Below are 110564 nucleotides of genomic sequence, written 5' to 3'. Positions count from 1 at the left end.
GATCCTGGCCCGGGTCGCGAAGTCCCCGCCGAGCAGTGCCAGATCCCGTCCGGCCAACTCCGCGACCGGCAGCGGCAGTGACAGTGACAGTGACGATGGAGCGGGGCTGAACCCGGTCACCACGTCGAGCGTCTCGGTGAAGAGCGGCTCGGCGGCGACACCGGCCGCCCGGTCGCCGCTGAAGCCGATACCCGCGTCGAGCTCGTCGGCCAGCAGGGCTTCGCCGATACGGTCCTGCGGCGCCTCGCGCACCGAGAGCTCCAGGCCGGGGTGGCGGGCGTGCAGGGCGGCCAGAAGAGGACCGACGAGGTAGGCGGTGAAGGTCGGCGTGACGCCCAGGCGCAGCCGGCCGCGCGAGAGGTCCCGCACGTCCTGCACGGCGCGGTCCGCGGCAGCCAGCTCGCGCAGCGCGACCCGCGCGTGGGACACGTAGACCTCGCCCGCGTCGGTCGGCCGTACGGTCCGCCCGGTGCGGTCCAGCAGAGGCAGCCCCACGGTCCGCTCCACCTGCCGGATCTGCTGCGACAGGGTCGGCTGGGACACACGCAGGGCCTCCGCGGCGCGCGTGAAGCTGCCGTGCTCCACGACGGCGAGCAGATAACGCAGGTGCCGCAGTTCCACAGGAGGGGGCATACCAGCAGCGTAGGCCCCCTTATAGCTGCCATCTATAGGAGGCATGAGCAGCGCGTCTTGGACGCTATAGAGGCAGGTCGTCCACACTGAAAGTGCCGTCGGTTCGCACTATGCGCACCGCGCGTCCGTGAAGCCGCGTACCGACGTCCACCACCCGCCGACGACCCCACCGGAGGCATCGCATGGATCACGTGCAGCGCACCATCGATCTGGCCCGCAAGAACGTCCTGGCCGGCGGCCGCCCGTTCGCCACCGTCATCGTGAAGGACGGCGAGATCATCGCCGAACGCGCCAACCTGGTCGCCCAGACCCACGATCCGACGGCCCACGCGGAGATCCTGGCCGTCCGCGACGCGTGCGTCCGGCTCGGCACCGAGCACCTGACCGGGGCCACGATCTACGTGCTGGCCCAGCCGTGTCCGATGTGTCTGGGAGCCCTCTACTACTGCTCCCCCGACGAGGTCGTCTTCGTCGCGACCCGGGACGCCTACGAGCCGCATTACGTGGACGACCGCAAGTACTTCGAGCTGGACACGTTCTACGACGAGTTCGCCAAGCCCTGGCAGGAACGGCGCCTGCCGATGCGCCACGAGCCGCGGGAGGACGCCGTGGACGTCTACCGCCTGTGGCAGGACCACAACGGCGGCGACCGCCGGGTGCCGGGAGCACCGGTCGCCGACACCGGGCGGAGCGCGTAGAACGGGCCGGCCGGGGCCCCGCGTGTCGCGGACCCCCGGCCGGCCCGGCAGGTCCATGTGATCAGGCGCGAGCCGGTGCCTGCTCGGTCGGCGCGTCCTCCCCGGCGGGGGCGTCGCCGCCGCTCCGCAGCGCGGGGATGAGGGAGGCGACGGCGGCCGAGGCGAGGGCCACGCCGCAGCCGATCAGCAGGCCCGTACGGAAGCCGCCCTCGGAAGCGAGGGTGTAGCCGCCCATGCTGATGGTCATCTGCGCCAGGACGACGCCGATCACCGCCGACCCGATGGTGGTGCCCAGCGAGCGCATCAGGGTGTTGAAGCCGTTGGCCGCGGCCGTCTCGGAGACGGGGACCGCGCTCATGATGAGGGCGGGCATGGAGCCGTAGGCGAGAGCGACACCGCTGTTGATGACGATGCCGACGAGCATCAGACCCCAGGCGGTGCCCATGAACGGGATGGCGATTCCGTAGCCGACCGCCATCACCAGCGCGCCGCAGATCAGGGCGAACTTGGGGCCCCGCGAGTTGATGAGTTTGCCACCGAACGGGGAGATGATCATCATCATCACGCCGCCGGGCGCCAGGTACAGGCCGGCCGCCAGCATGGACTGGCCCAGGCCGTAACCGGTGGCCTCGGGGAACTGCAGCAGCTGCGGCGCGATCAGCATGAAGGCGTACATGCCGACACCGATGAGGATCGAAGCGGCGTTGGTGAACAGGACGCGGGGCCGGGCGGTGGTCCGCAGATCGACCAGGGGTTCACGGGTGCGCAGTTCATAGAAGCCCCACGCGGCGAGCGCGACGACCGCGAGCGCCAGCAGGCCCAGCGTGGCGCCGGAGCCCCAGCCCCAGTCGCCGCCCTTGGAGATCGCCAGCAGCAGGGAGACCAGTCCGATGGCGAGGCCGATGGCGCCCGGCGCGTCGAAACGCTGGCCCTTGGCGCCTGCGGGGACGTCCGGGACGACGAAGAAGATCAGGGCGCCGATCAGCAGGGCGAGACCGGCGGAGCCCCAGAACAGCACCCTCCAGTTCGCGTACTGGGCGACGGCCGCCGCCAGGGGCAGGCCGATGGCGCCGCCGATCCCCATGGAGGCGCTGACCAGGGCGATGGAGCCGCTCAGCTTCTCCGCGGGGACGACGTCGCGCAGCAGCGCGATGCCGAGGGGCACCATGCCCATGCCCATCCCCTGCAGACCGCGTCCCACGATCATCGGCACGACGGACGAGGCGAGCGCGCAGACGACCGAGCCGATCACCAGGGGCACGACGCAGGCCAGCAGCATGCGCCGCTTGCCTATCAGGTCGCCGAGACGCCCGGAGACCGGCACACACACGCCGGCGACGAGCAGGGTGACGGTGACCACCCATGCCGCGTTCGAGGAGCTGGTGTGCAGGATCTGCGGCATCTCCGCGATCAACGGGGTCACCAGCGTCTGCATGACCGCGGCGACGGTGCCCGCCATGGCGAGCGTGGCGACGACTGCGCCTGAGCGTGCGGTCGGCTGGGGGCCGTCCATGATGGAGCTCCTCTACGAAACTTCGGGACATCGGGGCGTTGGGGCGTTGGGGCGTTGGAACATCGGGGCATCGGCAAGGTGCGATGCACCGGGAACGCGATGTGCACAATACACACTCCATGGCCCCACCACATCCATTGCCGGGTGCATATAGTGGACGCAGCGAACTCGCGGAAGTCACACTTCGAAGGGGATGTCACGTGAGCAGGGCGGAGCAGGCCGCGGACCGGGTGGAGTTCGAGCAGATGCTGTTGAGCCGCTATATGCACCTGCACAAGAGCAAAGGGCGCCGGGAGGGCAGCATCCTCGACCGCAGCGCCTACATCCTGCTCAGCCGCATCCGTACGCAGGGTCCGATGTCGATCGGACAGCTCGGCGACGCCTTCGGTCTCGACGCCTCCACGCTCAACCGGCAGACCGCGTCCGCCATGCGCGCGGGCCTGGTCGAGCGCATCCCCGACCCCGCCGGCGGCATGGCCCGCAAGTTCCGTATCACCGAGGAGGGCGAGAACCGCCTCGACGAGGAACGCGCGTACATCGTCGCAAGCCTGGAGAACATCATGACCGACTGGCCGGAGGAGGACATCGCCGCGTTCGCCGACTACCTCCAGCGGTTCAACGCGGGCATCGAGCGCCTCTACGGAATGCCCTGGCCCCGTACGCAGCTGGCGGACCGGCCCTCCTGAGGCGCGATCAGGCTTCGAAGGGTTCCGGCGTGGTGACTTCCGGGGCCGGAAGAACCTCGGCCACCGTGTTCACCACGTAGAAGCAGTGACTGAGACCTGCGGCCCGCAGGATGCGGCGCGGCATGGCGTGCGGGCAGACCAGTACGAGCTGTCCGCTCCTCTCCTCCACTCTGCGTCGCGCGCGAACCAGCAGGCGCAGTCCCGAGCAGTCGAAGAACTCCGTCGGGGTCAGGTCGATCACCAGCGCGGGTGCGGGCATGGCCGTGACGTCGTCCAGGTACGGAAGGATCTCGGGGATCGCAGCCAGGTCGATCTCTCCGCGAAGCTCCATGACCGTCCAGTCCCGGACCTCCCGCACCCGCACGAGCTCCGTGCACGGGCCGTGCAGCTGTGCGTCGTTCATAGCGGCATCACCGGCACCTTCCTGAGTCACAAGGTGCTGCGAGCGCGGGCGGGGGACGCTGATGGGGAGTACACGGCGTGCTTACGCGTTCCCATACCCTCGCAGGGGGAAGAATTCCAGCACATTCACCTGGCATACGTCTAGCTTCAACTACGCATCGAATTGGGCTAGTTGAGGTGTCGGAACCAGTTACCGACGCACCTCGCGCGGCGCGTCCGAGATCCTCTCGGGGTCCGCCCGCCGGTGCGCGGGCACGAAGACCACGCGAACGGGAAGGTTCCGTTCGGCCGCCAGGATGCGAGCCAGCTCCAGCAGGCTCAGACCGGCCGTGCCCAGCAGGGCCGAGTGCCGGACTCCTATCACCACGCCGCCGATGTCCTCTCGGATGACTTCGGCCAGGAGGCGGGCGATCCTCGGCTCGCTGAACGGGCCCACGTCGCCCCGGAGCTGCAGCACGGCGAGGCCCGCCAACCGTCGCACTTCGACCGGCGCCCGGCCGTCCCCGTCCGCTACAGCCGTCACCCACGTCGCAAACCGCTGCTTCACATTCTCCAGCGGCCACTTGGCACGGAACGCGGCCAATGGAATCCGGGAAGGCACAGTAGACGCCATTGCAACCCCCTGAGGATCCAACGACGAACAGGAACCGGAACAGAAATTCTGGCACCGCGGGCGGATCGCAAGAATGGGCCGTTCGTCCCGAATCTGCCCAGGGCGGAGGGACGGCGAATCCGCCGATCACTCCTCGCCGGCGGGGAGCTCCACGGTCGAGACGACGCGGGTGAGCGAGGGCCTGCGCGGCACGGATCCGAATCCGAAGCGGACGGGCGGATCCACCCACCGCAGTCCCCCGAGGTCCGAGCCGTCCCAACTGGCCTGTGCCGCCGTGATCGGGTGGTGGTCGAGGGCCGCGTACCACTCGCGCCGGCCCGCTCCCGCGCTGCCGCGCGTACGAACCCCGGACAAGAGGCACCGTGCAGGCAGGTCACACGCGGCCGCCCAGAGCGGGGCGCTCGCCACCCGGCGCGGAACAGCGCGCAACAGGAAGCCGAGTGCGTCCCGCCGCCCCGGAGTGAAGGTCAACCGCAAAGGGCCGGCCGCCACCTGCCACCGGCCTGACTCCGCGACCACGGTCACCGGGCATCGCGTGACGTCGTCGAAGCGGTAGGTCCCGGCCACGAAATCGGCGATCCGGGCGCTCGGCGCGAGCAACTCACGCTGACCGTCGGCCCGTTCCACCATCACGTCGGCGAACTCACCCCACGGAGAGCTGGGCCAGTAGCCGACGACCAGGCGTGTCCCGGACGCCGTGCCCACCCCGGCGATCCAGCCCTCGAAACGCAGCCGACGGCCCCGGCCCGGCGCCTGATTCACGTCGGCCCCGGCTTGCACGACAGTTCAACATTGACGACGACCACACCGGGCAGGGTAGGACGCCTTCTGCACCATGGCTGGTTGTCGGCCGGGTGTGTCGCTGACCGATGCCTCTGGGGTTGCGCTTGGCGGGGGCGATTCCGGTGCCGGCCCCTCACATGCCATGATCCTACTCAACAGTAGCTTCGTGTCTCAGTGGAGAGGGATCACCGTGGCCCGCGTGTTCACCGTGAGCAACAGCATCACCATCGATGTGTCCCCCGACGACGCCTACGGGGCGGTCAGCCGCCTTGCGGACATGGGTCGTTGGAGTCCGGAGAACCGTGGCACGACGGACGACTCGCCCACCGGTCCGGCCGTTCTCGGGACCACCTTCGTCGGTCGCAACAGGCGCGGAGCGTTCCGCTGGGTGACCCGGTGCACGGTCACAGCGGCCGAGCCGGGGCGCCGGTTCGCGTTCCGCGTCCATGCGATCGGTCGCAACCGGCCCGTTCTGCGCGGCCCGATCGCCACCTGGGAGTACCGGTTCGAGCGGACCGACGGTGGCACCCGCGTGACCGAGACCTGGACCGACGACCGCCGCACCTGGCCGACGTTCGTGGCCGACGTCTTCGACCGCGTCGTCACCTCGGGCAAGACGTTCGCCGTTTTCCAGCAGCGCAACATCGATGCGACGCTGCGCAACCTCAAGCGTGAACTCGAGCTCGACGCCGCAGGTGGAACCCACCTTGGCTGATGCGTCCCGGGCGGCCGGTATGCGCCGGTTCCGCCCGGGACGCGCCGGTCAGCTCACCACGTGTCCGGCACGGGTGGCGGGACCACCGGCGGGCGGTCGTCGCAGGTGATCGTGGCGGGCAGCTCCCAGGCGGCGAGCCAGGGGCCGGCCAAGCCGCCGCCGTCGTTGCCCCCGCGGTCCTCCACGGAGAACTCCGAGCCGGTGGCGGGGAAGTTGAACGATCCGCAGTTGTTGATCCCCACCGCTCCGACATTGCGCGCGTCGACGTTCTCGAAGGACGCCGAACCCGCCGAGCGGGCGCTGAGCACCGAGGTGCCGGTGCCGTCGACCCTGATGTCCTTGAAGTGGACGTTCTTGATGGCGTACTTGTCCTTCACCGGGAAGTCCGAGACGAGCATGATCGCGTTGTAGGTGTTGTCCAGGAAGTGGTCTCCGGTGACCTGGACATCGGCGTCGATGTCGTTCTCCAGGGCGTAGAACCAGATGGCGCCGAGCCCGATCTTCCAGTTCAGTTCGTACGTCCCGGCGCGCACGGTCGTGTTGTCGGTGATCCGGAGACGGCCCGTGAACGGCTCGGCGCCGAAGCGGGAGCCGATCTGGATGGCGCTGCCCTCACGGATCGGGTCCGCGATCAGGTTGCCGGTGACGTTGTTGTCGGTGCCGCCGTACAGGGCGATGCCGTTGGCGAGGACCGGGGTCTGGATCGTGTTGCGCGAGAAGGTGTTGCGGGCGTCCTGCTCTTTCTCCGACCACATGGCGAGCGCGTCGTCGCCGGTGTTCCGTACGAAGTTCTGCGAGACCAGTGAATCGGTCACGCCTGTATGGAAGTTGAGGCCGTCGGCGATCTGATCCGTGATGATGTTCCGGGTCACTCGCACGTTCTTCATGGGGCCGTCGAACCAGAGACCGACCTTGGTGTGGTGCAGGTACAGGCCGTCGACGGTGGAGTCGCTCATCGCGCCGCCGACGGCGTTCACCTGGTCGGTGTCGACGCGTTCGCGGACGTCGCCCTCGATCGCGAAGCCGGACAGGTGGACATCGTGGCTGCCGCCGTCCGCCGCGTCCTTGCCGTAGAAACCGACGCCTGTGTGCACCGAGCCGTCGGGTGCCGGGGTGTCGAGGGTGACCTGGTGGCCCTTGACGGTCGTGTACCAGTTGCCCGCGCCGACGATCGTCACGTCATCGACGACGATGTGCCGGTCGACCTGGTACGTGCCCGGCGGCAGGTACACCTTCAGGTGCCGGCGCTTCGCCGCGGCGATGGCCTTGTCGATCGCGTCGGCCGCGTCACGGTGGCCGGTCGGATCGGCACCGTAGGCCAGCACGTTCGCGGCGCGCGGTTCGAGATGCGGGGCGCCGACCAGCTCCGAGTCGAGCAGATCGATGACCGTCCAGGCGGCCTTCGTGCCGGCGGGCGCGGTCAGGCGCACGGTGTCGCCGGCCCGGTAGGTCCTGCCCAGCTTCACGCGCCGCTCGTCGTAGAAGTGGCTGGGCCTGAACGGCTTGTCGATGGCAGGGGTCGGCGTCGTCGCCGACGGCACGCAGCCGCACTCGGTGATCCACCAGTCCGGGTGCAGCAGGTCGGCCCCCGGGTCGTTGCTGAACGGATACTGGTTGTAGAGCCACGCGTACTGCGAGGTAAGTGTCATGGGGGTCTGCCGCTTGCCGTTCACCGCGATGCCCAGCGGGGCCGTGATGCCACCTCCCCGCGGGGCGTCGGGGATGCTGTAGCGCACGGTGAGTGCGTTGGCCGCGCGCGGCAATGTGAACTCGACGTACTGGCCGGGCTTCAGTTTCACCGCGGAGCGGCCCGATGCCTCGGACGGCAGGGTGTAGGCGGTGCGGTCCGGGCCGATGACGGTGCCGTCGGTCCGCGCGTTCTCGGCCTCCTGCTCGGCGAACGGCACTTCGGCGCCGCGGCCCCCGACGAGCGAGGGGGCGAGGGCCGCGCGGGTCACGGGGGTGGGCGCGTGCCTCGCTCCCCCGGTCGCGAGGGCGGGCTGGACCACGGCGAGGGAGAGCCCGGCCGCGGCCGCCGTGAGGACGGCGGTGAGCCGGACCGATCTTCGGCGCGGGCCACGGCGGCCCACCGCGGCCGTGCGGGCGGAGTACCACGACATCCGGTTCTCGATTCTCTCGGGAGAACGTGCGGGGCGACGCGCAAGTGCGGTGACAGTAGGGCGACTTGGCGTCTCTCCACAAGAGATTCGTACGTGATTTCCGTGGTCGAGAGCGATAATTGCATAGCTCTGTTTATTTCTTGCGCCACCAGGGTGCCGTCAGGATGGGTCCCGGGACTAGGGAGCCAGCGGTAGGTCGGCGAGGATCTGCCAGCCGGTGGGCGTGAGGGCGACCGCGTACAGGGCGGTGATCTCGGTGCTGATCGGCAGGCGGGCGGCGGTACGGCGGGCGATGTCGGCGGCGGTGCCGGGGTCGGCGTCCAGGGCCACGGTGACGTGCACCGCAGGGTCCTGGCCGAAGCGGCCACCGTAGGGGACCTGTGCCGGGAACGCGGCGCGAACGGCGGTGGCCAGGGCGCGCAGCTCGGGCACCGGGATGTTGACGAAACCGCTGTCCCGCTCGACCACCTCCAACCGGACCGGGACCCGGCCGGGCGGAAGCGCGGCCCGCAGTCGGTCCAGCTCCGGCGCACCGACCTGGTCGGCGGGCAGCCACGGGTAGAGCAGCGCGGCGTGCGCGGGCACACCCGGCCGTACCACCCGCGCGTCCACCTCGGCAGCCAGCTCCAGCAGCGGTTCGGCGGCCGGCACCACTGCCAGTACCGCCGTCGTCCCCAGTTGAGTCATGACCCGTCCACCCGTTCACCCGTCTGTCCGGTCCGTCCGGCCCGTCGGCAGCATGCCATGGCGGTGGGCTCCGGCCGATCGGGACAGGGGGTGCTCCGGTTGCCGGTCAGAACCGTGTGAGCGAGTTTGTTAGTGATCGAGGGGGCCCGAAAAGGTGTCGCCCACTCCATCCCAGCTGTTCGCTTCTCAGGAGGAACCATGAGCAACCCCGGGCAGAATCCGAACGAGCAAGAGGGTCCCGCGGACGGGGGCGCGGCCGGTACGCCGGGCGTCCACGACGGCGGCGCGGACGGCGGAGCCGAAGGTCCCGCGGACGGCGGCGCGGCGGGCAAGCCGGGCGTCCACGACGGGGGCGCGGACGGCGGAGCCGAAGGACCTGCCGACGGTGGCGCGGCCGGCACCCCCGGCGTCCACGACGGCGGCGCGGACGGCGGAGCCGAAGGACCCGCGGACGGCGGCGCGGCCGGTACGCCGGGCGTCCACGACGGCGGCGCGGACGGCGGAGCCGACCAGTCCGGCAGCGGCCGTTGAGCACTCTCCCTGTCGCACTTCGGGATGCCGGCGCCACGACGGGCGCCGGCATCCTCGAAGCACGCCTGACCGGCCTGAGCCGGGAGGAGTTCGCCCGCGACGTCTGGGCGCTGGCACCGCTGCTCACGCGCGGGGCGAGTGACTTCTCCGACCTGTTCTCCGCGGCCGCCGTGGACGAGCTCGTCTCGCGTCGCGGCCTGCGTACGCCCTTCCTCCGCGTCGCCAAGGACGGTGCCACGCTTCCCGAGTCGTCGTTCACCTCCCCCGGCGGTGTCGGCGCGACGGTCGCGGACCAGCTCGACGACACCGCTCTGTGGCGCAGCTTCGCCGACGGCGCGACGCTGGTCCTGCAAGCCCTTCAGCGCACGTGGGAGCCGGTCGCGGAGTTCAGTACCCGGCTCGGTACGGAGCTGGGGCATCCCGTGCAGGCCAACGCCTACGTCACTCCGCCGCAGAACCGCGGATTCGACGCCCATTACGACGTCCACGACGTCTTCGTCCTGCAGATCGCCGGTACCAAGCGCTGGACCATTCACGAGCCGGTCCATCCCGACCCGCTGCGTGATCAGCCGTGGACCGGCCACCGCGCCGCGGTGGCCGAGGCCGCCCGGGGCACGGCCCGCATCGACACCGTCCTGGAGCCGGGCGACGTCCTCTATCTGCCGCGGGGCTGGCTGCACGCCGCCCAGGCGCAGGGCTCCGTCTCGATCCACCTGACGCTCGGAGTCCACAACTGGACGCGCCACGCGCTGGCCGAGCAGCTTGCCCAGTCCGCGCTCGCGCTGCTGCGCGACGATCCGCGGATGCGAGGCTCTCTGCCGCTGGGCGTGGACGGACCGGCCGACGAACTCGGGTTCGTCCGCGAACGCCTCGTCGCCGCTCTCTCCGCAGCGGATCCCGAGCCGCTGTTCCACCGCAGCCGGCGGAGCCGGTCACGCCCGGCGCCGATGGGGCCGCTGGCCCAGCTCGCCGCCGTCGACAGCCTCGCCCAGGACTCGCCGGTGCGGCTGCGTGAGGCATTGGAGGCGCGCCTCGAAGGGCGGCGCCTGACCACACGCGTCGGCTGGCTCGACTTCACGGAATCCGATCTGCCCTCCGTGGCCCGCCTGCTCGACGGCGAGGTGCACACAGCCGACCATCTGGGTCTCGAACTCGTCGAGAGACTCCTGCGCGCGGGCGTACTGGTGCCCGCTGAACAGTGAGGTGCGCGCGGTGACCGCGGCGGCACGCTTCTTCTGCGCCGACGCCGCCCAGGCGCGCGGCGACGCGCTCGCGGGCACCGCACCGTACGGCTCCGTCTGGGTCCTCATCGAGTACCGGGGCGGCTGGCCGTCCAACGGCTTCGACGGCCTCGACCTCGAGCCGGAGAGCAAGCGGCTCGTGTTCGGCGCGGCGCAGGCGGTGCGGGCACGCGTCCTTCTGATCAGGCGCCCCGGACGCCGGGTGCCCGAAGGTCCCAGGCGCTGGGCCGTTCTGCGCCACGAAGGCGGCGGCGCCTACCGGCAGAGCTGGGGTACGTGGAACCGTGACGAGGACCTGGCCGGGATCGTCGACGCCCTCGGCGCCCCCGGAGAGCCGGGGCATCCGCCCGTCGTCCTCGTCTGCGCCCACGGGCTGCACGACGTCTGCTGCGCCGTGCGCGGCCGGCCCGTGGGACGGGCCCTGAGCGAGCGCTGGCCGCACCTGGTGTGGGAGTGCACGCACGTGGGCGGTGACAGGTTCGCCGCCAACGTCGTGGTCGCGCCCGATGGCGTCTACTACGGCAATCTGCAGGCCGGTTCGGCCGTCACCACGGTCGAAGAGCACCTGGCGGACCGTATTCACGCGGATCATCTCCGCGGATACACAGATCTCTTCCCACCCCAGCAGGCCGCTGTGGCAGCCGCGTTGAAGCGTCTCGGCCCGGCAGGCCGCCATGAGTACGCGATCGAGTCGACGGTCCGCGACGACGACCGCTGGCGGATCCGCATCACCGGTCGCCCGCCTCGTTCGTCCACCATCGACATCGAAGTACGGTCCCACCGCACGCCGCCGTACCAACTGACCTGTCACGGAGTGGCACGGAGTTCGGCCAACGCCTACGAGGTCACCTCGCTGCGCGTCGGCTGAACCCGCCGCCCCTCATCCCGGCAGTCCGGCTCCGCCGAGGGGACGCAGGTCGATGCTCTCGGGCGGGCTCGCCAGGAGCGGCAGAGCCTGCCCGATGAGTTCCTCGGCTCCGTCCGCGGAGAGCGAGGCGCTGTGGTCGGCCGCGCTGCGCCAGATCTCGGTGACCCACACCACGTCGTCCTCACCGGGCACCGTGTTGACGACGTACAGCTCACATCCGGGAGCGTCGCGCGCGTGTTCCGCTGCTTGCAGAAGAAGCGCGGCCAGGGCGTCGCGCTGTCCTGCCTTCGTGTGGAACTTGACGTAATGGCCGACCTTGCCCATGTCTGTCCTCCGTCGTCGCGCTGCGGGGGCGGTTACCACGGCGATGATTGCACGGCCCGGGGTAACGACGCGGTGCACGAAGGGCGGGGCAGCGCACGGAAGTTCGGGCGGACAAGCACGCCACAGAGGTGAGGCCTCCCCGGACCCCGCGTCGCACGGGCCCGGGGAGGTGCGCTCACTTCTCGGCGCCTACGTCTCAGCGCCTACTCCTCGGCGCTTACTTCTCGGTGCTTACTTCTCGGACTTCCGTCGGACGGTCAGGCGGTTGCCCTTCGGTCCGGTCCACTCCAGGCGTACGACGCCGGCCACAGCGGCATCGCCGGTGCGCGACGGGTCCGCCCAGTAGCCGAACGCCGGATTACGGAAGAAAGTTGCCCACAGGTCTCCGTTGCTGTCCGTGAAAAAGTTGTTGTGCCCGGCGCCCACACCCGCGGTCCAGCGCTCGGAGTACGGGCCTTCGAAACGGTCCGCGACGGCGACGATCGCGTCGTACTGGTACTGCGTGCGGCCGGTGCCCGCCACCTCGTAGGCGTAGCGGGGGCTGCCGTAGGCATCGATCGATGTACGGTCCCACGCGGCGTGCACCAGGTAGTACTTGCCACCGTGCTTGAACACGTAGGCGCCCTCGAGGTACGGCTCGGGCGTGTAGGGCGTCTGCTTGAACGCCGGGAGGTTCGTCGTCGTGACGATGTCCTCCATGTCGGGGCGGAACTTGGCGTAGAGGTTGTTGTGCAGCACCAGCCACGCGTCGGAGCCCTCCGAGTAGAGGCCGCCGTCGATGTGGTGGTACGCGCCGGGCTTGATGAACGACGGTCCGCCGATGAACGAGTCGCCGAAGGGCTTGTCGAGGTTGCCCTCGGCGAGACGGTACGGGCCCGCGACGCCGCCCTCGCTCACCAGCAGGAACGAGCCGACCTTCTGGGAGTGGTCGCCCATGCACGCGACGATGTACCACTTGCCGCGGAAGTAGTGCAGTTCGGGCGCCCACGCGTTGGCACGCTTACCGAACTGGCCGTCGTCGTACCAGTACTCCTGCCACGGCGCGACGACGGTGCGGCCGGGGCGGTTCTCCCCGACGAACTCGGGGGACCACACCTTTCCGCGCTCGGCGTCGGGCCGGATGCCGGTGGTGTCGGCCAGCTTCCACGGGCCGTGCAGGGACCGTGCGGTCCACACGAAGATGCCGTCGTTCCAGGGGCCGGCCGCGTCGAGGCCGGGCACGCGCGTGGTGCCGGTGGCCACGTAGAGCGGACGGCCGTCGACGACGAAGCAGTTGACATAGGTGTCGCGCATCCAGACCCGGCCGAGCTCCTTGTCGCGGGGCCGGAGTTCGAGGGGCAGGACGAAGGAGTTGTCCTCGCGCGGCCACAAGTCCTCGCGGGCATCGGCGAGTCCGTACGGTCCGAGGTCGGGCCAGTTCGACGGGTACCGCTTCGTCTTCGTCGGGACGCCCTGCGCCGGGCCGCCCTTCGCGGCGGGCAGCGCCTGGGCAGCGGCCCCGGGCAGGGCGACCGCCCCCATGGTTCCGGCGACACCGGCCAGCATGGACCGCCGGCCTATGTGCGTTCCGTTCTCGGATCTGGTCATCGGTCTGTCTCCTTCATCGTCTTCATCGTCAAGGGGTGCGGCGCGAGGTTCAGTGCTGTCCGGCGTCGGCGTGCGCCTGCGCTTCCGGCTCGTCGGTCTCGAAGGCGGAGAGGGTGGTGTCGTAGTCCGTCTCCACGTCGTACATCGGCGTCATCCAGTGGTAGAAGTTGTCGCCGCGCTCGCGGAGCAGGTCGTAAAGGCGCCGGGTCAACGCGGTGCGGATGTCCCGCAGTTCGGGGTGGTCGTAGCGGTTGTGCAGCTCGTCGGGATCGGCGTCGAGGTCGTACAACTCGTTCCGGGACTCCGGGTTGATCACCAGCTTGTGGCTTCTGGTGCGCAACATCCGCTGCGGGTACGGGAAGTGGTGGCCGTGGAACTCGGCGAGGTGGTGCTCGTCCCACCGCGGGTGCTCGCCGCGTACGAGGGGCAGCAGGCTGCGGCTGTCCACGGCCGGACCGGTCCTGCTGCCCGCCAGGTCGAGGATGGTGGCGGTGCAGTCGGTGAGGGAGACGAACTCTTCGCGTACCTGTCCCCGCGGGGCCCCGGGGACCTTCAGCAGCCCGGGGATGCGGTAGATGTCCTCGTACATCGCGGGGCCCTTGTCGTGCAGCCGGTGGGAGCCGGTGAACTCACCATGGTCGGCGGTGAAGAAGACCGCTGTCCGCTCGTCCAGGCCCAACTCCCGCATGGTGTCGAGGATCCGGCCGATCTGCTCGTCGACGAGCGTGACGTATCCCCAGTAGACGGCGATCAGCTTCCGCGACTCCTCCAGCGTCATGGTGTCGAAGGCCCACAGCTTGCTGTAGTTGTGCTGGACGGCCGGTTTCGTCGCGAAGGTCTCGCTGATGGACGCGGGCAGTTCCACCAGCTCGGGGTCGTACATGTCGTAGTACGCCTCGGGGAGGATGTACGGCAGGTGGGGTCCGAAGAAGTGCGTGGCCAGGAAGAACGGTGCCCCGTTCCCGTCGCTCTCCTGGTCGGCGAAGCGGTGGAGCATTTCGATGGTGCGCGTGGCCAGGTAGTACTCGAAGGTCGCTTCGACCGGCTGGTGGAGCCGGGCGGCGAGGAGGTTTCCGGGGCTCCCGTTGGGAGTGGTGCCGCGCACCGGATCCGTGATGCGGTACGGGGGCAGGCCGTTCTCCGCCAGGTAGGTGAGGTAGTCGGGGTGGTCCACGGGATTGTGCCAGCCGGCCAGGTCGGGACCTTCGAAACCGTAGTCGGCGGCGGTGCGCCGTACACCGCCGTGCCACTTGCCGAGCAGGCCCAAGTTGTAGCCCTCGGAACGCAGTTGCTCGGAAAAGGTGAACTGACCGTCGGCCAGGTCTTCGAGATAGCCCACGTTGCGCTCGTAGTTGGCCAGCAGTTTGTGCCGGAACGGGGCGGCCCCGGTGAGCAGGCTGGCGCGCGCCGGTGTGCAGATCGCGGTGGGGGTGTAGAAGCTGTCGAACCGTGTGCCGTCGGCCGCGAGCCGGTCGAGGTTCGGGGTGTGCGTGTGCGGGTTGCCATACGCGCCCAGGGTGTCCACCCGGTGCTGGTCGGTCATCAGGAAGAGCATGTTGTGGCGCACGGAGGGCCTCTCGGGTCGGTCCGGCTCGCACGTCGGCCGGGGCGGGCCGACGCGGCCTTGGGAGCGTGACGCGGCTTCCGGTGCGTGCCCGAAGGTGCCGTGCGACGCATGTTCCGATCCGGGGACGATTTAAGTCAAGAGTACGGACCTTAATCACGCCGGGACGCCTCAACAAGGCACATGGACACCGTTCCGCGCTGCCGACACGTCGTAAGGCCGGGCGTTTCAGGCGTGTTTGCCCGTACCTGACAGCAGGTCAAGCCGGTGTCGATGCGCGAGCCGGTGCAGGTATGGCGTTCTTATGAACAATTTGTTTCGACTCATTGACGAAAATACTCGGCGCTCACATGCTGTGCTGCATGCACGAACACGACGGTCCGCTGACGCGGCTCCGACGCAGCCATGAGCAAGCGGTCCTCGAACTGCTCCGCAAGCACGGCCCACTGAGCCGCGCCGAGTTGGGCGAGCGCAGCGGGCTGTCCCGCACCACGCTCCACGACATCGTCGCCGGGCTGGTGGGCAGCGGCTCCGTGGTCACCGGCACACCCCATGTCGAGGTGCGCAAGCGCGGTCGGCCGGTGGAGAAGCTCAGCCTCAACCCGGCCGCAGGAGAGGCGGTCGGCATCGACTTCGCGCGCCGCGCCGTACACGTCGCGGCGGTCAACTTCGCCCATGAGGTGATCGGTTCGGCGAGCGAGGCGCATGCCGCGGACCTGTCCTGGCCCGAGCGGATCGATATCGCGGAACGCCTTCTGACGACGTCGGGCGTCGTCCACCTCGACGCGCTCGGCGCGATCGGTGTCGGCGTGGTCGGTCCGACCGCCGACCCCGGCAGCGAGAACGCCCGCGCGCAGGGCATCGACGGCCTGCCGGACCTGCTGCGCAAGCAGTTCGGTGTGCCGGTGCTCCTGGACAACAACACGCGGCTCGCGGCGCTCGCCGAGGCGGTGTGGGGCGCGGCCGCTGACAGCAGTGACGTGCTCTATCTGCGGTTGTCGCACGGCGTCGGCGGCGGCCTGGTCGTGGGCGGCGCGCTGCACCGCGGCCGCAACGGGCTGTCCGGCGAGTTCGGACACATCACCGTCGACCCGGCGGGAAGACGCTGTGACTGCGGCGGAACCGGCTGTCTGGAGACCCGCGCCTCCCTCGACGCGGTCCTGTACCGCTACCGCGAAGCCGGCGGCCGGGCCGACGACCTCGCCGGGCTCCTCGACGCCGCCGCCGCCCGCGAACCCACCGCCCTGGACGTGCTGGAGCGCGTCGGCAACGACATCGGCGGAGTGCTGGCCGCGGTCTGTCATGCCGTCGGACCCGGCGTCATCGTCGTCGGTGGTGAGCTGGCGGAAGCCGGGCCCGCCCTGCTCGAACCGGTCGAACGGGCCCTGCGGCAGCAGCTGATGCCGCTGGCCCGCCACCACGTGGACGTCCGGCGCGCGACGCTCGGCGACGCGGGCAGCGCGCTGGGCGGCATCGCCCTCGTCCTCCATGAATCCCCCCTGCTCTCCCACTACCCGCGGCCCGTCTCCGAGGAGAACGCGTGAAGCCACCAGCGAGGAACCCATGGCTGTGATCACTCCCGTCGACAAGACCGCCACCGACGGGCGACAGCGGCAACCGCGCCGCCCCCGGCACCGGCCCCTGCTCCTCAACGTCGTCGCGGTCCTGGCAGGCATCGCCGTGTGGGGCGTCGTCGCCGCTCTGGGCCTGGTCGAGAACCTGCCCACGCCCGCGGCCGTGGCGCAGAAGGCCGGCACCATGATCTCCGACGGCACGCTGGCGTCCGACACGCTCGCCAGCCTGCGCCGGGTCTTCATCGGCTACGCCCTCGGCGTGGCCGTGGCCGTACCGGTCGGCTTCCTCATGGGCTGGTACCCGACGGTGCGCGCCCTGGTCGAGCCGTACATCCAGTTCTTCCGCACCATCCCGCCGCTCGCGCTCATTCCGCTCGCGGTCGTCCTCCTCGGCATCGGCGAGGTGCCGAAGATCGCCGTGATCTTCCTGGCCTCGTTCATGTCCTGTGTCCTCTCCTCCTTCCAGGGCGTCATCGACGTCGACAAGACACTGATCAACGCGGCCCGGGTGCTCGGCGCATCGGACCGCACCATCTTCGCCAAGGTGGTCGTGCCGGCCTCCACTCCCTTCATCCTCGTCGGCATGCGGATCGGTCTCGGCGCGTCCTGGGCGACCGTCGTCGCCGCCGAACTCATCGGCGCGGAGGAGGGGTTGGGCTACCGGATGCAGAAGGCGTCCACCTGGTTCGAAATGGACACGATCTTCGTGTCCCTGATCACGATCGGCGTGCTCGGGCTCATCATGGACCGGCTGCTGCTGCTGGCCGAGCGACGCCTCACCGGCTGGCAGGAGCGACGATGAACAGCAAGATCACTTTCCGCGACGTGGTGAAGACCTTCCCGCTGAAGGGCGCGACCTTCACCGCCCTCGGCGGGGTGAGCCTGGACATCGCGGACCAGGAGTTCGTCACCGTCGTGGGCCCGTCCGGCTGCGGCAAGTCCACCCTGCTGAGCATGGCCGCGGGGTTGCAGGAGCCCGACTCGGGGAGCGTTCTGGTCGACGGCACGCCGGTGTCGGGACCCGGCCCCGACCGCGGGGTGATCTTCCAGCAGTACGCTCTGTTCCCCTGGCTGACCGTGCGTCAGAATGTCGAGTTCGGACTCAAGCTCGCCTCGATACCCACCGCGGAGCGACGCCTGCGGGCCGAGCAGGCCATCAGCCTCGTCGGCCTGGAGGACTTCGCCGACGCGCTGCCCAAGACGCTGTCCGGCGGGATGAAACAGCGGTGCGCCATCGCCCGCGCGTACGCGGTCGATCCCCAAGTGCTGCTGATGGACGAGCCGTTCGGAGCACTCGACGCCCTGACCCGGGTGCAGCTGCAGGACCAGCTGCTCGAGACCTGGAGCCAGGAGAAACGCACCGTACTGTTCATCACCCACGACGTGGACGAGGCCGTCTACCTCGCCAGCCGGGTCGTGGTCATGGCCGCGCGGCCCGGCCGCGTCCACCGCGTCATCGACGTGGATCTGCCGTATCCCCGTACCGAGGAGATCCGGCTCTCCCCCGAGTTCCGGCGCATCCGCAACGAGGTGTGGACCTCCGTGTACCACCAGGAAGCCCCGCCCCGCGCTGCCTGACGCACCGTCACCCGGGCACCCACCCTGGGCACTTCGCGGACTCAAACCCATGCATCAGAGCCTGTGTCATATCCCCGGCCAAATCAGCGCGCGTGCCAGACGACGCGCGCCCGGCCGGGGATATGACACAGGCTCTCACCCCGAGAGGACACTCCAGCATGCCCAGAAGGACGATCAGGCACGCCGTCACGGCGCTGCCCGTCGCGTTCATGCTCTCGCTCTCCCTCAGCGCCTGCTCCGGCAGCGCTTCCGGTGACGACAGCACGGTCCGGTTCGGCTACATCGGCGACTACAACGGTGCCAGCCTGCTGGCCATCGCCGAGAAGCAGGGGCTGTGGAAGAAGGCGGGCCTGACCGCACAGGTGAAGCCGTTCAACAACGGCCCCGTGCAGATCCAGGCACTCAGCGCCGGTGACCTCGACTACGGCTACATCGGCCCCGGCGCGATGTGGCTGCCCGCATCCGGCAAGTCCAAGGTCGTCGCCATCGACACCCTCACGTACGCCGACCGGGTCATCGGGCAGCCCGGCATCAAGTCCATGAAGGACCTCAAGGGCAAGCGGGTCGGTGTACCCGAGGGCACCTCCGGCGACATGGTCCTCAACATCGCCCTGGAGGAGGCCGGGATGACGGTGAAGGACATCACCAAGGTCAACATGGATCCCTCCACCATCGTCTCCGCCTTCTCCTCCGGGAAGATCGACGGTGCCGGTTTCTTCTACCCCGCCATCGACACCATCAAGAAGAAGGTGCCGGGCCTCGAGGAAATAGCCAGCACCAAGGAGACCGGGGACTCCTTCCCCACCGCGTTCGTCGCCGGCAACAAGGTGCCCGAGAGCAAGAACAGCAAGGTCATCAAGGTGCTGCAGCAGGCCAACGACTGGCGGCAGCAACACCCCGACGAGACCATCACGCTCACCGCCAAGATGCTTGAGGTCACCGAGGCCCAGACCAAGGCCGACGCCTCCCACGTGCAGACCCTCTCCACCAAGGACCTGGCTGCCAAGACCGAGAGCGGCGAGGTGGACACGTGGCTGAAGAAGCTGGGCGACTTCTTCGTCCGCAACAAGCAGCTCGACGACAACCCCGATCCCGAGAAGTACTACACGGGTGATCTCTACTCGGAGGCCTACAGCAAGTAAGGGCATACCGTGAGCGCCGGCACCGACCCTCGCCCCGCTGCCGGCGCTCCGTATCAGCCGGGACTGGAGCGGCCATGCCGCCAGTAGCCGTAGAACGCGACGTCCGCCTTCGGCACACCCCGATCGCGAACGAGATGGCGGCGCACCCCGGTGGCCAGGCCGGACTCCCCCGCGATCCAGGTGTAGGAGCGCCCCTGCGGCAGTGCCGCGTCCTTGACCGCGTCGAGCGCGAGTCGGCCGGGAAGGTCGGCGGAGCCGTCCCGGGCCAGCCAGTGCACGCGTACGCCCTCGGGGGCGACGACGTCCTTGCGGATGTCAGCCGTCTCGGGCACTTCCAGGAAGACCTCCGCGACCAGAGAGTCGGGCGCGTCCTCAAGGATCGCGAGCACCGCGGGTACGGCGCTCTCGTCCGCGACAAGCAACTGCCCCACCGTGTCGGGCGGCGGGAGGTAGGTCAGGCCCATGTCGAAGATGCCCGCCGGGTCGCCGGGACTCGCCCCCATGGCCCAGGCGCCGGCCGGAGTGTCGCCGTGCAGGGCGAACTCGATGTCCAGCTCGCCGAGTTCGGCCCTGACCCGGCGGACGGTGTAGTTGCGCACCCGGGGTCGGCGGGACTTCGGCAGGAGCAGCACCTGCGCCATCCAGGCCTCGTTGGAGAGGGTGGGCATCGTCAGGCCGCTCTGGCCTGCGCGGGGGAAGAAGAGCCGTACCGTCTGGTCGAAGCCGGTCGGCAGCAGATGCTCGAGTTCGGGGCCGCCGAGGGTGACGGTCGTGAAGTTGCGGGTCGTTCGGGTGGTCCGGAGCACCTTCAGCGTGATCATGCGCCGGGACGTGGGTGACTGCACTTTGGGCAGCATGGTGTGCGCGGTGCCCTTCAGAGATCGAGGACGAGTCGGGGGGACAGTGCCCGGGACACGCAGGCGTACATCCGGCCCTCCGGGGCGCCGATGTGGTCCCGGTGCTCGGGTGAGCCGTCGAGGACGGTGACTTCACAGCTGCCGCAGACACCTTCGCGACATCCGGAGGGGATGGGGCGCCCGGCGTGGGCAAGCGCGTCGAGCAGTGACTCGTCGGCCGGTACGGCAACAGGGCCTCCGGACCGTGCGCAGACCACCTCGAACGCCGTGTCGGGGCCGAAGGTCCGGGCCACCGGCTGGAAGCGCTCGGAGTGCAGCCGCTCGGTGGGGAACGCCGCGTCGGCCGCCGCCAGCATGGCCGCGGGACCGCAGCAGTAGACCAGCGTGTCGGCCTCCAGTGCGGCCGCGAGGGCGTCGAGGTCCGGCCGGCCCTGACCTTTTGTCTCCACGATCCGCACCCGGTCCCCGTAGGAACGGCGCAGCTCGTCGGCGAACGGCATGCTCTCCGCCGTCGGCCCCGCGTACAGCAGGGTCGCGGGAAGGCCGGCGGCCGCCACCGCGCGCAGCATCGGAAGCAGCGGCGTGATCCCGATGCCGCCGGCGAGGAACAGATACCGCGGTGCGGGGACGAGCGGGAAGTGGTTGCGGGGCAGGGAGACGTCGAGGGCGCGGCCCGGACGCAGGAACCGGTGTACGTACTCCGAGCCGCCCCGGCTGAGCGGGTCGTACCGGACGGCGACGCGGTAGGTGTCCCGGTCGGCGGGGTCCCCGCACAACGAGTACTGCCGGGTCAGCCAGTTGGGCAGGGCCAGGTCGATGTGGGCGCCGGGGTCCCAGGGCGCCAACTCCCCCGCGGTGGCGCGCAGGGTGAGGGCGACGACGTCCTCGGCGACCCGGTCGATGTGCTCGACGACGGTCTGTTGCATCGGTGCTTCCTCTGTCGGCCGGAGGCCTGTTCAGCGCCGGTACAAGACTGTTCGGCGCTTGCTCGGTGCCTGGTCAGTAGAGCTTTCGGTAGCCGTCTTCCAGGGCCTGTTCGAGCAGGCTCGGGTCTATGTCGGCACCGAATTGGGCGGCCGCGATCTCCGCCATCGAGGGCATCCCTTCGGCGAGCGCCTGGCTGGCGGGGTCCCACAGCCGGGAGCGGATCAGCGCCCGCCCGCAGTGGAAGTACGCCTCGGCCACCTCGACGACGATCGCCAGCTCCGGCTGCTTGGCCTCGGTGCGCATCCGGACGAGGACATCGGGTTCGTCGGTGACGTAGCCGCTGCCGTTGACGCGCAGGACCTCCCGCAGTCCGGGGACGAAGAAGCACAGCCCGACACCGTCGTTCTCGGCGAGGTTGCGGAAGGAGTCGGCGATCTTGTTGCCGGGGCGGTCGGGGAGGGCGAGGGTGTGCTCGTCGAGGACCTTCACGAAGCCCGGGTAGTCGCCGCGGGGCGAGCAGTCGGCGCGTCCGGCCGCGTCCGCCGTGGCCATCGTCAGGAACGGCGAGTGGGCGATGAAGAAGCGGAAGTAGTCGTCGATACGGTCCTTCAGCTTCGCTCTGACCGTGGCATCGGGCTGCCCGAGCCGGGCGAGCACCTCTTCGGGGGAGACCCGTCGAGGGCGCGTGGGGGCGTACGTCATGGCACCTTCCTCAGGTGGGCGTCGAGGCAGCGTCGGCACACGGACGTGGGCACTCGGGCCCGCATCGCCGCAGCTCATGGCAGTATTGTGAGCAATTACTCAGGTCGTGCGCTACTCGCTTTCACGGCCCACCGCAGGAGGTGTCATGACATCCGGCCGTCGCGGACTTCAGCCACGTAAACAGCCCCTTCAGGTCCGGGCCGAGCTGACACGGCAGCGCATCGTCGACGCCGCTGCTCACGTTTTCGCCGAGTACGGGTATGCGGCGGGGACCACCAACCGGATCGCGGAGCGGGCCCGGGTGTCGATCGGGTCGCTCTATCAGTACTACCCGAACAAGGATGCGATCCTGGTCGAGCTGCTGACCCGCCATCTCGACGCCGGGATGGACGCCGCCCCACTGGACCAGAACGAACTGCTTCCGCGGTCCATCGAGGGCATCATGCGTTTCTACGTACAAGGCGCGATCGAGAACCACCGCGTCGACCCGCAGTTGCTCCGCGTGATGATGGAACAGGGGCCCCGCGCACCGGAGTTGCTGGAGCGGATCGCACACAGCGAGCGACAGCGGATCGCCTACGCCCGCAGGCTGCTCAGGGACCATCCGGAGGTGCGGGTCGCGGACGTCGGCATCGCCGCCCGGCTCGTCGTCTCCACGGTCGAGATGGTGGTGCACCGGGTGATGGCAGGGCCCGGCCAGGTCGACATCGCGGGGTTCGAGGACGAACTCGTCGCCATGCTCACCCTCTATCTGCGGGGAGACGCGGCCGCGACACCCGGGGCCTGACGCTCAGCCGTCACGCGGTGCGTAGCCGTCCGCCCGCGCTGTCCGCTTCCTCTGCCCCTCTGTCACGGCCCGTCGACTCGTATGTCACAGGGACGTCTTGATCCACTTCCGGTCGCAACGACTCCCCGGATATGGGTGTCCTATGAATCAACAACGCCCGCTCAGCCCGAAAGAGCGGGAGGACAGCACTCCCCCCACTTCCCCCCAGGAGTACCGATGCGCGTCAAGAAGATCTCCGCACTCGCCCTCGTCGCCGCCGCGGCCGGCCTCTCGCTGACCGCGTGCGGCAGCAGCGACGGAACGAGCGCCGCGGCCGACACCAGCGCGTCCACCAGCTCGAACAGCTCCGCCTCCAACTCCGCCACCACCGACGGCAAGCCGTCGACCTCGGGCTCGGGCTCGGGCGCGGGCAGCAAGCTCAGCTCCGAGACCCAGACTCAGACCACCAAGACGGACTCGGTGTGCAAGACCGACAACCTCGCCTTCACCGCCGCCTCCTCGGGCATCAAGAACGAGATCGTCGTCAACATGAAGAACAACGGCGCCAACACCTGCAGCATGCACGGCTTCGCCGGCGTCCAGCTGATCGGCCCCGACGGCCTCGGCGACACCGGCCCCGACGCCGCCCGCACCGACACCAAGGGCTCCACCACCACCATCGCGTCCGGCGAAGAGACCCAGTTCCTGCTCCACTACATCCCCGACACCAGCGGCCACGGCAAGACCTACACCCGCCTCTCCGTCACCCCGCCGAACGAGACCGTCTCCGAGGTCGTGAACCTCAACGGCGTGAGCATCACCGTCTCCCCCGACAGCGGCAACTCCCCCGACGTCTTCGTCGACCCCGTCGGCTACCACACCGGCTCCGGCAAGTAACCCGGCGGGCGGACGCCAGGCTACGGCCGACGACGGGACCACCGATTGCGGCAGTGCCCGCGGCAGAAGCGGCGGCAGGGAACCTTCCGGCGGCCCGTCTCGTTCTCTGCGGGCCCGTCCACGCCACTGTCCCTGGGAGCATCGTGCCGGAAACCAACCCCGTCGGCTCCAGTGCTCTTCCCGTACTCCCGACCCTGAGCGCTCAAGCCGAGCGGCTGATCGAGCTGGGGGTGCATCAGATCGCGGGGCTGCAAGCCGCGGATGTCCGTCGTTTCGCCGACGAAGCCCTGGCCTCAACAGGCGGCGACAGAGCCCTACTTGCCGTGCACCCGGATCAGGCACCTGCCTCTGCGCTGGCCCCGCTGCTCAGCCGCGACGGCAAACCGGGTTTCGTCGTCACCGACATGCCCGACGTCGACGACTTCACCGCTCTCGACACCGTCACGCTCCCCGACACGCCGCTCTACGTCCTCACCGACCTCGACCGCGGCGACCAGATGGCCAACTGGAGCCCGGACGAAGCACTTCCCGCTCTCACCGCCCGGGCCCGCACTCCGTTGCTGCTCACCGAGGGCATCCACTGGGTGATACAGCAGCCCGTCGCCCTGGAACGCAACCACTGCTTCATGACCATCGGCTCCCGGCTGCGCAAGGCCAACGGCACGCTGGACGCCCGCACCCCGGCGCTCTGGATCAGCAACGGCACCGGGCGGGACGGCCGCGAACGCCGCAACGCCCCCAAGGTCGGCTGGTGCTGGGCGGGCAACCGGCACACCTGGCTGGGCTTCGCCTCGGCGACGGACCGCCGGAGCGCAGGCTGAGGAGGACGTGCCTCCTGCACTGAGGTGGCGGCCGCCCGTCAGCGGGCTCGGCGAATGCGGATCGGACCGTGGACCTCGGTCGACGTGACGGGCCGGCCGCCCTGGGTGATCTCGACCTCGCCGGCCGTGGCCAGCCGCCGGGCGGCACGGCGGGCGGGTTCCATCAACGCACGCCAGCCGTCGTCCTCGCCCGCGTACACCGCCCGCGCAGCATCGGAAGGGCAGATCGACGACGTAGGGGCACGCCGCTCCAGCAGTTCCACGATGGCCTGCTCCAGGCGCTGATCGGTCTGCCGGTCGCTGTCGTGAGTCACCTTTCCAGTGTCACACCGTCGGGCGATCACCGCCTCGCAGTGGTCTCCCGCAGGTACGGCTCCGCGGCGAGTCGCTGTACTCGGGCCCCGCCGGCCGGGGCGGGTGACAAGGCGTCAAGGGCCCTTGTCAGTGGCTCCCCATAGAGTGAAAACATCACTCGGGGAGCAATCGGAGGGGGAGCAGAAGCATGTCTGCAAACAGGATCCAGCACAAGGTGAATCACGTCGCGCTGGTAGTCGACTGTTCGGGTTCCATGCGTCCGCACCAGAATCAACTCATCCGCGTCGTGGACGAGTTCGTGTCCGGTTTGAAGGCCGAATCGGACAGCCTCGGACATGAGACCCGGATCAGCCTCTACTCCTTCGACCACAGGGTGGAAAACCTGGTGTGGGACATGGACGTGAAACACCTTCCGTCCATGCAGGGCCTGTACCAGGTCAACAATGGCGCCACGGCCCTCATCGAGGCTTCTCTGAAGTCCCTGGAGGACCTGGGACATATATGGGAGGAATACGGCGAGCACAGCTTCCTCCAGATCGTCGTGACGGACGGCGAGGAGAACGCCTCGGGGGGCGACCGACGGCACAACGGCGACATGTCCATACTCGGCCCCTGGCTCGACCGGATCGCCACGAAGATGGGCGGCCTTCCTGGCCACTGGACTTCAGCGATCCTGGTGCCGAACTCGCTGGCCAAGCGCACCGCCCAGAACTACGGCTTCCCCGCGGGGAACATCGCCATCTGGGACGCGGACTCCCAACAGGGCGTCGAGGAAGCGATCGGCACCGTGCGCGCCGCCGCCACCAGCTTCCTTCGGGGTCGTGAGCAGGGGGTGCGCGGCACGAAGAACCTCTTCGCCGTCGGTCAGGACATATCGGTCGACGAGGTGCGGGCGAACCTCGAACCGATTCCCGCCGACAAGTACCGGCTCCTGAAAGTCGACAAGGAGATCGAGATCCGCCCCTTCGTCAATTCACATCCGGGCGTGACATACGAACGCGGTGCCTGCTATTACCAGCTCGGCGCCCGGGCCCAGGTCCAGGCGAACAAGGAAGTCGTCGTGGTCGAGAAGGACACCGACCGCGCCTACACGGGCGACGCGGCGCGCAGCCTTCTGTTCGGTACGGGAATTCAGGGGACCGTCTCGGTCAAGGCGGGGAACAATCCCAAGCTTGAGGTCTATGTGCAGAGCCGATCGGTGAACAGGAAGCTCAAGCCACAGACACGTCTGCTCATCATGCTCTGAATGCACTGACTGCTCTGCTCTGCTCTGAGATTGTCCTGGCGTCTCGACGACGGGCGCACCGGTCATTGCGGTCCGGTGCGCCCCGGATCCAGGAAGATCCGGTTCAGCTGGTGGTTCAGGACCGCGGCTGCCGACTCCGGGCCGCGCTGGCCGACGAGGACGCTCGTGCCGAGCCCCGCGGACATGGCGAGCAGCCCGATTGCCTCCAGCGGCGCGTCCACACCGGGTTCCAGCAGCGCTGCTTCTTGGGCCTGTCGGAGGAGTCCCGTCAGGGCGGCCTCGGCGGCATCGGGGTCCTTGATGAAGGGCTGGGCGGCGAGCTCCCGGTCCGTCACGGCCAGAACGGCGTACGCGGTGTAGAGGTGGTGGAAGACGCGACTCTCGTCATCCGTCGGCAGCGCCGCCATCAGCAGCGCCTCGATCACCGCGCGCGGACCCTGGTTGCTCCCGGCGGCCAGGACGCGGGCGGAGACGCGCTCTCCGAACCTTGCCGTCAGATGCTCGAGCCCGAAGAGCAGCAGCTTCTCCTTGGTCTGGAAGTAGTACTGCACGAGCCGTAGCGACACACCGGCCTCCGCTGCCACGTCGCGCATCCCCACCGCATGGAGCCCGCGCCGTCCGGCGACCCGGACGAGCGCTTCGGCGATCTCGGTGCGCCGTTCTGCGTGGTCCACGCGCTTGGGCATCGGCCGGTTCTCCGCTCGTCGATCGTGCTGTGAACTGCTGCGACTCGTTGCAGCCTGCTGTGACCTGCTGTGACCTGCTGTGATCCCGTTGGATTTCTTGATGGTACAGCCGTACCAACGTCATGGTACGTTCGTATCACGAAACCGCGATCCCGGAGGTGGCCATGCCCACGACCCTCGCCCGCACTCAGCCCGATGTCGGCCGCTACGTGAGCGATGCCAGGCGGGAGCGCTACTTCGAGGCGTGCGACGCGGTGTACGCCCTGGGCGCGCCCGCACGCGCGGAAGAGGACGTGGAGACCCCCTTCGGCACCACGCATGTCTACCGCTACGGCCCCGCCCTCGACGATGCCCCGGCCCGCACCCCCATCGTCCTGGTGCACGGAGCGGGCTCCTGCTCCGCCATGTGGTATCCGAACACCCCTGCCCTCAGCGCGGATCGCCCGGTCTACGCGATCGACACCCCGGGCGATCCCGGACGCAGCGTGCAGCGCGAGCCGATCCACGATCCCGCACGCGCGGCGGAATGGCTGGATGCGACGCTCGCCGGACTCGGTCTCGACCGCGTACACCTCGTGGGGAGTTCCTATGGCGGATGGCTCGCCCTGAACCAGGCGCACCGCAAGCCCGACCGTCTCGCCTCGGTCACGCTGCTCGACCCCGGCGGCCTCGAGAAAGTGGGCTTGCGCTTCTTCCTCTGGATCTTCGCCGGCCTCTTCGCCACCTTCGCGCCCAAGGCACTCCGCCCGCGGCTGGCAGCCTGGCTGGAACAGCCGGTCCTCACCGTGCCGGAGCTACGCACCATGATCCGAACGGCAGTTGCCGCCTACCGCATCCGCCGTCCCGCACCGCTCCCCCTGACCGAAGAGGAACTGGCCACTGTCCGGACTCCGCTCTATCTGGTGCTCGGCAAACGAAGCCTTCTCGTGCACCCGCACCGGCAGGCGGAACGTGTGCCACGCCTGATCCCCTGCGCACGGGCCGAGATCATCTCCGACACCGGTCACGGGCCGCAGATCGATCACGCGGAGGAAGTCAACCGCAGGATGCTGAACTTCATCGCCTCCGCCGACTGACGCGCGCCAGAACGGTCGAGCGGCTGCGCCGGCTTCTGCGTACGGATGCGTGCTCACCGATGCTTACGGATCCGTGACGCGCAGGCCCCATCCGACGCTTCGCGACCGTCGCGGATCTAGCGTGGCGGCATGCGTGTACTGGTCACCGGCGGTGCCGGGTTCATCGGGTCCCATGTCGTCGAGGCGCTCACGGCGCGCGGGCACGAAAGCGTGGTGTTCGACGTGCGGGACGACCCGGCCTCGGACGTACGGGATCCAGTAGCGGTCGCGCGGGCTCTGGACGGGGTCGACGCCGTCTGTCACCAGGCGGCCATGGTCGGTCTCGGCAACGGAGTCGCCGACGCGGCGGAGTATGTCTCCCGCAACGATCTGGGGACGGCCGTGCTGCTGTCGGCCATGGCCGAGGCGGGGGTGGTGCGGTTGGTGCTGGCCGGGTCGATGGTCGTCTACGGCGAGGGGCGCTACGCGTGCCGGCGGCACGCAGTGGTGCGGCCGGGGCCGCGGGCCGTCGGCGATCTGGACGCGGGACGGTTCGAGCCGTCCTGCCCGTTGTGCGGCGAGGAGTTGGAGCCGGGCCTGGTCGGGGAGGACGCGCCGGCCGACCCGCGCAACGTGTACGCCGCGACCAAACTCGCCCAGGAACATCTCGCCGCGGCATGGGCGCGCAGCACGGGCGGCACGGGGGTGTCGTTGCGCTACCACAACGTCTACGGGCCACGGATGCCCCGCGACACCCCCTACGCGGGCGTCGCCTCGTTCTTCCGGTCGGCGCTGGCCCGCGGCGAGGCCCCGCGTGTCTTCGAAGACGGGCGGCAGCGGCGGGACTTCGTCCACGTACGAGATGTGGCGGCGGCCAATGTGGTCGCACTGGAGGCCGATACGGACGCGGGCACACTGGCCGCGTACAACACGGGCAGCGGAGAGCCGCACACCGTCGGGGAGTTGGCGCGGGCGCTCGCCAGGGCGTGCGGTGGGCCGGACCCGGTGGTCACCGGCGAGTACCGGCTGGGGGACGTCCGGCACATCACCGCGGACTCGGCGCGGCTGCGGGCCCGGCTCGGGTGGCGGCCCGAGATCGGCTTCGAGGACGGGATGCGGGAGTTCGCGCAGGAGGTGTGAGGCCGGCGGAAACAGCGGTACGGGGCTGCCGCGGGCAGAAGTCACGGGGCCGCCGGCAGCGTCACCTCGAAGCGGCAGCCGCCCGGAATGTTGCAGACCGTGGCCCGGCCCTGGTGCGCCTCGACGATGCCGCGCACGATGGCGAGGCCGAGCCCCGCGCCGGCCGGGGGCGTACGCGCGTGAGTGCCGCGCCACCCGGTGTCGAAGACGCGGGGCAGGTCCTCCTCGGGGATGCCGCCACAGCCGTCCGTGACGGACACGACGACACCGTCGGCGGACCGCCCGGCGGCGACGGCGACCGTCCCGTCCGCGGGGGTGCGGCGGATCGCGTTGACGAGCAGGTTGCCGAAGACCCGGCTCATCTCCTTGCCGTCCACATCGACGGGCACCGGCTCGACGTGGTCACCGACGAGTCGTACCCCGTGTTCCCGGGCGAGCGCGTCCGCCCCGGCGAGGGCGTCGCCCACCAGGTCGTACAGGGAGACGCGGGCCGGGTTGAGGGGCAGGGCGCCGGCGTGGATGCGGGAGAGTTCGAACAGGTCGCCGACCATGCCGTTGAGCCGCTCGACCTCGGTGCGCATCTGTGCGAGGTAACGGCCGGGGTCGGTGGCGACCCCGTCCTCCAGCGCCTCCGCCATGGCGCGCAGTCCGGCGAGGGGGGTACGCAGATCATGCGAGATCCAGGCGACGAGCTCGCGCCGGGACGTCTCCAGGGCTCGTTCCCGGGTCCGGGAGGCGGCCAGCTTGGCGCTGGTCGCGGCCAGCTCCCGGCTCACCGCCTCCAGTTCCGCGGTGGCCGGGGTGTGCGGACCGGTGTAGTCGCCGCCGTCGCCGAACGAGCGGGCGGCCACGGCGAGTTCACGGCTGCGGGCGACGACCCGACGGCCCAGGACCAGCGCCGTGGCGAGGGAGACGACGGCCGCCATCGCGACGACCGTCGTCACCACGGTCAGGTCGTGCGGGGACAGGAACATCGCCCAGGCCACGGCGAGGGTGCCGGCCAGCATCGCGACCACGCCGACCGCGGAGACGACGGCGAGCGACGCGGTGAGCGAGCGGCGGCGCAGCAGGCGCAGCGCCACGGCTCCGGCGAGGCCGGTGGCGGCGGCGCCCGCGAAGGCGTAGAGGGCGATGAGGAGGTTGGCGTGCACGGTCGGTCGTCCCTGCGTTCTTCGTCGTTCCGGATGATTCGCGGGTTCTACGGTTGCCTTGATGCTTCCGGATGACCCGTGGGTTCTACGATTGCCCTGGCTCGTGCGGCTGTCCCGTCAGGGGTGCCGCGCTTCCGGCTCCACCGGTTCGAAGCGGTAGCCGACACCCCAGACCGTCTGGATCAGGCGCGGACGCGCCGGGTCGTCCTCCACCTTGCCGCGCAGCCGGCGGATGTGGACCGTGACGGTCGAGAGGTCGCCGAACTCCCAGCCCCACACCTCGCGCATCAGGTCCTCCCGGCTGTACACCCGCCCCGGATGCCTGAGGAAGAAGGCGAGGAGGTCGAACTCCCGCAAGGTGAGCGCGAGTTCGGCGCCGTCGCGGGTGGCCCGGCGGGCGGCGGGGTCGACGGTGAGGCCACCGGCGCGCACCGGGTGGCGGTCGGTGCCGGGGCGGGCGCGGCGCAGTACCGACTCCACGCGCAGGACCAGTTCGCGCGGGCTGAAGGGTTTGGTGACATAGTCGTCGGCTCCGACCTCCAGGCCGAGGACGCGGTCCTCCTCGTCGCCGCGGGCGGTGAGCATGATCACCGGGACCGGGCCCCGGGAACGTATCCGGCGGCAGACCTCCAGGCCGTCCATGCCGGGCAGCATCAGGTCGAGCACCACCAGGTCCGGGCGGTGCGCGGCGGCACGCGCGAGGGCCGTGGGGCCGTCACCCGCACGGTCGACGATGTGGCCGGCCCGCTCCAGGTAGCCCGTGACGACTTCGGCGACGGTCGGGTCGTCGTCGACGACCAGGACCCGGGCGGCCCCGCCGGGGGCCTGCGCCGCCGTGGGCTCGTATGACTGCTGCATTCCTCCACCCTGACACCCCGATGCCGGGGACGCGGGGCCGGCGGCCCGCGTACGCGCGGACGTCCGTGTTTCGTAAGGAACCAAAGTCCAACATGCCCGATTCGTGCTCGTAGGGTGAAAGCCGTGACAACCCCATCCCAAGCAGTCGACGTGGTCCTGCCCTGCCTGAACGAGGCCGAGGCCCTCCCCTGGGTGCTCGAACGTATTCCTCCCGGCTGGCGCGCGCTCGTCGTCGACAACGGATCCACCGACGGCTCGGCCGAGCTCGCCCGCCGCCTCGGCGCCGATGTGGTGCACGAGCCGCGGCGCGGGTTCGGCGCCGCATGCCATGCCGGACTGGTGGCGGCCCGCGCCGACATCGTCTGCTTCTGCGACTGCGACGCCTCGCTCGACCCCTCGCTCCTGGTCCCCTTCGTCCGGGAACTGCGCGCCGCCGAAGCCGATCTGGTGCTCGGGCGGCGCCGTCCGGTGCGCCGGGACGTCTGGCCCGCCCATGCGCGAGTCGGCAACCGTGTACTGGCCCGGATGCTGCGCCGCAGGACCGGCCTCGCTCTGCACGACCTCGGGCCGCTGCGCGCCGCGCGCCGTGAGGCACTGCTCGCGCTGGACCTCACCGACCGGCGCAGCGGCTACCCGTTGCAGATGGTGGTGCGGGCGGCCGACGCCGGCTGGCGGGTCACCGAGCACGACGTGCCGTACCTGCCGCGTACCGGCGCCTCGAAGGTGACGGGGACCTGGCGTGGCACCTGGCACGCGGTGCGGGACATGCGCCGCGTACTGGCCGAGCCGCCCTTTGCCGACACACCGCCCGCCGGGCCAACTCCCGTACAGCAGACGCCCGTTCGGGGAGGACGGCCCCTGTGACGATTCCTGTGCCGATTCCTGTGAAGGACCCTGGGGTCACCCTGCTCGTCATCGCCAAGGAGCCGCTGCCGGGGAGGGTGAAGACGCGGCTCACCCCGCCGTTCACGCCCGAGGACGCGGCAGCACTGGCCGAGGCGTCGCTCGCGGACACCCTGCACGCGGTGGCCGCCGCCCCGGCGGCGCGCCGCGTCCTCGTTCTCGACGGGGTGCCCGGGCCGTGGCTGCCGTCCGGCTTCGAGGTCGTCCCGCAGTGCGCGGGCGGCCTCGACGAGCGGCTCGCGGACGCGTTCGCCGGGTGCGCGGGACCCGCGCTGCTCATCGGTATGGACACCCCGCAGGTGACGCCCGCGCTGCTGACCGTGGACTTCGCCGAGGGTGACGCCTGGTTCGGCCCCGCGCTCGACGGCGGGTTCTGGGCGCTGGGCCTGGCCGCGCCCGACCCCGGCCTGCTGCGCGGCGTTCCGATGTCGACGTCGGTGACGGGCGCCGTGCTCCGTGCGCGGCTCGTCGCCGCCGGGCTGCGGGTGCGGGACCTGCCGACACTGCGTGACGTCGACACCGCGGACGACGCGCAGGCCGTCTCGGCGCTGGCGCCCGACAGCCGGTTCGCCGCACGCCTGGCACGGTGTGCGGCGGTGGTACGCCGATGAGCGCGCCACCCGCGCCCCCGGCCACCGCGCCGTGGGCGGCCGCCGACCCGTACGCCGTGGCCCTGCGCGCCGGCCGGGGCCCGTTGTTCCTGCGCCGCGCCGACGGCTGGCTGCTGCCCTTGGAGGTGGAGCGATGGTGCGCGCGGGCCGACGCGGTCGACCGCGCGGTCCTCGACCGCTGCGAGGGTGCCGTCCTCGACGTGGGGTGCGGGCCGGGGCGCCTGGTGGCGGAGCTCGCCGCGCGCGGTCGCACGGTCCTCGGCGTCGACGTCAGCGAGGCCGCCGTCGACCGGACCGAGCGCCACGGCGGCCCGGCGCTGCGCCGCTCCGTCTTCGATCCCCTGCCCGGCGAAGGGCGCTGGGACAGCGTCCTGCTCATGGACGGCAACGTCGGTATCGGCGGCGAGCCGCACGCCCTGCTGACGCGCGTCGGCCAACTACTCACGCCTGGCGGCCTGTTGGTCGCCGAGACCGCGCCGATGGACGTCGACGAACGTACCGAGGTACAGGTCGTCGGCGTCACCGACGTCCATGTCGGCGGCCGCCCGTTCCCGTGGGCGCGGTTGGGCACCGAGGCCCTGCTGCGGTACGCGGAACGGGCGGGGCTGCGCCCCGTCGCTCAATGGTCGTCGGGCGGGCGCCGCTTCGCCGCGCTGCGCACCCGCAGCGCAGACGATGCCAGCACCAGCGCCGAACCACCGAAGAGCACCGCGGTGACCAGCAGCCAGCGGGACAGGAATCCGTCCGCGGACAGACCGGTGGCCGACTTGTAGCGGGCGTCCTGCGCCCCGCTGATCAGCGGGAACCAGACCAGCAGGAGCAGCAGGGACAGCGCGGCCGGGACGCGCACGTATCCGGCCCGCTGCCGCTGTCCCACTGCCCCGGCCGCCCTGAGCAGCGCCCGGTCCGCGACCGAGTAGAGCGGCAGGAGGACCAGGTCGTGCAGCAGCGCCGCCCCGACGATCCACAGCGCCACGCCGAGCCGGTCGCCGTCGAGCAGCCGTACACCCGCGTAGGCGGCGAGAGCGAACGAGCAGGCCAACATGAGGAGTTGGAGCGGGCTGCCGAGCGGGAGCCGACGGAGTACCCTCATCGGCTTACTTGTGTCGTTCAAGGTCACAGCCTTCCGAACGTCAGCCGGGCCACCCATTTGGTGTTCAGCACACCGGGCGCGGCGGGCACGATGATCCGCGCCGGGTAGCCGTGGTCGGGGGAGAGCTCCGCGCCGTTGACGAAGAGGGCCAGCAGGGATCGCGGATCGGCGACCTGGTTGGCGCGCAGCGCGGCGTGGCGGAACGCGCCGTGGCGCTGGAGGGACTCGACGAACACATCCGGCGCCTCGTCGCCGTGGCCGACCAGCGCCGCGAGGTCCCGCAGCCTGACGCCGCGCCACGTCTGGTCGGACGTCGACCAGCCTTCTACGCAGGCGATGGGCAAGGCCGCGCTGTGCACGGCGAGTTGATGAAGTTCCGGGCGGCTGAGGCGGACCGTTCCGCCGCGTCCGGTGACGACCAGACGCCAGGCGCCCTCGCCGGTCTCCGCCGGGTGGATGCCCGCGTAGGCGGCGGTCTTGTTGATCTGGAAGCCGTTCGGTCCTGTGCCGGGTTCGGCGCCGCCGTGCGGGGCGAGCAGGGCCGTACGGCGCAGCGGTCCGTCGAAGCCGCGCCCGGCCGTCGTGCCGAACAGCAGCAGCGAGCCACCCCCGACGAACCACAGCGCCCCGCGCCGTGAGACGGACGGCGGGTCCGGCCGCACGGCCGTCAGCCCACCCCGCTCCCCCGCCTCCTCGCCGCCCTGACGCATGCGCCGCACATTGCGCACCGCGGTCGGCATCTTGAGCACCGCGTGGGCGACGAACGCGGCGATGAAGACCCAGGCACCGTAGAAGTGCAGCCGGTAGAACGAGCCGGGGAAGAGATAGTCGAGCTGGACGTTGAGGACGCCCGTCGCGAACTCGAACAGGCCGCCGCCGACCAGGAGGAGCAGCGAGAGCCGTTCCAGCGCATGGGTGAGCGAGCGGACCGGCGGCAGCTCGAACAGCCTCGGCACCACCGACCACAGCTTGGCGAGCAGCACGGGGATCAGTGTGATGCCGAGGGTGACGTGGACGCCCTGGGTCAACCGGTAGAGCCAGTGCGGGTGCGTGGGCCAGGCGAAGAGGTAGAAGCCGAGGAGCCCCTTGTCGGGGGTCTTGTCGTTCACCGGCGCCAGGTCCGGGTTGTACGCGGCGTACGAGATCAGTCCCGTCACGAACAGCGCGGTGACGCCGATGAGCAGGACGAGACCGAGGACGGAGGTGAACCCGGGGCCGCGCAGCGGGCTGCGCCAGAAACCGGGAGAGGTGGGGAGGCGGGGGATGTCACGCATGGTGTGACCGTAGGACGGGAGGACCCCCGAACCGGGGGCGCGACCCATGACGAAACACTGACGTCCGGCCCGGGCAGCCCGGTCGGGGCCCGTTCCGGGCCTAGCGTTCCGGTGTGATCCGCACCAAGCCCTCCGCCAGGACCGGCGGCAGCCGCCGGGACCTGTACGCCGTCGCGGCGGCCGCCCTCCTCGTGGTGGCGGCCGCACTGATCGGCCGGCACATCGAGCACACCCGGCACACGCTCCACGTCGGCTGGCCGCCGCTGTACGCCAACTGGCTGCCCCATGTCGGACCGGGCACCCCGGCGGCGCTCGCGGTGGGGGCGGCGACCGTGGCGTACGGTCCCCCGCTCGCGGCCGCGTTGCGCTGGCGCACCCTGCTCGCCGCGTCCTGGGCGACGGCGACCGCCTGGATCCTCTGCCTCGCGCTCATCGACGGCTGGCAGCGGGGCATCGCCGTCCGCCTCACCACCAAGTACGAGTACCTACAGGTCATCGACCGCTTCCACGACATCCCGGCCACACTGCGGGACTACACCCGGCACATTCTCATCGACTCACCCGACCACTGGCCCGCCCACACCGCGGGGCATCCGCCGGCGGCCCCGCTCACCTTCGTTCTGCTCGACCGGATCGGCCTCGGGGGCGGCGGATGGGCCGGCCTGTGGTGCATCGCGATCGGCGCGACCGCGTCCGTGGCCGTGCTGGTCACCGTACGGGCGCTGGCCTCACAGGAGGTGGCGCGGCAGGCGGCGCCGTTCCTGGTCCTGGCACCGGCCGCGGTGTGGATGGGCGCGTCGGCCGACGCCTACTTCGCGGCCGTCGCCGCCTGGGCCGTGGCCCTGCTCGCGCTCGCGGTGACCGGGCGCCGCGTGGTGTGGGCGGCCGGCGCGGGGCTGCTGTTCGGCCTGGCCTGCTATCTCTCGTACGGGCTCACGCTCTTCGCCGTCGTCGGGGCGGCCGTGCTTCTCCTCGGGCGGCGCCGGGTCCGGCAACGCCCGGTGGCCCTGGCTCTGCTCCTGCTCGCCGGGCTCGCTGTCGTCCCGACCCTGTTCACCCTCGCCGGGTTCAACTGGTGGGAGGCGTACCGGCTGTTGACCACCCGCTACTACCAGGGCGCGGGTGGTATCCGCCCCTACGGCTACTGGGTGTGGGCCAACCTCGCCTGTACGGTCCTGATCGTGGGACCGGCGACCGTGGCGGGTCTGCGCCGGGCAGGCGCACACCTCCTGCCGCGGCCTCAGCTCTCCGCGCCGCGCACGCGGCTGGCCCTGCTCGTCGCGTCCGCCCTGGCGGCCCTCCTGCTCGCCGACCTCTCCGGCATGAGCAAGGCGGAGACGGAACGCATCTGGCTGCCCTTCGCCGTCTGGCTCCTGGCGTCCGGAGCGCTCCTCCCCCGCCCCCGCGCCTGGCTCACCGCCCAGGCGGTACTGGCACTGGCCCTCAACCATCTCCTGCTCACGGGGTGGTGAACGCCTCTACTCCGCTACGGGGTCCTCCTCCGCGTCCCAGGCGGCGAGCAGAGCCTGGTGGCTGCGGCGGACGTGTTCGCGCATCATGCGTTCGGCGCCGTTGCCGTCCTTGGCGAGGATGAGGTCGAGGACCTGATGGTGTTCGTGGTCCGATTCGCTGAGACGGCCCGGCTGGGCGAGCGCGGTGCGCACGAGGCGGGCATAGGCCAGCTGGTTCATGAGGGTGCGGTAGTGCGCTACGAGCTTGCCGTTGTCGGCGCCCATGACGATCAGTTCGTGGAACTCGTGCACGACGTGGCCGTAGCGCTCCGCGTCGCCCGCCCGGGTCGCCTCGTCGGCCTCGGCCATGACGGCCTGCAGGCGCTCCGTCTCGGGCACGCGGCCACGGAGCGCCAGCAGGCGGGCGGCGGCGCCTTCCAGCAGTTCCTTCATCTGGAAGAGCTCGGCGACATCCCGGTGGGAAGGGACGGCGACGAACGTGCCGACGCGCGGGCGGATCTCGACGAGTCCCTCGGTCTGCAGCTGCTTGAGGGCTTCGCGGATGGGGGTGCGGCTCACCCCGAAGGTCTCCGAGAGCGCCATCTCGGAGAGGCTGGAGCGGGGCGGGAGCTCCCCGCCGATGATCATCTGGCGCAGTTCACCGGCTACCTGGGCCTGCATACTGGCCTTCGGCAGTCGCTTGCTTCCTCGCCCCGTGGGTTCTTGCATGGCACAAGACGGTAGTGACGTGGGATGCCGACGTCAACATTCCAGCTGAGGCTCTGCTCGGAGATTGTTCTGCCATGCAAGGCCCCGGTTGGGCAGGTCCGCTCGGGGACCCGCGGCGCCTCACTGGAAAGCCGGCACGACCTCCTTGATGAACAGTTCCAGCGAGGCCCTCTTCTCTTCGTGCGAGAGGCTGTTGTCGATCCAGAAGCTGTACTCGTCGACGCCCAGCTCCTCGTACGCACGCAGGCGTTCGACGACCTCGGCCGGTGTGCCGATCATGGCTGTCCGGTGGAGGGACTCGGGGGTGAACTCGGGGCGCTCCTCGAACTTCTCCTGCGGGCTCGGCTCCAGGAACCCGTTGGCGGGCGTCTCCTTGTTGCCGAACCAGGCGTCGAAGGTGCGGTAGAAGCGGTTGATGGCTTCGGCCGCGGGGCGCCAGCCGTCCGGCTCCTCCGGCGCGTGCACGTGCGTGTGGCGCAGCACCATCAGCTCGGGTCGTGCCACCTCGGGGTGGTTTGCCACGGCCGTGTCGAACTTGTCCTTCAGCGCGGCGACCTCCTCGTCACCCTTCATGAGCGGAGTGACCATCACGTTGCAACCCTGCGAGACAGCGAAGTCGTGGGAGGCGGGGTCGCGGGCGGCGATCCACATCGGCGGAGTGGGCTGCTGCACCGGCTTGGGCACACTGGTGGACGTGGGGAACTGCCAGATCTCACCGTCGTGGGCGTAGTCGCCCTTCCACAACGCCCTTATGGCAGGCACGAGTTCACGCAGGTGCTTGCCGCCGTCCGAAGCTTTGAGTCCGTCGGTGAGGCGGTCGAACTCGATCTGGTAGGCGCCGCGGGCGACGCCCACCTCCATGCGTCCGTTGCTGATGACATCGAGCAGCGCCGTCTCACCCGCCGCCCGGATCGGGTGCCAGAAGGGGGCGATGATCGTCCCCGCGCCGAGCCGGATGGTCGTCGTCTTCGCGGCCAGGTGGGCCAGGATCGGCATGGGGCTGGGCGCGATGGTGTACTCCATCGCGTGGTGTTCGCCCACCCACACCGTGCTGAAACCACCGGCCTCGGCCATGAGGGCGAGTTCGGAGAGGTTCTCGAAGAGCTGCCGGTGGCTGCTCTCCTCGTCCCAGCGCTCCATGTGCACGAACAGCGAAAACCTCATGACGGCTCCTCTTCTACGGGGGCGGGCCGCATCTCGGAGAGCGTGATGTCTCCGGTGGCCCAGTGCGTGCGGGGGACTTCGTGGACGACGACGCGTATGTACTCGGGCCGGGTGTCGACGGAGCGCAGTACGGCTTCGTGGACCTCGTGCAGCAAGGTACGGAGCTGTCGCGGCGTGCGTCCCTCGGCGATCGTGATCGTGACCTGTGGCATGTCAGCCGCGCATCGTGAACGGGTCGGCCAGCGGCTCCTCGCTCGTGTTGATCCAGACGCTCTTGAGGCGGGTGTACTCCTTGACCGCCTCCGTGCCGTGCTCCACGCCGACGCCACTGTTCTTGAAGCCCTGGCGTGGCGACATCGGCGACATGGCCCGGTAGGTGTTGACCCAGACGGTGCCGGCGTCGAGGCGGGCGGCCACGCGGTGCGCGCGGGAGAGGTTGGTCGTCCACACGCCTGCCGCCAGGCCGTATTCGGTGTCGTTGGCGAGGCGCACGACCTCCTCCTCCGTGTCGAAGGGCATGATCGCCACGACGGGTCCGAAGATCTCCTCGCGGACGACGCGCATGGTGTTGTCGACGTCGACCAGGACGGTGGGTTCGTAGAACCAGCCGCCGAGGCCGCCGTCGGTGGGGGCGCCGCCGGTGAGGATCCGGGCGCCCTCGCTCCGGCCGAGTTCGACGTAGGCGGCCACCTTGTCCCGCTGGCTCTCGAAGGCCAGGGGGCCGAGTTCGGTGGCGTCGTCCAGCGGGTCGCCGACGCGGATGCTCTTGGCGCGTTCGCAGACCCGCTCGAGCAGTTCGTCGTAGACCGAGCGGTGGGCGAACACCCGGCTGCCCGCGATGCAGGTCTGTCCCGCGGCCGCGAAGACACCGGCGATGACGCCCATGGCGGCGTTGGCGACGTCCGCGTCCTCGAAGACGATCTGGGGTGACTTGCCGCCCAGTTCGAGAGTCGAGCCGATGAAGCGGCTGGCGGTGGCCGCCGCGATGCGTGAGCCGGTGGCGGTGGACCCGGTGAACGAGATCTTCGCCAGGCCGGGGTGGTCGACCAGGGCCTGTCCTGCCTCCGCGCCGAATCCGGTGACCACGTTGACCGTGCCCGGCGGGAACCCTGCCTCCAGCGCGAGTTCGGCGAGCCGGAGCCCGGTGGCCGAGGTGTGTTCGGAGGGTTTGATCACCACGGTGTTGCCGGCGCAGAGCGCGGGCGCCAGCTTGCTGGTGGTCAGCGTCAGCGGGGAGTTCCACGGAGTGATCGCGCCGACGACGCCGAGCGGTTCGCGCGCCGTGTAGTTCAGCACCCGCCGGTCCGACGTGGGGATGGTGGAACCGTGGATCTTGTCCGCCAGGCCGGCGTAGTAGTGGAAGTACTCGGGCACGGAGGCCAGTTGGCCGCGCATCTCGCGCAGCAGCTTGCCGTTGTCCCGCGCCTCCATCAGGGCGAGTTCGTCGGCGTGCTCGGCGATCAGGTCGCCGAGGCGGCGCAGCAGGTGTCCGCGCCGGGTCTGGCTCAGGTCGCGCCAGCCCGGGTCCTCGAAAGCGGCCTGCGCGGACGCGACGGCCCGGTCGACGTCCGCCGCGGTGCCCCGGGCTGCCCTGTACAGGGTGCGGCGGGTGGCCGGGTCCGTACTCTCGAAGTACTCCCCCGCCGCGGGCTCGACCCAGGTTCCGCCGATGAAGTGGTGCCAGGTGGTGCGGCCGGCGGGGTCGACAGGGGCAGGGCCGATGGAATCGGCGTGGCCGGTGGGGTCAGGCATGTGCACTCTCTCCGATGAGGCCGGTGGACCCGATGAACGTGGTGAGAGCCTCGACGAGCGCTTCGGGCCGCTCGACGGGCAGCATGTGTCGCGCTCCGGGGACGACCACGGCCCGGCAGTCGGGCAGCGCGTCGGCCAGTCGGTGCGTCATGTCCGGAGTGGAACCGGGATCGTCTCCTCCCGTCACGGCCAGCGAAGGGACCGTGATCTCGGGCAGGCGCGGCGCGAGTTCGGCGTCCGCCGTGGCGAACACCCGGTAGCAGGCGAGGAAGGAGCCGACATCGTTGGCGCGCAGGGTCGCTTCGGTCCGCTCGACGATGCCGGACGGAACGGCGGTGCCCGTGTACCAGCGTTCCAGGGACGCGGCCGTACTGGCCGCGAAGTCGGCTTCCGCGGTCCGCAACCGGGCCTGGACGGCGGCCTGTTCGTCGGACGTCCGTCGGCAGACCGCGCTGACCGAGGTCAGCGTCGCGGTCGACTCCGGCCGGTGCAGGGCGAGTTGCTGAGCGACCAGCGCCCCCAGCGAGAAGCCGACGACGTGCGAGCCTGCCGGGATGTCCGCGGCTACTTCGTCCGCCAGCTCGGCAAGGGTCACCCGGTCGTCCACGGGTGGCCGCGTTCCATGTCCCGGCAGGTCCGGGGCGATGACGGTGAAGCGGTCGGTGAGCAGCGCGCTGACGGGCTCCCACATGGTGTGATCGAGCCCGACACCGTGCAGCAGGACCAGGGTCGGCTTGCCCATGGCGGCCTACTGCTCGCTCGCCAGCGGGGCGAGGCGCGCCTGCGGGCGGCCCTGTGACGCCGCGGCCAGACCGATGACGATCTCGTCGGCGCGCGGGCCGTCCGGCACACGCACCTCGATGCTCTGGTGATGCGAGCGGACCGTGGCGTCGGTGATGTGCTTGAGCGGAATGTCGAAGACCGCACCGGCGACGGCGCGCTTCTCCACCGCGGGAAGCAGGGTGGTGGCGTTCGCGGCCTTGCGGAAGTGGTCGCCGAACTTCAGCGTGTGGATCAGGGCGCTGCCGTGCTCGATCTCGCCGTCGAGGCCCACGATCGCGGCCTTGCCGTACGCCTCGACGGGCGCACCGAGCGCCTCCACGACGCGCGGGGCGAGCAACTCGCCCAGCTGGGGGGCGACTTCGTCGATGCCGGGCAGCAGTTCGGTGACGAAACCCTGACCGGCCCAGGGGTTCTCGATCACCGCGAGCACTACGGCCGTACGGGCGATCGGGTCGACGGGGCGGCCGCCCTCGGTGTGGATGTCTTCGACAAGGGTGACGATCTTGCGGAGCTTCATCGGGCGTTCTCCAGGTCGGCGAGGCGGACTACGGGGTCGGAACGGCGGTCTCCGATACGGGCGTTGGGCCGGGGCCCGGACGCGGCGGCGGCGACCACGACGATCTCGTCGGGGCGCGGTGCGTCCGCCACCCTGATCTGGACCGTCTGGTAATGCGTGCGGGTGGCGGCGGCCGTCTTGTGCCACACGGGAATGGTCAGCGGTTCGCCCGCCGCCAGCCGGTCGTCGCTGAAGACGATGATCGAGGTGCCTTCGGCCAGTTCCCTCAGCACGTTGCCGAAGTACGGGGTGTGGATCAGGGCGCTGCCGTGCTCGATCTCCCCGTCGAGGCCCACGACGGCCGCTTTGCCGAAGGCCTCGATGCGGTCCACGCCGCCCAGTTCCTCGATCAGGCGGCCGGCGAGCAGCCGGCCGAGGCCGGGTGCGACGGCCTCCACCTCGGGCTGAAGGTCGGCGACGAAGCTCCGGCCGGCCCAGGGGTTGCGGATCACCGCTGCCACGGCGACGCGGCGCACCACGGTGGCGACCGGCCGCCCGAGCTCGAGGAGGACCTCGTCGGTGACCGTGACCACCTTGCGTAGATCGGCCGATTGGCCTGTTCGTTGCTGCTGTGCCATGGCAGTGAGGCTAAGAGCCGTCCGGAACAGCGTCAAGGGGGGACCGCGATAAATGGGCTCTGACCATTCACTTCTCCGGAATCTCCGCCCGCATACAGGGAAATTCCGCCGAAGCATTGACAGTGCATGCACTCCATTCCTACGGTCCTGTGCCATACAAGAGTCCGATCGAGAGGATCGTCATGAGCCGCACTCTTGACCATGCCGCCCGCACCGCCGCCCCCGCCGGAACAGATCGTTCCGCCCGCCTCACCGCCGCCTGGGACGCGGCGTGGAACCTGGGCGACGTGCACGCCCTGGACGACCTGCTGGGGCCCTCGTACGTGCGCCGCCGAGGACCGGCGGGCACCGCGCAGGACCGCGCCGAGTTCAAGACGTCCATCAGCGCCGTACGCGAGGCGTTCCCCGATCTGCGCACCGAGATCGAGGATCTCGTCGAGGACGGCGACCGGCTGGCCGTCCGCTGGCGCAGCACCGGGCGACACACCGGCGCTTTCCTCGGCGTGCCGCCCACCGAGCGGACGGTCGAGGTGTCAGGGGCCACCTTCGCCCGGTTCGACGGCGACACGATCGCCGAGGAGTGGGTCACCTTCGACTCCCGGCAGCTCCTGGAAGCCCTCGGCATCATCACCACCGGGCACGCCGCCGCGGTCGACCCGGGCCTGGTGAAGGGCGTGCACCGCAAGTTCATCACCGGTGTCACCGTGGTGACCACGGACGACGCCGGCACCCCCAAGGGCCTGGCGGTCAACGCGTTCTCCAGCATCTCGCTCGACCCGCCCATGGTCCTGGTCTGTGTCCAGCGCAGCTCGTCCACGCACCCCGCACTGCACCGCGCGACCCACCTGGGCGTCAGCATCCTCGCCGCCGACCAGCTCGATGTCGCCAAGACCTTCGCCGGCAAGAGCCCCGACAAGTTCGCCGAGCTTCGGTGGACTCCCGGTGAGCACGGCGCGCCGCTCATCGACGGCTCCAGCGCTCAGCTGGAGGTGGAGATCGCCGAACGACTGGAGGTCGGCAGCCACACCGTCTTCACCGGACGCGTGATGTCCGCGCACCACGACGACGACCGCGCGCCACTGGTCTACAGCGGCGGCGGCTTCTTCGACATCTCGCAGACGGCGCCGCTCCCGTGGTGACCCGCTCCGTACTGCCCCGCCTCCGCCCCCACCTCCCCCGGAGCACGCCATGACAGCTGATGCGCAGGGACCGGTCTACGGCAGCGCGGTCACCAAGGTCGAGCCCTTCGGTGTCGACCACATCCCCGACAGCGAGCGCCACGGCAAACCGAGCTCGCAGTTCTTCGTCTGGTTCGCCGCAGGCCTCAACTTCCCTGTCATCCTGCTCGGATTCAGCGCCGCCTGGTTCGGGCTGAGCTTTCCCGCCGCCGTCTGCGCGATCGTCGCGGGGGCCGGGATCGGCTCCGTACTCATGGCCGTCATGTCCCGCATGGGCGTACGCCTCGGCGTGCCCCAGCAGATCCAGGCCAGAGGCCCGCTGGGCTTCTACGGGAACTTCCTGCCCGTCGCCTACATCAACGTCTTCTCCGGCGTCGGCTGGGCCGCGGTCACCGTCATCCTCGGCGGGAAGGCGTTCGCGGAGCTGTCCCATCTGCCGTACTGGCTCTGCGCCGCTCTGCTCACCGCGATCGAAGTGGTCGTGGCCGTCTTCGGCTACAACATGATCAATTTCCTTCAGCGGATGCTCACTTACGTCCTGACCCCGCTGTTCCTCCTGATCACCGTGGTGGCGGTGGTGCGCGGCGGAACCCTCTTCGCCGCCAACCCGCAGGCGGCCGGCTACGTCGGCAGCACCGGCGGCGTCATCACCCTGGGCGGCTGGTTCCTGGCGTTCCTGGTGGCCTGGGCCCCCTTCGCCTCGGACTACTCGCGCTATCTGCCCGACACCCCGCGCGTCGTCCGGCGCACCACGTGGTACACGGGCCTGGGCAACTTCGCCACCATCTGCTGGCTCGGCGTTCTCGGCGTGGTGGTCGGCGGCTCCGCCTCCAGCACGGACACCATCGCCGCCCTGCACGAACTGGCAGGACCGTTCGCCGTCCCCGCCCTGATCGCCGTGGGCCTGTCCGCGCTGGCGCAGAACTTCCTCAACGTCTACGGCGGCGCGATCTCCGTACAGACGCTGAAAGTTCCGGTGACCCGCTCCCAGGCAGTGGTCGGGATCTGTGTGCTCGCCTACGTGATCAGCCTGTGGGGCGCGTCCGGCACGGAGGACAAGTTCAAGGTCTTCCTCAACCTGACCGCCTACTTCATCGCCCCCTTCGCCGCAGTACTCCTACTCGACTTCTACCTGGGCGGGCGCAGCGACCCCCGCCGGATCGCCGAGCTCTACGACCGTTCCCGGGTGCTGGGTTGGGGGCTGCCGGCCTGGGCGGGAGGTGTCGTCGCGTCCGTTCCGTTCTGGCAGTCCAGCCTGTACACGGGTGCGTTCGCCGCCGCCCACCCCGGAGCGGGAGACCTGAGCATGCTCGTCGCGGCCGGAGTGACGGCCGTCCTGTACCTGCTCACGTACCGCCTGAAGCCGCTCTGGCGACGGACGACCACCGGAGAGGGCCCGACGGACACCGGTGCGGAGCGGTCCGGACGCTCAGCGGACCTCGCCACCCGCGCCTGACATCCGCGCCTGACACCCGCGCCCGCCACCCACGCCCGCCGCGCCCCCAGGGCCTGGCCCGCCTCGGCCGAGGAGGATCAGGCCCTGCGCGTCGTGGTCGGTCCGGCGCCACGATCAGCGTTTGCTCCGGCGGCGCCAGGCCAGGCCGATGCCCCGAACGGGCGGTCGCATCGCCTGGCAGGGCTCGCGACCGGTGCCGCGCACGCCTCAGTAGCATGGGCGCATGTTGGCCTACGCCCCGTCGCTCGTGTGCTTGCTCGTCTTCTGCTTCGGAGTGCTGCGTGACCGCCGCAGGGTCAGCAATGCCGTCTTTCTGGGGCTCGCCCTCGTCTTCGCCGCGGCCGCGCTCTTTCTGCAACTGGCATCCAAGAAGCCCCAGTTGGGCAAGGACGCAGCTGTCGCCCTGCTGGTCGCCGCGGCCCTGGGCGTCATCACACTGGCATGGTTCCTGCTCGCCAACGGCATCACCATGGTGCGCAAGGAAGGCAGAAGTCCGGGCAACCTGCTGTCACTGGGAGCGGGCATCGCCCTGGTCGCCCTGCTCGCCCTGCTGATCACCGCGCTGGTCCTGCACACGCGCACCCTCGCGGTGGCGGCAGGAACCGCGGTCGCCCTCGCCGGATACGTGGCCTTCCTCTTCGTCTGCTTTCTCCTCTACGGCACGCTCTACGAGCGTCTGCACATCCGGCGCAGAACGGACTACGTGGTGGTTCTCGGCTCGGGCCTGGTCGGCGGCACCACCGTGCCGCCTCTTCTGGCCAGCCGTCTCGACACGGCGCGAAAGGTGCACGCCAAGCTCTCGCGCAGGGGAAAGCAGCCCGTACTCCTGACCTCTGGAGGGCAGGGGCCGGACGAGGAGTTGCCGGAGTCGCACGCGATGGCCGACTACCTCGTCGCACGCGATTTCCCGGCCGACCTCATCGAGCGCGAGGACCGCTCGACCACCACCGAGGAGAACCTGACGTTCAGCAAGGAGCTGATGCAGAAGGCACATCCGAACTACCGGTGCGTGATCGTCACGAACAACTACCACGTCTTCCGCGCCGCGGTGACCGCCCGCCGTACAGGCGTCCGGGGCCACGTGGTGGGCGCCCCCACAGCCTCGTACTTCTGGCCGAGCGCCATGCTGCGCGAGTTCGTCGCCATCCTGCTCACCTACCGCCGGACCAATGCCGCGATCTTCCTTCTCCTCCTGCTGGGCGGCTTGTTCATCTGGTGGCTGGGGTGGCCGTCGACAGGTCACACAGAATTCTCCGGGGCCTCTGGGTTCTCCGGGGGCTCCGAGGGCTCCGGGTTCCACGGCGTGTGAGTTCTCGGCTCGAAGTCCGCGTCAGGCGGTCGGCTCACCGGGCGGCCGCCACCCGTTGGCCAGAATGTCGAAGACTTCCTCAACCGCGGCCCGGCGGTCCTTCTGCCCCTGCGCGAGCGCGGGAACATCCAGAGCGAACCGGGCCAGGGTGGCACAGGCGAGGCTGTCGTGCTCGACGCCGAACTCGTCGGCGATCGCCGCGCTGAGGTTGTCGGTGTGCCGGATCCACATGCGCTCGCCATACGCACGGAGCGCCGGCGTGGAGTCCACCAGGCGGTTGAACTGCTCCCTCTGCGGGTGCGCCGCGATCGGCAGCCACGTGTCCAGCACATGCTGACGCAGGGCCTCAAGAACGCTCTGGCCCGCCTCGCGCTGCCGTACGGCGGCGATCAGGTGGGCGTCCGTGCTCTCTTCCTGGTCGAAGACGAGCGCTTCCTTGCCGGTGAAGTGCTTGAACACCGTCGTGGGCGAGACGTCGGCCGCGTCGGCGACGTCCCGGACGCTCACGTGGTCGTACCCACGCTCCAGGAAGAGACGGAGAGCGGCGTCGGCGATCGCCTGCCGGGTGGCTGCCTTCTTGCGTTCGCGGCGGCCGATCGGGAGTTCGGTCATGAGGCGATCATACCCGCTAGCGGTATCAAGAACTAAGTGGACTGAGTAGCTAAGTTGTCGCGTACCACTTTTTTACGTACTCTTCTTTTACTCCCCACCCACTCCGAAAGGACCACCCATGACGTCACCGCACCCTTCCCGCGCCCGGATCAGCGTCATCGGGGCCGGCCCCGGCGGGCTGACCTGTGCCCGCATCCTGCAGCGGCACGGCCTCGCCGTCACCGTCCACGACCGCGACACCGGGCCCGACTCGCGCAACCAGGGCGGCTCCCTGGACCTGCACGCCGACAACGGCCAGATCGCCCTGCGCGCGGCCGGTCTCCTGGACGAGTTCTTCGAGCTGGCCCGCCCCGAGGGCCAGGAGATGCGTCAGATGGACCCGACGGGAGCGATCACTTTCCATCAAGTCCCGGCGCACGACGAGACGTTCAAGCCGGAGATCGACCGCGGACTGCTGCGCGACCTCCTGCTCGGCTCGCTCACCCCCGGCACCGTGGACTGGGGCCGCACGCTGCACCACATCAGCGGGCCCGCCGAAGGACCGCGGCGGCTGCACTTCACCGACGGCACCACTGCCGAGACCGATCTGGTCATCGGCGCCGACGGCGCCCACTCCCGGGTCCGCCCGGCCGTCTCCCCCGCCGCCCCCGAGTACAGCGGCGTGAGCTTCCTCGAAGCGTGGTTCGACGACGTCGACGACCGTCATGCCGAGATCGCGGAACTGGTCGGCAGAGGCGGCGCCCACGTCGCCGACGGCGAGCGCGCCATGTTCGCCCAGCGCAACGGCGGCGATCACATCCGCGTCTACCTCATCCAGCGCGTCCCGGCCGACTGGATCCGCGGGAGCGGCCTGACGCCCCAGGACACCGAAGGAATCCGCGCACTGCTCCTGGACCGCTACGCCGACTGGTCGCCCCGTCTGCTCCGGATGATCACCGACAACGACGGCCCCTACGTCGATCGCCCGATCCTCGCCCTGCCCGTCCCGCACACCTGGGACCACCACCCGACGGTGACACTGCTCGGCGACGCCGCCCATCTCATGCCCCCGCTCGGCGTCGGCGTCAACCTCGCGATGCTCGACGCCGCCGACCTCGCCGCGGCTCTCTCCGAGGCCGCCACCGTCGAGAACGCCATACGCAGCTACGAGAAGACCATGCTCCCCCGGTCCGCGGAGACGGCCCGGCTCCTCGAAGGCGGCGCCGAACAGCTGCTCGCCGTCGACGACCGTCCGGCCTGAACACCCCCGTTCGTGGCCGAAGTCCGCGTTTACAGGGCATGAGTGAATGAAGACGTATTTATCCGCTTCACCTGTGGCATCGCGTCCTGATACCTAGAGTCGTCGGAATGCCAGGACCGACCGCAGGAGGCGCCGTGGCCGAGGGCAGGGCCCGCGCACGCCCCGGATGCGCCCGAACGGACGCCGTCCGCGCACGTTTTACCCCCTTGCCCTGCGGCAAGGCGCACTGTCGACGATGATCACGACAAGCCGTCACGGCACGCGCCCCGGCGGCGGACGGGAGACGAGGTGCGGACAGACGGTCACACCGACAGCACGAGTCCGGGCACGGGCGGCGTGCGGCGGCGCGCGCTGCTCAGCGCGGGAGCCGCGGGCGCGGCCGCGCTCGCCACCGGCTGCAGCACGTCCTCCGCCGAGGAAAGCGCCCCCAGCCCGTCCCCCTCCGCCGCACGTACCTCGCGTACCGCCTCACCGAAGCCCACCCACCGCCGCCCCGAACTACCGCGCGGCGGACGCCGGCTCTTCCCCGAGCACCGGCTCGTCGGCTACTGCGGACTGCCCGGCGCCGCCGCCCTCGGCCGACTCGGCACCGGCAACCTCGACGACCGCGTAGCGGAGATCGAGCGGCGGGGCCGCGCCTACGCGGACGGCCGCACCGTGCTGCCGGTCCTCGAACTGCTCGCCGTCGTCGCCAACGCGGGCCCCGGACCCGACGGCACCTACCGCAGCCGCACCCCCGACAAGACGGTCCGCACGTTCCACGAGGCCGCCCGCGACCACAAGGCGCTGCTCCTGCTGAACATCCAGCCGGGCCGGGCCGCACCCCTCGACGAGGTGAAAGCCCTCCGGGAGTGGCTCGTGCACCCGGACGTCGGCATCGCCCTCGACCCGGAATGGGAGATGAGCTCGGGTCAGGTGCCGGGCAACACCTACGGCCACACCAGCGGCGCCGAACTCACCCGGATCGCCGCCTATCTCGCCTCCCTCGTCGAGGAACACGATCTTCCGGAGAAGGTGTTCGTCTACCACCAGGTCGCCTCGTCGGTCGTCCGCGACGAACACCGGCTGAAGGTGCCCGAGGGCGTCGCCGTCATCAAGAGCGCCGACGGGATCGGCACTCCGCAGCTCAAGCGCGAGACCTGGACACACTTGGTCGACGAGATGCCGCCGCGACTGCACACCGGCTTCAAGTTGTTCTTCGAGGAGGACGTCGAGGGCGGCAGCCGCCTGATGACTCCCGCCGAGGTGCTGGCCCTGACCCCGCGTCCGGCCTACGTCATGTACGAATGACACGCCGTACCGACGCGTGCGAACTCGCCGTGGCCGACGCCCGATCCACCACTCCGGGCGGATCGACTCACCTGAATCGTGACGGAGGAGAGCCGAACGCCCGTGAGAAGGCGGCGGTGAACGCGGCGGGCGAGGCGTAGCCGAGGCGGGAGGCGACCGCGGTCACGCTCTCGGTCGTCAGCAGCGGAAGGCTCGCCAGCAGACGTGCTTGCGCGCGCCAAGTCGCGGGGCTCACTCCGGTGAGCCCACGGAAGCGACGGTCGAAGGTGCGGGTGCTCATCACGGCCGAGCGAGCCCAGTCCGTGTTCGTCAGCGTGACGTCGGGCGCGGCCAGATAAGCGCGGCAGAGCGTACGGAACGGGTCGTCACGCGGCAGGGAGATCGCGAAGGGCGCGGGCGTCATCCGGCGCAGCTCGTGCAGGGCGAGGCGCATGAGCGCGCCGTCGCGGCCGGCCGTGTCGTACTCCGCGTCGAGGTCGTTCGCGGCGCGGAGCAGTTCGCGCAGCAGGGGGCCGACGTCGATGACCGTGCACGAGGTCGGCCACCAGGGCGCGGCGTCCGGTTCGACGTAGAGGCTCCAGGTGGAGACGCCGAGCATGCGGACCTTGTGCGGTACTCGCGGGGGGATCAGCACGGCCCGGTCGGCGGGGACGGTCCACGATCCCTCGTCGGTCTCCACCTGCATCACGCCGCCGGTGCCGTGGAGCAGCTGCGCCCGGCGGTGTGTGTGCCGGGCGAGCAGGAAGTCCGGCGGGTAGTCGGAGCCGATGGGGAGCACGTCCACCGGGAGATGGTCGTGGTCGTCGATCGAGGCGTTGCGCACCTGTGCAGCCTAGGGTCCTGGATGCCGACGTCCGAGTCCGGGTTGGCCGACACACGAAAGTAATGGTCACGATGTCGATTGCTGGTCAGTGCGGTGGCGCGGTGTGATCGGAGCGTGTCCGCACTCGTGCTCGTCCTCATCGGTGTCCTCGTCGGTGTCACCACCGTCCTCTTCGGCTTCGGCGGCGGTTTCGTGACCGTCCCGGTGATCACGGTGGCGGATGCCGCGCTCGGGTCCGGCGCGGTACGCGTCGCGGCCGCGACATCCGCCCTGGTGATGCTGGTCAACGCGGTCGTGGCCACCCTCGCCACCAGGCGGGAGGTGCTCGTACGCCTACGAGGACGTGAGGCGCTGTTCGTCCTGCTCGCGACCGGTGGCGCGCTCGGGGCGGCCGCCGCCCGATTCACGCCGGGCGCCGTCATCCGCTGGGGTTTCGTGCTCTACGTCGCGGCGACCGTCGTCGACCTGCTGGTACGCCCGGGCTTTCGCAGGCCGGTATCCGCCGGGTCCCGAGCCGCCCGCGCGCACGCCGTGCCTACCTGGCTGGGTGCGCCGATCGGGGGGATCGCCGCGTTCCTCGGTGTGGGCGGCAGCGTGCTGACGGTTCCGCTGATGCGCCGCGCGGGCGCGTCGATGCCCGTGGCGGCCGCACTGGCGAATCCGCTCACCCTGGTGATCGTCGCCCCCGCCCTGCTCGTCTCGCTCGTCCTGCAGGGAAACGCACCCGATGCCGCGGGGCTCGTGGGCTCGGTGGACGTCGTGTCCGCGCTCGCTCTGCTCGCGGGATCGCTTCCGGTGGTCGTCCTGTTGCGGCGCCGACCGCCACGGATCCCCGACGCGCTGCACGCCTGGACCTACGTCGGCCTGCTGGTGGCGGCGGGGGCGACGGTGGCTGTGACGGGGTAGGGCGTCTCCGCCCCCGCCCGGGTCTGCTGATCGCGGCATGGCCGGACAGAACAAGGAAGGACAGAAACGGGCATATTCGCGCCCATTCCGTCGCCGGCAGCGGCGATCCGGAAGCCCGCCCCCCGTTTTCCAACATGCCACCGGCGAAACCTACGCGGCTCGCTACCTTGGGACCAGGAATCTTCTCGAGCCTTGGATTGGAGGTGAGTGATGGACGCGGCGCCTGTCGCCACGATCCCGGTACAGCAGCTCCGGGCGGGCGATCATGCAATTGCCAGCTACAGCGATGACGACGCGGGTCGTGACGTAATGGCCGCATTTACCTGGGCAGGCCTTGCCAAGCGCGAGAAGGTGATGCTCTTCGCCGCCCCGCAGGTGGCCGAAGCCGAAGTGTGGGACCGGCTGGATACACCCGGCCCGCTGCTGAGCACCGCCCGCGACCGGGGCCAGCTCGTGGTCAGCAGCATGCGCGCGCTCATTCACCCCGTCCGGAAGTTCACCCCCGAGCGGCAGTGGCAGCGCATCGAGGAGGAGACCGAGCAGGCGCTGGCGGAGGGCTACCGGGGACTGCGCACCTACATCGACATGCACTGGGTGGGGGACCTGGACGCCGATGTCGCGGTGATGATGTACCGCGAGTCCCACGCGGAGCATCTGTTCACCGACCGCCCCTACACCGAGGTCTGTTCCTACGACAGCCGCTGGTTCACCGCCGAGGTCCTGACAGCCATGCACGAAGCCCACCCGTGCCGGCTGCTGCCCCACCTCGGAGCCCTCCACACCGCGCACACGGACGGCGTCGTGCGGCTGGCCGGCGAGGCGGACATCGCCACCCGGGAGCAGTTCATCTCCGCTCTGCGCGAAGGACTGGCGCGCACCGCGAACGCCGGGCGGCTGACGGTGGATCTGTCGGGGCTCAGCTTCCTCAGCGCTGCCTGCACCATGGACCTGCTGCGCCTCGTCGGGTCCTGCGCGCACCAATCGATCGAGGTCCGCTGCCATCCGACAGTGGCCCGCATCATGCGCCGGACGGACCCCGGCCACCTGCCCCACCTCCTCATCAGCGAGGTGAGCCGCAAATGACAGCCCCCGACCTCGGCGACCAGAGCGCCACCCCCGTGCTGGAGTGCCCCTTCACGCAGGGTGACCTGCCCCGGCTACGGATGCTCATCGACCGGTACGCCGACCGCGAGGGCCTGTCCGAACCACGGCGCGGCGACTTCATCGTGGCCATCGACGCCGTGGCCACCAATGCCATCGAATATGCCGGCGGTGGCGGGACGTTGACCCTGCAGCGCGCCAATGGCCATCTGGAATGCCACATTCACGACTCCGGGCCGGGGTTCACCGCGGATGTCATCCCTCCGCAGGCTCCCCGGATCGACGATCGCTCCGGGGGAAGCGGACTGTGGATCGCCGCTCTCATCACGGATCAGCTGACCATCTCCTCGAACACGAAGGGCGCCATCGTCGCCCTCGTCATGCGGCTGTCCCATGCGTCGAGCGGCGCACCGCAGTAGCGCATCTCCTTGGAGCCTGTCCTTGAGCCCCTCCCCCAGCCAACGCCAGGAGGTGCCCTCAGCGCGCTGATGGCCTCACTTCGTGACCCGCGGGGCACGCAGGTGGGCGCGCTCTTCCAACTCCTCCTTGGAGACGAGTTCCAGCATGGGCATTCCCGGCGCGCACATCATGGTCACCACGAACCTGGTCGTCGCGTTGCCCAGCGCGTTCCCGTCCTGGTAGTGGATCACGTCGCCGCCCGGTTCCCAGAACGTGCCACCGGCCTCCACGACGCGCTCGGGTTCGCCCTCCAACTCGAAGCGGACCGCGCCCTCGACGACGTATCCGAAGGCGGGTCCCGAATGACGGTGCGGTGGTGTTCCCGGGTCTCCGGGCCCCCACTCGACCCGGATGGTCATCGCCGAGGCGCCTGCGGGGATCGTCAGCGGCGAGGCGTCCTGAAGCAGTTGTGCCGCCTTCATCCAGCCTTCCGGAGCCGCCTCGTCGCCGGCTCCGTGCATGTGCACCGCGTGGTTGTCCGACACTGTTGAGCACCTTCCGTGCGTCGCCGTGTCACGGGCGGGGGCGCACCGTCCGCCGGGCGCCCGGTCGCGGTTCCGTGACCCTTCACCGGTATCGACCGGACACGGTGCGGATCTGTGACACCTCTGACGGCCCGGCTCGTCCGGCCGTCACAGACCCAGGGGGCATCCGGTCTCTGTCTGATGCGGCGCGAGGACACCGAAGCCACATTCTCCCGAGAGGATTCGCATCATGAAGGTCGTAGTCATCGGCGGTACCGGACTCATCGGCTCGAAGCTGGTCGCCAAGCTCGACGGGCACGGTCACCAAGCGGTACCTGCCGCGCCCAGCACCGGTGTCAACACGTTGACCGGCGAGGGACTTGCCGAGGTGCTCAAGGACGCACAGGTGGTGGTCGACGTATCCAACTCCCCCTCGTTCGCGGACGATGCCGTCATGGAGTTCTTCCGCACCTCGACCGCCAACCTCCTCAAGGCCGAGGCCGACGCCGGTGCGACCCACCACGTCGCCCTGTCGGTGGTCGGTACCGAGCGCCTGCAGGCAAGCGGATACTTCCGTGCCAAGCAGGCGCAGGAGGAGCTGATCAAGGCCTCCGGCATGCCGTTCTCCATCGTCCATGCCACGCAGTTCTTCGAGTTCATGAAGGGCATCGCCGCCGAGGCCACCGACGGCGACACCGTGCGTCTGGCCCCCGTCAAGATCCGGCCCATCCACTCCGACGACGTGGCCGCCGTCGTGGGCCGCACCGCAGTCGGCGCCCCCGTCAGGGGTGTGGTCGAGGTTGCCGGTCCCGACACCTTCCGGCTGGACGAGCTGATCCGCGACGACCTCGCCGCGAAGAAGGACGCGCGCACCGTGGTGGCCGACCCGCACGCCACGTACTTCGGGACCGAGTTGCAGGAGACCACGCTCCTGCCCGGTCCCGACGCGCACATCACCGAGACGCGTTTCAGCGACTGGCTCGCCCAACAGGCGTGAGCCCCGGGGTGACCGCTGCCGCCAGGGTCACCCCACTCTCCTGTCTCCAGAGACGTTGGGAGCCAATGTTGGGAGCAATGTTGGGAGCGAGATGACACTGTCTCATCTGCTACCCCCGGCATTCCGAACTCCGACACACTGACACCCCCCCGACAACGCACCGTAGGGGAACTCGGAGGAACGGAGACAGAAGGATCATGCATCCTGAGACGCCCCCCGCAGAAGGTGCCCTGGACGAGGCCGTCGCCGTGTTCGTGGCGCTCCGGCCGCGACTCTTCGGTATCGCCTATCGCGTACTGGGAAGCGCGGTCGAGGCGGAGGATGTGGTGCAGGAGGCGTGGTTGCGCTGGCAGAAGACCGATCGGACGGTCGTGGTCAACCCCGTGGCCTTCCTCTCGAGCGCCACCACCCGGCTGGCGATCAACGTGGCCCGCTCCGCCCGGGTGCGGTGTGAGACCTGCACCGGCTCATGGCTGCCCGAACCGGCCGACACGAGCGGCGATCCGGAGGTGGGCGTCCAGCGGGCCGAAGCCCTGGAGCTGGCGCTTCTTCTCGTCCTGGAGAAACTGACGCCCACGGAGCGGGCCGCATATGTCCTGCGGGAGGCTTTCGACTACGCCTACGCCGAGATCGCGGAGTTGCTCCGCCTGTCGGTCGTCAACGTCCGGAAGATAGTGAGCCGGGCCCGCAAGCACCTCGCTGCCGGGCGGCGCGAGAGCGTCGACGTGGCGGAACACCGGCGCCTGCTCGAAGCGTTCGTAGCGGCCGCACGGCAAGGAAACACCGCCTCGTTGGAAGCACTGCTCACCTTGGATGCCGTCAACCGGTCCGACGGTAATGCCCTCGCGCATAGGCACTCACAAGGTCCGGCAATCATGCAACGTCGAACGGGAAAGTGTTCCCTACGTATGAGGGAAGGTGGTAATTCTGGTGGCGCCTGGCGGAATTCGAGGCGAGCGAGGCCGGGCGCGCACACGATCCACGGGTTGAGGACGAGAGGAACACATGGTCTCCGTGTCTCACGCGGCACACGACATCGAGGTCACCGCCGAAAGCCTGCAAGAGGACCTGGCCCGTCTGGAGGTGCAGAAGCAGGCTCTGGAGCGGGAACTGGCCGCTGTCGTCGCCCATCTCCGCTCCGTCCAGCGGGCTCTCGGTGCTTTCCAGGCCCTGCTGCCGTCCATCGCACCCTCCACCGTCAGCACCGCGCCCCCGCCCGTGGTCAGCGCCGCGCCGCGCGAGGAACTTCCTCCGGAGGCGCCCGTGGTGGAGCCGACGACCGCGCCCCAGGCCCCCGCACCAGCGGAATCTCTCGACGAGGCCGACACACAGACGAAGTACGGCAAGCTCACCGAACAGATCCTGGACTACTTCGCCGAGGCCGGCGACGTCGACGTACGCGCACGTACTGTCGCGGCGGCTCTCGGCCGCGACACGGACAGCGGCAGCATCAACGCCGTCCGCAGCACCCTTGACCGCTTGGTCGGCACATCCCGGATCCGCCGTGCGGGACGCGGCCTGTACCGCGCCGCATAACCTTTTCGGCCTTACTGCGCGATCCCCCGCGGCCCGCGGCGCAAATCGCCCCTTCTGAATCGCACCGTGCACTCCGTTTTACTGACACGTTGTTTTTGTGTGCCACGTAAACGTGTCACACGAGGATTGGAAGTCATCTTGCTCTCCACACAGTCGGCAACCGTCGTCCGTGCCACCCTTCCGGCGGTCGGGGCCTCCCTCGGGGCCATCACCGAACTCTTCTACCGCCGCTTGTTCGAAGAACGCCCGGAACTTCTGCGCGGCTTGTTCAACCGGGCCAATCAGGCCAACGGCGCCCAGCGCGAGGCTCTCGCGGGTGCGGTGGCGGCGTTCGCCACCGCGCTCCTCGAACGCCCCGACGAGCGTCCTGACGCCCTGCTCGGCCGCATCGCCAACAAGCACGCTTCCCTGGGCATCACCGCCGACCAGTACACCCTGGTGGGACGCCATCTGCTGGGTGCCGTCGAGGAGTTACTCGGCGACGCCGTCACCCCTGCCGTGGCAGCCGCATGGGACGAGGTGTACTGGCTGATGGCCCATGCCCTCATCGCCATCGAGGCCCGGTTGTACGCCGAAGCCTGCGTGGAGAACGGCGACGTGTGGCACGACATGGAGATCGTCGAGCGCGTCGAGGAGTCCCCCGACACCGCTTCCTTCGTCCTGAGCCGCCGCGACGCGCTCCCCACCGAGCCGTTCCTCCCGGGGCAGTACGTCAGCGTCCAGGTCGAACTCCCCGACGGGGCCCGGCAGATACGTCAGTACAGCCTGTCCACGGCTCCCGGACACAAGACCTGGCGCATCACCGTCAAGCGGGAACGCTCGGCCGACGGCCGCGTGCCCGAGGGAGAGGTGTCCTCCTGGCTCCACGCCCATGGGCGGCCCGGCCGGATCCTCAAGGTCTCTCTGCCCTTCGGCGACCTCGTGCTCCCGGACGGGGAGGGCCCGCTGCTGCTCGCCTCGGCGGGGATCGGTGTGACGCCCATGCTCTCCATGCTCGACCACCTGACCGCCACCGCACCGGACCGGCCCGTCGTCGTCGTCCACGCGGACCGTTCCCCCGCCCAGCACGCCCACCGGCTGGAACTGTCCGAACACGTGAGCCGACTCCGGCACGCCTCGCTGCACTTGTGGTACGAGAACGACGCCGACGCCCCTGGTGAGTCGGGGACACGAGCGGCACATGTACACGAAGGCCAGGCAGCCGTCTCGGGCCTGACGCTGCCGACGAACACGACCGCTTTTCTCTGCGGCCCTCTCCCCTTCATGCAGGCGGTCCGCAGCGACCTGCTCGCTCATGGGCTCGCCCCCGCGGCCATCCACTACGAGGTGTTCGGCCCCGACCTCTGGCTCAGCAAGTAGGAAACGCCTCGGTCGTTTCCGGGACAGACGAGTGCGCCCAGTCGGGTGGTCGCGCGCGCCCCGACATGCGCGCTGCGGGCGACCGGCTCACCGTGGGTCGTGTCGGACACAGACCCACCAGAGGAGTCGTCATGGCTGACCGGAACAACTGGCAGGACCCGAACACCGATCCGTTCGATCCGCAGGACGAGTGGTCCCGCCAGGAGCCCGGGCGTGAGCGCCACGAGCCGGAGCGCGAAACGCCCCGCGAGGACGGCACCCGGCCCCTGCTCCCCGAGAAGGACCAGCCGGGCTACAGAAGCCGCCGGGACAGCGACGGCTACCGGTAGAGCCCGCCCCCGCGTGACCACGCCCCCGGAGCGAGCACCATGGCTCCGGGGGCGTTCCGTCCACCGGCTCCCCCGGCGATACCGATTGCCCACGGCATTCGGGGGCACAGGTGTGCGCGGAGTGCACGCGGGCGCGTGCCCCACTGACCTGGGGAGCAGATGCAGATGGGCACGGCGACCAAGGTCCCCGAGACGCGGGACATGCGGGGCGACGAGCTCTCCGGCGACGAGGCGTTCGAGGCGCTGCGGCGCTACGGGGGACAGAAGCTGCTGCGGGATGCCTTCATCCGGTTCCGCTACGCGGACGGGTTCAGTCACGCCCGCGCGATGGCTCTGCAGACAGTGCTGGCGCTGATCCCGCTCGTCATCGTGTTCGTCGGCCTGTCGACGACGTTGCACACCGAGAGCGTCGGGCGGTTCGCGGAAGTGACCATGCACCGGATCGCTCCCGGCCCGAGTGCGGCGGTGGTCGACGACGCCCTGGCCAGAAGCCGGCGAACCGCGGGAGGTGGTACGCAAGTTGCTCTCTGGTTCGCGCTGGCGTTCTCGCTGTCCAACGTCACCACGGCCATGTGCCAGATCGAGCGCGGCGCGAATCGCATATACGGCAATGAGCGCGACCGCCCGTTCCTCAAGAAGTACGCGCGCGGACTCGTCATGGCGCTGTGCGCCGGACTCCCGCTGGGCCTCGGCTTCGTCATGATGGTGGCCGGACGCGATCTGGGGGCGGCAGCCGCCTCCGTCTACGACCTCGGCGCCGGATTCAACACCGTGTGGAATGTCCTGCGGTGGCCACTGGGGCTGGTGTTGGCCTTGCTCTCGGCGAGTGCCATCTTCAGACGCTCACCGCGCCGCCGGCAACCCGGCTACACGTGGCTGGCGTTCGGTGCGGCCATGTATCTGGTGTTGTGGTCGTTGCTGACGTGGGCGCTGAGTCTGTATCTCTCGGTCAGCGGTTCCTTCGACACGGTCTACGGACCGCTCAGCGCCTTCATGTCGCTGCTCCTGTGGGCGTATCTCACCTCCGTCGCGCTGTTCCTCGGCCTGTCGTTCGCGGCGCAACTCGAAGCTGTACGCGCCTTGCGGCCCGGCCCCGCCGCGCCCGATCCCGGAGTGTGACGCGGCGCGGACGGGGGCGGACGAGCTGCTCCGTGGTCACCCGGTCCTTTCCAGCGCCTTGCGGAAGGGAAGCGGGCTGTGCAGCGCCTGTTCGATGCTCTCCAGGCTTCGGCCCTTCGTCTCCGGCACCTTCAGGACGACGAAGACGATGCAGGCCACGTTCATCAGCGCGTAGAAGAGGAACGTCCCGGAACGGCCGATGGCGTTGATCGCCGTCAGGGCCGTCATGGCGATGAGGAGGTCGAAGCCCCATACGGAGAGCGTGGCCAGGCTGGTGGCCGGGCCGCGCACGCTCAGCGGCAGGATCTCCGGGCCGATCAGCCAGACGACGGCCTGCATCCCCACGCCGTTGAACAGGATGTACGCGAACAGCGAGATGATCACGGTCCAGCGTTGCGCGGCGGAGCCCGATGAGGTGGCGAAGGCGAGCGCGAGCACCACCATGGCGAGGGCCGAACCGGGCAGGAACCACAGCATCGTACGGCGCCGCCCGACCTTGTCGACGGCGATGGCGCCCACCACTCCCGCCACGACGAGCATCGCGCCGATGCCGATGCCGGTGAGCAGCGCCACCGAGTTCCCGAAGCCCGCGTCGTCCAGGATCGTCGGCGCGTAATAAACGATGGCGTTGATCCCGGTGAGCTGGGAGAACGCCGCGATGCCGACGGCGATCAACAGGGCCGGGCGCAGCCAGCGTTGCCGAAGTCGGCGCCAACTACCCTCACCGGTCGGCGCGTTGACCGTCACCGCGGTGATCTCGGCCGCCTCCGCCGCGACGTCCGCGCCGGCGGGCCGCAGCCGGCGCAGCGTACGCAGCGCGTCGTCACCGCGGTTCTGCTCGATGAGCCAGCGTGGGCTCTCCGGCAGGAACAGCATGCCGATGGCCAGGGCCCCGGCGGGGATCACGGCAAGGGCGAACATGACGCGCCACCCGCCGCTGCCGGACAGCGCCCAGCCGCAGAGGTAGGCGATCAACTGCCCGATGGCGACCATGAGTTGGAAGAGCACCATGAGCCGGCCGCGCACGGCCGCGGGCGCCAGTTCCGCGATGTAGACGGGCACCATGTTGGAGGCCCCGCCCACCGCGAGGCCGAGGACGAAGCGCGCGGCGATCAGTGTCGTCACGTCGGGGGAGAGCGCGGCCGCCACCGCACCGACGGCGAAGATCACCGCGACCGCCGAAACCACCTTGCGCCGGCCGTGCCGTACGGCGGTGCGTCCCGAGATCAGGGCGCCGGCCATCGCGCCGAGCAGGATGACGCTGACGACGATCTCCTGTTCGCGGGAGGAGAGGTCGAGGTCGTCGCGCAGGTGGAGCAGGGCGCCGGAGATGATGCCGGTGTCGTAGCCGAAGAGCAGGCCGCCGAGCGCCGAGACCGCGGCGACGGCGTAGACGAGCATCGGCGGGCGCCCCGCTCCGGCGGGGTGGTCCACTGCACGCTCGGCCACCGTGGTCGCCTCAGGCATCGCCCATGACCAGGCCCTCGATGGTGTGCTTCTGGGTGATGGGCGTCAGTTCGTCGACGACCGGGCAGTCCAGGTGGTGGCGCACCCGCTCCGGCAGCGCCTCCCAGTACGCCCGCGTGACGGCGGTGTCGTGGCGGTCGCCGTTGTTCGCCTCAGGACCGTCGAGGCCCAGCACGAGGACGGGCCGCGCCTTGGCCGACTCGTTCTTGGTGCCGCGGTGGATGGTGAGCGCGGTGCGTGCCGAAATGTCGCCGCGCTGCGGGTACTTGCGCACCGCCAGCTCCTCGTACCGGCCGTAGCGCTCGCGGGGCGGGAACATCCCGTGCTCGAAGTCGGTTTCGTCGTCCCACTGGGTGCCGGGCGCGATCTCGAAGGGGCCCATGTCCTCGGCGGTGTCGACCGCGGTGACATTGAACGCCAGGGAGGTGAGGCGGCGTTCGGTACGCGTCTCGTCGGGGAGGGGGAAGTCGCGGTGCCAGGGCTGGTTCACCGCGCCTTCGAGCGGTACGTCGAAGCCGAGTTCGACGATGCGGTAGTCGGGGCCGAGGACTGCGGTGGCCACCGACCTGACCCACGGGTGGTCGACCAGGTCGACGAATCCGCGCAGCTGCTCGGGGTGGATCTCCACGTAGTAGCGCTCGGGTCCGCGGCCCACGGCGCCGTCGGGGCGCGAGCGCGCTTCCTTGTACGCGGTCTCGATGTCCTCGCGCAGGCGGTCGACCCACTCCTTGGTGAAGGCCCCCTTCCGCGCGGTGATGCCGTCCGAGTACAGGTTCGCCGCGTCCTGCGTCACGTCGACGTCCAGGTCGGCGGGGCAGATACCAGGAAATCCGGGCGATGCGGACACAGTCATCCTTGCCTCCTTGCAAGCAGAGCTTCCGCCACCAGATTGCATCGTTGAATGCAACGTTGCAATACCCTTTGGCGGAGTCATTTTGTGAAGGGCGTCGCATGAAAGGATGACGCGGTGAGCAGTCGTCTGAAAGATGTGGCCGCCCGGGCCGGTGTCTCCGTACGCACCGTGTCGAACGTCGTCAGCGGATCCGCCACGGTGGCGGCCGAGACGCGACAACGCGTACAGGAGGCGATCGACGAACTCGGCTACCGGCCCAACCTCGCCGCCCGCAGCCTGCGCGCCGGCCGCACCGGCATCATCGGACTGGCCATCCCCGAACTGCACTCCCCGTACTTCGGCGAACTCGCCGGGCTCCTGGTGGACGAGGCCCAGCGCCGCTCCTGGACCGTGGTCATCGACCAGACCCGGGGCGACGCGGACGCCGAACGCCGCCTGCTCGCCCAGGGCGGTGGACGGGTGGTCGACGGCCTGATCATCAGCCCCTGGGCGCTGGATCCGGCCGAACTCGCCGCGACGGCACCGGCCGTTCCCCTCGTCCTGCTCGGCGAGCGCAGTCCGCAGGGAGCGGCCGACCGCGTCGCCGTCGACAACGTCGCCGCCGCCGTCGAAGCCACCGGCCATCTGATCGGTCTCGGCCGCCGCCGCATCGCCGCCATCGGCCTCCAGCCCCACCTGCACAACGGCACCGCCCGACTGCGCGCCGAGGGCTACCGCCACGCACTGGACCGCGCCGGGCTCCCCCGACTCCCCGACGCGCAACGCCCCGTCGCCGCCCTGCACCGGGCGGACGGCGCCAGGGCCATGACCGAACTCCTCGACGGTCCCGTCGCCCCGGACGCCGTGTTCGCCTTCAGCGACGAACTCGCCCTGGGCGCCCTCCACGTAGCGCACGAACGGGGGTTGCGCGTCCCCGAGGACCTCGCGATCGTCGGGTTCGACGACATCGAGGACGGCCGCTACAGCAACCCGTCCCTGACCACCATCGCGCCGGACAAGCAGCAGATCGCCGAACGGTCCCTGCAGTGTCTGGCCGACCGCATATACAGCCCCGGCAACGCCGTCCGCCCGCAGGAGTTGATCGTGCCGCACCGCCTGATCAGGCGCGGCACCGCCTGAACATCCGTCACTCGGCTTCCCGACGGCGGCCTCCCTCACGCCACCGGGCGGGGTCGATCCGGCCTGCGTACAGGGGGAGTTCGAGCGGCTGCTGGTCCTCCGCGAAGGGGGCCCACACCCGGGTGAGGCCCGCGGTTCCGTGCGAGCGGACCCTGCGCGCCTCGGCGAGGTCGAGCACATCCGTCAGGACCAGCTCCGGTTCGGGCCCGGCCTCGGCGCGTACCCGCCCCTCGGGATCGACCAGCACGCTCCGGCCGATCCCGTCCGGCGGCGCCGCGTTGACGCTGGCCATGAAGACCTGGTTGACGATGGCGTTGGCACGCGCGAGGACCACTTCCTGTGTCCGGTCCACGGTCGGCGTGCGCACCAGATTCAGGACGAGGTCGGCGCCCTGCCACGCCAGGTGCCGCGTGACTTCGGGGAACCATGCGTCGTAGCAGATCGACAGACCCACCCGCCCGTACCCCTCCATGTCGAAGACGACGAACCGCGAGCCCGCGGCCGTGGTCTCGTGAGGCCGCCACGGGAACATCTTGCGGTACGCCGCGACGCGCGCCCCCCGCGGTGAGTACACGACGGCCGTGTTGTAGATCTGCCCGTCCTCGTCCCGCTCGTAGACCGTGCCGGGGACGAGCCAGATGCCCAGCTCCCGGGCCAGGCCGGCCAGCATCGCGTCCCGCGGCCCGTCCAGCGGCTGCGCCGCCGCGCTCATGACCTTCTCGGGGTCCTCGTCCTTCGTGTGCCCGCACAGGTGCAGTTCCGGGTAGACCAGCAGCCGGACGTTGGGGTAGGTCCTGGTGAGCCAGGCTACTTCCGACGCGAAGGAGTCCAGGTCAGGGGCGGAGTGATGGCGGGCGGCAGCCTGCACGAGGCCGACCGAAAGGGGGCGGGACATCGGTTGCGGGACACCTTTCGGGCGGACGGCGGGAGGAGAGGGGCGGGGAGGGGCGGGGGGAGCGCGGACGAGCCAATCACCCTGTTCACCCAGGGACAAGGCCCCTCTTTCCTGCGCGAACCACAGGGTCGACCTGTCCCCTAGCCTGTCCCTCGGCAGGAGCAGACCTCATGACCTCATGGACTTCACAAACTTCACAGACCTCGCAGACCTCATAGACCTCGTAGACCTCATGGACGGCACAGGCAACGCATGACCCTCAACCAGCTGCGGGCCTTCGTCGAAGCGGAGCGACTCGGGTCGTTCACCGCAGCGGCGCAGGCCCTGGACATGGCCCAGGCATCGGCCTCCGAACTGGTCCGCCGACTGGAGACCGAACTCGACGCCGAGTTGTTCGTCCGCGGCAGCCGCACCCTGACCCTGACGTCGGCCGGACAGGAACTGCTGCCCTACGCCCAGCAGGCGGTGGAAGCGGCGGACCACGGGACGCGGGCGGTGCGCTCCCTGGGGTCCCTCGGGGGCGGCACGGCCACCTTCGGGGTGTTGCGCAACGCGGACTATTACCTGCTCTCCAACCTCGTGCAGATGTTCCACGCCCGGTATCCGTCCGTCCGGGTCCGGCTCGTGGGCCAGAACTCCGCCGAGACCGCCGCGGCCGTCGCCGCGGGCCGCATCGAGGCGGGCCTTGTCGTGCTGCCGATCGACGACGAGGGGCTCACGGTGAGCCCGCTCCTGCGCGACGAGGTCCGCTACGTCAGCGCCAGCGAGGAACGCACCCGCACTCCGGTGACCATCGAGGCCTTCTCGGCGGCTCCTCTCGTGCTGTACGACGCCCATTACGGCTGGCAGGACCCGACGCGGCGGCAGATCGCGGAGCGCGCCCAGCTCGCGGGAGTCACCGTCGACCCGCTCATCGAACTCGAACACGTCGAGGCCGCGCTGAAGCTCGTCGCCGCCGGGGTGGGCGACACGATCGCCAGCCGTGCGGTGGTCGCCGGACCCACGTTCCCGGCCGGCCTGCGCACCGCCTCCTTCGCCGAGCCTCTCTACGACACCATCGCGCTGGTCAGGCGCAGAGGGCACCCCCTCTCCCGCGCCACCCGGGAACTCGCCCGGATCGCCGAGGACACCCTCCGCGAAATCGGCGCCGGGCTCAGCCTGTGAACCAAGCACAGGGACACCCTGTAGGTCGGACAGGAACTACCCCTCTAGTCCTGTGCCGGCGCGGCGTCTAGCGTCCACGCCATGCAGATCACGCACGACGAAGCCCAGGCCCTCCCCCCTCTCCAGTGGCTGAAGAAGCCGGCCGTCGACGGCCCTCCCGCCCAGCGCGACCCCAAGGTGGTCGAGCGGGTGTCGCAGATGCTCAAGGAGATCGAACGCAAGGGCATGGACGCGGTACGCGCCTACGCCCAGGAGCTGGACGGCTGGTCCGGCGAGCTGGAGATCGGGGCCGCCGACCTCAAGAAGTCGGGGGACGCGCTGCCCCCGGACGTCCGTACCGCTTTGGAGATGGGGTACGAGCGCACCCACCGGTTCGCCGCCGCTCAGCGCGAGCACTTGACGGACTTCGAGATCGAGGTCGCCCCCGGCGTGGCCGGCGGCCAGCGCTACGTCCCGGTCTCGCGCGTCGGCGCCTACCTGCCGGCCGGCCGCTTCCCGCTGCTCGCCAGCGCTTTCATGACGGTGAACGTCGCCAAGACGGCGGGGGTGCCCACCGTGCTGGCGTGCACTCCCCCGTCGGGCGAGCACGGCGCCCACCCCGCCGTGCTGTACGGCGCCCACCTGTCCCGCGCCGACCGGGTCTTCGCCCTCGGTGGCGTCCAGGCCCTGGGCGCGATGGCCTTCGGTCTCCTCGGCGAGGCCCCGGTCGACATGCTGGTCGGCGCCGGGAACGCCTTCGTCACCGAGGCCAAGCGGCAGCTGTTCGGCCAGGTCGGCATCGACCTGCTGGCCGGCCCCTCCGAGGTCGCGGTCATCGCCGACGACAGCGCGGACCCGGTGTGGGTCGCGGCGGACCTGCTGGGCCAGGCCGAGCACGGCCCCAACTCCCCCGCCGCGCTGATCACCACGTCCGAGAAGCTCGGCCGTGCCGTCGTCGCGGAGATGGAGCGCCAGCTCGCTTCCCTGGCCACCCGGGACATCGCCGGACCGGCCTGGCGCGACTTCGGCTCGGTCATCGTGGTGGCCGACAGCGCCGACGCGGTCGCCGTGGCCGACGTACTGGGCCCCGAGCACCTGGAGATCCAGACCGAGGACGACGACTACTACCTGACCAACCTCACCTGCTACGGCTCCCTGTTCATCGGGCGCTGGTCCACCGTCGCCTACTCCGACAAGGGCATCGCCGGTACCAACCACGTGCTGCCGACCGGCAAGACCGCTCGCTACAACGCCGGCCTCTCCGTCTCCCGCTTCCTCAAGCCGCTCACGTATCAGCGGGCGGCGAAGGAAGGCACGGCGTCCCTGGCCCCCGCGGTCGAGCGCATCTCCGCCTTCGAGGGACTCGCGGCGCACGGTGCGACCGCGACACTGCGCATCGACGAGATCGGGCGGACGTCCGAGATGTTCGACGCCGTTCCGAAGGACCTGCGCGACCAGCTCTGATCCCCCTCCTCGCCGCCGCACCCGGTGCGGCGGCGAGGGCCCCAGCACATCACCCCGTACACGCCGTCTCCTCCCCCTCCAGGTCGCCCGCGCCCCACGCTCATCCGAGGATCCCTGTATGCAGCACCACTCGCCCGAGCCACCTCCGGCCGCCCCCGCCGACGCCACTCTCACCCAGGGCCTCAAGGGCCGGCAGATCACCATGATCTCCATCGGCGGGGTGATCGGCGCGGGCCTGTTCGTCGGTTCGTCCACCGCGGTGGCCACCGCGGGACCCGCCGTCCTGATCTCGTTCCTGCTGGCCGCCGCGCTCGTGGTGCTCGTCATGCAGATGCTCGGCGAGATGGCCGTCGCCCACCCCGACACGGGCTCCTTCTCCACCTACGCGGACAGGGCCCTTGGCCGCTGGGCCGGGTTCTCGATCGGCTGGCTGTACTGGTGGTTCTACATCCTCGTCATCCCCATCGAGGCCATCGCGGCGGGCGAGGTCATCGCCGCTCTCACCGGCCTGCCCAGCTGGATCCCGGCGCTGGCGATGATCGTGCTGCTGGCGGGCAGCAACCTTCTCGCGGTGCGCAACTACGGGGAGTTCGAGTACTGGTTCGCCCTCCTGAAGGTCGTCGCGATCGTGGCCTTCCTGGTCCTGGGAGTGCTCGCTGTCCTCGGCCTGCTGCCGGGCTCCGACACCAGCGGCGTCTCGAACCTGTGGAGCAACGGCGGCTTCGCCCCGAAGGGCGCCACGGCCGTCCTCGCCGGGCTGCTCACCGCGATGTTCAGCTTCCAGGGCAGTGAGATCGTCACCATCGCGGCGGCCGAGTCCGAGGAACCGAAGAAGAACATCAAGAAAGCCGTGCGCGCCGTCGTCTGGCGGCTCGGCCTCTTCTACGTCGGCTCGATCCTCGTCGTGGTCTGTCTCGTTCCCTGGAACTCCGCCGACCTGGCGGCGGCCGGCTCCTACCAGGCCGTCCTGGAGCGGATGAACATCCCGGGCGCGGGGCGGATCATGGACGTCGTTCTCGTCGTCGCCGTCAGCAGCTGCCTCAACTCCGCCGTCTACACCGCATCCCGCATGGTGTTCTCCCTGGCCAAGCGCGGCGACGCCCCGGCCGCCTTCGCCCGCACGTCCCGGCGCGGAGTGCCCCGCAACGCGGTCGTGGCCTCCACCGTCATCGGCATCGTCGCGGTGGTCGCCAACTACCTGCTGCCGAGCGTCTTCTCCTACCTCATCGCCTCCAGCGGCGCGATCGCGCTCATGATGTACCTCGTCATCGCGCTGACCCAGTACGCGATCCGGCGCAAGGAGGGGCAGCCGCGCGAGGTACGCATGTGGGGGTTCCCCTACCTCACCCTCGCCACGATCGCCTTCATCGCGGGGGTGCTGGTCCTCATGGCCGTGCTGCCGGGGCACCGCCTCGAACTGTGGCTCTCGCTCGGCCTCGCCGCGGTCCTCGTCGGCGTGGGCGTCCTGCGCCAGCGGCGGCAACGGGTGGGCCCCGACGACACGGACGGCACGGACGCCGCCGAGCCGTCCTCGACGGCGACCGCCGCGCGGCTGTGACGGTCAGGAGACGCTCGCATGAGTGGCCCTGGGGACGAACTCGGTCGGCAGCACCAGGCGTTCGCCCCCGGGGTCGACGTCCCCGCTGATGCGGCGCACCAGCAACCGGGCCGCCTGCCGCGACAGCTCCCCCAGGTCGTGCCCGACGGTGGTCAGCCGGAACACCTCCCAGGAGGCCATCGGAAGGTCGTCGAAGCCGATGACCGTGAGATCCTCGGGCACCCTGATCCCGGCCGCGAGGGCGGCGTTCAGGACGCCGATCGCGACCACGTCGTTGCCGCAGAACACCGCCGACGGCGCTTCGGCCGCCGCCATCAGGGCGGGCAGCGCGCGGTACCCGGTGTCGTACTCGAACGCGCCGCGTACCACCCGGTCCTCGGCGAGCCCGACCCCCGCGTCGGCCAGCGCCAGCCGGAAGCCCAGTTCGCGGTCGCGTCCCGTCGTGGTGTTGGCCGCGCCGAAGATGCCCGCGATCCGCCGGTGCCCCAGGGCGACGAGCTCCTGGGCCACCAGCCGGCCGCCCCCCTCGTTGTCGACGACCGAGGCGTAGTCGTCCGGCCCGCCGGTGTCGCGGTTGAGGAAGACGTAGGGCATTCCTCGCCGCTCGAGCTGGGCGGGCAGCCGGGAGTCGGTGGTCGCCGTCGCGAGGACGACACCGTCCAGCGACTGGTCCAGGAGCCGCTCCTCGGCGACCGCCTCGTCGGACCGCTGCGTGATCAGCATCATCCGGTAGCCCAGAGTGCGCAGTTCGTCGTGGAGCGGCGCGATCACATGCGGATAGAACGGGTTCGTCAGATCGGTCACGATGACGCCGACGCGCCGCGTGGACCGCGTCGACAGGGTCCGCCCCGCTTCGCTCGGCACATAGTTCAGCGCCTTGGCAGCCCGTCTGACCTTCGCCCGTGTCGCCTCCGACACCCGGGGGTCGTCGCGCAGCGCCCGGGAGACCGTCGGCTGCGAGACACCCGCCAGCCTTGCCACGTCGTGACTGGTGATCCCCATCGGTCCGCTCCTCGTCGCCGCCACTGCGCCGCCCCGGCGCGCATCCAAATCAGTATACGTATGCCGTATCCAGCCCAACCCCTTGACACAGACTCCCTTCAACACCTGTCATGGGAATGCATACGTATTCCAGATGCAACGCAGATGCTTTTCGGATCAAGGAGCGGTCAGTCATGCCCGATGTCGTCGTCACCACCAGCGAACTCGCCGAGCGCACGGTGCGCCGCAGCGACTTCGTCTCCTGCAACCAGGCCTTCATCGACTGCCGTACACCAGGCTCCGATCAGAAGGAGAACTACGCGATGATCGGTCCGGGCGTCTCGCAGGCGGCCGGTCAGCACGTCAACCTCCGGCTGCCGCACGGCTACAACATCGGCGCCGCGGCCATGCCGCACGGCATCACCAACAACCTCCACCTCCACTACACGGCCGAGGTGTTCGTCTGCACCGAGGGCGAGTACCTGCTGCGCTGGGGCGCCGACGGCACCGAGGGAGAACTCACCCTCAGGGCCGGTGACATCGCGTCCATCCCCACCTGGATCTTCCGCGGCTTCACCAACACCGGCGCGGACGACGGCTGGCTCTTCACCGTGCTGGGCATGGACCACACCGGAGGCATCATCTGGGGCCCCTCCGTGCTGCGTGAGGCGGAGAGCCACGGCCTGTACCTCAGCGCCGAGAACAAGCTGATCGACACGGTCGCCGGCGACGCCCTCCCGGCGGAGGCCGAACGCGTCAGCCCCATGACCCAGGAGCAGATCGACCGGCTGCGCCACTACAGCCCCGACGAGATGAAGCGCCGGATCGCCGCCGCGGACGAACTGGTGTGGTCGGAGCACCCCTTCCTCGACAGCACGCTGCCCGGCGGCGGTGTGCGCCTGAGCTGCGTCATCGGGTACGGCATGACCGAGGACCCGCACCAGGACCCCCGCATCTTCAACCCGCACGGCCACAACGCCGCCTGGTTGCGCGCCGATCCCGGCCAGGGCGTCTCGCTCCACCGGCAGCACGAGACCCAGACGTTGATCGTGAAGGACGGCCAGTGGGAGGTCACGCTCAACCACACCGACCCGGTGTCAGTACGCCTGGGCCCCCGCGACATGCTCTCCGTCCCGCAGGACGCCTGGCGGACCCTGCGCAACGTCGGCGACACCCGGGGAGACGTACTCGTGGTCAACTCCGGCGACGGCAGGGTCCGCCTCGAATGGGACGAGGAAGTCCTCAAGGCCGCCGCCGACGCGGGCCTCGGCATCGACCACAACGGCTACGTGGCCCCGTACGCGCTGCTGCCCCGCTCCGCCCGGCGCTGGTGACCGGCGTGCGTCGGGCCGGTCCGGCCCGCGGGCTTCCGGTGGTCGTGGTCCCCGGCATGCTCTGCGACGCGAGTCTGTGGTCCGGCGTCGACTTCCCCGGCGGCCACGATGTCCACCACGTCCCGCTGACCGAGCCGGACATCGGGGCGCTGGCGGAGGAGGTGCTGGCCACGGTGGCGGGACCGTTCGTCCTGGTCGGACTGAGCCTGGGAGCCATCGTCGGCTTCGAGGCGCTGCGCCGGGCGCCGGAGCGGATCGCGGGCCTGTGCGTGATGTCGGCCAACGCGGGCGCCCCGCGCCCCGAGCAGTACGCGGCCTGGCGGGCGATGGACGAGCTGATCGGCGCGGGGCGGTTCGCGGACGTGGTCGAGCAGACCCTGCCCGACATGTTTCCGGGCCGCCGCCCGGCTCCCGAAGCCGCGCGCCGCTACCGCCGCATGGCACACGCCGTGGGCCCGGACGCCGCCCGAGCCCAGCTCGCCGCGCAGGCGACCCGGACGGACGCGGAGGCCGCACTGCGCGGCGCCCGCTGCCCCACGGTCGTCCTGAGCGGGACGCGGGACTCCCTCTGCCCGCCCGCCTTCCACCGGACGATCGCGCACGCCGTGCCGGGAGCCCGGCTGCGAGAACTGTCCGACGCCGGCCACCTGTTGCCCTGGCAGCGTCCCGACGCCGTCACCAGCGCCCTGGGCGCGGTGCTCGCCGCCGCCGAGCGCGACGAACCGTCGGCCGCCTTGACCCCTGCACCCTGATCTCCACCCGACACCCCTCCCCCCAGTGAAGAGAGCCGTCATGCCTCGATTCCTCAAAACCCCCGTACCCGCCACCGAGGTGCGCGCCGCCCGCGCGGACGTCGCCGAGCGCGTCCACGCCATCCTCGACGACATCCGCGAGCGCGGTGACGACGCGGTCCGCCAGTACTCCGAGAAGTTCGACGGCTGGAGCCCCGACTCCTTCCGCCTGGCGCCCGCCGACATCGAGCGCATCATCTCCGGGGTCCCGACGACCGTCCTGGACGACATCCGCTTCGTGCAGGAGCAGGTCCGCACGTTCGCCCAGGCCCAGCGCGACTCGATGCGCGACGTCGAGATCGAGACGCTGCCCGGCGTCCACCTCGGGCACCGTCACGTGCCGGTGGCCGGCGCCGGTGCGTACGTGCCCGGCGGGCGGTACCCGCTGACCGCGTCGGCGCACATGACGATCGTGACGGCCAAGGTCGCGGGCGTCCCCCGGGTCGCCGCCTGCACCCCGCCGATCCGGGGCGAGATCCCCGCCGCCACCGTCGCCGCGATGCACCTGGCGGGGGCCGACGAGATCTACCTGCTGGGCGGCGTCCAGGCCGTCGCGGCGCTGGCCCTCGGGACCGAGACCATCGGGCGGGTCCCGATGATCGCCGGGCCCGGCAACGCCTATGTCGCGGAGGCCAAGCGCCAGTTGTTCGGCGAGGTAGGCATCGACCTGTTCGCCGGACCGACCGAGATCCTGGTGATCGCCGACGAGCACGCGGACCCGTTCGTCGTCGCCGTCGACCTGCTCTCCCAGGCGGAACACGGCCCGGACTCCCCCGCGGTGCTGGTGACCACGTCCGAGGAGCTGGGCCGCGAGGTCGCAGCGCACATCGACCGCCTGCTGCCCGGCATGCCGACGAAGGACTTCGCCGAACCGGCCTGGCGCGACCACGGCGAGATCGTCGTGGCCGACTCCCTCGACGAGGCCTTCGAGATCGCGGACTCCTACGCCAGTGAACACGTCGAGGTCCTGACCGAGAACCCGCGCCAGGCGCTGGACAAGATGCACGACTACGGCGCGCTCTTCCTCGGTGAGGGCACCTGTGTCTCCTACGGCGACAAGGTCATCGGCACCAACCATGTGCTGCCCACCCGGGGCGCCGCGCGCTACACCGGTGGCCTGTGGGTCGGGAAGTACCTCAAGACGGTCACGTACCAGGAAGTCACCGACGCCTCCTCCTCGGCCCGGCTCGGCGAGGTGTGCGGACGGGCCGCACGCGTCGAGCTGTTCGAGGGGCACGCCCGCTCCGGCGACGTACGGGCCGCCAAGTACGGGAAGGGCACCCTGCCGTGGAACGACGAGGCCCGCGCGTGAGCGGCCCCGCGACGCCGCTCGCCGGACGGACCGCGCTGGTCACCGGCGGGGGCAGCGGACTCGGCGCCGCCATCACCCGGTCCCTGCTCTCCGACGGCGCCCGTGTGGTGATCACGGGACGCAACGAGGCCACGCTCAAGGAGACGGCCACCCGGCTCGGCCCGACCGTCTCCCATCAGGTCTGCGACGTGTCCCGGCCCGACGACGTCCGGGAGCTCGCGGAGAACCTCGCGGGCGAGGAGATATCGATCCTGGTCAACAACGCCGGGATCGCCGGCCCCGTGGCCCCGCTGACCGAGATCGCGCCCGACGAGTGGGACGAGGTCTTCGACGTGAATGTGCGCGGGGTGTTCCTGATGTGCCGGGCCTTCCTCCCCGCCATGACGCAGCGCGGCACCGGCGACGTGGTCAACATCGCCTCGGTGTCGGGCAAGCGACCCCTGCTGCGGCGTACGCCCTACTGCGCCTCGAAGATGGCGGTCATCGGCCTCACAGCAACGCTGGCGGGCGAGGTCGGACCGCTGGGCGTCACGGTGAACTCCCTGTCCCCCGGCCCCGTTTCGGGCCCGCGGATGGAGCGCAACTTCCGCCTGGAGGCCGAGCGCACGGGCAGCACCCACGAACAGGCCGAGCAGGCCTTCGTGGCACGCTCCGCCCTCGGCCGCATGGTCACCGAGGACGAGGTCGGCGAGGCGGTGAGCGCGATGCTGCGGATGCGCGGCCTGTGCGGAGCCGACATCGACCTGTCGGCGGGGATGGTGGCACGGTGACGGCGCGAGGCGCGGAGTCTGCGCGCCGTAGCCTCAAACAGCGGCTGGCTGACGGCGAGCAGCTCCGGGGCGCGCTGCTGCGGCTGCCGTCGGAGACGCTCGTGGAGATGGCGGGCGTGGCGGGTCTCGACTATGTGGTCATCGACTGCGAGCACGGGCCGGCCGACACCGCGCTGCTCCAGCACCACATCACGGCCGCGGCAGCCCAGGGCATCGACGTCATCGTCCGCGTGGGCACGTCCGAACCGGCCTTGGCGCTGCGCTGCCTGGACCTGGGCGCCGTGGGCGTGATTCATCCACACATCGACAGTGCCGAGGACGCCCGGCGGGCGGTGGCCGCGTGCCACTATCCGCCGCTGGGTGAGCGGGGGTTCGCCACGTACAGCAGGGCGGGCCGGTTCGGCACGGTCTCCGCGGCCGAGCATGTGGACGCCTCCCGGGACACCCTGGTCGTGGCGATGATCGAGACCGAGCGGGCCTGCGCGGCCGCCGACGCGATCGCCGGCACACCGGGCGTGGACGCCGTCCTGGTCGGTCCTGCCGATCTGGCGGCGGACTGCGGTCTCCCCGGCCAGGACACCGTCACGGCGCTGATCGCCGGCGCACACCGGGCCACCCGTGCGCAGGACCGCGCGGTCATGACCATCGTGCCCGGTCAGGACGCGGCCCGGAAAGCCGAGCGGGCGGGCTCTCAGCTGATCCTCTTCAACATGGCGCAGGTCCTGATGGACACCCTGCGGGCGCTCGCCGAGCCCGGCGCCACGGAAACCACATGCACCTCGGCAACCTCTTGACGCCCCCTACCCGGCCCTTTAGCGTTCACCACGAGTTCATACGTATGCACGCGCTTCGTGCCGTTCCTCGCACCACCTCTCGCACCCCTCTCCCTGCGCGATCGGAGAAGCCATGTCCGCCGCAGCCCCTCCCAGTACAGCCACCGCTTCCACCACGGTCGACCCGGACAAGCGGAACGCGATTCGCCGAGCCATCGCCGCGGGAAGCATCGGCAACTTCGTAGAACAGTTCGACTACGGTCTTTATGGCTACATGGCGCCGATCATGGCCCCCGCGTTCTTCCCCGAGAGCGACAGGACCGTGGCGGTCCTCGGCACCTACGCGATCATCGCCGTGGCGTGCCTGTTCCGGCCGCTCGGCGGAACACTCGTCGGCCGCTGGGGAGACCGGGTCGGCCGCAAGCAGACGCTGCTGTGGACCATCGTGTTCATGGGCGTGGCGACCGCCCTCATCGGAGCGCTGCCCACCTACCACCAGGTCGGCATCCTCGCGCCGATCCTGCTGCTTGTGCTCCGCGTCGTGCAGGGCACGGTGTCCGGCGGCGAGTACGTCGGCGCGGTGGCCTTCATCGTCGAGTGGGCGGAGCCCGACCGGCGGGCCTACTACACCTCGTACGCCTCGAACAGCTGCTTCGTCGGCACCCTCGCCGGGGCCGGCACGGCCGCGCTGACCAGCTGGGTGTTCACGGGCCCCTCGCTCGACTCATGGGGATGGCGCATGCCGTTCCTGCTCGCGATCCCGCTCAGCCTGGTCGGGATCTGGCTGCGCCGGCACATCTCGGAGACCCCCGAGTTCGTCCGCGCCACCGCCGACGGGACGCAGGTCGTCAAGTCGCCGGTCCTCGATGCACTGCGCACCCAGCGACGGCCCATCCTGGTCTACTGCGGCATCTCGATCATGTGCGCGATCCTCTCCTACACCTGGGTCACGTTCTATCCGCAGTACCTGACGGACACGCTCGGCCTGCCGCGCTGGATGGGTCTCGCCTCGAACGCCATCTCGATCGCGGTCCTCATCCCGCTGCTCCCGCTGGCGGGCAAGCTCTCGGACCGGATCGGGCGCAGGCCGATGTTGATCACGGGCGCCCTGGCCTGCATCTTCCTGGTCCCGCTCGCCTTCTGGGTCGGCGAGGGAGGCACCTTCGGCGCCGCGGTCGCCAGCCAACTGATCTACCTGGTGCCGGAGTTCTTCCTGACCGGCATCATCACGGTCTGCGCCGCCGAGCTCTTCGCGACCCGTACCCGGTTCAGCGCGAGCGCCATCGCGTACAACAGCTCCTTCTCCATCTTCATGGGGATCACGCCGTTCGTGGCGACGCTGCTCGTCAGCACCTTCGACACCATCTACGCCGTGTGGGTCTACCTGGCGGCTGCGGCGGTCCTGGCCCTCGTCACGGTGACCACCTTCATGACAGAGACGTACCGGAGCCACCTGGGCGCGGACAAGTTCGCCCGATAGACCCGAGGCAGAACGACCAGGCCGCACTGCCTCCTCCCGGCCTCTCGCCTACATACGAATTCACACCTCTCAGAACGGAGCCATCATGCCCCTCGACCCCGTCGCCTACCTCCCCTACAAGGACCCGGACGACTTCATCCGTGAGGTGACCGACCGCATCTGGGTCGAGCGCGACATCGACCACATCGTCGAGAACTACGAGCCCGACTCGATCGTCCACACCAGCCTCGGCACGGTCGTCGGCCGCGACGGGGTGATCGAGGGCACCACGATGCGGATCGGCAGCACGCCGGGCCACATCGGCCAGGCCGAGGACGTGGTGTGGGAGGCCCGCGGCGACGACGCGTTCCTCAGCTCGCATCTGGTCTTCTCCGCCGACGAGCACCTCGTCGACGGCCGGAACATCCGGATCCGCAAACGCACGATCGCCAACTGCCTCTACCGCCGCGGCCGGATGGTCGAGGAGTGGGTGGTCCGCGACGAACTTGCGGACTGTCTGCAGCGCGGCATCGACCCCGACGCTGCGGCCCGCGCCTTGCAGTTCCAGGGCTACAGCGGGTCCATGACCGAGGAGCCGCCCAAGGACGTGCTCCTGTCCGGCGTCAGCGGGCCGCGCCCGGACGAGTTCCGTCCGGAGTGCGAGATGGTGCTGGAGTTCATGGACGAGGTGTGGAGCCGTCGTCGGCTGCACAAGGTCAACGACTTCATGGCCCGCGACCTCTTCCTCCACACCGTCGGCGACCGCACCGTGATCCGGCCGGAGCGCTATCAGAGCGACCTGCTGGCCATGGTCGGTGCCTTCCCCGACGCCCGGTTCGCGGTGCGGGACATCCAGACCAACTACTCCGAGCGGCACGCGGGCCTGCGCATCGCCGTCCTGTGGACCATGCACGGCACTTACCGGGGTACGACGACCTTCGGCCCCCTCACCGGCCAGCCGGTCACGATGCTCGGCGTGTCCCAGTTCCTGGTCCAGGAGGGCCGCATCGTGAAGGAGTTCCGCGTCTACGACGAGATCTCCCTCCGCGCGCAGATCAACGCGGTCCGCGGCGACGGCCCCGATGTGGAAGCCAACATCTACTGACGCGGACGCGTGGCACGGCGACGCGATCCGAGAGCGGTGATGATGTTTACCGGGCGGCTGAGCGGCCAGGCGGATCCCCAGCACATGATGTCGACGCCAAGGGAGCGTGAGCGGGCATGACCGCCAACGAGAAGGCCAAGGCGAAGTTCGAGCAGGCCACCGGGGCCGCCGCAGCAGCCGCCGGACGCGCCGTGGGCAACGAGAGCCTCACGGCGAAGGGCCGCGCCCAGCAGATGAAGGGCGACGCCCGCCAGGCCAAGGAGAACACCAAGGACATCGGCAAGCACTAGTCACGGCGTCCCGGCTGACACAGTCGTGACAGACGTACGAGGGCGGCCCCGGTCCGGGGGCCGCCCTCGTACGTCTGTCTGCGCGCTCAGTCGGTTCCGTCGGCGGGACCGGCCCGGCGGAACTCCTCGTTCAGGCGCTGGGCCTCTTCGAGCTGGTCCTCGAGGATCACGATGCGGCAGGCCGCCTCGATCGGGGTCCCCTGGTCGACAAGCTCGCGAGCCCTGGCCGCGATGCGCAACTGGTATCGGGAGTAGCGGCGGTGCCCGCCCTCCGAGCGGAGGGGCGTGATCAGGCGTGCCTCGCCGAGCGCCCTCAAAAAGCCGGGGGTCGCGCCGAGCATCTCGGCCGCCCTCCCCATCGTGTACGCGGGGTAATCGTCATCGTCCAGCCGGCCGCTGAGCGGAGTATCTGCTGTCATTCCACCTCGATAGGTAACGCGTCAAGGGGGCCCTGGTGCCGTACGGCACCAGGGCCCCGAAGGAAATTCAACACCATCCGCCGACCCTGTCGCAGCACCGGCCTGCTGTTTCCGTACCCGACCCGCCAACCGTCGGGTCAACCGATCCTGTGTCTACGAGAGAAACCTTAGCGAACCCGATCGCCAATGTCTACTTTGGCGAGTGCAGGTTTTAGGCAACTAGGGCGGAAGATTCCGGGCGCTCCCCCGGTCGGGACCAGCGGTCGGGGCCGCCACCGCGGCTCGGCGGGGACCTGGGGAAGGTCTTCGGTCCGAATGCCGAATAGAATCTGCGGCCATGTCGAAGCCTGACGAACTGCTCACCGTGCTCGCTGCCACAGTCGAGTCCGAACAGAGCACACAGATGTCCCTGACGGTGGTCACCGGCGGCACTGTCATCACCGGTCGACTGGCACCCGAAGCCGTGTGGCGACAGCGCGTGTCGGAGGTCCTGAAGGACTCGGAGCGGCTCGGGCCGTTCTCGGTCGCCTTCACCGCGCTGGAGGCTCGGGTGGCCCCTGTGCCGCGCGGGGCGGACGAGGCGCCCACCCACCTGCATTTCCACGTCGCGCGCATCCTGCAAGGCACGATGGGGATCCCCGAGACGGGCGGCATGTACCGGGTGGCGATCTCGGACGTGAACGCGTGGACCGTCGGCGACTTCAGCTACTCCGACCACTGAGAGCCCAGCAACTGACGCACGGGCGCCGCCGACCGACCGGCGGCGCCCCTTCACGCCCCCTCTCACGCCCTGAACGGCACCTGTGGCGGCTGCGCTCATTCCGCGTGACGGGGAGAGGCGAGCGGCGCGATGCGGCTGTGCACGCGGAACCGGCCGATGGTGCTGCTCGCCGACGGCTGGAGGTGGACCGCCACCGGACCGGCGAAGGAGTAGCCCCGCTCCGCCGCGTGGCGCCGCACCGGGACGGCGAGATGACGGCCCACATCGGCGCCGTCCGCCGTCAGTTGATGATGGACCGGCGGGGGCACCTCGACGACGAAGGCGTTGGGCACCAGCACGCGCTCCCGGTCCAGGATCAGCGCCTGCTCGTCGCACTGCCGGCACAGTATGGAGACGACCTCACCCTGCTTCTGACGCGGGGGAAGCAGCAGCGTCCACAACGCGTTCGTCCAGCGCTCCATGGTCTGTTCGGCGGTGTCGACCAGTTTCATCGTGCTCTGCTGCCCGCGACCGGTGACCGGACACTCCCCCGATGGGGTGACGTGGCCAAGGAATGTCGTGAACCGTCAGCGGCGCAAGCGGCAAACAACCCCGCCGCAAGCACGTGGAGGGGCCCTGGTGCCATTGACACCAGGGCCCCGAAGGAATTGGTACGCCATCTGCCGACCTAGTACATCGGCCTTCTGTTTCCGCACGACCGTCCGTCATGCCGACGGGGATGCGGGGATCGCGAATGCGTGACCGGAGACCACCTGCCTATCGATGTCCTGCGGTACCCGGGTTCGGACGTCGGCCCGGGCGATCCTGACGGCGCTCGCTCCCTCCGTTCTTTCCCTCTGGGCCACTTGGTGGCCTGTACCTACTGAACTGATCCTGCGGTCTGCCGTGCGGCGGCCCCTGATCACTGCGGGCCGCCCGGTCCGATGGCCAGTCCCGTCGCCGTCGTACCTGCCTTGGCTTCGAAACTCCACCACCGCACCGTCATACGGGTATTGCTCCCCGACAGCTCGCGCTGCCGGGCCCTTCTCGATCTGACCTACAAGAGAAATCGTAGCCACGAGAGCATCCAATGTCTACCTCAGCCACGATAGATTTCTCGGCGCACCTCGGTGAGGTAACCCCTCCCGTCGGCCCCGGCACGCAGTGAGGGCCCGACCGGTGCGTCCGGTCGGGCCCTCACTGCTGTGTTCCGGGTTCTGTTAGCGCCGCGCGCCCGTCCCGTCGATCAGACCGATCGATCAGACCGACATCGAGGATCCCAGCATGTCGGAGGCCCGCTGGTACGGAGAGCCCACAGGAGCGGGCGCCGCCTCGACGGGTTCGGCGGCGGCGCGGCAGGTGAATCCCAGCTGGGCCATGGCGCGGAGGACTTCGCCCGCGCTGAAGTCACGTCGGTCCTGGCCCGTGATGAGCTGACCGACCTGCTTGACGGGGTAGTGGCGCCGCCCGATGATCACCGACTCCCCGGTGACCTGCTCGGGCCTGACGCCCTTCATCGTTTCAAGGACGCCGTTCTTCGTCAGGTCGAACGGGAAGCGAGCGATGACACAGCGCATGGGACCTCACAGGGAGAGAAAGAGGCAAAGCCTACCGGGTGACCGGGTTCAGCGGGCGAGGGCAAGAGCAGCGGGGGAACTGCCGTGTCCGCCGGTGATGTCACGCAGGCGGATCCGGTCCGTGTATCCGGAGCTGTCGCGGACGGCGGTGAGACAGGCCCGGGTGACCAGAGCGGTGCGCCGGCCGTCGTCGTCGCAGACGAGCAGATGACCGACGCCCGCACCGGACATGACGGACAGGGCGACCTCGACCGTCATGTCCTCCCACACCTGCGGACCGGCTTCCTCCGCGGCATCGTCCGTCGACTCGTGCACCAGGTCGGTACTCGCCGAGCGGAGATGCGGGCGGAGATGTATCTGAACCAACGTCAAAGGTGCCTCCTGCGGAGATGGGTTGGTTCTGGAGCGCGGAGCTGCTTACGCCGCGGCGTCGCCCGAGCGGCGTACGGGCGCGCGTCGCGCCGCCGACGCGGGGCGGCGACGGCCGCGCGAGGCGGAGCCGCGCTTCGGACGCTCGGCCGCCGGCTGGGCGATGACGACCGGGACGCCCGAGGGGGCCTGGGCGCCGGTGATGCGGTGCAGCTCCTCCTCGCCCGAACGGACCTGGGTGACCTGCGGGCGGATCCCGGCGTCCGACATGAGGCGGACCATGCTGCGCCGCTGGTTCGGGGTGACCAGCGTGACGACGCTCCCCGACTCACCGGCACGCGCGGTGCGCCCGCCTCGGTGCAGATAGTCCTTGTGGTCGGTCGGCGGGTCCACGTTGACGACGAGATCGAGGTTGTCGACGTGGATGCCCCGAGCGGCGACATTCGTGGCGACGAGCACGGTGACATGCCCCGACTTGAACTGCGTCAGGGTGCGGGTGCGCTGCGGCTGGGACTTTCCACCGTGCAGCGCGGCGGCCCGCACGCCGCTGTTGAGCAGGTCCTGGGTCAGCCGGTCGACGGCGTGCTTGGTGTCCAGGAACATGATCACGCGGCCGTCGCGGGCGGCGATCTCGGTAGTGGCCATGTGCTTGTCGGCTGCCTGGACGTGCAGCACGTGGTGCTCCATCGTCGAGACCGCACCGGCCGAAGGGTCGACCGAGTGGACTACCGGGTCGGACAGGTAACGGCGCACCAGCAGGTCGACGTTGCGGTCAAGCGTGGCGGAGAAGAGCATCCGCTGCCCCTCGGGGCGCACCTGGTCGAGGAGGGCGGTGACCTGCGGCATGAAGCCCATGTCGGCCATCTGGTCGGCTTCGTCCAGCACGGTGATACCGACCTGGTTCAACCGGCAGTCGCCGCGGTCGATGAGGTCCTTGAGCCGGCCGGGGGTCGCGACGACGATCTCGGCCCCGCCACGCAGCGCGGAGACCTGCCTGCCGATCGACATGCCGCCCACGACCGTGGTCAGCCGGAGCCGGACGGAGCGGGCGTACGGCGTGAGCGCGTCGGTCACCTGCTGCGCGAGTTCACGGGTGGGGACGAGGATCAGCCCCAGCGGCTGGCGGGGCTCGGCGCGCTGCCCGGCCGTCCGCGAGAGCAGCGCGAGGCCGAAGGCGAGGGTCTTGCCGGAGCCGGTACGCCCGCGGCCGAGTACGTCTCGGCCCGCGAGGGAGTTCGGCAGTGTCGCTCCCTGGATCGGGAAGGGGACGGACACGCCCTGCCTGCCGAGTTCGGTCAGCAGGGGCTCGGCCATGTCGAGATCGGCGAAGCCCTCCACGGCGGGAAGAGCCGGGGTAATCGTCTTGGGGAGGGCGAACTCGCCCTGCAGAGCGGCGGGCCGGCGGCCATAACCACCGGAACGGGCCGGCCGGTCCGAACGGCGCGGGGCGGGCGCACCGAAGCGGCTGCCGCCCTTTTCACTTCCGGCACCACCATTGCGGGTGCGTGCGAAACGGTCGTTCGTGCGTGTGCGGTTCATGTGGAACCTTTCCTCAATGCGGCGCACATCAAAGAATTTCTCCGGCGAAGAGCGGCGCAGAGAAGCACAAGACATGGACCGAATGGACGCGAAAGCGAGCCGGCCGGAGTGAAATCACCGCGGCTCAGGTGCTTGATGGGTGGCGCGATGCGGGCGCCTGCGGTCAGGATCCGGACACGGCAGCGACACTGCGGCAGATTCTCGGAGCCCGACGTCCCGCAGGTGGAACCACTGCGGGGAAAGTGCATGCAGCTGAGGCCCACACCCCGAAGGATGCGGGCCCCAGCTGCACGTGTGCGTAAGCGTCAGGCGGGAACGATGTTCTCGGCCGTCGGGCCCTTCTGGCCCTGCGCGATGTCGAAGGACACCTTCTGGCCTTCGAGCAGCTCACGGAAGCCCGAAGCCGAGATGTTCGAGTAGTGGGCGAACACGTCAGCGCCGCCACCGTCCTGCTCGATGAAGCCGAAACCCTTTTCGGCGTTGAACCACTTCACGGTGCCAGTAGCCATGTCAAATCTCCTTTGGGGCAGTACATCGGCATCCACACTGTGCGGATACCGTGTCGCCGCGATGATTACCCCGCCGGAAATGACCGGAGATACAAAAGTGCTCCTGGTGGCAAAGCCGACCAGGGGCACTTGAAGTTCGGGAACCACAACTGCAACTGAGATCGACAGTAGCACGCCACAAGGGGCCGCATGGGGTGGAGAATTTCACCTCGCCTGGTGCGCCAAAAATCCTCACCGCGGGCGTCGCCAAACCCTCATCCGGCGGTCTCAGATATTGATTGACTCGGAGCGCAGCATCGTCGAAAAAGGCGCTGCCCGCACGGAAAACGCGGGGTCCGTCCGCCGCCGAGCCGCAGGTGTGACGCAGTCTCCGGTCCACCACGCGGCGTCGGATGCGATCAGCGCGCCGGTCGCCCGGCACCGCCGGCCCGCCTGCGGGACCCGCCGCAGCACTCACCGAGCCGCTCGCGCCGTGGAGATTCGCCCATTCGGAGCCGTAGAGGGACCGCTTGCCACGTGGTGCGCGGTCGCCCCGTTATCCGTCGACCCCCGAGTGGCATAAGGCCCATAAGAAGATCATTCGTCTTTCCCTATTAGTTCGGGAGTGCTGTGTGATGCATATCCGCAGACAACTGCTGTTCATGGCGATCACGCCGGTGGCCATCGGAGTGGCCGCCTCGTCCGCCTGCGCCGACCCCCGCCCCGCTGCCCCCACCACGGCCGCGCGCCACCAGCCCGCGCCCTCCACCCGCACGGCCACGGTCGTCACCGAACTGAGCGCGCAGGAAGTCTCCGCCGGCTCCAACGCGACCCTGCAGGTGAAGGGACGGCTGGTGGAAGGGGACACCCTGCTCTACCCCCTGCCGAACCTGGCGGTTTCCGTGAAGATCAGCGGTGCCGACCGCACCGCCCCGCAGCGGTGCAACACCGCCACTACGCGCGAGGGCCGCTTCAGCTGCACGTTCCACGTCACGGCGCACACGACGACCACCGCCACTGTCATCTTCGGCGGCAATGCCCTCTTCTCCCCGGGCTCGGCCTCCACCAGCATCGGCAGCGCTGCCCAGCGCCCCCCGTCGCCGGCCACGACGCCCTCGCCGACCGCGACTCCTCCGGCTTCGCTTCCGGCCACGCCGACCGCCGTACCCGCACCCCTCAGCAACTCCCCCGCCGCCGTACTGACCGCGACAGCTCTCGGTGCGACCACGCGTCCTGCGCCCCTGCCGTCCGCGTCCACTAGGCCGACCGCATCCAGGTCATGACACCTACGGGTGTCGATGACCGGCCTGCCCCGGTGCGTCGGCGCCCGGGCTGAGAGCCCGGCGGGCACTGTCGTGTCATGCCGACTCTGTCTCAGACACGCCACCCGCTCCATTCGACCGTCCTGTCTCTCACCCTGGCCGCGGGGCTCTGCCTGGCTTCGGCAGGCGCAGCCACCGCGGCCGAGCACTCCGCGGCGCCCGGGGGACCGGCCACCGCGATCCAGATCCCGGACCCGGCCCCGGTCGCCGGCGGCCCGTCGTGGCGCCAGAAGTCGGTGGACTTCAGCCACGGCCGTATCAATTGCCGTGACACCGCGTCCGGCTTCGACGCCACCGGCGCCGCGTACTTCGAGCAGCGCCTCGTGACGGTGGGCGGGCCCGAAGGCTTCCGCTACACCGTCACCCGCTCGCACTCCTGACCCTCAGGGTGCCCACACAGACGTGTGCCCCGAAGTCATGGACTTCGGGGCACACGGGTCGGTCCGGCTCAGCGGCCGGACCGCACAGTGGACCGCGTCAGGAGTGCGAGCCCGTCGTGTTGCCGGCGGCGCCCGTCGGGCCCGCCACCTTCGTCGTGGTCACGAAGTACGCCTTGCCGTCCGGGGTGAAGCCACTGACGGTGGCCGACGTCCGGCCGCCATTGGCGTTCGCCGAGTTCTGCGCCTTCCCGTAGGCCGGGCCGCCGTCGTGGTCGTGGGCCGACGCGAGGCCGGCGGTGCCGATGACGAGGGGGGTCACGAGGGCACCGACAGCGACGTACTTGGCAATCTTGCGCATCTGTTGCGGTCCTTTCAGGGTTCGCCGGCCCAAGGCAAGCCCCGGCACCATTGCCAGGACTCGGCGGAACGAGCCACCTTCCGCCGCGATCGACCTTGCCGCCTCGATCTACAGCGCGCATCCGCTGACATCACTGTCCGTAGTGGTGATGCGAAGGCACTCCTCCCCAACACCCCGCTGAGCAGCGCAGACGCACGTAGAGACGCCCCCGGTACGATCAGCGGAATTCCCCCGCACGGCGGCTTCTGCCGCACATCGCGCTCGTCACGGCATCCCTTTGCGCGGCCCCGGCAGTCGACACAGACTCGAACCGCCCCCGGCCCACCGGCCCGGAGCCCCACCCCTCACCTGCCGGAGGATTCATGTCCCGCACCCGCAGAGGCGCCGCCCACATCCTGGCGCTCCTCGCCCTGACCACGGTCGCCGCCACTCTGGCGACCGGAACCGCCTCGGCCGACGACCGGCTCGACATCGTCGGAGCGACCACCACGAGCGACCGCGTCGACGTAACCGTCCGCTACCGATGCGACCCGCTCATGGGCACGGACACCCTCGGCATCGCTCTCGCCGACACCTCCGACGGCGGCATCTACTCCGCCACCGCCACCCCCGTCTGCGACAACAAGCTCCACAGGACGACCGTCTCCGCGGCGCGCAACGCCGGACCCGCCGCCGCGGCCGACACCGACGCCGTCATCACCGCCAGCCTCGGCATCAGCCCCGATCCCCACCTGTTCCCCACCGCCTCCACCCAGGCCACTCTGTCCTTGAAGCGCCAGGCCTGACCCACACCATGCAACTCCCGTGCCTGTAGCGGTAGTTGCTGGGGGCGGAGTCGATTGATCCAGGCTCCGCCCGACGCAAGGCACCTGCGGTGCAGGGGCAGTGACGCTGTCTCAGTTCCTGTCCACACCGCTACCTGGCAGGTCTGCGGGGGGGGTGGTCTCAACCCACCCGTGAATCTGTGTAGAGTGGGGACTACCGACGCGGGGTGGAGCAGCTCGGTAGCTCGCTGGGCTCATAACCCAGAGGTCGCAGGTTCAAATCCTGTCCCCGCTACGAAATGAAGGAGCCCGGCAGCCGCCGGGCTCCTTTTTCGTCATGGCTCTTCCGGGCCGTCCTCGTCGAGTTCGAACCACACCGTCTTGCCCTCCGGTTCGGGGCGGACGTTCCACTGGTGGGCCAACAGGTCGAGGAGGACAAGGCCGCGCCCGGAGGAGGAGAGTTCGCCCGGGGCGCGCCGGTGCGGGACGTCGTCGCTGCGGTCGGTGACCTCCACGCGCAGCCGCCGCCGACCGGGCGTGCCGCTGATACCGGCGCGCAGAACAGCGGCGTGTTCGGTGTGGACCAGGACGTTGCCGAGGAGTTCGGAGGCGAGCAGGACCGCTGTGTCGATCTGCTCCGGGCGTGCCCAGTCGTGGAGCAGTCCCTGGAATTCGGTCCGCGCGTCGCGCAGGGCCTGCGCCTGATCCTGTTCGAGGGTGAGGTGCAGGTGCCGTCCGGGGAGGTCCGCGTGGGTCGCGGAGGGATCACGGCGCAGCAGGAGCAGTGCGATGTCGTCCTCCGTGACGGAGGCGGGCCGGTCCCGCGTCGGCGGGGCCTGGGGGGCCACGACCGCGCTCAGCAGCCGGTCCGCCAGGCCGTCCAGGTCCTCGGGGCCGCCGGGCGACAGCGCATTGCGTACGCGCAGCCAGCCGGAGTACATGTCGTGGCCGCCGGACTCGATCAGGCCGTCGGTGCAGAGCATGAGGATCTCGTTCTCGCGCAGGGTGAGGACGTTGACCGGGTAGTTGTCCTCCGCGAGGTCGAGGCCCAGGGGCAGGCCGCCGCGCAGGTGCTTGAGCACGCAGGTTCCGTCCGGGAGGCGCAGCACCGGGTGGGGGTGCCCGGCCCGGGCGATGCGCAGGATGCCGGAGGCGGGGTCGGCCTCCAGGTAGATGCAGGTGGCGAAGCGGTCCTCGTCCAGCGCCGCCAGGAAGTGCGAGGCGCGGACCAGGACGGCGTCGGGGCCGTGGCCCTCGGCCGCGTAGGCGTGGATGGCCGTGCGCAACTGGGACATCAACCCCGCGGCCTGCATGTCGTGGCCCTGCACGTCGCCGATGACCAGACCGAGGCGCCCGTTGGGCAGGGCGAGGCAGTCGAACCAGTCGCCGCCCACCATGAGCCCTCCGCCGGTGGGGAGGTACCGGGCGGTGGTGGTGAGCCCGTCGACGCCGGGGCCGGTCCGGCCCATGCTGCTGCGCAGGCTCCGCGAGAGCGCGCGGTCGGCCTCGCCGGTGTAGGTCTGCTCGATGCTCTGGCCGAGCAGGCGGGCGATGGTCATCAGGAGGGCGCGCACGCTGTCGGTCATGTCGACCGGAGTGTCGAAAGCGGCCATCCATACGCCCGTGAGCTGGCCGTAGGTCATCAGCGGCAGGAAGGCCCAGGCCTGGTGCCCCTCGCGGTCGGCGAGCTGCCGGGTGGCGGGGAAACGAGCGTGGAACTCCTGGGGGGACTCCAGGAACACCGGGTGCCCGGTCTGCGCCACCTGTGCGCCCGGGTAGTCGCTTCCCAGCGGCACCCGGAAGGCATTGTCCTCACAGCTGCGGAAACCGAATTGGCCCACGCAGTGCAGAAGTTCACGGTCTGCCCGGAAGACCGCCTGACCGCACAGCGGCAGGGTGGTGTCGGCCAGCTGGGCGATCAGGGCCAGCGCCTCCCCCAGCGAGTCCGCGCGCGCCAGGGCGTGGCCTGTCACGAGCAGGTCGGCTCCACGGTGGCGCACCCGCGCCGACGCATCACCGGCCCCGCCTTCCGTCGGCCCCTCCAGCCGATTGAGGGCCTCGACCTGGCGCACCTCGGCGGCGTACTCCTCAGAACTGCCGTGCTCGCGCCCACCACCCACCTGCGGCACTCCCGTCTACTCGGCGCACTTCTCCGTCCCATGTTCCGCCGAGTGGATGCGAAGCGCCTGCTCGCCGGGGCCGGCCGGCTGCCTGCCGGGTGCGCGAACCCGTGTGCTCGTGTTCGGGGCCCTAAACCTGTTGTGGCCCGATTCGAGCCGGATGCGTGGACGTGGTCCTTGGGCATTGACCGGCCCGTGGCGCGGCGCGCGCGTCTCTCGTTGCTCGGTACATGGAGACCGACGACACCACTCCCCTGGCAGCCGCCCGGCCCACCGGCGCCTACTGGCTCGAGGCCCCGGCCATCCACCACGGCCTGTGCGGCTGTTGCCTCGACGAGGCGGAAACGTGTCGGCGGACTGCCGGATCGTTCCGCTACGCGATGATCGGGATGGCGTGCGCGCTGATCCTGACCGGCCTCGCGGTGGCCGTGGCCGGCTGACCGTCACGGGGCACGTGGCGGGCCCCGAACTGGTCCTGGCGGGGCGAGTGTTGAGGCGCGTGCGGTGCGAACGGCCGACTGCTGCATTTGGGGGAACCGCGTCCGCACGGAGGCGCGTATCCCGGGTTCTTCGGGGGCGGTGGACTAGTCGTGGTCGTATCCCCGACAGCTCCGACGAAGAGAGCCCCACCTGATGACGTCCTTGGAGAGCGCTGAGGCCCCGCCCGACGCAGCCGATTCGGAGGGTGCGCACGCGCGCCGCCCCGGTGCGATCGTGGTGAAGTGGCTCAGCACCACCGACCACAAGACGATCGGGACGATGTATTTGTCGACATCGTTCGCGTTCTTCCTCATCGGCGGGGTGATGGCGCTCTTCATGCGCGCGGAGCTGGCCCGCCCCGGCACACAGTTGATCTCGAACGAGCAGTTCAATCAGGCGTTCACCATGCACGGCACCGTCATGCTGCTGATGTTCGCCACGCCGCTCTTCATCGGCTTCACCAACTGGATCATGCCGCTGCAGATCGGCGCCCCCGACGTCGCGTTCCCGCGGCTGAACATGTTCGCCTACTGGATGTTCCTGTTCGGCTCGCTCATCGTGATCGGCGGTTTCCTCACCCCTCAGGGAGCCGCGGACTTCGGCTGGTTCGCCTACAGTCCGCTGACCGACACGGTGCACTCCCCGGGCATCGGCGGCGACATGTGGATCATGGGTCTCGCGTTCCAGGGGTTCGGCACGATCCTGGGTTCGGTCAACTTCATCACCACCATCATCTGCATGCGCGCACCGGGCATGACCATGTTCCGCATGCCGATCTTCACCTGGAACGTGCTGCTGACCGCCGTCCTGGTACTGCTCGCCTTCCCGGTCCTCGCCGCCGCGCTGCTGGCCCTGGAAGCGGACCGTAAGTTCGGCGCGCACGTCTTCGACCCCGCGAACGGTGGAGTCCTGCTCTGGCAGCACCTGTTCTGGTTCTTCGGCCATCCCGAGGTGTACATCATCGCGCTGCCGTTCTTCGGCATCGTGTCCGAGGTCATCCCGGTCTTCAGCCGCAAGCCGATCTTCGGATACTCCGGTCTGGTGGGCGCCACCATCGCCATCGCCGGCCTGTCGGTGACCGTGTGGGCGCACCACATGTACGTGACCGGCGGGGTGCTGCTGCCCTTCTTCTCGTTCATGACGTTCCTGATCGCCGTGCCCACAGGCGTGAAGTTCTTCAACTGGATCGGCACGATGTGGAAGGGCTCGGTGTCCTTCGAGACACCGATGCTCTGGTCCGTGGGCTTCCTCGTCACCTTCCTCTTCGGTGGTCTGACCGGCGTCATCCTGGCGGCCCCGCCGCTGGACTTCCACATCTCGGACTCGTACTTCGTGGTGGCGCACTTCCACTACGTGGTGTTCGGCACCGTCGTCTTCGCGATGTTCGCCGGATTCCACTTCTGGTGGCCCAAGTTCACCGGCAAGATGCTCGACGAGCGCCTCGGCAAGATCACGTTCTGGACGCTGTTCGTGGGCTTCCACGGCACGTTCCTGGTGCAGCACTGGCTGGGCGTCGAGGGCATGCCCCGCCGGTACGCGGACTACCTCGCGGCCGACGGGTTCACCGCCCTCAACACGATCTCCTCCATCTCGTCCTTCCTGCTCGGTCTCTCGCTCCTGCCGTTCCTCTACAACGTCTGGAAGACCGCCAAGTACGGCAAGAAGATCGAGGTCGACGACCCGTGGGGCTACGGCCGTTCGCTGGAATGGGCGACGTCCTGCCCGCCGCCCAGGCACAACTTCGTCACCCTGCCTCGCATCCGTTCCGAGTCCCCCGCGTTCGACCTGCACCACCCGGGCGTCGCCGCCCTCGACCAGCGGCAGAACACGCACGAGGCCGCGTCCTCATGAGCCCGGAGCAGGACGTCGAGTCCGGCATCCGGCAGGTGGAGGGCTATCTGCTGTGGACCTCGAAGGTGGCCGCGACGCGCACGCAGGCCGAGGACTTCACCCAGCAGCTCGAATGGCTCACCACGGCGCAGCGGGAGGAGATCGAGCGCGTCTTCACCGAGGAGCGCCTCGCCTTCCACAAAGGCGCGCTCGCGCAGCTCACGGCCCGCGCCCGTGAGCTGCGCGAGGAGTACGAGCAGCGCTATGCCCGGCTGAAGGCGCGCTGTCTCGGCGTGTGCGCGGGCGGGGTCGGCGCGGCCATCGGCCTGGTCTCGTACGTCGCCCAGAGGTGATCTGTGGGGCCGCGCGTCTTTCGGCGAACGCGCCGGACGCGCGGCCCCACGAGCCCTTTCAGTCCGCGACGACCACGCAGGCGCCGAGATGCCAGGTCTCGCCCTCCTTCGCGGAGAGTTCCAGGTCGATGTCCTTTCCTGACGCACCGCCGTCGAGGGGCACGCGGAGCCAGCGGAAGTCCCTGCCGTCGAGCTGCTCGCTCCGGGCCCGTTCGACTCCGTCCACGCTGATGATCAGTGTCCTGTTGAACGTGTTCGGGTCGCCGGTGAGGAGGTGGGCCGTGTGCCGTCCGGCCGGCACCTTCAGCCGCAGTACGGTCGGCGCGGCGGAACGGACGTAATCGCGTCGCAGGACGTCGAGCAGCCCGGTGTCGGATGCCTCCGGCGCGGTGCCGACCCAGCCGAACTCAGCCCCGTCGCTCCACTTGTCGGCGGGCGAGAGACGCGTATAGCCCTGGAGGAGCGCGGAGGAGGGTGTACCGGCGTCCAGGGCGTGCACGCACCGGGCGGCGGGCGGGGTGACCACGGCCTGCACCATGCCGAGGCGGGAGGAGCCGAGGACGGGCACCTCGCCCGATGCCGGTCGGGCGTAGATGCGGGCGAGGGCGGGGGACGCCGGCGGGACGACCGTCACCGCTGCCGTCGCCGCCTCCCGCGACGCGACATAGACGGTGGCCGACTCGGAGCGCCAGCCCTCGGGCACCTCGATCGAGGTCACCGTGCGCAGCCCCGAGCCGGTCGCGTTGGCGACCTCCACCGGCACGGTGTTGGGTTCACCGGCGAACAGCACGGAGTCGACCGGGTGGATCGCTGCCTGGATCCAGTCGCGGTGTTCGTCCCGGATGCGGCTCAGGCCGAACCAGTAGGCGGCCAGGGTGTCCCGCCACTGGGTCGCCGCGTCGATCTGCTCGCCGAACACCTCGTCGACGTCTTTCGAGCGCCGGCGATCGACGCGGCCGTGCAGTGCTTTCCAGGCTTCGCGCATCTGCCCGACGCGCTCCGCGCCGGAGAAGTGGGTGTCGTAGACGTGCTGGATGACGGTCGTACCGTCGTCGAGGCGGTGGGTGTAGGGCACGTGGTGGAGGAAGAGCAGCAGTTCCTCGGGGCAGTCCACCAGCGACTCGTAGGCGTCGCGGATCGCGGGTGCGTACAGCTCGGTGTAGCCGTCACCGGTGGCGGCGGTCCGGTCGTAGCCGATGCCCGTGCCGTCCGAGCGGTGGAACTGGGTCGTGGTGGTCGGACTGGCGTCGAAGTGGCCGGTCACCGAGCCGTCCGGCGGATGCGTCAGGTATCCCACGCCGAGGGGCGACGTGTAGTCCTCGTAGGTGCGCCAGGAGTTCAGGAGGAGGTCCCGCACGGTGTCGACGACTTCGGAGTCGTTGCCGAAGGTCATCCGGGTCCACTCGGCGGCCAGCTCCTGCGCGGACAGGTCGGGGTTCCACGCGAGTCGGCCGTAGCCGTGGGTGTTGGCGGCGGCGAGGTGGGAGCCGGTCCAGTTCCTGGCGTCGCCGAAGTTCATCACTCCCGCGAACCCGTGGTGGGTGTAGGAGTGGACGCGACCGGTGACGACCCGTGCCACGGTGCTGTTCTCACCGGCCTTGAGCGTGTCGAAGTCCAGCACCTCCTTCCACTGCGGAACGAGATAGCACAGGTGGGTGGCGTGCCCGGTGTACTCCTGTGTCACCTGCAGCTCGATCATCGAGTTCGTGTGCGGAAGGGACCCGAACAGGGGGTGGGCCGGCTCGCGGACCTGGAAGTCGATGGGCCCGTTCTTGATCTGCAGCACCGCGTTGTCCGCGAACTTCCCGTCCAGCGGCACGAAGTCGCGGTAGCCCTGGCGGTCCCACTCCTTGTCACTGTCGTGGACGAAGGCCCGCCACATCACGACACCGCCGTGCGGTTTCAGCGCACCGGCGAGCAGGTTCGCGCCGTCGGCGTGGGTGCGGCCGTAGTCCAGTGGCCCCGGACGGCCCTCGGAGTTGGCCTTCACGAGGAAACCGCCGAAGTCCGGGATCGTGCGGTAGATCTCCGCCGCCTTCTTCTCCCACCACGCCTGTACGTCCGTATCGAAGGGGTCGGCGGTGTCGAGTCCGCCCAGGTCGATGGGGGCGGCGAAGTTCGCGGTGACGTGGAGCGCGATCCCGTAGGAACGCAACACACCTGCCAGTGCGGCGAGTTTGCCGAGGAACGGTGTGCTCAGGTAGTCGGAGCTGGTGTTGACGTTGTTGATCACGGCGGCGTTGAGGCCGAGCGAGGCCAGCGCCCGCGCCCAGTCCGTGTACCGCTCGTCCAGCTCGGGGAGGCGGTCCCAGTGGAAGAACGACCGGCCCGCGTAGCCGCGTTCGATCGATCCGTTCTCGTTGTCCCAGTGGTCGGCCACCCGCAGCTGCGCGGCCGGTGACTCGGTGATGTCCACGCCGTCGACCGGTCGACGGGTCTGCACGAGGCGCAGCAGGTGGAAGGCGCCGTACAGCACGCCGCGGTCGGCTTGCGCCGCGATGACGGTGCTGGTTCTGCCGTGCTTCGTGATCTGCCGGATGATGTAGCCCTCGTCGCCCAGCTCGCTGAGATCGGCGGCCGGTACGAGCGAGCGGATCAGCGCGGAGCCGGCCGGGGTTCCCACGATCAGGGCCGCACCGGACGGGGCGGTGGAGCGGGGTGCCGGCCGTGTTCCCAGCAGTCCCTCCAGGCCGCGGACCAGTTCCGCGACCGCGGATCTCTGGACGGCGCCGCCCCCTTGCCACACCAGGGAACTCAAAGCGGCCCGATACCGCTTGAGTTGGTGGGCGTCCTCCACCGGGCGGTAGCGCAGCCAGAGTTCGTAGCCGTCCTCTGCCTCGAGTGTGTTCGTGGCGCTTTCGGCGGCGGGCTGCGTCTCCCGTAAAGAAGCCGATGCCGAGGCCGGTGTGGAGAGGACGAGTGGGGCCGCCGCGCTTGCCAGGCCCGCCGCCGCCAGGACGCTGCGACGACGTATGTCCGCGCTCATGATTCTCACTTTCCGTCGAGGAACGAACAGTGCACACAGAGCTGTTGAGCGTTTCGGGTGCATCGACAGACAGGCAGACAGAGAGACAAGCAGACAGGCGCCAACACACCCGAACACAAAGAAACATGAGGCTGCGCGGAAAGGGAACACCCGTGCAAAGTTCCACACACGGGCTGTCGGGTGCTCAGGGCGCCGAGCCGACCTGATCCGTACTGCGGGTGTGGTCCGAATTCGAGGAGGTGATCACCTCGGAGCGGCGGGTGCCCCGGTCCATGAAGCCCCCCGTGAAGGCGAGGCCGAGTCCGGCCACGGCGAGTGCCGCGCCGACGAGGTTGGGAGAGGCCCAGCCCCAGCCCGCCGAAATGGCCAGGCCGCCGAGCCAGGCGCCACCGGCGTTGGCCAGGTTGAAGGCGGAGTGGTTGGAGGCCGCCGCCATGGTCGGGGCCTTCTCCGCCTTGGCCATGAGCAGCATCTGGACGGGTGTGGTGATGAGGGAGCCCATCGCCCCGATGAAAGTGATCGTGATCAGCGCGGGCACGGTGCTGTGGACGGTGAAGTAGAACGTCACCAGCGCCACGGCGAGCAGCGCCATCCCCGCGTACAGCGTCGGCCGCAGGGCGCGGTCCGTGAGCGGGCCCGCGATCAGCGTGCCGAGCGTCATGCCGACGCCGTAGAGCGCGAGGACCAGCGTGGTCGAGGTGTCGGAGATGCCCGTCACGTGCGTCAGCATGGGCACGAGGTAGCTGTAGACGGCGAAGAATCCGCCGAAACCGACGACCGCCGTGGCCAGGCCGATCACCACCTGCTTGTTGCCCATCGCCCGCAGCTCGTGCCGGATTCCGGACTGCTTGCCGCGGGGCTGGTGCGGCACGAAGAAGGCCAGCGCGGCAAGAGCGACGACCCCGATGACGGCGACCGCCCAGTAGGCGGACCGCCAGCCCAGGTGCTGCCCGAGGGCCGTGCTCGCCGGCACGCCGACGATGTTCGCGACGGTGAGCCCGAGGAACATCTTCGATACGGCGCGTGCGGCCCGTTCGGGGGCGACCAGCCGGGAGGCGACGACGGCGCCCACGCCGAACAGCGCTCCGTGCGGCAGGCCCGCCAGGAAGCGCGCGGCGAAGAGCAGACCGAAGTTGGGAGCGAGCGCGGAGGCGATGTTGCCGACCACGAACAGACCGGAGAGGAGCAGCAGAAGTCGCTTGTGCGGGACGCGGGCGCCGATGCCGGTCAGTACGGGGGCGCCGACGACGACACCGAGAGCGTAGGCCGAGACGAGATTTCCGGCGTGCGGCACGGAGACATTGATGCCGTCGGCGATCTGGGGCAGCAGCCCCATCGTGGCGAACTCGGTCGTGCCGATGCCGAACGCGACAACAGCCAGGGCCAGTAGGGCCAGCGGCATGGTGCAGGAGACCTTTCGAAGACAGCGGTCCGTGAGCAGGGGGCCGGGCCCCGTTGCCCGGCGGCGCCTCATGGAGGGGCAAGCCCTCAAGGATGCAGCAGCGCCGCGGACACGCGCATTCCAAGATCGGCCCCCGCCTGCCAGTGACCTCGGTCACCCTTGCGCCAGTCTTGTCCCGCTGATCTGGGAGGTTCGGCGTCAAGCGGGTACACGACCGGACATGCACACTCACAGCCATTACGTACTGGCCGCCGCGGGCGGCTCCTCGCTGATCTTCGTTGTCGTCGGCATCGTCGTGGTCCTCGGCCTCATCGCCATGGTCGTCTTCGGACGGCGGCGCACGGCCCGCCGCACCCAGGCGACCACTCCCGCCCCCGGTGAGCAGCCGGTCCGCGCCGAGGCCCAGCGCGGCACCACCTGGCAGACCCCGGACGACGACCCCGAGCAGGGGCACCCCCGCCCCTGAGGCCCCATGCCGACGCGCGGGGCCGCCGTTCGGAGACGAGCTCTCAGGCGGCCCGCGCCAGGCAGTCCTCGACCACCTGCTTGTCCAGGGCGGCCCGGACCAGCGCCGCCGCCACCTCGCCGCGCGGCGCGTCGCCCGCGAGGCCGATCAGCGCGGCCGGGTCCTTGGGCAGTCCCAGTCGTTCGGCGCCCTGAATCGTCTTCGCGTCCAGATAGGGCGCGTACTCGGGCCAGACGTCCTGCACCTCGCGCAGGAAGATGTCCGCTCCGGTCGGGCCGAGGCCGGGTGTCCGGCGCAGCAGCGCGCGCACCGTGTCGACGTCGCCGTCCGCCTGCTCGCGCACCGCCCGCAGATCGCCGCCCCACTCGTCGAGCAGCAGCTGGGCGCCGTCGCCGAGCTGGGTGGCGGTCCGCTCGTCGTAGCGTCGGTATCCGCCCTCCCCCAGCGCGTCGACGCGCTGCTGCCACGTCGCGTCGACCATGCGCCGTGGATCGCGCAGGCCCGCGTCGTACAGCGCTCGCGCCGTCGCCACCGCGACGGAGGCCCGGATCCGGGCGCTGAGCAGACCCGCGAGAACCAGGGTCCGGTACAGCGGCTGAGGGGTGTTCTTGAGGTGGATTCCTGCCTCGGCGGCATAGGTCTGCCCGTGTCCGCGGAGGAGTTCCCGCATCACGTTCTTGTTGCTTGCCCTGTTGTCGGTCATGACTTCGCTTGCTCCCTGACGACGTCGGTCGGCTTCTTGTCGTCCCGTAGTCCCTGATAGCGGGGATGGCGCAGCATGCCGTCGCGCGTCCACTCCGAGAAATCGATCTGCGCCACGAGGCGCGGCCGCGCCCAGTGCGCGCCGCTCTGTACGACCCGGCCCGCGAACGGCGACGCGGCCACGTGGAGCCCGTCGAGCTTCTCCCGCAGAGCGAGCAGGGTCCGCCGGTCGAACCCGGTACCGACCTTGCCCGCGTAGCGCAGCAGCCCGTCCTCGTAGTAGCCGACGAGGAGGGCACCGAGCCCCTCGCGGCTGCCCGCGGGCTCGGTGAAGCCGCCCACCACGAACTCCTGGCCCTGCGTGCACTTCAGCTTGAGCCAGTCGTCCGAGCGGCGCGTCCGGTACGTGCTGTCGGCCCGCTTGGCGATGAGTCCCTCCCACCCGCGCCGACACGCGTCCGCGAGGAGTTCGGGGCCGCCCTCGTTGCGGTGGGCGGTGAACCGCAGCGGCGCCCGGAACGTCATCGCGCGTCGCAGCAGGGACTTGCGGTTGCGCAGCGGCAACCGCCGCACGTCGGCGCCGTCCAGCCGCAGCAGATCGAAAACGTAGTACGTGACGGCGACCTTGCTCGCCTCGACATCGGCGCGCCGGGTGAGTCCCATGCGCTGCTGAAGTCGGCCGAAATCCGTCCGCCCGTGCGCGTAGGCGACGATCTCGCCGTCGACGGTGAAGTCCGCGCAGTCCTGCGCGGCGAGCGCGTCGACGATCTCCGGATAGGTGGCGTCGAGCCGGCGTCCCGACCGCGACCGGAGCGTGACGTCACCGTTCTCCCGCACCGCGAGCACCCGGATGCCGTCCAGCTTCCGCTCGAAGACCCAGCCCGCGGGGAAGTCACGGCGGTCGCTGAGCGTCGCCAGCATCGGGGACGCGGCAAGTTCGACGCCCGGCGCCGCGGCACGTGTACGTCCGTCAAGGTCGGGCGGCAACGTTTCCAGCAGGCCGGTCATTTCTGCCCACCGCCGTCCGACTCCCAGGTCGGCGCGTCGGGCGCCTGGGCGACCTGACGCAGCGTGCGGCCGCTGCGGACCGAGCGGGCCCGCCGCGGGTCGGGGGTGCCGCGTCCCGAGCCGCGCCCTGCCCGGGACGCGGACCCGGTTCTCACGAGGAGCCAGGTCGGTTTCCCCGCCGAGCCACCGCTCTTCTCCTCGCGGCTGTGGAACCGGGTGAGCGCGTACTGTCCGCGCAGCTTCTCGCCGTGGAGCTCGAACGTGACGTGCCCCTTCTCCAGGGCCTCCCCGAACGGCACCGAACGGTTCCTCTTGTCGTGGCTGGTCGACCGGTACGTGCCCCGGTCCCAGACGATCACCGTTCCGCCGCCGTACTCGCCCCGCGGGATCACCCCCTCGAAATCCCGGTACGTCATGGGGTGGTCCTCGGTGGGGATGGCGAGCCGCTTGTCGTGCGGGTCGGTGGACGGGCCCTTCGGCACCGACCAGGACTTGAGTACGCCGTCGACCTCGAGGCGGAAGTCGAAGTGCATCGTGCTGGCGTCGTGGATCTGCACCACGAACAGGGGGTCGTCGGACGCTGACGGCGCGGCACCTGCTTCTGCCTCTGCTTCTGCTTCTGCCGCGTGCTCGCCGCTCGGCTCACCGGTCCTGTCGAAGTGACGCTTCCCGCGGTAGGTCCGCAGTCCGTCCTTCTGGCCGTCCTCCCGGCCGTCCATCTGGCCGTCCTTCTGGCTCACGACGCCTCCTCTGCGTGGTCAGGCGGCCCGCCCCTGTCCGGCGGGCTGGGCGGCGTGGTCACGGACCGCCGCGCAGCTGCGGGTGATGAGGCGCGAGACGTGCATCTGCGAGATGCCGATGACCTCGGCGATGCGCGCCTGGGTCATGTCCTCGAAGTAGCGGAGGTAGAGGATGCGGCGCTCGCGTTCAGGCAGGTATTTGAGCCCGACCTTGGCGGCTTCCCGGTCGGCGACGAGGTCGTAGCCGGACTCGGACGTACCGAGGGTGTCGGCGAGGCTGAATCCGTCGTCCGCGGCGCCCGTCTCGGCGTCCAGGGACAGCGCGCTGTAGCTCTCCAGCGCCTCCATCCCGTCGCGCACCTCGTCGCAGGTGAGCCCGGTGTGCTCGGCAAGGTCGACGATGGTGGGTTCACCGTCGCCGCCGGGCCCGTTCATGAGGTCACGGCGCGCGACGCGGACCTTGTTGCGCAGGTCCTGGACGCGGCGGGGCACCCGCACGTCCCAGGTGTGGTCACGGAAGTGCCTGCGCAGTTCTCCGGTGATCGTGGGGACCGCATAGGGCTCGAAGGCGCCGCGCTCGACGTCGTACCGCTCGACGGCCTTCACCAGGCCCATGGCCGCGACCTGCTCCAGGTCCTGCATGTTCTCGCCCTTGTTGCGGAACCGCCTGGCCAGGCGGTTCGACATCGGCAGCCACGCCTCGACCAACTCTTCGACCAGCAGCTCGTGTTCCGGCCCTGCGGGGCTTTCGGCCATGTGCACAAACGTCTGCTCGGTGTCGGGGGCATCGTCGTGCGGGTGGTGAGTGGCCATCGAGAACTCGCTCCTCAACGCTTGAAAGCAAAACGCGAGAAGCAGCCAGACCGCATCCGGGTATACCGCTCCCCGCAGACGCGCCTGTGATCCCAAGCACTCACTTCCGACTGCCCGTCGTCCGTAGGGACAAACAACTCAACCGGTAAACAACGGCCCACTCATCACGCTACGCGCGGGACGTGTGCGGCGCATACGGAGGGCGGCGCAGAGCACGGAGACCGCGGCGAGCGGTCCCGTGCGGGACTGGATGCGGGACTGGATGCGGGACTCAGTGCAGGACGCTGACCGCGCGGGCGATGACGAGAAGGGATGTGAGGAGGGCGGACACACTCTGCACGCTCATCAGAGCCTTGGCGCGCGTGGACAGGGGCATGGTGTCCGTGGGACTGAAGGCCGTGGAGTTGGTGACCGACATGTAGAGGTAGTCCACCAGCGTGGGCACCCAGTCGGACGAGCCGCTGGCGCCCTCGGCGACTTCCTGGACGGCGTCGTCGTTCTCGTCCTGCGAGAAGCGGAAGTCCGCCAGGGGCAGCGCCGAGCGGGGCACTTGGGTACGGCTGACCGGGCCGCCACGATCCAACTCCCAGTAGGCCAGGCCGAAAACGATGATGTTGGTGAGCCACACCTGCAGCGCGGCCACCAACAGCGCCCTGCCATCCTGCACCCCGGCCCACACCAGCTCATGGATCAGCATGCCGAGCGCCACGAGGTTGCTCGCGGCGATGACCGCCACCAGGGTGAGCGACAGGACGCGGAAGGTCTTGGTCTGCCGGGTCAGGCGCCTCGGATTGATCGCAACGAGCGGCACCAGGAGAACGACTTCCAGAGCGGGCAGCACGTAGCGCGGGGCGATCAGCAGTTGCTGCGGGAGGAAGAGGTACAGCGCGATCGCGGCGAGGGTCGCGATCACGGCGGGCAGCCGGGCCTCTCCCCGCCGCTGGTGCCGGGGGTGCCTGGTCCGAGCTTCCGCTGCTCGCGTACGCGGCACTTCTCATCCTCCTGAATCGCCGTCGGGCGGCTCGCCGGTCACTGGTCGCCGGTCGTCGACGCTGAACGTCACCATGCATGCCTCGCTACGCCCGAGCATGCCCCCGCGCAGCGTTCTCTCACCTGGCGGCGCCTCCGCGGAGCGGGTACCCAGGAGGAGGTCCCGGGCATCCTCTCCGACCTCGGACAGGTGCCCGGACCTGCTGTCGCGCGCGATTCCGCGCTCGCGGTGCCCGACACATCTGTGCCGTTTCACCCGTTCCGCGCAGCGCCTGGCGGGTACTCGCCGCCCCGCGAGATCCGATACCGCGGGATCAGTTCCTGGAAGGCGACGCATGACGACGTACGGCTACTTTCTCTCATCCGAGGAGTTCACTCCGGCGGAGCTGCTCTCCCAGGCCCGGGCCGCCGAGCAGGCAGGGTTCCAGGCGCTGGCGATCTCCGACCACTTCCACCCGTGGAACGACGAGCAGGGCCAGAGCTCTTTCGTCTGGTCGATGATCGGAGCCCTGTCGCAGGTCACGTCGCTGCCCGTGACGACGCTGGTCACCTGTCCCACCGTGCGGATGCACCCCGCGGTCAACGCGCAGGCCGCGGCCACGGCGGCCGTACTCACCGAGGGACGCTTCCGGTTCGGGATCGGCACCGGCGAGGCCCTCAACGAACACATCCTGGGGGACGCCTGGCCCGAGGCCCCCCGGCGCATGGAGATGCTGGAGGAAGCGGTGCACGTGATGCGCCGGCTGTTCACCGGCGAACAGGTCACCCACCGCGGGGCGCATTACACGGTGCAGAACGCGCGGCTCTACACCCTGCCCGACAACCCGCCCCCGCTCTACGTGTCCGGGTTCGGCCCGCAGGCCGCAGCGCTGGCCGGGCGGATCGGCGACGGCTTCGTGACGATGAGCCCGGACGCGGAGCTGGTGGGCCAGTTCCGCCGGGCGGGCGGCGGGCAGAACCCGGTGATCGGCGGCCTGAAGGTCTGCTGGAGCGCCGACCGGGCGCAGGCCGTGAAAACCGTGCACCGGCTGTGGCCCAACGAGCAGCTCCCCGGCGAGCTCCCGCAGGTCCTGCCGACGCCCGCCCACTTCGAGCAGGCCTCCGGCCTCGTCACCGAGGAGATGGTGGCCGACGCCGTCGTCTGCGGCGACGACAGGGACGCGCACCTGGGTGCGGTGCGGGAGTTCGCCGACGCAGGCTTCGACGAGGTCTACGTCAACCAGATCGGCCCCGACCAGCAGGGTTTCTTCGACTTCTACCGCGCCGAGATCCTTCCGCGGCTGCAAGACGCGGCACGCCCGTGATGCCGTTCCTGACGGCGGCCGCCTTCACCACCTGCTTGTGCTGGGACCAGGTCCGCGAGGCCATCGAAGGGGGACGCCGATGACGCGCGACAGGGCACAGCCCGTCCCTGTGCGGCTGGTGCCACTGGGCGGCGAGGGTCCCGAACACGTCACCGGTGACGGCAGCGGCGGGCTGCTGACCGGGGTGGCGGACGGCCGCATCCTGAACGTCGATCCCGCCACTCATCGTGTGCGCGAAGTGGCCCGCACGGGTGGACGCCCGCTGGGCATGACGATGCGGGCCGACGGCACCCTGCTCGTGTGCGACGCCGAACGCGGGTTGCTGTCCGTCGATCTGACCACGCGTGCGGTGCGCGTCCTGCTCACCGCTGCGCAGGGAGTTCCCCTGGGCCTGTGCAGCAATGTGGCGGAGGCCGGGGACGGCACGGTGTACGTGACCGACTCCAGCGCCCGGTACGGCCTGCGGGACTGGAAGCGCGACCTGCTGGAGCATCGCGGCACCGGCCGGCTGATCCGCCTCGCGCCCGACGGATCGGTGGACCTCCTCCTCGACGGGCTCCGGTTCGCCAACGGCGTGGTCCTCACCGAGGGCGGGTCCTGTGCGGTGGTCGCCGAGTCGGGCGCGTACCGCGTCGTCCGCGTCCGGCTCGACGGTGCGCGGGCCGGACAGCACGACGTCCTGGCCGACGCGCTGCCCGGCTTCCCCGACAACCTCACGCTCGGCGACGACAGCCTGATCTGGACGGCGATCGCCGGGCCCCGCGACCCGCTCGTCGATCTGCTGCACCGGGGCCCGCCGGTCCTGCGCCGGTCGCTCGCGGCTCTGCCGCCCCGGGCCCTGCCGGGGCCCCGGCGGTCGGTCCGCGCGCTCGCCCTCGACCCGGCCGGCCGCACGGTCCATGACGTGCGACGCCTCCCCCGCGGCTTCACCATGGCGACCAGCGCTCATCGCGCCGACGGAGGGCTGTGGTTCGGCAGCCTGCGGGGCACGGCACTGGCGGTGACACAGCTCCCGCGGGCATGCGCGTCCGAATGCCGGTAACCCGGATCCCTACATCTCATCGACGCATGTATCGCATCGGCACAACAGCACGAAAGGACTTCTCCGTGACGACGAAGGTCTCCGACCACATCCTCGAGCGCCTGCGCGAATGGGAGGTCGAGCATGTCTTCGCCTACGCGGGCGACGGCATCAACGGTCTTCTCGCCGCGTGGGGACGCGCCGACAACAAGCCCGAGTTCATCCAGTCCCGCCACGAGGAGATGTCCGCGTTCGAAGCGGTCGGCTACGCGAAGTTCTCCGGCAAGGTCGGTGTCTGCGCCGCCACTTCGGGTCCGGGCGCCATCCATCTCCTCAACGGCCTGTACGACGCCAAGCTCGACCATGTGCCCGTGGTGGCGATCGTCGGGCAGACCAACCGCAGCGCCATGGGCGGCTCGTACCAGCAGGAGGTCGACCTGCTGAGCCTCTATAAGGACGTGGCCTCCGACTTCTGCGAGATGGTCACCGTCCCCGAACAGCTCCCGGGCGTCATCGACCGCGCCTTCCGCACGGCGTACGCGCGCCGCACCGTCACGGCGATCATCGTCCCCGCCGACGTGCAGGAGCTCGACTACACGCCGCCCACGCACGAGTTCAAGATGGTCCCCTCCAGCCTCGGCATGGCCTCCTACGCGCCCGTCCCCGCCGACGAGGATCTCCTCAAGGCCGCGGAGATCCTCAACGCGGGCGAGAAGGTCGCCGTGCTCATCGGCCAAGGCGCCCGCGGAGCCCGCGCGGAGGTCGAACAGCTCGCCGAGGTGCTGGGCGCGGGCGTCGCCAAGGCGCTCCTCGGCAAGGACGCGCTGCCCGACGACCTTCCCTACGTCACCGGGTCCATCGGCCTGCTCGGCACCCGCCCCTCGTACGAGCTGATGCAGGAGTGCGACACCCTCCTGGTCATCGGGTCCAGCTTCCCGTACGCCCAGTTCCTTCCCGAGTTCGGCCAGGCACGCGCGGTCCAGATCGACATCGACCCGCACATGATCGGGCTGCGCTACCCCTTCGAACTCAACCTCGTCGGGGACGCCCGCGCCACCCTGACCAAGCTGCTGCCGCACCTGAAGAAGAAGAAGCACGGGAAGTGGCGCAAGAAGATCGAGAAGGACACCGCCCGCTGGTGGGAGGTGATGGAACGGCGTGCCGCCGTCGAGGCCGACCCCATCAACCCCGAGCACGTCGTGCACACCCTCGACGCCCTCCTCCCCGACGACGTGATCCTCGCCGCGGACTCCGGCTCCGCCGCGAACTGGTACGCCCGGCATCTGCGGCTGCGCGGCTCGATGCGCGGCTCGCTCTCGGGGACGCTCGCCACGATGGGCCCGGGTGTCCCGTACGTCATCGGGGCGAAGTTCGCGCACCCGGGGCGCCCCGCGATCGCGCTCGTCGGCGACGGGGCGATGCAGATGAACGGCATGGCCGAGCTGATCACGGCGGCCAAGTACTGGCAGGAGTGGGAGAACCCGCAGCTCATCGTCGCCGTACTGAACAACCAGGACCTCAATCAGGTCACGTGGGAGATGCGGGCCATGTCCGGGGCGCCACAGTTCCTGCCCTCGCAGGCGCTGCCCGACGTGGCGTACGCGGACTTCGCCCGCACCCTGGGGCTCGGCGGTGCGCGGGTGGAGAAGCCGGGCGACGTGAAGAGCGCCTGGCGTCAGGCCCTCGCTTCCGACCGGCCGTTCGTGCTCGACTTCCGCACGGACCCGGCGGTGCCGCCGATCCCGCCGCACGCCACGCTGGAGCAGATCGAGGCGGCGGCCACCGCGATCCTCAAGGGCGACAGCGACACGGTGGACGTACTGAAGCAGGGGTTCAAGTCGAAGGTGCAGGAGATGCTGCCCGGCGGGCGACGGGACAAGTAGGGCCGGTCAAGTAGGGCCCAGGGTGCCCAGGCCGGCGACGCCCGGCCTGGGCACGGGTCTTACCCGCGTGGCTGGGTCCAGCGGAGCAGCGCGCCGAGCCCGCCGGAAGGTCCCGATCCGGGTGCGGCCGCGGCGACGGACAAGGCCTCCGCGCCATTGGCCGCCGCGCACCGCATCAGCGCGTCGTCGGCCCGGGCCGGGGCCGGCTCGTCCGCGCCCAGGGCCAGCACGTCCGTGCGCCGCATCGCCAGCTGGTCGGGCTCCTCCCCCACCCAGACCTCCCGGTGCGCGTCCGGCCCGTCCGCGTCCACCAGCAGCTCGGCGACGCGGTGCTGGCGTGCCGCGTCGACGAGTGCGGGCACGCCGGCCGCCGCCGCTTCGTGACGGCCGCGCTCCGCGGCGAACCGATCGAGGTCCTGCTCGGCCCGGTACGCCACGCACGCGGCGCGGGCGCGCTCCAACTCGGCGTTCAGCAGTGGGCTTCCCGCACCGTGCCGGGCCCTCATGGTCTGGGCTTGCAGCGTCTTGGGCAGCCGGCCCTGGACCGCGGCGCACTCCCGGGCGTCGCCGACGAGCACCAGAAGGTCGGCCCGCGTCTCTGCCTGGCAGCTCGCCAGCGCCGAGGCCAGCTCGGCGACGTTCTGTTCCCAGCTGTTCTCCCCGCTCAGCCGGACCTGCTGTTCCGGCCGGCCGGCGCACGCCTCGATGTCGGCGCCCCTGCGATCGATGTAGGCGACGAGGCACACCGGCTCCGCACCGGCCAGATCGAGCAGGGGGGTGGTGCGAGGCAGCGGCCCCCAGTGCGGCCGGGCGTTCGGCGGCGTACTCAGCGGCACGTCCATGACGACCTCTCCACGGGTGGCGAAGAGCGCGCGGCCGATCGGTTCCCGCGTGTGCTGCAACTCGTCGACGGCCGTCCGGACGGCACGGCAGGTCGCCTCGTCCGCTCCCGCGGAGGCGAGAGCGCGCCGCACTTCGAAGGCCTCCACGGACCGCTCCTCGGTCGTGGACTCGCGGTGCCGGTGTGTGTCGACGTAGACGCTGGCCCACGGTCCGGGCCGGTCGTAGAGCGGAGTGAGGAACGCAAGGTCCATAGCCGCCTCCCACAGGTGTCGGGTGTGTCCGTACGGTGCTGCGTCCGCGGCGCGTACCCGACCTCGGCCCGAGCAGACATGAGGTGCCGCAGGAGATGACGGGAGCATCGTCGAACGCCCTGATCGGAGCTGTCGCAGGAGGAAATCGCGACGTGTGCCCGTGCCGCCGGGGGGTACCCAGGGCCGCATCCCCTACTTCAGGAGTCGCTCGTGACCCAGCATCGCCAGAACGTGTTCGTCCTCGGTCTTGACGAGGGCAATCTGCCTGCCGTCCAGGCCGTCCCAGGCGCTCAGGACCTGCACTTCCACCCCCTCCTGTCCATCGAGGAGCTGCAACAGGGCGAAGTCAGCGTTCCCGACCTGATCGACCGTGCCTGCCAGGTGCTCGACGCGTTCGACGGTTCGATCGACGCGATCGTCGGCTTCTGGGACTTCCCCGTCAGCACGCTGGTGGCCGTACTCGGCGAGCGCTACGGTACCCGTGCCACGAGCCTGGAGTCGGTGGTCAAGTGCGAGCACAAGTACTGGAGCCGCCTCGTCCAGGCGGAGGTCGTCTCGGAGCATCCCAATTTCGGACGGGTCGATCTGGACGCGGACGATCCGCAGCCGCCGGAAGGCGTCTCGTTCCCGATGTGGCTCAAGCCCGCGCTGTCGTACTCCTCCGAACTGGCCTACGGCGTCAAGGACATGACCGAGTTCCGCGAGGCCGTCGAGAACATACGGAACGGCATCGCGCGGGTCGGCCGCCCCTTCGAGTACATCCTGGACCAGCTCGAACTCCCGCCGGAGATGGCCGGTGTCGGCGCTCAGGTGTGTCTGGCCAAGGAGACGCTCGAAGGGCTCCAGGTCGCGGTCGAAGGGTACGTCCACGACGGTGAGGTCACCGTCTACGGCGTACTCGACTCGATCAACTACCCGGACTCCACGAGCTTCCTGCGCCACCAGTACCCGTCGGCGCTGCCGGCCGCGGTGCAGCAGCGGCTGCGGGACGTCTCCGAGCGGGTGATGCGCCGCATCGGCATGAACGAGGCGACCTTCAGCATCGAGTTCTTCTACAACCCGCGCACCGACTCGATCGCGATCCTGGAGATCAACCCGCGGCACTCCCAGTCGCACGCCGAGCTGTTCCAGTACGTCGACGGCGTGCCCAACCACCACTGCATGCTGGCGCTCGCCCTGGGTGACGACCCCGCGCTCCCGAACCGCGAGGGCCCCTACGCGCTGGCGGCCAAGTGGTACTTCCGCTGGTTCGCCGACGGTGTGGTGCGCCAGATCCCGTCCGCCGACGAGGTGACCAAGATCGCCGAGTCGATCCCCGGCGTCCGTATCGACGTCGTCCCCGAGGAGGCGCAGCGCCTCTCCGACGTCGGCCAGCAGGACAGCTACAGCTATGAAGTGGCCCACATCTTCACCGGAGGTGACAGTGAGGAGGAGCTGCGCGAGAAGTACGACCACTGTGTGGCAGCCCTCCGCCTGAGCTTCGACAGCCCGACCGCCCACTCCTCCTGAGAGAGCCATGCGATACGTCGAGAACCTCCCGCACGCCACGAAGGAAGAGGACAACGTCAGGATCCCGATGTCGGACGGCATCCACCTGTCGGCCCGCATCTGGCGTCCCATCTCCTCCGACGGCACTCCCGTCCCCGCCGTCCTGGAGTACATCCCCTACCGCAAGCGGGACCTGAGTTCGGTCCGCGACTCGATCCACCATCCGTACATCGCCGGTCACGGGTACGCGTGCGTCCGCGTCGACCTGCGGGGCACGGGCGACTCCGAGGGCGTGCTCACCGACGAATACCTGGAGCGGGAGCAGGCCGACGCCGAGGAGGTGCTCGAGTGGCTGGCGGCGCAGCCCTGGTGCGACGGCAGCACCGGGATGATGGGCATCTCCTGGGGCGCGTTCGCCGCCCTGCAGGTGGCCGCCCGCCGTCCGCCGAGCCTGCAGGCCGTCGTCATCTCCTCGTTCACGGACGACCGCTACGCCGACGACATGCACTACATGGGCGGGGCGCTGCTCTCCGACAACCTCGGGGAGGCGGGCACGATGTTCGCCTACTCGACCTGCCCGCCCGATCCCGCGACGGTCGGCGACCGGTGGCGCGAGATGTGGCACGAACGGATGGAGTCCGTCGAACCGTGGGTGCTCAACTGGCTGCGCCACCAGCGACGCGACAACTACTGGCGGCACGCCTCGGTCTGTGAGGACTACACGGCGGTCCAATGTCCCGTGCTCGCCTCCAGCGGCTGGGCCGACGGGTACTCGAACGCGGTGGCACGGCTGCTCGGGCGCCTCGACGTGCCCCGCAAGGGCCTGGTCGGCCCGTGGTCCCACAAGTATCCGCACCTGGGCGAGCCGGGGCCCGCGATCGGCTACCTCCAGGAGGTCGTGCGCTGGTGGGACCACTGGCTCAAGGGCGCGGACAACGGCGCGATGGACGGCCCGATGCTGCGCGCGTGGATGCAGGAGAGCGTGCCGCCGTCCACGTCGTACGAGGAGCGCCCCGGCCGCTGGGTGGGTGAGACCTGGCCGTCCGAGCACATCGAGGACACCCCCTATCAGCTCGGTTCCGGCCGGCTGTCGTCCCCGGCCGAGAAGGCCCGGACGCCGTCGAGCCCGAGCATCCAATCGCCGCTGTCGGTGGGCCAGTTCGCCGGAAAGTGGGCCTCGTACAACGCGCCGCCCGACCTGCCCTACGACCAGCGCGAGGAGGACGGCGGCTCCCTGGTCTACGAGACGGAGCCGCTCCCGGAGCGCCTGGAGATCCTCGGGACCCCGCGCGTCGAGCTGGAGGTGAGCGCGGACCAGCCCGTCGCGATGGTCGCCGCCCGGCTCTCCGACGTGGCACCCGACGGCCGCGCCACCCGTGTCACGTACGGCATCCTCAACCTGACGCGCCGCGACAGCACGGACGAGCCCACCCCGGTGGAGCCGGGACAGCGGTACCGGGCCGTGGTCGACCTCAACGGTGTGGCGCAGGCCTTCCCGCCCGGCCACCGCATCCGGCTCTCCCTGTCGACGTCGTACTGGCCGCTCGCCTGGCCGCCGCCGAGCCCCACGCTCCTGACGGTCCATGAGGAAGCCTCCCGCGTGGTGCTGCCGGTCCGTCCCACGGAGAGCGACGACGCCACGGCGCCGGCGCTTCCCTTCGAGGAGCCGGAGGGCGCGCGCCCCCTCACCACCCGGGCCGTGACTCCCCCCGAGGAGCGCTGGGAGGTCACCCGTGACCTGGTGGACTACGGCTCCACCCTGGAGATCGTGAAGGACCGCGGCACCGTCCACTTCGACGCGATCGACCTCGACGTGGCCTGCCGTGCGGTGGAGCGGTACACCTCCACCGCCGACGACTTCACCTCGCCCGCGGGTGAGTCCACCTGGACCATGCGCTTCCAGCGCGACGACTGGGACGTGGAGGTCCGCACCAGCACGACGCTGCGCTGCGACGCCACCACGTTCCAGGTGAACGCGACCTTGGACGCGTACGAGTCCGATCGCCGCGTCTTCTCCCGGACATGGAACGAGACGCTCCCACGGGACGCGCTGTAGGCGGGTTCAGCCGCCCTGCCCCGGCCCCTCGCTGTCAGCGGTCAGCGGTCACCCGCACCGTACGCAGCGAGGGGTCGGTCGCGTCCGGCAGGTTCATCCCCGCCTCGACGCCGGAGGACAGGTAGGCGAGGACGGGCTCGGTGAGGCGTTCGCCCGGCAGGACGGCGGGGATGCCGGGCGGGTAGGGCGTCACCATTTCGGCGGCCACCCGGCCCGCGGCCTTCTCGACGGGCACGTCCTCGGTGCGGGCGAAGAACGCGTCCCGCGGCAGGCACGCCTGCTCCATCCGCAGGGCGCCGGGGTCCGGGACCTCGACCGGCGGCGCCGCGTTCCAGTCCCGGGCCGCGTCGGCGAGCTCCCGCAGCGCCTCCAGCAGCGGCTCGGTGGTCTCCCGGCTGTCCGCATGGGTGATCTGGACGTTGATGCGGCGGTGGTCGGCGAGGTGGACATTGATGTCCCGGTGTGCGCGCAGCCAGTCCGCGGCGCGGTACCCGGACAGCGCGGGCCCGGCGAGGTCGACGACGACAGGGAGCGGATCGAGATCGTCGGCGAGCCCCGGCCCGCAGAAGTCGGCCCGGTCGTTCACATGCATTCCGTCGATCGCCTCGATGCCCGCGCGGACTTCGCCCGCGAGCTCCAGGGCATGGGTCAGCAGTTCATGGCCGTGCAGGGCCATCTGGCGCCGCCAGCCGTCCAGGCCCGCGTAGATGAGGACCGAGGGGCTGGTCGTGCCCCACAGATCGGCCCGGTTCTTCAGCACGGACGGGGCGACGAGGTCGCCCTGCAGATGGAAGACCGACCCTTGTTCGAGACCGCTGCCCATCTTGTGGATGCTGGTCACGCAGACGTCTGCTCCCCCGTCCATCGCCCAGGTCGGGAGGTCGGGGTGGAACGGCAGGTGTGCGCCCCACGCCTCGTCCACCACGAGTGGGCGGCCACGGCGGTGACATACCTCGGCGATACCGCGGAGATCCGCGCAACTGCCGTACGGGGTCGGGCTGGTGACCAGGGCCCCCGAGGCGTCCGGGTGAGCAGTGAAGGCGGCTTCGAAGTCCGCGGGGGACGGCGGGTGGGCCAGGTGCCGCTCCGCGTCCCAGCGCGGCTCGACCCACACCGGCCTGATCCCGGACAGGATCAGGGCGGAGACCACCGCCTTGTGGGCGTCGCGTCCGATCAGCAGCCGCTCGCCGGGGCCGGCCACCGAGAGCATCGCCGCCTTGACCGACAACGAGCTGCCGCAGGTGGTGAAGAACGTGTGCTCGGCGTGCACGGCGTCGGCCATGAGGCTCTCGGCCCGCTTCAGGTACTGGCCGCGCTGGCGCCGGTCGTCCAGGCCGCCGGAGGCGAGCAGGTCCCCGAAGAAGACGGCGTCCCCCAGGATCCTGCGGGTCTCGGGGTCGGCGCCGCGGGCCTGTTTGTGACCGGGCGGGGTGAAGGCCAGCGTGTCGGCCCTGCGGTATGCGTCGAGGGCTTCCAGCACGGGGGCCTGCGTGTGATCCATGGGCATGCTCGCACGTGTTCCCCGAAGTGCTGCTCTTCCCACCTGGAACGCCTGGAACGCACGTCTGCCGCTGCCCCCGGTCGGGGGCAGCGGCAGACGCCTGCGCGGGTGGGTCAGGCCTTGTGCTGCATGCTGCTGCGGGCCGGGTTGGCCTGCTCGGCGGCCTTCGGGTCCTTCTCGCTCGCCTTGGCGCGTACACCCTGCTGGATGCGCTCGCCGATGGACTTGTCGATGTTGGACCAGTACTCGAACGCCCGCAGGAGCACCGGTTCGCTCACGTCGTTGAGCAGGTGCCCCACGACGTTGTCCACGAGGCGGTCGCGTGCGGCGTCGTCGAGGACCTCGCGCACCATGGTGCCCGCCTGGCCCCAGTCGTCGTCCTCGGCGTGGTCGACGTAGGCGGCGCGGGTGATGTCACCGTCCGCGTACCAGCTGGGCGGTGTGCCGTAGCGGTCCGTGTCGGCGGCCGGGCCGCCCTTGGAGTTCGGCGCGTAGACCGGGTCCGTGGTCTTGCGGTAGGCCATGGCCCCGTCTTTGGAGTACGTGTTCACGGGCGCGACCGGGGCGTTGACCGGCAGTTGCTGGTAGTTGCCTCCGATGCGGTGCCGGTGCGCGTCGGAGTAGGAGAACAGCCTCGCGAGCAGCATCCGGTCGGGGCTCGGGCCGATGCCCGGGACCAGGTTGTTCGGCTGGAACGCCGCCTGCTCGATCTCGGCGTGGTTGTCCGTGGGGTTGCGGTCCAGGGTCATCTTGCCGACCTCGACCAGCGGGTAGTCGCCGTGCGGCCACACCTTGGTGAGGTCGAACGGGTTGAAGCGGTAAGTGGCGGCGTCGTCGTACGGCATGATCTGCACGTACAGCGTCCAGCTGGGGTACTCGCCGTCCCGGATGTGCTCGAAGAGATCCCGGGTGTGGTAGTCCGTGTCGGCCGCCGCCATCTGGTCACCCTCGTGCTGGGTGAAGTGTTCGACGCCCTGGTCGGTCTTGAAGTGGTACTTCACCCAGAACCGCTCGCCCTGGGCGTTGATCCACATGTACGTGTGCGAGGTGTAGCCGTTCATGTGGCGCCAGGAGCGCGGGATGCCCCGGTCCCCCATCAGCCAGGTGACCTGGTGCGCGGACTCGGGCGAGAGGGTCCAGAAGTCCCACTGCATGTCGTGGTCGCGGAGATTGTTGTCCGCGCGGCGTTTCTGGGACCGGATGAAGTGCTGGAACTTCATCGGGTCCTTCACGAAGAAGACCGGGGTGTTGTTCCCGACCATGTCGTAGTTGCCCTCGGTGGTGTAGAACTTCAGCGCGAAGCCGCGCGGGTCACGCCACGTGTCGGGGCTGCCGCGCTCGCCGGCGACGGTGGAGAACCTGGCCACCAGTTCGGTCCGGGTGCCGGGCTGGAAAAGGGCGGCCTTCGTGTAGGCGCTGACATCCGCGGTGACCTCGAAATGACCGAAGGCACCGCTGCCTTTCGCATGCGGCTGCCGCTCGGGAATCCGCTCCCGGTTGAACTGCGCCATCTGCTCGATCAGATAGGAGTCCTGCAGCAGGATCGGGCCCCCGGCGCCAACCGTGAGCGAGTGTTCATCGCTTTCGACCGGAGCACCGGAATCCGAGGTGGTCGCTTTACCTGTGACGTCACTCATGGGCTACGTGTGCCTTTCGGTTGGTGATGTTCTCCACGCCTTGACGGGCCCTGGCTCCGGTTCGGCGCATACGGGGGCGCACCGACGTTGTCACCATCCTGCGGCCTCTTCTCCGGCACGGCCATTTATCGGTGTGCGCTCCGACAGCCTCCGAGTGCCCGGGTTGGCGTCGTCGATACGACCCGGCCGGTGACTTTTTCTCCACCGCATCCGTCGTCGCCTTCCTCATCTCATTGAGTCATCTCATTGAGTCATCTCATTGAGTCATCTCATGGCGAAGGTGTCCGGATCCGCGGCCGCCCAGTCGGCGGCCCAGCTCTCGGGCGGCGCGGCCAGCAGTTCGCCGGGGGCGAGCCATGCGTACAACTCGGCGTAGGAGCGGAAAGCGCCGTGGTCCTCGCGGCGCCGCAGCAGGTGGGGGCCCAGTTCCGCGGTGTCGCGGACGCCCATCGCCGCCATGATCTGCAGCGCGCTGTGGACCGTGGCCTGCTGGTAGCGCGTGACCCGCGCGGACTTGTCGACGACGTCGAGGGCGCGGGCGCGGCGCGCGTCCTGGGTGGTCACGCCGGTCGGGCAGTGGTTGGTGTGGCAGCGCTGGGCCTGGATGCAGCCGACGGCGAACATCATGGCGCGGGCCGCGTTGGTGTAGTCGGCACCCAGGGCGAGGCGCTTGACGATGTCGGAGCCCGTCGCCACCTTGCCGCTGGCGCCGATCCGGATCCGGTCCCGCAATCCCGTACCGGTCAGGGCGCTGTGCACGGTGAAGAGACCTTCGGTGAGCGGCATGCCGAGGTGGTCGGCGAACTCCAGCGGTGCCGCGCCCGTGCCGCCCTCCGCGCCGTCCACCACGATGAAGTCCGGGGTGACCCCTTCCGCCGCCATGGCCTTGCACACGGCGAGGAACTGGGTGCGCGATCCGGGGCAGAGCTTGAATCCCACCGGCTTGCCGTTCGCCAGTTCCCGCATCCGGGCGAGGAACCGTACGAGTTCGCGCGGGGTGGAGAAGACCCGGTGGTACGGCGGTGAGACGACGCTCTCGCCTTCGGGAACGCCGCGTACCGAGGCGATCTCGGCGTTGACCTTGCGGCCGGGCAGGACGCCTCCGATGCCGGGTTTGGCTCCCTGGGACAGTTTGAGCGATATGCAGCGCACGGAAGGGTGCGCGGCCTTCTCGGCGAACTGCCGCTCGTCGAAGTCTCCGTCACGGGTGCGGCAGCCGAAGTAGCCGGTGCCGATCTCCCAGACGAGGTCGCCGCCGGGTCGCAGGTGATGGTCGGAGAGTCCGCCCTCACCGGTGTCGTGGGCGAAGCCGCCGCCTGCCGCACCCTTGTTCAGGGCCACGACGGCGTTCGAGGAGAGCGAGCCGAAACTCATCGCGGAGACGTTGAGGAGGGCCATGTCGTAGGGCTCGGTGCAGTCGGGGCCGCCGACACGGACGCGGGGTGGCTTGTCGGCCACGTCCACCGGCGCCATGGACGGCACGAGGAACTCGTAGCCGCGTTCCTGCATGTCGCGCTCGCTGCCGAACGGTTCCTCGGCGTCGACACCCTTGGCCCGTTCGTAGACGATGCTGCGGGTGTCGCGGTCGTAGGGCCTGCCGTCGTAGTTGCGCTCCACGAAGTACTGCTGCAACTCCGGGCGCACCTTTTCCATCAGGAAGCGCAGGTGGCCGAGGACGGGATAGTTCCGCAGCACGGAGTGCCGCCGC

Annotated in this window: 109 protein-coding genes, 1 tRNA gene and 1 pseudogene (2 of these 111 cut by a window edge); 60 read left to right on the top strand and 51 right to left on the bottom strand. The window is 70.0% G+C overall.

Translation table 11 applies throughout. The features are described 5' to 3' along the window. Window positions 1-633, bottom strand: the 5' portion of a protein-coding gene (gene cynR / locus ACIREE_RS26200) for a transcriptional regulator CynR (RefSeq protein WP_404156804.1). 285 nt of this gene lie to the left of the window's left edge; only the first 633 of its 918 coding nucleotides appear in the window; the start codon lies at window positions 631-633; its stop codon lies beyond the left edge, outside the window. Window positions 634-815: 182 nt separating this feature from the next. Between cynR and ACIREE_RS26195 the strand changes: the two genes are divergently transcribed. After that, window positions 816-1331 carry a nucleoside deaminase gene (locus ACIREE_RS26195; protein ID WP_404156801.1) on the top strand — a complete coding sequence of 172 codons (516 nt, stop codon included), beginning with the start codon at window positions 816-818 and terminating at the stop codon, window positions 1329-1331. 61 nt (window positions 1332-1392) lie between these two features. Here ACIREE_RS26195 and ACIREE_RS26190 read toward each other — a convergent pair whose 3' ends face one another. After that, complete coding sequence (locus ACIREE_RS26190) at window positions 1393-2844, bottom strand: MFS transporter (RefSeq protein ID WP_404156798.1); 1452 nt, start codon at window positions 2842-2844, stop codon at window positions 1393-1395. Between the two features lie 245 nt (window positions 2845-3089). Here ACIREE_RS26190 and ACIREE_RS26185 point away from each other — a divergent pair, with 245 nt between their 5' ends. Then, window positions 3090-3530: a MarR family winged helix-turn-helix transcriptional regulator gene (locus ACIREE_RS26185; protein ID WP_404156950.1), complete on the top strand. Its 441-nt coding sequence runs from the start codon at window positions 3090-3092 to the stop codon at window positions 3528-3530. Between the two features lie 7 nt (window positions 3531-3537). Here ACIREE_RS26185 and ACIREE_RS26180 read toward each other — a convergent pair whose 3' ends face one another. The 3 genes from ACIREE_RS26180 to ACIREE_RS26170 form a co-directional block, all read right to left on the bottom strand. Next, entirely contained in the window at window positions 3538-3933 is a 396-nt protein-coding gene (locus ACIREE_RS26180; protein WP_404156796.1) for an anti-sigma factor antagonist, read from the bottom strand. Window positions 3934-4122: 189 nt separating this feature from the next. Next, on the bottom strand, window positions 4123-4545 hold the full coding sequence (locus ACIREE_RS26175; RefSeq protein ID WP_404156793.1) for a hypothetical protein: 423 nt from the start codon (window positions 4543-4545) through the stop codon (window positions 4123-4125). A 126-nt stretch (window positions 4546-4671) separates the two neighbouring features. Further along, on the bottom strand, window positions 4672-5307 hold the full coding sequence (locus ACIREE_RS26170) for a hypothetical protein (RefSeq protein ID WP_404156791.1): 636 nt from the start codon (window positions 5305-5307) through the stop codon (window positions 4672-4674). Window positions 5308-5518: 211 nt separating this feature from the next. On the opposite strand from ACIREE_RS26170, the gene ACIREE_RS26165 reads away from it, so the two are divergent. Continuing rightward, window positions 5519-6043 carry an SRPBCC family protein gene (locus ACIREE_RS26165; protein ID WP_404156947.1) on the top strand — a complete coding sequence of 175 codons (525 nt, stop codon included), beginning with the start codon at window positions 5519-5521 and terminating at the stop codon, window positions 6041-6043. Window positions 6044-6096: 53 nt separating this feature from the next. On the opposite strand, the gene ACIREE_RS26160 is transcribed toward ACIREE_RS26165, so the two are convergent. Next, complete coding sequence (locus ACIREE_RS26160) at window positions 6097-8163, bottom strand: glycosyl hydrolase family 28-related protein (protein WP_404156789.1); 2067 nt, start codon at window positions 8161-8163, stop codon at window positions 6097-6099. A 177-nt stretch (window positions 8164-8340) separates the two neighbouring features. After that, window positions 8341-8850, bottom strand: a complete 510-nt coding sequence (locus tag ACIREE_RS26155) for a 2'-5' RNA ligase family protein (RefSeq protein WP_404156787.1) — start codon at window positions 8848-8850, stop codon at window positions 8341-8343. 198 nt (window positions 8851-9048) lie between these two features. Here ACIREE_RS26155 and ACIREE_RS26150 point away from each other — a divergent pair, with 198 nt between their 5' ends. The 3 genes from ACIREE_RS26150 to ACIREE_RS26140 are packed head-to-tail and all read left to right on the top strand — an operon-like array spanning window position 9049 to window position 11490. After that, a complete protein-coding gene (locus ACIREE_RS26150) occupies window positions 9049-9381 on the top strand; it encodes a BatC protein (RefSeq protein ID WP_404156785.1) in 333 nt (110 codons plus the stop codon). Continuing rightward, a complete protein-coding gene (locus tag ACIREE_RS26145) occupies window positions 9378-10583 on the top strand; it encodes a cupin domain-containing protein (RefSeq protein ID WP_404156782.1) in 1206 nt (401 codons plus the stop codon). Before ACIREE_RS26150 ends, ACIREE_RS26145 begins: the two co-directional genes overlap by 4 nt. Before the next feature lie 10 nt (window positions 10584-10593). Beyond that, window positions 10594-11490: a sucrase ferredoxin gene (locus ACIREE_RS26140; protein ID WP_404156779.1), complete on the top strand. Its 897-nt coding sequence runs from the start codon at window positions 10594-10596 to the stop codon at window positions 11488-11490. A 12-nt stretch (window positions 11491-11502) separates the two neighbouring features. Here the strand turns inward: ACIREE_RS26140 and ACIREE_RS26135 are convergent, their stop codons facing one another. From ACIREE_RS26135 to ACIREE_RS26125, 3 genes are all read right to left on the bottom strand, one after another. Then, window positions 11503-11814, bottom strand: a complete 312-nt coding sequence (locus ACIREE_RS26135) for a putative quinol monooxygenase (protein ID WP_404156776.1) — start codon at window positions 11812-11814, stop codon at window positions 11503-11505. Window positions 11815-12045: 231 nt separating this feature from the next. Beyond that, a complete protein-coding gene (locus ACIREE_RS26130; RefSeq protein ID WP_404156773.1) occupies window positions 12046-13401 on the bottom strand; it encodes a family 43 glycosylhydrolase in 1356 nt (451 codons plus the stop codon). Window positions 13402-13450: 49 nt separating this feature from the next. Further along, window positions 13451-14956 carry a sulfatase-like hydrolase/transferase gene (locus ACIREE_RS26125; protein WP_404156945.1) on the bottom strand — a complete coding sequence of 502 codons (1506 nt, stop codon included), beginning with the start codon at window positions 14954-14956 and terminating at the stop codon, window positions 13451-13453. A gap of 359 nt (window positions 14957-15315) precedes the next feature. Between ACIREE_RS26125 and ACIREE_RS26120 the strand changes: the two genes are divergently transcribed. From ACIREE_RS26120 to ACIREE_RS26105, 4 genes are all read left to right on the top strand, one after another. Beyond that, window positions 15316-16509: an ROK family protein gene (locus tag ACIREE_RS26120; protein ID WP_404156942.1), complete on the top strand. Its 1194-nt coding sequence runs from the start codon at window positions 15316-15318 to the stop codon at window positions 16507-16509. A gap of 19 nt (window positions 16510-16528) precedes the next feature. Next, a complete protein-coding gene (locus ACIREE_RS26115) occupies window positions 16529-17341 on the top strand; it encodes an ABC transporter permease (RefSeq protein WP_404156770.1) in 813 nt (270 codons plus the stop codon). Then, complete coding sequence (locus ACIREE_RS26110; RefSeq protein ID WP_404156767.1) at window positions 17338-18117, top strand: ABC transporter ATP-binding protein; 780 nt, start codon at window positions 17338-17340, stop codon at window positions 18115-18117. The genes ACIREE_RS26115 and ACIREE_RS26110 overlap by 4 nt, the downstream gene beginning before the upstream one ends. Before the next feature lie 158 nt (window positions 18118-18275). Next, window positions 18276-19259 (top strand): aliphatic sulfonate ABC transporter substrate-binding protein, encoded by a 984-nt coding sequence (locus ACIREE_RS26105; RefSeq protein ID WP_404156764.1) that lies wholly within the window; start codon window positions 18276-18278, stop codon window positions 19257-19259. Window positions 19260-19312: 53 nt separating this feature from the next. Here the strand turns inward: ACIREE_RS26105 and ACIREE_RS26100 are convergent, their stop codons facing one another. The 3 genes from ACIREE_RS26100 to ACIREE_RS26090 all read right to left on the bottom strand — a co-directional run bounded on the left by ACIREE_RS26100 (window position 19313) and on the right by ACIREE_RS26090 (window position 21745). Further along, window positions 19313-20116, bottom strand: a complete 804-nt coding sequence (locus ACIREE_RS26100) for a siderophore-interacting protein (RefSeq protein ID WP_404156761.1) — start codon at window positions 20114-20116, stop codon at window positions 19313-19315. A 17-nt stretch (window positions 20117-20133) separates the two neighbouring features. Further along, window positions 20134-21042 (bottom strand): PDR/VanB family oxidoreductase, encoded by a 909-nt coding sequence (locus ACIREE_RS26095; RefSeq protein ID WP_404156758.1) that lies wholly within the window; start codon window positions 21040-21042, stop codon window positions 20134-20136. 73 nt (window positions 21043-21115) lie between these two features. Further along, on the bottom strand, window positions 21116-21745 hold the full coding sequence (locus ACIREE_RS26090) for an MSMEG_1061 family FMN-dependent PPOX-type flavoprotein (protein ID WP_404156755.1): 630 nt from the start codon (window positions 21743-21745) through the stop codon (window positions 21116-21118). Window positions 21746-21890: 145 nt separating this feature from the next. On the opposite strand from ACIREE_RS26090, the gene ACIREE_RS26085 reads away from it, so the two are divergent. The 3 genes from ACIREE_RS26085 to ACIREE_RS26075 all read left to right on the top strand — a co-directional run bounded on the left by ACIREE_RS26085 (window position 21891) and on the right by ACIREE_RS26075 (window position 24229). Further along, on the top strand, window positions 21891-22532 hold the full coding sequence (locus ACIREE_RS26085; RefSeq protein WP_404156752.1) for a TetR/AcrR family transcriptional regulator: 642 nt from the start codon (window positions 21891-21893) through the stop codon (window positions 22530-22532). 216 nt (window positions 22533-22748) lie between these two features. Then, entirely contained in the window at window positions 22749-23408 is a 660-nt protein-coding gene (locus ACIREE_RS26080) for a DUF4232 domain-containing protein (protein ID WP_404156749.1), read from the top strand. A 143-nt stretch (window positions 23409-23551) separates the two neighbouring features. After that, on the top strand, window positions 23552-24229 hold the full coding sequence (locus tag ACIREE_RS26075; protein WP_404156746.1) for a DUF5701 family protein: 678 nt from the start codon (window positions 23552-23554) through the stop codon (window positions 24227-24229). A 38-nt stretch (window positions 24230-24267) separates the two neighbouring features. Here the strand turns inward: ACIREE_RS26075 and ACIREE_RS26070 are convergent, their stop codons facing one another. Continuing rightward, window positions 24268-24543 (bottom strand): DUF3253 domain-containing protein, encoded by a 276-nt coding sequence (locus ACIREE_RS26070; protein WP_404156743.1) that lies wholly within the window; start codon window positions 24541-24543, stop codon window positions 24268-24270. Between the two features lie 188 nt (window positions 24544-24731). Here ACIREE_RS26070 and ACIREE_RS26065 point away from each other — a divergent pair, with 188 nt between their 5' ends. Continuing rightward, on the top strand, window positions 24732-25790 hold the full coding sequence (locus tag ACIREE_RS26065; protein WP_404156740.1) for a VWA domain-containing protein: 1059 nt from the start codon (window positions 24732-24734) through the stop codon (window positions 25788-25790). Between the two features lie 62 nt (window positions 25791-25852). On the opposite strand, the gene ACIREE_RS26060 is transcribed toward ACIREE_RS26065, so the two are convergent. Then, window positions 25853-26476 carry a TetR/AcrR family transcriptional regulator gene (locus ACIREE_RS26060; protein ID WP_404156738.1) on the bottom strand — a complete coding sequence of 208 codons (624 nt, stop codon included), beginning with the start codon at window positions 26474-26476 and terminating at the stop codon, window positions 25853-25855. A 164-nt stretch (window positions 26477-26640) separates the two neighbouring features. On the opposite strand from ACIREE_RS26060, the gene ACIREE_RS26055 reads away from it, so the two are divergent. Then, a complete protein-coding gene (locus ACIREE_RS26055; RefSeq protein WP_404156735.1) occupies window positions 26641-27552 on the top strand; it encodes an alpha/beta fold hydrolase in 912 nt (303 codons plus the stop codon). Window positions 27553-27681: 129 nt separating this feature from the next. Next, window positions 27682-28671 (top strand): NAD-dependent epimerase/dehydratase family protein, encoded by a 990-nt coding sequence (locus ACIREE_RS26050; RefSeq protein WP_404156732.1) that lies wholly within the window; start codon window positions 27682-27684, stop codon window positions 28669-28671. Between the two features lie 41 nt (window positions 28672-28712). On the opposite strand, the gene ACIREE_RS26045 is transcribed toward ACIREE_RS26050, so the two are convergent. Then, window positions 28713-29822, bottom strand: coding sequence for a sensor histidine kinase (locus tag ACIREE_RS26045; protein WP_404156729.1), 1110 nt, complete (start codon window positions 29820-29822; stop codon window positions 28713-28715). A 117-nt stretch (window positions 29823-29939) separates the two neighbouring features. Then, entirely contained in the window at window positions 29940-30680 is a 741-nt protein-coding gene (locus tag ACIREE_RS26040; protein WP_404156726.1) for a response regulator transcription factor, read from the bottom strand. Window positions 30681-30794: 114 nt separating this feature from the next. On the opposite strand from ACIREE_RS26040, the gene ACIREE_RS26035 reads away from it, so the two are divergent. Genes ACIREE_RS26035 through ACIREE_RS26025 form a run of 3 tightly spaced genes read left to right on the top strand, consistent with a single transcriptional unit; the run spans window position 30795 to window position 32967 of the window. Then, entirely contained in the window at window positions 30795-31544 is a 750-nt protein-coding gene (locus ACIREE_RS26035; RefSeq protein WP_404156723.1) for a glycosyltransferase family 2 protein, read from the top strand. 20 nt (window positions 31545-31564) lie between these two features. Beyond that, window positions 31565-32194: a DUF2064 domain-containing protein gene (locus ACIREE_RS26030; protein ID WP_404156940.1), complete on the top strand. Its 630-nt coding sequence runs from the start codon at window positions 31565-31567 to the stop codon at window positions 32192-32194. Next, window positions 32191-32967, top strand: a complete 777-nt coding sequence (locus ACIREE_RS26025) for a class I SAM-dependent methyltransferase (RefSeq protein ID WP_404156721.1) — start codon at window positions 32191-32193, stop codon at window positions 32965-32967. The genes ACIREE_RS26030 and ACIREE_RS26025 overlap by 4 nt, the downstream gene beginning before the upstream one ends. 343 nt (window positions 32968-33310) lie before the next feature. Here ACIREE_RS26025 and ACIREE_RS26020 read toward each other — a convergent pair whose 3' ends face one another. After that, complete coding sequence (locus tag ACIREE_RS26020; protein ID WP_404156718.1) at window positions 33311-34561, bottom strand: molybdopterin-dependent oxidoreductase; 1251 nt, start codon at window positions 34559-34561, stop codon at window positions 33311-33313. Window positions 34562-34674: 113 nt separating this feature from the next. Here ACIREE_RS26020 and ACIREE_RS26015 point away from each other — a divergent pair, with 113 nt between their 5' ends. Continuing rightward, the gene (locus ACIREE_RS26015) at window positions 34675-36033 is read left to right on the top strand and encodes a glycosyltransferase family 39 protein (protein WP_404156716.1); all 1359 of its coding nucleotides are present in this window, start codon (window positions 34675-34677) and stop codon (window positions 36031-36033) included. 6 nt (window positions 36034-36039) lie between these two features. On the opposite strand, the gene ACIREE_RS26010 is transcribed toward ACIREE_RS26015, so the two are convergent. The 7 genes from ACIREE_RS26010 to ACIREE_RS25980 form a co-directional block, all read right to left on the bottom strand. Further along, window positions 36040-36741 (bottom strand): GntR family transcriptional regulator, encoded by a 702-nt coding sequence (locus ACIREE_RS26010; RefSeq protein ID WP_404156713.1) that lies wholly within the window; start codon window positions 36739-36741, stop codon window positions 36040-36042. A gap of 120 nt (window positions 36742-36861) precedes the next feature. Beyond that, the gene (locus tag ACIREE_RS26005) at window positions 36862-37905 is read right to left on the bottom strand and encodes an LLM class flavin-dependent oxidoreductase (protein ID WP_404156710.1); all 1044 of its coding nucleotides are present in this window, start codon (window positions 37903-37905) and stop codon (window positions 36862-36864) included. Continuing rightward, the gene (locus ACIREE_RS26000; protein WP_404156707.1) at window positions 37902-38117 is read right to left on the bottom strand and encodes a 4-oxalocrotonate tautomerase family protein; all 216 of its coding nucleotides are present in this window, start codon (window positions 38115-38117) and stop codon (window positions 37902-37904) included. The genes ACIREE_RS26005 and ACIREE_RS26000 overlap by 4 nt, the downstream gene beginning before the upstream one ends. Before the next feature lies 1 nt (window position 38118). Beyond that, window positions 38119-39657: an aldehyde dehydrogenase gene (locus tag ACIREE_RS25995; RefSeq protein ID WP_404156704.1), complete on the bottom strand. Its 1539-nt coding sequence runs from the start codon at window positions 39655-39657 to the stop codon at window positions 38119-38121. Beyond that, complete coding sequence (locus ACIREE_RS25990) at window positions 39650-40399, bottom strand: alpha/beta fold hydrolase (protein WP_404156701.1); 750 nt, start codon at window positions 40397-40399, stop codon at window positions 39650-39652. The genes ACIREE_RS25995 and ACIREE_RS25990 overlap by 8 nt, the downstream gene beginning before the upstream one ends. Before the next feature lie 6 nt (window positions 40400-40405). After that, window positions 40406-40957: an amino acid synthesis family protein gene (locus ACIREE_RS25985; protein ID WP_404156698.1), complete on the bottom strand. Its 552-nt coding sequence runs from the start codon at window positions 40955-40957 to the stop codon at window positions 40406-40408. After that, window positions 40954-41574, bottom strand: coding sequence for an amino acid synthesis family protein (locus ACIREE_RS25980; RefSeq protein WP_404156695.1), 621 nt, complete (start codon window positions 41572-41574; stop codon window positions 40954-40956). The genes ACIREE_RS25985 and ACIREE_RS25980 overlap by 4 nt, the downstream gene beginning before the upstream one ends. Before the next feature lie 182 nt (window positions 41575-41756). On the opposite strand from ACIREE_RS25980, the gene ACIREE_RS25975 reads away from it, so the two are divergent. From ACIREE_RS25975 to ACIREE_RS25965, 3 genes are all read left to right on the top strand, one after another. Continuing rightward, on the top strand, window positions 41757-42713 hold the full coding sequence (locus ACIREE_RS25975; RefSeq protein WP_404156692.1) for a flavin reductase: 957 nt from the start codon (window positions 41757-41759) through the stop codon (window positions 42711-42713). Window positions 42714-42762: 49 nt separating this feature from the next. After that, the gene (locus tag ACIREE_RS25970) at window positions 42763-44208 is read left to right on the top strand and encodes a purine-cytosine permease family protein (RefSeq protein ID WP_404156689.1); all 1446 of its coding nucleotides are present in this window, start codon (window positions 42763-42765) and stop codon (window positions 44206-44208) included. 223 nt (window positions 44209-44431) lie between these two features. After that, complete coding sequence (locus ACIREE_RS25965) at window positions 44432-45517, top strand: YdcF family protein (RefSeq protein ID WP_404156686.1); 1086 nt, start codon at window positions 44432-44434, stop codon at window positions 45515-45517. A gap of 21 nt (window positions 45518-45538) precedes the next feature. Here ACIREE_RS25965 and ACIREE_RS25960 read toward each other — a convergent pair whose 3' ends face one another. Further along, complete coding sequence (locus ACIREE_RS25960; protein WP_404156683.1) at window positions 45539-46129, bottom strand: TetR/AcrR family transcriptional regulator; 591 nt, start codon at window positions 46127-46129, stop codon at window positions 45539-45541. Between the two features lie 118 nt (window positions 46130-46247). Between ACIREE_RS25960 and ACIREE_RS25955 the strand changes: the two genes are divergently transcribed. Together ACIREE_RS25955 and ACIREE_RS25950 are read left to right on the top strand one after the other, a co-directional pair. Then, entirely contained in the window at window positions 46248-47369 is a 1122-nt protein-coding gene (locus ACIREE_RS25955; RefSeq protein WP_404156680.1) for an FAD-dependent oxidoreductase, read from the top strand. Between the two features lie 288 nt (window positions 47370-47657). Beyond that, window positions 47658-48659 (top strand): hypothetical protein, encoded by a 1002-nt coding sequence (locus ACIREE_RS25950; RefSeq protein ID WP_404156678.1) that lies wholly within the window; start codon window positions 47658-47660, stop codon window positions 48657-48659. Between the two features lie 67 nt (window positions 48660-48726). Here the strand turns inward: ACIREE_RS25950 and ACIREE_RS25945 are convergent, their stop codons facing one another. Beyond that, the gene (locus ACIREE_RS25945; RefSeq protein ID WP_404156675.1) at window positions 48727-49482 is read right to left on the bottom strand and encodes an AraC family transcriptional regulator; all 756 of its coding nucleotides are present in this window, start codon (window positions 49480-49482) and stop codon (window positions 48727-48729) included. 114 nt (window positions 49483-49596) lie between these two features. Here ACIREE_RS25945 and ACIREE_RS25940 point away from each other — a divergent pair, with 114 nt between their 5' ends. The 3 genes from ACIREE_RS25940 (at window position 49597) to ACIREE_RS25930 (ending at window position 51908) form a co-directional block, all read left to right on the top strand. Then, complete coding sequence (locus ACIREE_RS25940) at window positions 49597-50388, top strand: TSUP family transporter (RefSeq protein ID WP_404156672.1); 792 nt, start codon at window positions 49597-49599, stop codon at window positions 50386-50388. Between the two features lie 210 nt (window positions 50389-50598). Continuing rightward, window positions 50599-51471 (top strand): MEDS domain-containing protein, encoded by an 873-nt coding sequence (locus ACIREE_RS25935; protein ID WP_404156669.1) that lies wholly within the window; start codon window positions 50599-50601, stop codon window positions 51469-51471. Further along, window positions 51468-51908, top strand: coding sequence for an ATP-binding protein (locus ACIREE_RS25930; RefSeq protein WP_404156668.1), 441 nt, complete (start codon window positions 51468-51470; stop codon window positions 51906-51908). Before ACIREE_RS25935 ends, ACIREE_RS25930 begins: the two co-directional genes overlap by 4 nt. Window positions 51909-51983: 75 nt before the next feature. On the opposite strand, the gene ACIREE_RS25925 is transcribed toward ACIREE_RS25930, so the two are convergent. Further along, window positions 51984-52433 (bottom strand): cupin domain-containing protein, encoded by a 450-nt coding sequence (locus ACIREE_RS25925; protein WP_404156665.1) that lies wholly within the window; start codon window positions 52431-52433, stop codon window positions 51984-51986. A 229-nt stretch (window positions 52434-52662) separates the two neighbouring features. Between ACIREE_RS25925 and ACIREE_RS25920 the strand changes: the two genes are divergently transcribed. From ACIREE_RS25920 to ACIREE_RS25895, 6 genes and pseudogenes are all read left to right on the top strand, one after another. Beyond that, window positions 52663-53409: an SDR family oxidoreductase gene (locus ACIREE_RS25920; protein WP_404156662.1), complete on the top strand. Its 747-nt coding sequence runs from the start codon at window positions 52663-52665 to the stop codon at window positions 53407-53409. 197 nt (window positions 53410-53606) lie between these two features. Further along, window positions 53607-54254, top strand: a pseudogene (locus ACIREE_RS25915) (sigma-70 family RNA polymerase sigma factor); the annotation flags it as partial. Between the two features lie 160 nt (window positions 54255-54414). Continuing rightward, window positions 54415-54945 (top strand): hypothetical protein, encoded by a 531-nt coding sequence (locus ACIREE_RS25910; protein ID WP_404156660.1) that lies wholly within the window; start codon window positions 54415-54417, stop codon window positions 54943-54945. Window positions 54946-55083: 138 nt separating this feature from the next. Further along, window positions 55084-56304 (top strand): globin domain-containing protein, encoded by a 1221-nt coding sequence (locus tag ACIREE_RS25905; RefSeq protein WP_404156657.1) that lies wholly within the window; start codon window positions 55084-55086, stop codon window positions 56302-56304. Between the two features lie 131 nt (window positions 56305-56435). Further along, complete coding sequence (locus ACIREE_RS25900) at window positions 56436-56633, top strand: hypothetical protein (RefSeq protein WP_404156655.1); 198 nt, start codon at window positions 56436-56438, stop codon at window positions 56631-56633. Window positions 56634-56798: 165 nt separating this feature from the next. After that, window positions 56799-57752, top strand: a complete 954-nt coding sequence (locus ACIREE_RS25895; protein ID WP_404156652.1) for a YihY/virulence factor BrkB family protein — start codon at window positions 56799-56801, stop codon at window positions 57750-57752. A 36-nt stretch (window positions 57753-57788) separates the two neighbouring features. On the opposite strand, the gene ACIREE_RS25890 is transcribed toward ACIREE_RS25895, so the two are convergent. Further along, a complete protein-coding gene (locus tag ACIREE_RS25890; protein ID WP_404156650.1) occupies window positions 57789-59219 on the bottom strand; it encodes a sugar porter family MFS transporter in 1431 nt (476 codons plus the stop codon). Next, complete coding sequence (locus tag ACIREE_RS25885) at window positions 59212-60072, bottom strand: phytanoyl-CoA dioxygenase family protein (RefSeq protein WP_404156647.1); 861 nt, start codon at window positions 60070-60072, stop codon at window positions 59212-59214. The genes ACIREE_RS25890 and ACIREE_RS25885 overlap by 8 nt, the downstream gene beginning before the upstream one ends. A gap of 114 nt (window positions 60073-60186) precedes the next feature. Between ACIREE_RS25885 and ACIREE_RS25880 the strand changes: the two genes are divergently transcribed. Continuing rightward, on the top strand, window positions 60187-61191 hold the full coding sequence (locus ACIREE_RS25880; protein ID WP_404156646.1) for a LacI family DNA-binding transcriptional regulator: 1005 nt from the start codon (window positions 60187-60189) through the stop codon (window positions 61189-61191). A 7-nt stretch (window positions 61192-61198) separates the two neighbouring features. On the opposite strand, the gene ACIREE_RS25875 is transcribed toward ACIREE_RS25880, so the two are convergent. Beyond that, entirely contained in the window at window positions 61199-62086 is an 888-nt protein-coding gene (locus ACIREE_RS25875) for a carbon-nitrogen hydrolase family protein (protein WP_404156644.1), read from the bottom strand. Between the two features lie 252 nt (window positions 62087-62338). Here ACIREE_RS25875 and ACIREE_RS25870 point away from each other — a divergent pair, with 252 nt between their 5' ends. The 3 genes from ACIREE_RS25870 to ACIREE_RS25860 all read left to right on the top strand — a co-directional run bounded on the left by ACIREE_RS25870 (window position 62339) and on the right by ACIREE_RS25860 (window position 66251). Next, a complete protein-coding gene (locus tag ACIREE_RS25870) occupies window positions 62339-63250 on the top strand; it encodes a LysR family transcriptional regulator (protein ID WP_404156642.1) in 912 nt (303 codons plus the stop codon). An 81-nt stretch (window positions 63251-63331) separates the two neighbouring features. Further along, a complete protein-coding gene (hisD, locus tag ACIREE_RS25865; RefSeq protein ID WP_404156639.1) occupies window positions 63332-64693 on the top strand; it encodes a histidinol dehydrogenase in 1362 nt (453 codons plus the stop codon). Window positions 64694-64811: 118 nt separating this feature from the next. Further along, complete coding sequence (locus tag ACIREE_RS25860) at window positions 64812-66251, top strand: amino acid permease (RefSeq protein ID WP_404156636.1); 1440 nt, start codon at window positions 64812-64814, stop codon at window positions 66249-66251. Between the two features lie 3 nt (window positions 66252-66254). Here the strand turns inward: ACIREE_RS25860 and ACIREE_RS25855 are convergent, their stop codons facing one another. Further along, the gene (locus ACIREE_RS25855; protein ID WP_404156633.1) at window positions 66255-67253 is read right to left on the bottom strand and encodes a LacI family DNA-binding transcriptional regulator; all 999 of its coding nucleotides are present in this window, start codon (window positions 67251-67253) and stop codon (window positions 66255-66257) included. Window positions 67254-67426: 173 nt separating this feature from the next. Here ACIREE_RS25855 and ACIREE_RS25850 point away from each other — a divergent pair, with 173 nt between their 5' ends. The 8 genes from ACIREE_RS25850 (at window position 67427) to ACIREE_RS25815 (ending at window position 75066) form a co-directional block, all read left to right on the top strand. Beyond that, complete coding sequence (locus ACIREE_RS25850) at window positions 67427-68566, top strand: cupin domain-containing protein (protein WP_404156630.1); 1140 nt, start codon at window positions 67427-67429, stop codon at window positions 68564-68566. Window positions 68567-68571: 5 nt separating this feature from the next. Next, window positions 68572-69318: an alpha/beta fold hydrolase gene (locus ACIREE_RS25845; RefSeq protein WP_404156627.1), complete on the top strand. Its 747-nt coding sequence runs from the start codon at window positions 68572-68574 to the stop codon at window positions 69316-69318. A gap of 40 nt (window positions 69319-69358) precedes the next feature. After that, window positions 69359-70669: a histidinol dehydrogenase gene (gene hisD, locus ACIREE_RS25840; protein ID WP_404156624.1), complete on the top strand. Its 1311-nt coding sequence runs from the start codon at window positions 69359-69361 to the stop codon at window positions 70667-70669. Beyond that, window positions 70666-71439, top strand: a complete 774-nt coding sequence (locus tag ACIREE_RS25835; RefSeq protein ID WP_404156622.1) for an SDR family NAD(P)-dependent oxidoreductase — start codon at window positions 70666-70668, stop codon at window positions 71437-71439. Before hisD (ACIREE_RS25840) ends, ACIREE_RS25835 begins: the two co-directional genes overlap by 4 nt. Continuing rightward, window positions 71436-72233, top strand: coding sequence for an HpcH/HpaI aldolase/citrate lyase family protein (locus ACIREE_RS25830; protein WP_404156619.1), 798 nt, complete (start codon window positions 71436-71438; stop codon window positions 72231-72233). Before ACIREE_RS25835 ends, ACIREE_RS25830 begins: the two co-directional genes overlap by 4 nt. Window positions 72234-72345: 112 nt before the next feature. Then, entirely contained in the window at window positions 72346-73692 is a 1347-nt protein-coding gene (locus tag ACIREE_RS25825; RefSeq protein WP_404156616.1) for an MFS transporter, read from the top strand. Window positions 73693-73777: 85 nt separating this feature from the next. Further along, entirely contained in the window at window positions 73778-74776 is a 999-nt protein-coding gene (locus ACIREE_RS25820) for an ester cyclase (protein WP_404156613.1), read from the top strand. A 116-nt stretch (window positions 74777-74892) separates the two neighbouring features. After that, a complete protein-coding gene (locus ACIREE_RS25815; RefSeq protein WP_404156610.1) occupies window positions 74893-75066 on the top strand; it encodes a CsbD family protein in 174 nt (57 codons plus the stop codon). A gap of 86 nt (window positions 75067-75152) precedes the next feature. Here ACIREE_RS25815 and ACIREE_RS25810 read toward each other — a convergent pair whose 3' ends face one another. Beyond that, window positions 75153-75485: a MerR family transcriptional regulator gene (locus ACIREE_RS25810; RefSeq protein ID WP_404156607.1), complete on the bottom strand. Its 333-nt coding sequence runs from the start codon at window positions 75483-75485 to the stop codon at window positions 75153-75155. A 337-nt stretch (window positions 75486-75822) separates the two neighbouring features. On the opposite strand from ACIREE_RS25810, the gene ACIREE_RS25805 reads away from it, so the two are divergent. Next, window positions 75823-76206, top strand: a complete 384-nt coding sequence (locus ACIREE_RS25805; RefSeq protein WP_404156604.1) for a hypothetical protein — start codon at window positions 75823-75825, stop codon at window positions 76204-76206. 95 nt (window positions 76207-76301) lie between these two features. On the opposite strand, the gene ACIREE_RS25800 is transcribed toward ACIREE_RS25805, so the two are convergent. From ACIREE_RS25800 to ACIREE_RS25780, 5 genes are all read right to left on the bottom strand, one after another. Beyond that, the gene (locus tag ACIREE_RS25800; protein ID WP_404156601.1) at window positions 76302-76697 is read right to left on the bottom strand and encodes an FhaA domain-containing protein; all 396 of its coding nucleotides are present in this window, start codon (window positions 76695-76697) and stop codon (window positions 76302-76304) included. A gap of 747 nt (window positions 76698-77444) precedes the next feature. Then, entirely contained in the window at window positions 77445-77762 is a 318-nt protein-coding gene (locus ACIREE_RS25795; RefSeq protein ID WP_404156598.1) for an SCO5918 family protein, read from the bottom strand. 48 nt (window positions 77763-77810) lie between these two features. After that, complete coding sequence (locus ACIREE_RS25790; RefSeq protein WP_404156595.1) at window positions 77811-78134, bottom strand: CBS domain-containing protein; 324 nt, start codon at window positions 78132-78134, stop codon at window positions 77811-77813. Between the two features lie 45 nt (window positions 78135-78179). Beyond that, a complete protein-coding gene (locus ACIREE_RS25785) occupies window positions 78180-79670 on the bottom strand; it encodes a DEAD/DEAH box helicase (protein ID WP_404156593.1) in 1491 nt (496 codons plus the stop codon). A 305-nt stretch (window positions 79671-79975) separates the two neighbouring features. Further along, window positions 79976-80179, bottom strand: a complete 204-nt coding sequence (locus ACIREE_RS25780) for a cold-shock protein (protein ID WP_030680625.1) — start codon at window positions 80177-80179, stop codon at window positions 79976-79978. 614 nt (window positions 80180-80793) lie between these two features. On the opposite strand from ACIREE_RS25780, the gene ACIREE_RS25775 reads away from it, so the two are divergent. Next, complete coding sequence (locus ACIREE_RS25775) at window positions 80794-81441, top strand: hypothetical protein (protein ID WP_404156591.1); 648 nt, start codon at window positions 80794-80796, stop codon at window positions 81439-81441. Between the two features lie 77 nt (window positions 81442-81518). Then, on the top strand, window positions 81519-81860 hold the full coding sequence (locus ACIREE_RS25770; RefSeq protein WP_404156588.1) for a hypothetical protein: 342 nt from the start codon (window positions 81519-81521) through the stop codon (window positions 81858-81860). 97 nt (window positions 81861-81957) lie between these two features. On the opposite strand, the gene ACIREE_RS25765 is transcribed toward ACIREE_RS25770, so the two are convergent. Next, the gene (locus tag ACIREE_RS25765) at window positions 81958-82218 is read right to left on the bottom strand and encodes a hypothetical protein (RefSeq protein ID WP_404156585.1); all 261 of its coding nucleotides are present in this window, start codon (window positions 82216-82218) and stop codon (window positions 81958-81960) included. A gap of 362 nt (window positions 82219-82580) precedes the next feature. Here ACIREE_RS25765 and ACIREE_RS25760 point away from each other — a divergent pair, with 362 nt between their 5' ends. Together ACIREE_RS25760 and ACIREE_RS25755 are read left to right on the top strand one after the other, a co-directional pair. Beyond that, window positions 82581-83003, top strand: a complete 423-nt coding sequence (locus ACIREE_RS25760; RefSeq protein ID WP_404156583.1) for a hypothetical protein — start codon at window positions 82581-82583, stop codon at window positions 83001-83003. Between the two features lie 200 nt (window positions 83004-83203). Next, window positions 83204-83277: transfer RNA gene (locus ACIREE_RS25755), tRNA-Met, on the top strand. 40 nt (window positions 83278-83317) lie between these two features. Here the strand turns inward: ACIREE_RS25755 and ACIREE_RS25750 are convergent. Then, a complete protein-coding gene (locus ACIREE_RS25750; protein ID WP_404156580.1) occupies window positions 83318-85102 on the bottom strand; it encodes a SpoIIE family protein phosphatase in 1785 nt (594 codons plus the stop codon). Window positions 85103-85332: 230 nt separating this feature from the next. Between ACIREE_RS25750 and ACIREE_RS25745 the strand changes: the two genes are divergently transcribed. The 3 genes from ACIREE_RS25745 to ACIREE_RS25735 all read left to right on the top strand — a co-directional run bounded on the left by ACIREE_RS25745 (window position 85333) and on the right by ACIREE_RS25735 (window position 87765). Continuing rightward, window positions 85333-85542: a hypothetical protein gene (locus ACIREE_RS25745; RefSeq protein ID WP_404156577.1), complete on the top strand. Its 210-nt coding sequence runs from the start codon at window positions 85333-85335 to the stop codon at window positions 85540-85542. Between the two features lie 193 nt (window positions 85543-85735). Continuing rightward, window positions 85736-87433 carry a cytochrome c oxidase subunit I gene (gene ctaD, locus ACIREE_RS25740; RefSeq protein WP_404156575.1) on the top strand — a complete coding sequence of 566 codons (1698 nt, stop codon included), beginning with the start codon at window positions 85736-85738 and terminating at the stop codon, window positions 87431-87433. Continuing rightward, window positions 87430-87765, top strand: coding sequence for a hypothetical protein (locus ACIREE_RS25735; protein ID WP_404156573.1), 336 nt, complete (start codon window positions 87430-87432; stop codon window positions 87763-87765). Before ctaD ends, ACIREE_RS25735 begins: the two co-directional genes overlap by 4 nt. A gap of 58 nt (window positions 87766-87823) precedes the next feature. Here the strand turns inward: ACIREE_RS25735 and ACIREE_RS25730 are convergent, their stop codons facing one another. Both ACIREE_RS25730 and ACIREE_RS25725 read right to left on the bottom strand, forming a co-directional pair. Continuing rightward, window positions 87824-90751, bottom strand: coding sequence for an alpha-glucuronidase family glycosyl hydrolase (locus ACIREE_RS25730; RefSeq protein WP_404156570.1), 2928 nt, complete (start codon window positions 90749-90751; stop codon window positions 87824-87826). 184 nt (window positions 90752-90935) lie between these two features. Then, window positions 90936-92153, bottom strand: coding sequence for an MFS transporter (locus ACIREE_RS25725; protein ID WP_404156567.1), 1218 nt, complete (start codon window positions 92151-92153; stop codon window positions 90936-90938). A gap of 220 nt (window positions 92154-92373) precedes the next feature. Between ACIREE_RS25725 and ACIREE_RS25720 the strand changes: the two genes are divergently transcribed. Beyond that, complete coding sequence (locus ACIREE_RS25720) at window positions 92374-92619, top strand: DUF6479 family protein (RefSeq protein WP_404156564.1); 246 nt, start codon at window positions 92374-92376, stop codon at window positions 92617-92619. Window positions 92620-92662: 43 nt separating this feature from the next. On the opposite strand, the gene ACIREE_RS25715 is transcribed toward ACIREE_RS25720, so the two are convergent. From ACIREE_RS25715 to ACIREE_RS25695, 5 genes are all read right to left on the bottom strand, one after another. After that, entirely contained in the window at window positions 92663-93322 is a 660-nt protein-coding gene (locus ACIREE_RS25715) for an endonuclease (RefSeq protein WP_404156561.1), read from the bottom strand. Continuing rightward, a complete protein-coding gene (gene ligD / locus ACIREE_RS25710; protein ID WP_404156559.1) occupies window positions 93319-94329 on the bottom strand; it encodes a non-homologous end-joining DNA ligase in 1011 nt (336 codons plus the stop codon). The genes ACIREE_RS25715 and ligD overlap by 4 nt, the downstream gene beginning before the upstream one ends. Then, window positions 94326-95048, bottom strand: coding sequence for a DNA polymerase ligase N-terminal domain-containing protein (locus ACIREE_RS25705; RefSeq protein ID WP_404156937.1), 723 nt, complete (start codon window positions 95046-95048; stop codon window positions 94326-94328). Before ACIREE_RS25705 ends, ligD begins: the two co-directional genes overlap by 4 nt. Before the next feature lie 39 nt (window positions 95049-95087). Further along, window positions 95088-95882 (bottom strand): SigB/SigF/SigG family RNA polymerase sigma factor, encoded by a 795-nt coding sequence (locus tag ACIREE_RS25700; protein WP_404156556.1) that lies wholly within the window; start codon window positions 95880-95882, stop codon window positions 95088-95090. A gap of 271 nt (window positions 95883-96153) precedes the next feature. Further along, on the bottom strand, window positions 96154-96873 hold the full coding sequence (locus tag ACIREE_RS25695; protein WP_404156554.1) for a hypothetical protein: 720 nt from the start codon (window positions 96871-96873) through the stop codon (window positions 96154-96156). A gap of 334 nt (window positions 96874-97207) precedes the next feature. Between ACIREE_RS25695 and ACIREE_RS25690 the strand changes: the two genes are divergently transcribed. The 3 genes from ACIREE_RS25690 (at window position 97208) to ACIREE_RS25680 (ending at window position 101080) form a co-directional block, all read left to right on the top strand. Then, a complete protein-coding gene (locus ACIREE_RS25690; RefSeq protein WP_404156551.1) occupies window positions 97208-98176 on the top strand; it encodes a TIGR03557 family F420-dependent LLM class oxidoreductase in 969 nt (322 codons plus the stop codon). 79 nt (window positions 98177-98255) lie between these two features. Continuing rightward, a complete protein-coding gene (locus ACIREE_RS25685; protein ID WP_404156548.1) occupies window positions 98256-99218 on the top strand; it encodes an SMP-30/gluconolactonase/LRE family protein in 963 nt (320 codons plus the stop codon). 65 nt (window positions 99219-99283) lie between these two features. Beyond that, on the top strand, window positions 99284-101080 hold the full coding sequence (locus ACIREE_RS25680) for a thiamine pyrophosphate-requiring protein (RefSeq protein ID WP_404156545.1): 1797 nt from the start codon (window positions 99284-99286) through the stop codon (window positions 101078-101080). 59 nt (window positions 101081-101139) lie between these two features. On the opposite strand, the gene ACIREE_RS25675 is transcribed toward ACIREE_RS25680, so the two are convergent. After that, entirely contained in the window at window positions 101140-102174 is a 1035-nt protein-coding gene (locus ACIREE_RS25675; RefSeq protein ID WP_404156542.1) for a hypothetical protein, read from the bottom strand. 210 nt (window positions 102175-102384) lie between these two features. Between ACIREE_RS25675 and ACIREE_RS25670 the strand changes: the two genes are divergently transcribed. Both ACIREE_RS25670 and ACIREE_RS25665 read left to right on the top strand, forming a co-directional pair. Continuing rightward, window positions 102385-103683, top strand: coding sequence for an acetyl-CoA carboxylase biotin carboxylase subunit family protein (locus tag ACIREE_RS25670; RefSeq protein ID WP_404156539.1), 1299 nt, complete (start codon window positions 102385-102387; stop codon window positions 103681-103683). Window positions 103684-103690: 7 nt separating this feature from the next. Continuing rightward, window positions 103691-105718: a CocE/NonD family hydrolase gene (locus ACIREE_RS25665; RefSeq protein ID WP_404156536.1), complete on the top strand. Its 2028-nt coding sequence runs from the start codon at window positions 103691-103693 to the stop codon at window positions 105716-105718. Window positions 105719-105752: 34 nt separating this feature from the next. On the opposite strand, the gene ACIREE_RS25660 is transcribed toward ACIREE_RS25665, so the two are convergent. The 3 genes from ACIREE_RS25660 to ACIREE_RS25650 form a co-directional block, all read right to left on the bottom strand. Further along, window positions 105753-107225, bottom strand: coding sequence for an aminotransferase class I/II-fold pyridoxal phosphate-dependent enzyme (locus tag ACIREE_RS25660; protein ID WP_404156533.1), 1473 nt, complete (start codon window positions 107223-107225; stop codon window positions 105753-105755). A 107-nt stretch (window positions 107226-107332) separates the two neighbouring features. Continuing rightward, the gene (locus ACIREE_RS25655; protein WP_404156531.1) at window positions 107333-108856 is read right to left on the bottom strand and encodes a catalase; all 1524 of its coding nucleotides are present in this window, start codon (window positions 108854-108856) and stop codon (window positions 107333-107335) included. Between the two features lie 264 nt (window positions 108857-109120). Further along, window positions 109121-110564: the 3' portion of an FMN-binding glutamate synthase family protein gene (locus ACIREE_RS25650; RefSeq protein WP_404156528.1), read on the bottom strand. It continues 143 nt past the right edge of the window; 1444 of the gene's 1587 nt are visible here — the last part of the coding sequence; its start codon lies off the right edge, out of view — the gene reads right to left on this strand; the stop codon is at window positions 109121-109123.

The sequence above is a fragment of the Streptomyces sp. NPDC102467 genome (assembly GCF_044765445.1).
Classification (GTDB): Bacteria; Actinomycetota; Actinomycetes; order Streptomycetales; family Streptomycetaceae; genus Streptomyces.
The sequence above is the reverse complement of the archived record's forward strand: the minus strand, read 5'-3'. Positions and strand labels throughout refer to the sequence as shown.

What these genes read in the sequence shown, in the direction of transcription:
- ACIREE_RS26195 (WP_404156801.1), top strand. Translation starts at nt 816, where the DNA reads ATGGATCACGTGCAGCGCACCATCGATCTGGCCCGCAAGAACGTCCTG.
- ACIREE_RS26190 (WP_404156798.1), bottom strand. Translation starts at nt 2,844, where the DNA reads ATGGACGGCCCCCAGCCGACCGCACGCTCAGGCGCAGTCGTCGCCACG.
- ACIREE_RS26185 (WP_404156950.1), top strand. Translation starts at nt 3,090, where the DNA reads ATGCTGTTGAGCCGCTATATGCACCTGCACAAGAGCAAAGGGCGCCGG.
- ACIREE_RS26180 (WP_404156796.1), bottom strand. Translation starts at nt 3,933, where the DNA reads ATGAACGACGCACAGCTGCACGGCCCGTGCACGGAGCTCGTGCGGGTG.
- ACIREE_RS26175 (WP_404156793.1), bottom strand. Translation starts at nt 4,545, where the DNA reads ATGGCGTCTACTGTGCCTTCCCGGATTCCATTGGCCGCGTTCCGTGCC.
- ACIREE_RS26160 (WP_404156789.1), bottom strand. Translation starts at nt 8,163, where the DNA reads ATGTCGTGGTACTCCGCCCGCACGGCCGCGGTGGGCCGCCGTGGCCCG.
- ACIREE_RS26155 (WP_404156787.1), bottom strand. Translation starts at nt 8,850, where the DNA reads ATGACTCAACTGGGGACGACGGCGGTACTGGCAGTGGTGCCGGCCGCC.
- ACIREE_RS26150 (WP_404156785.1), top strand. Translation starts at nt 9,049, where the DNA reads ATGAGCAACCCCGGGCAGAATCCGAACGAGCAAGAGGGTCCCGCGGAC.
- ACIREE_RS26135 (WP_404156776.1), bottom strand. Translation starts at nt 11,814, where the DNA reads ATGGGCAAGGTCGGCCATTACGTCAAGTTCCACACGAAGGCAGGACAG.
- ACIREE_RS26130 (WP_404156773.1), bottom strand. Translation starts at nt 13,401, where the DNA reads ATGACCAGATCCGAGAACGGAACGCACATAGGCCGGCGGTCCATGCTG.
- ACIREE_RS26125 (WP_404156945.1), bottom strand. Translation starts at nt 14,956, where the DNA reads ATGCTCTTCCTGATGACCGACCAGCACCGGGTGGACACCCTGGGCGCG.
- ACIREE_RS26120 (WP_404156942.1), top strand. Translation starts at nt 15,316, where the DNA reads ATGCTGTGCTGCATGCACGAACACGACGGTCCGCTGACGCGGCTCCGA.
- ACIREE_RS26115 (WP_404156770.1), top strand. Translation starts at nt 16,529, where the DNA reads ATGGCTGTGATCACTCCCGTCGACAAGACCGCCACCGACGGGCGACAG.
- ACIREE_RS26110 (WP_404156767.1), top strand. Translation starts at nt 17,338, where the DNA reads ATGAACAGCAAGATCACTTTCCGCGACGTGGTGAAGACCTTCCCGCTG.
- ACIREE_RS26105 (WP_404156764.1), top strand. Translation starts at nt 18,276, where the DNA reads ATGCCCAGAAGGACGATCAGGCACGCCGTCACGGCGCTGCCCGTCGCG.
- ACIREE_RS26100 (WP_404156761.1), bottom strand. Translation starts at nt 20,116, where the DNA reads ATGCTGCCCAAAGTGCAGTCACCCACGTCCCGGCGCATGATCACGCTG.
- ACIREE_RS26095 (WP_404156758.1), bottom strand. Translation starts at nt 21,042, where the DNA reads ATGCAACAGACCGTCGTCGAGCACATCGACCGGGTCGCCGAGGACGTC.
- ACIREE_RS26090 (WP_404156755.1), bottom strand. Translation starts at nt 21,745, where the DNA reads ATGACGTACGCCCCCACGCGCCCTCGACGGGTCTCCCCCGAAGAGGTG.
- ACIREE_RS26085 (WP_404156752.1), top strand. Translation starts at nt 21,891, where the DNA reads ATGACATCCGGCCGTCGCGGACTTCAGCCACGTAAACAGCCCCTTCAG.
- ACIREE_RS26080 (WP_404156749.1), top strand. Translation starts at nt 22,749, where the DNA reads ATGCGCGTCAAGAAGATCTCCGCACTCGCCCTCGTCGCCGCCGCGGCC.
- ACIREE_RS26065 (WP_404156740.1), top strand. Translation starts at nt 24,732, where the DNA reads ATGTCTGCAAACAGGATCCAGCACAAGGTGAATCACGTCGCGCTGGTA.
- ACIREE_RS26060 (WP_404156738.1), bottom strand. Translation starts at nt 26,476, where the DNA reads ATGCCCAAGCGCGTGGACCACGCAGAACGGCGCACCGAGATCGCCGAA.
- ACIREE_RS26055 (WP_404156735.1), top strand. Translation starts at nt 26,641, where the DNA reads ATGCCCACGACCCTCGCCCGCACTCAGCCCGATGTCGGCCGCTACGTG.
- ACIREE_RS26050 (WP_404156732.1), top strand. Translation starts at nt 27,682, where the DNA reads ATGCGTGTACTGGTCACCGGCGGTGCCGGGTTCATCGGGTCCCATGTC.
- ACIREE_RS26040 (WP_404156726.1), bottom strand. Translation starts at nt 30,680, where the DNA reads ATGCAGCAGTCATACGAGCCCACGGCGGCGCAGGCCCCCGGCGGGGCC.
- ACIREE_RS26025 (WP_404156721.1), top strand. Translation starts at nt 32,191, where the DNA reads ATGAGCGCGCCACCCGCGCCCCCGGCCACCGCGCCGTGGGCGGCCGCC.
- ACIREE_RS26020 (WP_404156718.1), bottom strand. Translation starts at nt 34,561, where the DNA reads ATGCGTGACATCCCCCGCCTCCCCACCTCTCCCGGTTTCTGGCGCAGC.
- ACIREE_RS26010 (WP_404156713.1), bottom strand. Translation starts at nt 36,741, where the DNA reads ATGCAAGAACCCACGGGGCGAGGAAGCAAGCGACTGCCGAAGGCCAGT.
- ACIREE_RS26005 (WP_404156710.1), bottom strand. Translation starts at nt 37,905, where the DNA reads ATGAGGTTTTCGCTGTTCGTGCACATGGAGCGCTGGGACGAGGAGAGC.
- ACIREE_RS26000 (WP_404156707.1), bottom strand. Translation starts at nt 38,117, where the DNA reads ATGCCACAGGTCACGATCACGATCGCCGAGGGACGCACGCCGCGACAG.
- ACIREE_RS25995 (WP_404156704.1), bottom strand. Translation starts at nt 39,657, where the DNA reads ATGCCTGACCCCACCGGCCACGCCGATTCCATCGGCCCTGCCCCTGTC.
- ACIREE_RS25990 (WP_404156701.1), bottom strand. Translation starts at nt 40,399, where the DNA reads ATGGGCAAGCCGACCCTGGTCCTGCTGCACGGTGTCGGGCTCGATCAC.
- ACIREE_RS25985 (WP_404156698.1), bottom strand. Translation starts at nt 40,957, where the DNA reads ATGAAGCTCCGCAAGATCGTCACCCTTGTCGAAGACATCCACACCGAG.
- ACIREE_RS25980 (WP_404156695.1), bottom strand. Translation starts at nt 41,574, where the DNA reads ATGGCACAGCAGCAACGAACAGGCCAATCGGCCGATCTACGCAAGGTG.
- ACIREE_RS25975 (WP_404156692.1), top strand. Translation starts at nt 41,757, where the DNA reads ATGAGCCGCACTCTTGACCATGCCGCCCGCACCGCCGCCCCCGCCGGA.
- ACIREE_RS25970 (WP_404156689.1), top strand. Translation starts at nt 42,763, where the DNA reads ATGACAGCTGATGCGCAGGGACCGGTCTACGGCAGCGCGGTCACCAAG.
- ACIREE_RS25965 (WP_404156686.1), top strand. Translation starts at nt 44,432, where the DNA reads ATGTTGGCCTACGCCCCGTCGCTCGTGTGCTTGCTCGTCTTCTGCTTC.
- ACIREE_RS25960 (WP_404156683.1), bottom strand. Translation starts at nt 46,129, where the DNA reads ATGACCGAACTCCCGATCGGCCGCCGCGAACGCAAGAAGGCAGCCACC.
- ACIREE_RS25955 (WP_404156680.1), top strand. Translation starts at nt 46,248, where the DNA reads ATGACGTCACCGCACCCTTCCCGCGCCCGGATCAGCGTCATCGGGGCC.
- ACIREE_RS25935 (WP_404156669.1), top strand. Translation starts at nt 50,599, where the DNA reads ATGGACGCGGCGCCTGTCGCCACGATCCCGGTACAGCAGCTCCGGGCG.
- ACIREE_RS25930 (WP_404156668.1), top strand. Translation starts at nt 51,468, where the DNA reads ATGACAGCCCCCGACCTCGGCGACCAGAGCGCCACCCCCGTGCTGGAG.
- ACIREE_RS25920 (WP_404156662.1), top strand. Translation starts at nt 52,663, where the DNA reads ATGAAGGTCGTAGTCATCGGCGGTACCGGACTCATCGGCTCGAAGCTG.
- ACIREE_RS25910 (WP_404156660.1), top strand. Translation starts at nt 54,415, where the DNA reads ATGGTCTCCGTGTCTCACGCGGCACACGACATCGAGGTCACCGCCGAA.
- ACIREE_RS25900 (WP_404156655.1), top strand. Translation starts at nt 56,436, where the DNA reads ATGGCTGACCGGAACAACTGGCAGGACCCGAACACCGATCCGTTCGAT.
- ACIREE_RS25895 (WP_404156652.1), top strand. Translation starts at nt 56,799, where the DNA reads ATGGGCACGGCGACCAAGGTCCCCGAGACGCGGGACATGCGGGGCGAC.
- ACIREE_RS25890 (WP_404156650.1), bottom strand. Translation starts at nt 59,219, where the DNA reads ATGCCTGAGGCGACCACGGTGGCCGAGCGTGCAGTGGACCACCCCGCC.
- ACIREE_RS25885 (WP_404156647.1), bottom strand. Translation starts at nt 60,072, where the DNA reads ATGACTGTGTCCGCATCGCCCGGATTTCCTGGTATCTGCCCCGCCGAC.
- ACIREE_RS25875 (WP_404156644.1), bottom strand. Translation starts at nt 62,086, where the DNA reads ATGTCCCGCCCCCTTTCGGTCGGCCTCGTGCAGGCTGCCGCCCGCCAT.
- ACIREE_RS25870 (WP_404156642.1), top strand. Translation starts at nt 62,339, where the DNA reads ATGACCCTCAACCAGCTGCGGGCCTTCGTCGAAGCGGAGCGACTCGGG.
- hisD (WP_404156639.1), top strand. Translation starts at nt 63,332, where the DNA reads ATGCAGATCACGCACGACGAAGCCCAGGCCCTCCCCCCTCTCCAGTGG.
- ACIREE_RS25860 (WP_404156636.1), top strand. Translation starts at nt 64,812, where the DNA reads ATGCAGCACCACTCGCCCGAGCCACCTCCGGCCGCCCCCGCCGACGCC.
- ACIREE_RS25855 (WP_404156633.1), bottom strand. Translation starts at nt 67,253, where the DNA reads ATGGGGATCACCAGTCACGACGTGGCAAGGCTGGCGGGTGTCTCGCAG.
- ACIREE_RS25850 (WP_404156630.1), top strand. Translation starts at nt 67,427, where the DNA reads ATGCCCGATGTCGTCGTCACCACCAGCGAACTCGCCGAGCGCACGGTG.
- hisD (WP_404156624.1), top strand. Translation starts at nt 69,359, where the DNA reads ATGCCTCGATTCCTCAAAACCCCCGTACCCGCCACCGAGGTGCGCGCC.
- ACIREE_RS25825 (WP_404156616.1), top strand. Translation starts at nt 72,346, where the DNA reads ATGTCCGCCGCAGCCCCTCCCAGTACAGCCACCGCTTCCACCACGGTC.
- ACIREE_RS25820 (WP_404156613.1), top strand. Translation starts at nt 73,778, where the DNA reads ATGCCCCTCGACCCCGTCGCCTACCTCCCCTACAAGGACCCGGACGAC.
- ACIREE_RS25815 (WP_404156610.1), top strand. Translation starts at nt 74,893, where the DNA reads ATGACCGCCAACGAGAAGGCCAAGGCGAAGTTCGAGCAGGCCACCGGG.
- ACIREE_RS25810 (WP_404156607.1), bottom strand. Translation starts at nt 75,485, where the DNA reads ATGACAGCAGATACTCCGCTCAGCGGCCGGCTGGACGATGACGATTAC.
- ACIREE_RS25805 (WP_404156604.1), top strand. Translation starts at nt 75,823, where the DNA reads ATGTCGAAGCCTGACGAACTGCTCACCGTGCTCGCTGCCACAGTCGAG.
- ACIREE_RS25800 (WP_404156601.1), bottom strand. Translation starts at nt 76,697, where the DNA reads ATGAAACTGGTCGACACCGCCGAACAGACCATGGAGCGCTGGACGAAC.
- ACIREE_RS25795 (WP_404156598.1), bottom strand. Translation starts at nt 77,762, where the DNA reads ATGCGCTGTGTCATCGCTCGCTTCCCGTTCGACCTGACGAAGAACGGC.
- ACIREE_RS25785 (WP_404156593.1), bottom strand. Translation starts at nt 79,670, where the DNA reads ATGAACCGCACACGCACGAACGACCGTTTCGCACGCACCCGCAATGGT.
- ACIREE_RS25780 (WP_030680625.1), bottom strand. Translation starts at nt 80,179, where the DNA reads ATGGCTACTGGCACCGTGAAGTGGTTCAACGCCGAAAAGGGTTTCGGC.
- ACIREE_RS25775 (WP_404156591.1), top strand. Translation starts at nt 80,794, where the DNA reads ATGCATATCCGCAGACAACTGCTGTTCATGGCGATCACGCCGGTGGCC.
- ACIREE_RS25770 (WP_404156588.1), top strand. Translation starts at nt 81,519, where the DNA reads ATGCCGACTCTGTCTCAGACACGCCACCCGCTCCATTCGACCGTCCTG.
- ACIREE_RS25765 (WP_404156585.1), bottom strand. Translation starts at nt 82,218, where the DNA reads ATGCGCAAGATTGCCAAGTACGTCGCTGTCGGTGCCCTCGTGACCCCC.
- ACIREE_RS25760 (WP_404156583.1), top strand. Translation starts at nt 82,581, where the DNA reads ATGTCCCGCACCCGCAGAGGCGCCGCCCACATCCTGGCGCTCCTCGCC.
- ACIREE_RS25745 (WP_404156577.1), top strand. Translation starts at nt 85,333, where the DNA reads ATGGAGACCGACGACACCACTCCCCTGGCAGCCGCCCGGCCCACCGGC.
- ctaD (WP_404156575.1), top strand. Translation starts at nt 85,736, where the DNA reads ATGACGTCCTTGGAGAGCGCTGAGGCCCCGCCCGACGCAGCCGATTCG.
- ACIREE_RS25735 (WP_404156573.1), top strand. Translation starts at nt 87,430, where the DNA reads ATGAGCCCGGAGCAGGACGTCGAGTCCGGCATCCGGCAGGTGGAGGGC.
- ACIREE_RS25730 (WP_404156570.1), bottom strand. Translation starts at nt 90,751, where the DNA reads ATGAGCGCGGACATACGTCGTCGCAGCGTCCTGGCGGCGGCGGGCCTG.
- ACIREE_RS25725 (WP_404156567.1), bottom strand. Translation starts at nt 92,153, where the DNA reads ATGCCGCTGGCCCTACTGGCCCTGGCTGTTGTCGCGTTCGGCATCGGC.
- ACIREE_RS25720 (WP_404156564.1), top strand. Translation starts at nt 92,374, where the DNA reads ATGCACACTCACAGCCATTACGTACTGGCCGCCGCGGGCGGCTCCTCG.
- ACIREE_RS25715 (WP_404156561.1), bottom strand. Translation starts at nt 93,322, where the DNA reads ATGACCGACAACAGGGCAAGCAACAAGAACGTGATGCGGGAACTCCTC.
- ligD (WP_404156559.1), bottom strand. Translation starts at nt 94,329, where the DNA reads ATGACCGGCCTGCTGGAAACGTTGCCGCCCGACCTTGACGGACGTACA.
- ACIREE_RS25705 (WP_404156937.1), bottom strand. Translation starts at nt 95,048, where the DNA reads ATGGACGGCCGGGAGGACGGCCAGAAGGACGGACTGCGGACCTACCGC.
- ACIREE_RS25700 (WP_404156556.1), bottom strand. Translation starts at nt 95,882, where the DNA reads ATGGCCACTCACCACCCGCACGACGATGCCCCCGACACCGAGCAGACG.
- ACIREE_RS25690 (WP_404156551.1), top strand. Translation starts at nt 97,208, where the DNA reads ATGACGACGTACGGCTACTTTCTCTCATCCGAGGAGTTCACTCCGGCG.
- ACIREE_RS25685 (WP_404156548.1), top strand. Translation starts at nt 98,256, where the DNA reads ATGACGCGCGACAGGGCACAGCCCGTCCCTGTGCGGCTGGTGCCACTG.
- ACIREE_RS25675 (WP_404156542.1), bottom strand. Translation starts at nt 102,174, where the DNA reads ATGGACCTTGCGTTCCTCACTCCGCTCTACGACCGGCCCGGACCGTGG.
- ACIREE_RS25665 (WP_404156536.1), top strand. Translation starts at nt 103,691, where the DNA reads ATGCGATACGTCGAGAACCTCCCGCACGCCACGAAGGAAGAGGACAAC.
- ACIREE_RS25660 (WP_404156533.1), bottom strand. Translation starts at nt 107,225, where the DNA reads ATGCCCATGGATCACACGCAGGCCCCCGTGCTGGAAGCCCTCGACGCA.
- ACIREE_RS25655 (WP_404156531.1), bottom strand. Translation starts at nt 108,856, where the DNA reads ATGAGTGACGTCACAGGTAAAGCGACCACCTCGGATTCCGGTGCTCCG.